The sequence below is a fragment of the Microbulbifer maximicatervae (SeqCode) genome (assembly GCF_052467225.1).
Window position 1 is genome coordinate 1,461,469 of sequence record NZ_CP174303.1, and the last position, 115,343, is coordinate 1,576,811.

General features: G+C 49.0%; 95 protein-coding genes and 4 tRNA genes (2 of these 99 only partly in view). 48 read left to right on the forward strand and 51 right to left on the reverse strand.

Annotated elements, in window-relative coordinates; translation table 11 throughout:
* The 7 genes from ACJJIZ_RS06335 to ACJJIZ_RS06365 form a co-directional block, all read right to left on the reverse strand.
* Window positions 1-588: the 5' portion of a hypothetical protein gene (locus ACJJIZ_RS06335; RefSeq protein WP_444915576.1), read on the reverse strand. Its footprint begins 432 nt before the window's first position; the window shows 588 of its 1,020 coding nt (coding positions 1-588); the start codon lies at window positions 586-588; its stop codon lies off the left edge, out of view.
* 446 nt (window positions 589-1,034) lie between these two features.
* Window positions 1,035-2,057, reverse strand: a complete 1,023-nt coding sequence (locus tag ACJJIZ_RS06340; protein WP_444915577.1) for a hypothetical protein — start codon at window positions 2,055-2,057, stop codon at window positions 1,035-1,037.
* Window positions 2,058-2,524: 467 nt separating this feature from the next.
* Entirely contained in the window at window positions 2,525-3,067 is a 543-nt protein-coding gene (locus ACJJIZ_RS06345) for a hypothetical protein (RefSeq protein ID WP_444915578.1), read from the reverse strand.
* Between the two features lie 59 nt (window positions 3,068-3,126).
* Window positions 3,127-3,999, reverse strand: a complete 873-nt coding sequence (locus ACJJIZ_RS06350; RefSeq protein WP_413663259.1) for a CsgG/HfaB family protein — start codon at window positions 3,997-3,999, stop codon at window positions 3,127-3,129.
* A gap of 32 nt (window positions 4,000-4,031) precedes the next feature.
* Entirely contained in the window at window positions 4,032-4,451 is a 420-nt protein-coding gene (locus ACJJIZ_RS06355; RefSeq protein WP_413663258.1) for a curli assembly protein CsgF, read from the reverse strand.
* Window positions 4,451-4,879, reverse strand: a complete 429-nt coding sequence (locus ACJJIZ_RS06360) for a CsgE family curli-type amyloid fiber assembly protein (RefSeq protein ID WP_413663257.1) — start codon at window positions 4,877-4,879, stop codon at window positions 4,451-4,453. Before ACJJIZ_RS06360 ends, ACJJIZ_RS06355 begins: the two co-directional genes overlap by 1 nt.
* Complete coding sequence (locus tag ACJJIZ_RS06365; RefSeq protein WP_282931332.1) at window positions 4,876-5,307, reverse strand: response regulator transcription factor; 432 nt, start codon at window positions 5,305-5,307, stop codon at window positions 4,876-4,878. Before ACJJIZ_RS06365 ends, ACJJIZ_RS06360 begins: the two co-directional genes overlap by 4 nt.
* Window positions 5,308-6,174: 867 nt before the next feature.
* Here ACJJIZ_RS06365 and ACJJIZ_RS06370 point away from each other — a divergent pair.
* The 3 genes from ACJJIZ_RS06370 (at window position 6,175) to ACJJIZ_RS06380 (ending at window position 9,526) form a co-directional block, all read left to right on the forward strand.
* Window positions 6,175-7,611, forward strand: coding sequence for a hypothetical protein (locus ACJJIZ_RS06370; RefSeq protein WP_444915579.1), 1,437 nt, complete (start codon window positions 6,175-6,177; stop codon window positions 7,609-7,611).
* 163 nt (window positions 7,612-7,774) lie between these two features.
* Complete coding sequence (locus ACJJIZ_RS06375; protein ID WP_444915580.1) at window positions 7,775-8,566, forward strand: glycerophosphodiester phosphodiesterase family protein; 792 nt, start codon at window positions 7,775-7,777, stop codon at window positions 8,564-8,566.
* A 57-nt stretch (window positions 8,567-8,623) separates the two neighbouring features.
* Window positions 8,624-9,526: an MBL fold metallo-hydrolase gene (locus tag ACJJIZ_RS06380; protein WP_444915581.1), complete on the forward strand. Its 903-nt coding sequence runs from the start codon at window positions 8,624-8,626 to the stop codon at window positions 9,524-9,526.
* A gap of 64 nt (window positions 9,527-9,590) precedes the next feature.
* On the opposite strand, the gene ACJJIZ_RS06385 is transcribed toward ACJJIZ_RS06380, so the two are convergent.
* Together ACJJIZ_RS06385 and ACJJIZ_RS06390 are read right to left on the reverse strand one after the other, a co-directional pair.
* Window positions 9,591-12,710 (reverse strand): efflux RND transporter permease subunit, encoded by a 3,120-nt coding sequence (locus ACJJIZ_RS06385; protein ID WP_444915582.1) that lies wholly within the window; start codon window positions 12,708-12,710, stop codon window positions 9,591-9,593.
* A 120-nt stretch (window positions 12,711-12,830) separates the two neighbouring features.
* Window positions 12,831-13,949 carry an efflux RND transporter periplasmic adaptor subunit gene (locus ACJJIZ_RS06390; RefSeq protein ID WP_444915583.1) on the reverse strand — a complete coding sequence of 373 codons (1,119 nt, stop codon included), beginning with the start codon at window positions 13,947-13,949 and terminating at the stop codon, window positions 12,831-12,833.
* A 134-nt stretch (window positions 13,950-14,083) separates the two neighbouring features.
* Here ACJJIZ_RS06390 and ACJJIZ_RS06395 point away from each other — a divergent pair, with 134 nt between their 5' ends.
* Window positions 14,084-14,716, forward strand: coding sequence for a TetR/AcrR family transcriptional regulator (locus ACJJIZ_RS06395; RefSeq protein ID WP_413663250.1), 633 nt, complete (start codon window positions 14,084-14,086; stop codon window positions 14,714-14,716).
* Here the strand turns inward: ACJJIZ_RS06395 and ACJJIZ_RS06400 are convergent.
* From ACJJIZ_RS06400 to ACJJIZ_RS06420, 5 genes are all read right to left on the reverse strand, one after another.
* On the reverse strand, window positions 14,697-15,161 hold the full coding sequence (locus ACJJIZ_RS06400; RefSeq protein ID WP_444915584.1) for a GFA family protein: 465 nt from the start codon (window positions 15,159-15,161) through the stop codon (window positions 14,697-14,699). The genes ACJJIZ_RS06395 and ACJJIZ_RS06400 overlap by 20 nt on opposite strands.
* Before the next feature lie 58 nt (window positions 15,162-15,219).
* Window positions 15,220-15,981 carry an ABC transporter permease gene (locus ACJJIZ_RS06405; RefSeq protein ID WP_413663248.1) on the reverse strand — a complete coding sequence of 254 codons (762 nt, stop codon included), beginning with the start codon at window positions 15,979-15,981 and terminating at the stop codon, window positions 15,220-15,222.
* Entirely contained in the window at window positions 15,978-16,943 is a 966-nt protein-coding gene (locus ACJJIZ_RS06410; RefSeq protein ID WP_444911491.1) for an ABC transporter ATP-binding protein, read from the reverse strand. The genes ACJJIZ_RS06405 and ACJJIZ_RS06410 overlap by 4 nt, the downstream gene beginning before the upstream one ends.
* 92 nt (window positions 16,944-17,035) lie before the next feature.
* Window positions 17,036-18,259 (reverse strand): MFS transporter, encoded by a 1,224-nt coding sequence (locus tag ACJJIZ_RS06415; RefSeq protein WP_444915585.1) that lies wholly within the window; start codon window positions 18,257-18,259, stop codon window positions 17,036-17,038.
* Window positions 18,260-18,277: 18 nt separating this feature from the next.
* The gene (locus ACJJIZ_RS06420; RefSeq protein ID WP_444915586.1) at window positions 18,278-18,433 is read right to left on the reverse strand and encodes a hypothetical protein; all 156 of its coding nucleotides are present in this window, start codon (window positions 18,431-18,433) and stop codon (window positions 18,278-18,280) included.
* Between the two features lie 84 nt (window positions 18,434-18,517).
* Here ACJJIZ_RS06420 and soxR point away from each other — a divergent pair, with 84 nt between their 5' ends.
* Window positions 18,518-19,006, forward strand: a complete 489-nt coding sequence (gene soxR / locus ACJJIZ_RS06425) for a redox-sensitive transcriptional activator SoxR (protein WP_282931344.1) — start codon at window positions 18,518-18,520, stop codon at window positions 19,004-19,006.
* 93 nt (window positions 19,007-19,099) lie between these two features.
* On the opposite strand, the gene ACJJIZ_RS06430 is transcribed toward soxR, so the two are convergent.
* The 3 genes from ACJJIZ_RS06430 to ACJJIZ_RS06440 all read right to left on the reverse strand — a co-directional run bounded on the left by ACJJIZ_RS06430 (window position 19,100) and on the right by ACJJIZ_RS06440 (window position 21,005).
* The gene (locus ACJJIZ_RS06430; RefSeq protein WP_444915587.1) at window positions 19,100-19,825 is read right to left on the reverse strand and encodes a dienelactone hydrolase family protein; all 726 of its coding nucleotides are present in this window, start codon (window positions 19,823-19,825) and stop codon (window positions 19,100-19,102) included.
* Window positions 19,826-19,905: 80 nt separating this feature from the next.
* Window positions 19,906-20,319 (reverse strand): VOC family protein, encoded by a 414-nt coding sequence (locus ACJJIZ_RS06435; protein ID WP_444915588.1) that lies wholly within the window; start codon window positions 20,317-20,319, stop codon window positions 19,906-19,908.
* 83 nt (window positions 20,320-20,402) lie between these two features.
* On the reverse strand, window positions 20,403-21,005 hold the full coding sequence (locus tag ACJJIZ_RS06440) for a LysE family translocator (protein ID WP_444915589.1): 603 nt from the start codon (window positions 21,003-21,005) through the stop codon (window positions 20,403-20,405).
* A 375-nt stretch (window positions 21,006-21,380) separates the two neighbouring features.
* On the opposite strand from ACJJIZ_RS06440, the gene ACJJIZ_RS06445 reads away from it, so the two are divergent.
* The gene (locus tag ACJJIZ_RS06445; protein WP_444915590.1) at window positions 21,381-22,313 is read left to right on the forward strand and encodes a LysR family transcriptional regulator; all 933 of its coding nucleotides are present in this window, start codon (window positions 21,381-21,383) and stop codon (window positions 22,311-22,313) included.
* A gap of 99 nt (window positions 22,314-22,412) precedes the next feature.
* On the opposite strand, the gene ACJJIZ_RS06450 is transcribed toward ACJJIZ_RS06445, so the two are convergent.
* The 7 genes from ACJJIZ_RS06450 to ACJJIZ_RS06480 all read right to left on the reverse strand — a co-directional run bounded on the left by ACJJIZ_RS06450 (window position 22,413) and on the right by ACJJIZ_RS06480 (window position 33,591).
* Window positions 22,413-25,175, reverse strand: coding sequence for a nitrate reductase (locus ACJJIZ_RS06450; protein WP_444915591.1), 2,763 nt, complete (start codon window positions 25,173-25,175; stop codon window positions 22,413-22,415).
* Entirely contained in the window at window positions 25,175-25,621 is a 447-nt protein-coding gene (gene nirD / locus ACJJIZ_RS06455) for a nitrite reductase small subunit NirD (protein WP_444915592.1), read from the reverse strand. Before nirD ends, ACJJIZ_RS06450 begins: the two co-directional genes overlap by 1 nt.
* Before the next feature lie 87 nt (window positions 25,622-25,708).
* Window positions 25,709-28,246 carry a nitrite reductase large subunit NirB gene (gene nirB, locus ACJJIZ_RS06460; protein ID WP_444915593.1) on the reverse strand — a complete coding sequence of 846 codons (2,538 nt, stop codon included), beginning with the start codon at window positions 28,244-28,246 and terminating at the stop codon, window positions 25,709-25,711.
* 270 nt (window positions 28,247-28,516) lie between these two features.
* Complete coding sequence (locus tag ACJJIZ_RS06465; protein WP_444915594.1) at window positions 28,517-30,298, reverse strand: bifunctional protein-serine/threonine kinase/phosphatase; 1,782 nt, start codon at window positions 30,296-30,298, stop codon at window positions 28,517-28,519.
* Window positions 30,288-31,751 carry a NarK family nitrate/nitrite MFS transporter gene (locus tag ACJJIZ_RS06470; protein WP_444915595.1) on the reverse strand — a complete coding sequence of 488 codons (1,464 nt, stop codon included), beginning with the start codon at window positions 31,749-31,751 and terminating at the stop codon, window positions 30,288-30,290. Before ACJJIZ_RS06470 ends, ACJJIZ_RS06465 begins: the two co-directional genes overlap by 11 nt.
* A gap of 180 nt (window positions 31,752-31,931) precedes the next feature.
* Window positions 31,932-32,996, reverse strand: coding sequence for a CmpA/NrtA family ABC transporter substrate-binding protein (locus tag ACJJIZ_RS06475; RefSeq protein WP_444896159.1), 1,065 nt, complete (start codon window positions 32,994-32,996; stop codon window positions 31,932-31,934).
* Between the two features lie 7 nt (window positions 32,997-33,003).
* Window positions 33,004-33,591 (reverse strand): ANTAR domain-containing response regulator, encoded by a 588-nt coding sequence (locus tag ACJJIZ_RS06480; protein WP_444915596.1) that lies wholly within the window; start codon window positions 33,589-33,591, stop codon window positions 33,004-33,006.
* Window positions 33,592-34,364: 773 nt separating this feature from the next.
* Here ACJJIZ_RS06480 and ACJJIZ_RS06485 point away from each other — a divergent pair.
* The 4 genes from ACJJIZ_RS06485 (at window position 34,365) to ACJJIZ_RS06500 (ending at window position 39,516) form a co-directional block, all read left to right on the forward strand.
* Window positions 34,365-35,912, forward strand: coding sequence for a Re/Si-specific NAD(P)(+) transhydrogenase subunit alpha (locus ACJJIZ_RS06485; protein ID WP_444915597.1), 1,548 nt, complete (start codon window positions 34,365-34,367; stop codon window positions 35,910-35,912).
* Between the two features lie 15 nt (window positions 35,913-35,927).
* Window positions 35,928-37,319, forward strand: coding sequence for a Re/Si-specific NAD(P)(+) transhydrogenase subunit beta (gene pntB / locus ACJJIZ_RS06490; RefSeq protein WP_444915598.1), 1,392 nt, complete (start codon window positions 35,928-35,930; stop codon window positions 37,317-37,319).
* Between the two features lie 213 nt (window positions 37,320-37,532).
* Entirely contained in the window at window positions 37,533-39,140 is a 1,608-nt protein-coding gene (locus tag ACJJIZ_RS06495) for a S41 family peptidase (protein WP_444915599.1), read from the forward strand.
* Between the two features lies 1 nt (window position 39,141).
* Window positions 39,142-39,516: a hypothetical protein gene (locus tag ACJJIZ_RS06500; protein WP_444915600.1), complete on the forward strand. Its 375-nt coding sequence runs from the start codon at window positions 39,142-39,144 to the stop codon at window positions 39,514-39,516.
* Between the two features lie 34 nt (window positions 39,517-39,550).
* On the opposite strand, the gene yhbY is transcribed toward ACJJIZ_RS06500, so the two are convergent.
* Window positions 39,551-39,853 (reverse strand): ribosome assembly RNA-binding protein YhbY, encoded by a 303-nt coding sequence (gene yhbY, locus ACJJIZ_RS06505; RefSeq protein ID WP_413663230.1) that lies wholly within the window; start codon window positions 39,851-39,853, stop codon window positions 39,551-39,553.
* 143 nt (window positions 39,854-39,996) lie between these two features.
* On the opposite strand from yhbY, the gene rlmE reads away from it, so the two are divergent.
* The 15 genes from rlmE (at window position 39,997) to cas6e (ending at window position 57,789) form a co-directional block, all read left to right on the forward strand.
* A complete protein-coding gene (gene rlmE / locus ACJJIZ_RS06510; RefSeq protein WP_444915601.1) occupies window positions 39,997-40,617 on the forward strand; it encodes a 23S rRNA (uridine(2552)-2'-O)-methyltransferase RlmE in 621 nt (206 codons plus the stop codon).
* Window positions 40,618-40,804: 187 nt separating this feature from the next.
* Entirely contained in the window at window positions 40,805-42,724 is a 1,920-nt protein-coding gene (gene ftsH, locus ACJJIZ_RS06515) for an ATP-dependent zinc metalloprotease FtsH (RefSeq protein ID WP_444896163.1), read from the forward strand.
* 90 nt (window positions 42,725-42,814) lie between these two features.
* Complete coding sequence (folP, locus tag ACJJIZ_RS06520) at window positions 42,815-43,660, forward strand: dihydropteroate synthase (RefSeq protein WP_444915602.1); 846 nt, start codon at window positions 42,815-42,817, stop codon at window positions 43,658-43,660.
* A 94-nt stretch (window positions 43,661-43,754) separates the two neighbouring features.
* Window positions 43,755-45,107, forward strand: a complete 1,353-nt coding sequence (gene glmM, locus ACJJIZ_RS06525; RefSeq protein ID WP_282931361.1) for a phosphoglucosamine mutase — start codon at window positions 43,755-43,757, stop codon at window positions 45,105-45,107.
* A gap of 119 nt (window positions 45,108-45,226) precedes the next feature.
* Window positions 45,227-45,961: a triose-phosphate isomerase gene (gene tpiA, locus ACJJIZ_RS06530; RefSeq protein ID WP_444896166.1), complete on the forward strand. Its 735-nt coding sequence runs from the start codon at window positions 45,227-45,229 to the stop codon at window positions 45,959-45,961.
* Window positions 45,962-46,031: 70 nt separating this feature from the next.
* Window positions 46,032-46,466: a preprotein translocase subunit SecG gene (gene secG / locus ACJJIZ_RS06535; protein ID WP_413663227.1), complete on the forward strand. Its 435-nt coding sequence runs from the start codon at window positions 46,032-46,034 to the stop codon at window positions 46,464-46,466.
* Between the two features lie 9 nt (window positions 46,467-46,475).
* Window positions 46,476-46,561, forward strand: a tRNA-Leu gene (locus tag ACJJIZ_RS06540).
* 1,392 nt (window positions 46,562-47,953) lie between these two features.
* Window positions 47,954-50,119: a hypothetical protein gene (locus tag ACJJIZ_RS06545; RefSeq protein ID WP_444915603.1), complete on the forward strand. Its 2,166-nt coding sequence runs from the start codon at window positions 47,954-47,956 to the stop codon at window positions 50,117-50,119.
* Complete coding sequence (locus ACJJIZ_RS06550) at window positions 50,109-50,405, forward strand: hypothetical protein (RefSeq protein ID WP_444915604.1); 297 nt, start codon at window positions 50,109-50,111, stop codon at window positions 50,403-50,405. Before ACJJIZ_RS06545 ends, ACJJIZ_RS06550 begins: the two co-directional genes overlap by 11 nt.
* A 1,109-nt stretch (window positions 50,406-51,514) precedes the next feature.
* Entirely contained in the window at window positions 51,515-52,060 is a 546-nt protein-coding gene (locus ACJJIZ_RS06555) for a hypothetical protein (protein ID WP_444915605.1), read from the forward strand.
* 741 nt (window positions 52,061-52,801) lie between these two features.
* Window positions 52,802-54,403 carry a type I-E CRISPR-associated protein Cse1/CasA gene (gene casA, locus ACJJIZ_RS06560; RefSeq protein ID WP_444915606.1) on the forward strand — a complete coding sequence of 534 codons (1,602 nt, stop codon included), beginning with the start codon at window positions 52,802-52,804 and terminating at the stop codon, window positions 54,401-54,403.
* Window positions 54,403-54,981 carry a type I-E CRISPR-associated protein Cse2/CasB gene (gene casB, locus ACJJIZ_RS06565; protein WP_444915607.1) on the forward strand — a complete coding sequence of 193 codons (579 nt, stop codon included), beginning with the start codon at window positions 54,403-54,405 and terminating at the stop codon, window positions 54,979-54,981. The genes casA and casB overlap by 1 nt, the downstream gene beginning before the upstream one ends.
* Window positions 54,982-55,164: 183 nt before the next feature.
* The gene (cas7e, locus tag ACJJIZ_RS06570) at window positions 55,165-56,241 is read left to right on the forward strand and encodes a type I-E CRISPR-associated protein Cas7/Cse4/CasC (protein WP_444915608.1); all 1,077 of its coding nucleotides are present in this window, start codon (window positions 55,165-55,167) and stop codon (window positions 56,239-56,241) included.
* Between the two features lie 8 nt (window positions 56,242-56,249).
* The gene (gene cas5e, locus ACJJIZ_RS06575; RefSeq protein ID WP_444915609.1) at window positions 56,250-57,008 is read left to right on the forward strand and encodes a type I-E CRISPR-associated protein Cas5/CasD; all 759 of its coding nucleotides are present in this window, start codon (window positions 56,250-56,252) and stop codon (window positions 57,006-57,008) included.
* A 10-nt stretch (window positions 57,009-57,018) separates the two neighbouring features.
* Window positions 57,019-57,789, forward strand: coding sequence for a type I-E CRISPR-associated protein Cas6/Cse3/CasE (gene cas6e, locus ACJJIZ_RS06580; protein ID WP_413663212.1), 771 nt, complete (start codon window positions 57,019-57,021; stop codon window positions 57,787-57,789).
* A 784-nt stretch (window positions 57,790-58,573) separates the two neighbouring features.
* On the opposite strand, the gene ACJJIZ_RS06585 is transcribed toward cas6e, so the two are convergent.
* The 3 genes from ACJJIZ_RS06585 to ACJJIZ_RS06595 all read right to left on the reverse strand — a co-directional run bounded on the left by ACJJIZ_RS06585 (window position 58,574) and on the right by ACJJIZ_RS06595 (window position 61,540).
* Window positions 58,574-59,932, reverse strand: a complete 1,359-nt coding sequence (locus tag ACJJIZ_RS06585; protein WP_444915610.1) for a hypothetical protein — start codon at window positions 59,930-59,932, stop codon at window positions 58,574-58,576.
* Window positions 59,933-60,275: 343 nt separating this feature from the next.
* The gene (locus ACJJIZ_RS06590) at window positions 60,276-60,779 is read right to left on the reverse strand and encodes an endonuclease V (RefSeq protein ID WP_444915611.1); all 504 of its coding nucleotides are present in this window, start codon (window positions 60,777-60,779) and stop codon (window positions 60,276-60,278) included.
* A gap of 26 nt (window positions 60,780-60,805) precedes the next feature.
* Complete coding sequence (locus tag ACJJIZ_RS06595; RefSeq protein ID WP_444915612.1) at window positions 60,806-61,540, reverse strand: tetratricopeptide repeat protein; 735 nt, start codon at window positions 61,538-61,540, stop codon at window positions 60,806-60,808.
* A gap of 236 nt (window positions 61,541-61,776) precedes the next feature.
* On the opposite strand from ACJJIZ_RS06595, the gene cueO reads away from it, so the two are divergent.
* Window positions 61,777-63,348: a multicopper oxidase CueO gene (gene cueO, locus ACJJIZ_RS06600; RefSeq protein WP_444915613.1), complete on the forward strand. Its 1,572-nt coding sequence runs from the start codon at window positions 61,777-61,779 to the stop codon at window positions 63,346-63,348.
* Between the two features lie 20 nt (window positions 63,349-63,368).
* On the opposite strand, the gene ACJJIZ_RS06605 is transcribed toward cueO, so the two are convergent.
* A complete protein-coding gene (locus ACJJIZ_RS06605; protein ID WP_282931385.1) occupies window positions 63,369-63,803 on the reverse strand; it encodes a helix-turn-helix domain-containing protein in 435 nt (144 codons plus the stop codon).
* Between the two features lie 28 nt (window positions 63,804-63,831).
* On the opposite strand from ACJJIZ_RS06605, the gene ACJJIZ_RS06610 reads away from it, so the two are divergent.
* Together ACJJIZ_RS06610 and ACJJIZ_RS06615 are read left to right on the forward strand one after the other, a co-directional pair.
* The gene (locus ACJJIZ_RS06610) at window positions 63,832-65,337 is read left to right on the forward strand and encodes an MFS transporter (RefSeq protein ID WP_507021454.1); all 1,506 of its coding nucleotides are present in this window, start codon (window positions 63,832-63,834) and stop codon (window positions 65,335-65,337) included.
* Between the two features lie 282 nt (window positions 65,338-65,619).
* The gene (locus ACJJIZ_RS06615) at window positions 65,620-66,126 is read left to right on the forward strand and encodes a hypothetical protein (protein ID WP_444915615.1); all 507 of its coding nucleotides are present in this window, start codon (window positions 65,620-65,622) and stop codon (window positions 66,124-66,126) included.
* A gap of 109 nt (window positions 66,127-66,235) precedes the next feature.
* Here the strand turns inward: ACJJIZ_RS06615 and ACJJIZ_RS06620 are convergent, their stop codons facing one another.
* Window positions 66,236-67,189 (reverse strand): hypothetical protein, encoded by a 954-nt coding sequence (locus ACJJIZ_RS06620; RefSeq protein ID WP_444915616.1) that lies wholly within the window; start codon window positions 67,187-67,189, stop codon window positions 66,236-66,238.
* A gap of 846 nt (window positions 67,190-68,035) precedes the next feature.
* On the opposite strand from ACJJIZ_RS06620, the gene ACJJIZ_RS06625 reads away from it, so the two are divergent.
* A complete protein-coding gene (locus ACJJIZ_RS06625) occupies window positions 68,036-70,471 on the forward strand; it encodes a glycoside hydrolase family 19 protein (RefSeq protein WP_444915617.1) in 2,436 nt (811 codons plus the stop codon).
* A gap of 147 nt (window positions 70,472-70,618) precedes the next feature.
* Here ACJJIZ_RS06625 and ACJJIZ_RS06630 read toward each other — a convergent pair whose 3' ends face one another.
* The 5 genes from ACJJIZ_RS06630 to ACJJIZ_RS06650 form a co-directional block, all read right to left on the reverse strand.
* Window positions 70,619-71,590: a NosD domain-containing protein gene (locus ACJJIZ_RS06630; protein ID WP_444915618.1), complete on the reverse strand. Its 972-nt coding sequence runs from the start codon at window positions 71,588-71,590 to the stop codon at window positions 70,619-70,621.
* A gap of 238 nt (window positions 71,591-71,828) precedes the next feature.
* A complete protein-coding gene (locus ACJJIZ_RS06635; RefSeq protein ID WP_444915619.1) occupies window positions 71,829-73,052 on the reverse strand; it encodes a hypothetical protein in 1,224 nt (407 codons plus the stop codon).
* Between the two features lie 304 nt (window positions 73,053-73,356).
* Complete coding sequence (locus tag ACJJIZ_RS06640) at window positions 73,357-73,494, reverse strand: hypothetical protein (protein WP_444915620.1); 138 nt, start codon at window positions 73,492-73,494, stop codon at window positions 73,357-73,359.
* Between the two features lie 128 nt (window positions 73,495-73,622).
* A complete protein-coding gene (locus ACJJIZ_RS06645) occupies window positions 73,623-74,981 on the reverse strand; it encodes a hypothetical protein (RefSeq protein WP_282931393.1) in 1,359 nt (452 codons plus the stop codon).
* A gap of 511 nt (window positions 74,982-75,492) precedes the next feature.
* Complete coding sequence (locus ACJJIZ_RS06650; RefSeq protein WP_353057086.1) at window positions 75,493-75,603, reverse strand: hypothetical protein; 111 nt, start codon at window positions 75,601-75,603, stop codon at window positions 75,493-75,495.
* A gap of 1,176 nt (window positions 75,604-76,779) precedes the next feature.
* Here ACJJIZ_RS06650 and ACJJIZ_RS06655 point away from each other — a divergent pair.
* Window positions 76,780-77,619: a right-handed parallel beta-helix repeat-containing protein gene (locus ACJJIZ_RS06655; protein ID WP_282931394.1), complete on the forward strand. Its 840-nt coding sequence runs from the start codon at window positions 76,780-76,782 to the stop codon at window positions 77,617-77,619.
* An 844-nt stretch (window positions 77,620-78,463) separates the two neighbouring features.
* Here ACJJIZ_RS06655 and ACJJIZ_RS06660 read toward each other — a convergent pair.
* The 5 genes from ACJJIZ_RS06660 to ACJJIZ_RS06680 all read right to left on the reverse strand — a co-directional run bounded on the left by ACJJIZ_RS06660 (window position 78,464) and on the right by ACJJIZ_RS06680 (window position 85,697).
* Window positions 78,464-79,780, reverse strand: coding sequence for an autotransporter outer membrane beta-barrel domain-containing protein (locus ACJJIZ_RS06660; protein ID WP_444915621.1), 1,317 nt, complete (start codon window positions 79,778-79,780; stop codon window positions 78,464-78,466).
* Window positions 79,781-80,649: 869 nt separating this feature from the next.
* Window positions 80,650-81,954, reverse strand: coding sequence for a hypothetical protein (locus ACJJIZ_RS06665; RefSeq protein WP_444911453.1), 1,305 nt, complete (start codon window positions 81,952-81,954; stop codon window positions 80,650-80,652).
* 481 nt (window positions 81,955-82,435) lie between these two features.
* Entirely contained in the window at window positions 82,436-83,860 is a 1,425-nt protein-coding gene (locus ACJJIZ_RS06670; protein ID WP_444915622.1) for a hypothetical protein, read from the reverse strand.
* A gap of 554 nt (window positions 83,861-84,414) precedes the next feature.
* Entirely contained in the window at window positions 84,415-84,600 is a 186-nt protein-coding gene (locus ACJJIZ_RS06675; RefSeq protein WP_444896192.1) for a hypothetical protein, read from the reverse strand.
* Window positions 84,588-85,697 (reverse strand): hypothetical protein, encoded by a 1,110-nt coding sequence (locus ACJJIZ_RS06680; protein WP_444911451.1) that lies wholly within the window; start codon window positions 85,695-85,697, stop codon window positions 84,588-84,590. Before ACJJIZ_RS06680 ends, ACJJIZ_RS06675 begins: the two co-directional genes overlap by 13 nt.
* Before the next feature lie 563 nt (window positions 85,698-86,260).
* Between ACJJIZ_RS06680 and ACJJIZ_RS06685 the strand changes: the two genes are divergently transcribed.
* The 3 genes from ACJJIZ_RS06685 (at window position 86,261) to ACJJIZ_RS06695 (ending at window position 89,979) form a co-directional block, all read left to right on the forward strand.
* Entirely contained in the window at window positions 86,261-86,419 is a 159-nt protein-coding gene (locus tag ACJJIZ_RS06685) for a hypothetical protein (RefSeq protein ID WP_444915623.1), read from the forward strand.
* A gap of 585 nt (window positions 86,420-87,004) precedes the next feature.
* Window positions 87,005-88,387: an MFS transporter gene (locus ACJJIZ_RS06690; protein WP_444916195.1), complete on the forward strand. Its 1,383-nt coding sequence runs from the start codon at window positions 87,005-87,007 to the stop codon at window positions 88,385-88,387.
* A gap of 431 nt (window positions 88,388-88,818) precedes the next feature.
* Complete coding sequence (locus tag ACJJIZ_RS06695) at window positions 88,819-89,979, forward strand: NnrS family protein (RefSeq protein ID WP_444907373.1); 1,161 nt, start codon at window positions 88,819-88,821, stop codon at window positions 89,977-89,979.
* An 82-nt stretch (window positions 89,980-90,061) separates the two neighbouring features.
* Here the strand turns inward: ACJJIZ_RS06695 and ACJJIZ_RS06700 are convergent, their stop codons facing one another.
* Both ACJJIZ_RS06700 and ACJJIZ_RS06705 read right to left on the reverse strand, forming a co-directional pair.
* The gene (locus ACJJIZ_RS06700) at window positions 90,062-90,484 is read right to left on the reverse strand and encodes a GFA family protein (protein WP_444896197.1); all 423 of its coding nucleotides are present in this window, start codon (window positions 90,482-90,484) and stop codon (window positions 90,062-90,064) included.
* An 82-nt stretch (window positions 90,485-90,566) separates the two neighbouring features.
* A complete protein-coding gene (locus tag ACJJIZ_RS06705) occupies window positions 90,567-91,358 on the reverse strand; it encodes a PhzF family protein (RefSeq protein ID WP_444911448.1) in 792 nt (263 codons plus the stop codon).
* A 194-nt stretch (window positions 91,359-91,552) separates the two neighbouring features.
* Between ACJJIZ_RS06705 and ubiM the strand changes: the two genes are divergently transcribed.
* The 14 genes from ubiM to ACJJIZ_RS06775 all read left to right on the forward strand — a co-directional run bounded on the left by ubiM (window position 91,553) and on the right by ACJJIZ_RS06775 (window position 104,839).
* The gene (gene ubiM, locus ACJJIZ_RS06710) at window positions 91,553-92,719 is read left to right on the forward strand and encodes a 5-demethoxyubiquinol-8 5-hydroxylase UbiM (protein WP_444915624.1); all 1,167 of its coding nucleotides are present in this window, start codon (window positions 91,553-91,555) and stop codon (window positions 92,717-92,719) included.
* Between the two features lie 288 nt (window positions 92,720-93,007).
* Window positions 93,008-93,084, forward strand: a tRNA-Met gene (locus ACJJIZ_RS06715).
* A gap of 41 nt (window positions 93,085-93,125) precedes the next feature.
* Window positions 93,126-93,202: transfer RNA gene (locus ACJJIZ_RS06720), tRNA-Met, on the forward strand.
* Between the two features lie 37 nt (window positions 93,203-93,239).
* Window positions 93,240-93,316: transfer RNA gene (locus ACJJIZ_RS06725), tRNA-Met, on the forward strand.
* Window positions 93,317-93,452: 136 nt separating this feature from the next.
* Entirely contained in the window at window positions 93,453-93,917 is a 465-nt protein-coding gene (gene rimP / locus ACJJIZ_RS06730) for a ribosome maturation factor RimP (protein WP_108734364.1), read from the forward strand.
* Window positions 93,918-93,959: 42 nt separating this feature from the next.
* A complete protein-coding gene (gene nusA, locus ACJJIZ_RS06735; RefSeq protein ID WP_413663186.1) occupies window positions 93,960-95,462 on the forward strand; it encodes a transcription termination factor NusA in 1,503 nt (500 codons plus the stop codon).
* Between the two features lie 64 nt (window positions 95,463-95,526).
* On the forward strand, window positions 95,527-98,421 hold the full coding sequence (gene infB / locus ACJJIZ_RS06740) for a translation initiation factor IF-2 (RefSeq protein ID WP_413663185.1): 2,895 nt from the start codon (window positions 95,527-95,529) through the stop codon (window positions 98,419-98,421).
* 89 nt (window positions 98,422-98,510) lie between these two features.
* Window positions 98,511-98,909 (forward strand): 30S ribosome-binding factor RbfA, encoded by a 399-nt coding sequence (rbfA, locus tag ACJJIZ_RS06745; RefSeq protein ID WP_108734361.1) that lies wholly within the window; start codon window positions 98,511-98,513, stop codon window positions 98,907-98,909.
* Window positions 98,910-98,912: 3 nt separating this feature from the next.
* Window positions 98,913-99,854, forward strand: coding sequence for a tRNA pseudouridine(55) synthase TruB (gene truB / locus ACJJIZ_RS06750; RefSeq protein WP_108734360.1), 942 nt, complete (start codon window positions 98,913-98,915; stop codon window positions 99,852-99,854).
* Window positions 99,855-100,000: 146 nt separating this feature from the next.
* Window positions 100,001-100,270 (forward strand): 30S ribosomal protein S15, encoded by a 270-nt coding sequence (gene rpsO / locus ACJJIZ_RS06755; RefSeq protein WP_252083174.1) that lies wholly within the window; start codon window positions 100,001-100,003, stop codon window positions 100,268-100,270.
* Between the two features lie 263 nt (window positions 100,271-100,533).
* Window positions 100,534-102,657, forward strand: coding sequence for a polyribonucleotide nucleotidyltransferase (gene pnp, locus ACJJIZ_RS06760; protein WP_444911446.1), 2,124 nt, complete (start codon window positions 100,534-100,536; stop codon window positions 102,655-102,657).
* Between the two features lie 114 nt (window positions 102,658-102,771).
* The gene (locus tag ACJJIZ_RS06765) at window positions 102,772-103,422 is read left to right on the forward strand and encodes a hypothetical protein (protein ID WP_444915625.1); all 651 of its coding nucleotides are present in this window, start codon (window positions 102,772-102,774) and stop codon (window positions 103,420-103,422) included.
* Window positions 103,415-103,819, forward strand: a complete 405-nt coding sequence (locus ACJJIZ_RS06770; RefSeq protein WP_413663182.1) for a GFA family protein — start codon at window positions 103,415-103,417, stop codon at window positions 103,817-103,819. The genes ACJJIZ_RS06765 and ACJJIZ_RS06770 overlap by 8 nt, the downstream gene beginning before the upstream one ends.
* Before the next feature lie 51 nt (window positions 103,820-103,870).
* Complete coding sequence (locus ACJJIZ_RS06775) at window positions 103,871-104,839, forward strand: zinc transporter ZntB (RefSeq protein ID WP_444911445.1); 969 nt, start codon at window positions 103,871-103,873, stop codon at window positions 104,837-104,839.
* Between the two features lie 55 nt (window positions 104,840-104,894).
* On the opposite strand, the gene ACJJIZ_RS06780 is transcribed toward ACJJIZ_RS06775, so the two are convergent.
* The 7 genes from ACJJIZ_RS06780 to pcnB form a co-directional block, all read right to left on the reverse strand.
* Window positions 104,895-106,457, reverse strand: a complete 1,563-nt coding sequence (locus ACJJIZ_RS06780; protein WP_444915626.1) for a hypothetical protein — start codon at window positions 106,455-106,457, stop codon at window positions 104,895-104,897.
* 164 nt (window positions 106,458-106,621) lie between these two features.
* Window positions 106,622-107,659 carry an endonuclease/exonuclease/phosphatase family protein gene (locus tag ACJJIZ_RS06785; protein WP_444915627.1) on the reverse strand — a complete coding sequence of 346 codons (1,038 nt, stop codon included), beginning with the start codon at window positions 107,657-107,659 and terminating at the stop codon, window positions 106,622-106,624.
* Window positions 107,660-108,057: 398 nt separating this feature from the next.
* A complete protein-coding gene (locus tag ACJJIZ_RS06790; RefSeq protein WP_444915628.1) occupies window positions 108,058-108,849 on the reverse strand; it encodes an acyl-CoA thioesterase in 792 nt (263 codons plus the stop codon).
* Window positions 108,850-108,927: 78 nt separating this feature from the next.
* Window positions 108,928-109,740 (reverse strand): 3-methyl-2-oxobutanoate hydroxymethyltransferase, encoded by an 813-nt coding sequence (gene panB, locus ACJJIZ_RS06795; protein WP_413663177.1) that lies wholly within the window; start codon window positions 109,738-109,740, stop codon window positions 108,928-108,930.
* Window positions 109,741-109,745: 5 nt separating this feature from the next.
* Window positions 109,746-110,432 carry a deoxynucleoside kinase gene (locus ACJJIZ_RS06800; RefSeq protein ID WP_444915629.1) on the reverse strand — a complete coding sequence of 229 codons (687 nt, stop codon included), beginning with the start codon at window positions 110,430-110,432 and terminating at the stop codon, window positions 109,746-109,748.
* A gap of 101 nt (window positions 110,433-110,533) precedes the next feature.
* Entirely contained in the window at window positions 110,534-111,010 is a 477-nt protein-coding gene (gene folK / locus ACJJIZ_RS06805) for a 2-amino-4-hydroxy-6-hydroxymethyldihydropteridine diphosphokinase (protein WP_444915630.1), read from the reverse strand.
* Complete coding sequence (gene pcnB, locus ACJJIZ_RS06810; RefSeq protein ID WP_444915631.1) at window positions 111,010-112,386, reverse strand: polynucleotide adenylyltransferase PcnB; 1,377 nt, start codon at window positions 112,384-112,386, stop codon at window positions 111,010-111,012. Before pcnB ends, folK begins: the two co-directional genes overlap by 1 nt.
* A 6-nt stretch (window positions 112,387-112,392) precedes the next feature.
* Between pcnB and ACJJIZ_RS06815 the strand changes: the two genes are divergently transcribed.
* Window positions 112,393-113,016, forward strand: coding sequence for a hypothetical protein (locus ACJJIZ_RS06815; protein WP_444915632.1), 624 nt, complete (start codon window positions 112,393-112,395; stop codon window positions 113,014-113,016).
* Between the two features lie 182 nt (window positions 113,017-113,198).
* On the opposite strand, the gene ACJJIZ_RS06820 is transcribed toward ACJJIZ_RS06815, so the two are convergent.
* Window positions 113,199-114,590 carry a sigma-54-dependent transcriptional regulator gene (locus ACJJIZ_RS06820; RefSeq protein WP_444907386.1) on the reverse strand — a complete coding sequence of 464 codons (1,392 nt, stop codon included), beginning with the start codon at window positions 114,588-114,590 and terminating at the stop codon, window positions 113,199-113,201.
* A 129-nt stretch (window positions 114,591-114,719) separates the two neighbouring features.
* Window positions 114,720-115,343, reverse strand: partial view of an ATP-binding protein gene (locus ACJJIZ_RS06825; RefSeq protein ID WP_444907387.1) — the 3' end only. 2,340 nt of this gene lie beyond the right edge of the window; the window shows 624 of its 2,964 coding nt (coding positions 2,341-2,964); its start codon lies beyond the right edge, outside the window; the stop codon is at window positions 114,720-114,722.

Consider the following 115,343-nt stretch of genomic DNA (forward strand, 5'->3'; position numbering starts at 1 on the left):
TGCCTGGATCATATTCATGGTGTTCTGCGTGCTATTACTTTGCGTTGCAGAAGCGGTACCATTGGTGCCGGTTTGAGTAATAATTGCGGTATTCAATGAGGTAACGCTTTGAATGGCTGCAGCCACATTACCATCACCGGATTGAGTGACTACAGCTGTGTCATTTGTGCTAAGGGTTTGAGCTGTAGTTGCGATTTGTGTGCCACCACTTTGGGTAATCACTGTAACGCTGGTGTCTACAAAGCTCTGAGTAGTCGATGCAAACTGGCCGTCATTTATCTGGGTGATAGTAGCCACTGGCACATTGGAATCGTTCTGGAATGATTCCGCGTAATTCATATCTCCTACTTGAGTTTGAGTAATTACTCCTGAATCGTTATTGCTGGATTGCTCAGCATAAACTTCATTCGTATCACCAGTTTGAGTCTGGGTGATAACGTTGTTGGTTACCGTTGGATCACTCTGATCAGCGGTTGCCATGTTACCAGTACCGTTCTGATTGAGAATGGCGGTATTGTTCGTGGCGAGGGCTCCGGTGCTGGCGATCGCCAGAAGAACACTGGCGGCAATAGGTGTGTACTTGGTCATCTGTAACTCCATATAGATGTCAAATATCGCTGTACAGCTTTTACAAACAAAAGGAAAACAGCATCATTTGATATTGGGAGAGTCTCATTTTCAGGCATACTACAACTTTGTCTGAAGTACGTGAGGAAACTGGGATGAACCCGACTGCTTATTAACCTTCACATTCCTTGTGAAAACCTAGCAATATCATTTAAACAGCAGCTTGATGCTGATTAGAGTTTTGTCGTCTTCTGGAGTTACAGCCATAGGACGGAAGTGCCGAAACCTTAGGAATAAAGTTCTTTTTTTAACTAGCTATGGCAAATAATGGCAGCTGATTTGGGGGGTGGCATTAAATGTAGAAAATGGTTGTCTCATGCGAATTTTGGACTAGTAATAATTAAAGCTTGCACTTAGCCCATCAAATTGAAAATAGGCCGGCCAATTAAGCCGGCCTACACCCTTTACTATTGAATGATAATTGCCATGTTGAAATCACCTACCTGTGTAGGTGTAGCCATGTTGGTATCGGTTGCCTGGGTTACGGCAATAGTGTTGTTATTACCGGTCTGCGAGGCGATAGTGGTATTGAAGTCGCCAGGCTGGGTGACGGTCAAGCTATTGAACGTTCCATCCTGGTAGCCTTCAGAATAGTTATCCAAGCCTGTTTGGGATATCACGCCAATATTGGTGGTGCCCACTTGCTCGGTATAAGCCCAGTGATCATCTCCAACTTGAATGTGAGTCAAGCCCTGAGTAGTACCATTTTGGAAGCCCTCGCTGTAGTTCCCATCACCAGCTGTCTGTGATGAAGTGAATGTGTTGGAAGTGCCATCCTGGAAGGAAACTGAGGTGCTGTTGGTGGCCAGGTTTTGAATAAGTACTACAGAGTTTGTGGTACCTGCCTGGGTAGCATTAACAGTGCTCAAGGTACTGGAAATTTGAGTAGAAGTTGCAGTATTGGTGGTTCCTGTTTGGGTTAATATTGCGGTGTTAAATGAACCATTAGTTTGGATAACATTACCTACATTACCGTCGCCGGACTGAGTCACTACAGCAGTATCATTCGCACTGATAGTTTGAGTTACTGCTGCTGTTTGTGGACTACCACTTTGGGTGACAGTAGCAACGCTGGTATCTACAAAACTTTGTGTAGTTGTTGCAAAGTGACCGTCGTTGATTTGGGTGATAGTAACAATTGCAGTACTGGAATCATTCTGGAAGGACTCTGCGTCATTCATGTCCCCGACTTGAGTTTGGGTAATTACACCGGAATCATTAAAGCTGGTTTGCTCTGCATAAACTACGTTGTTGTCACCGGTTTGGGTTTGTGTGATCAGGTTGTTGGATACAGTGGCATCACTCTGATCAGCCGTGGCCATGTTGCCAGTGCCATTTTGGTTGAGAATGGCGGTATTGTTGGTAGCTAAGGCTCCGGTACTGGCGATCGCCAGAAGAACACTGGCGGCAATAGGTGTGTACTTAGTCATCAGTAACTCCATAGGGATGTCAAATATAGCTGTACAGCTTTTTACAAATAAAAGAATTCAGCACCATTAGATATTGGGAGTGTTTTGTCTCAGGACACGATACGGCTGTGTCAGGCGTATGTGAGTTATCTGGAGTGAAACCGACTGCTTCTAACCTTCACATTCCTTGTGAAACATCTAGCAATATCATTTTTAACAGCAGCTTGATGCTGAATAGAGTTTTGTCGTCTTTGGGGGTTGTGGCTATAGGGCAGAAGTCTCGAAACTTTAGGAAGAAAGTTCTTTTTTTTAGGTGGGGTGATAAAGCTTGTCAGAAAATTCTTTTATACGGCGCGAGGTTCAAATAATCACATTTCTGATGAATTTTCTAAGTTGCTGTAATAATTATTGTCACTTAATAAGCTTACATGAATTAAAATAAAGAAGTCTAATCAGGTGAAAGGGAATCAGAGAAGTATTATTATTTATTAGTCATATTGGCTAATATACGTTGTTGTAGCAGTTCCGCTAACAGTGACCGAAGTGTGAAGGCCATTCCCACTTTGGTAAATATTGACGTTATGAAAACTGCCAATCTCTTCCACATGGGCACTATTTTGTATTCCAAATTGGGATATACCCGCGGTATTGCCAACTCCATACTGGTCGATATCTATAAAATTCTCAAAACCTATTTGTATCAACATTGAATAGTTGTAATTCCCGACCTGACTCGATGTGATAATATTATCCTCACCAGATTGGGTGACCGATAAACTATTTCTATTGCCGTCCTGGTGAGCAGAAGTGTAGTTGTTACTACCTGATTGGCGGGTATGTATGTTGTTGTTTCCACCTTCCTGGTTGATTACGGTTAAATTTGTGACGGAGTAAAGATTGGCTGCGCTTAATTCGCTCGCAACAGCCAATTCACTGCTGGAATCCAAGTCTGAGCAATGGCCTAAACCCGGAAGATTAACAACAGCCATTGCTAGGGTGGCAGAAAAAATAACTCTGAATTTATGGTACATCTTTCCAAGTATCCCAATTTTAAGCCGAGCTTAAAAATATAATTTGTCAGTCATTGATACTACATAATGACAGTGCTGTCATTAAGGTAGTACTGCAATATCGGATTTTCGATCTCATCCGGATTGGCAAGTGCCCAAGAGTTGTGCACGATGCCTTCACTGATCAAATGAATCACAGCAGATTCCATCGCTGAAAGCATAGCAAGCTGTGCGGGTTCATTATAAGTAGTGCCAGCTTCTAATTCCAACAGGCGCCGATATTTTACGTAGCGAAATACATCGGCACTGATTGCCTTGGAGTAGACGGTTTTAGATGTCAATACAGAGTGGAGTACCCGCCCGGAACGAATATCTATGGCCCGCAAGTTCACTGTTACCTGATCCACGCGATACTGCTCGTCTGCGCCAATACCAAAATAGCGAGCACCTGCGCCACCGGTTTGAATATTTTGGTCGTAGGCAACAATGCCGCCTTCTAATAGGACATTCGCAGCTACGAGTGTGGGAAGTGGCACACTGTTATTGACGGGAATATCCGGCTTGGTTAATCCTGCACGGATAATCTTCCGCTCTGTCAGCAGATTTTGCAGCCCTTCACGTTCCAACGGGATAAACCAGCCGGACTCATTGAGTACGTCCATCAGCATGGCCGCGCCACCTTGGGTGACTGCGGTAGAGAAACTGCTGTTTGGTGCGGGTTTGTACTGGCCAGTCTGATCGCGGAAACCGTATACCGCCACCAATATTTTACCCTTCGGTTGCGGAAGGTTGATCAGGTCCCGATAGGTGTTTTTCCTCGGGGTGAGCATTGCATCTGTGATGCCCGGACCAAAAAGTGCATCGCCCACATCTTTGACCGCGGAACAACTACTTAGCGTCATTAATGTCGCTACGATGGGCAAAGCTATCACTTTTTTTATTGCATTACGCATTGCCAAAGAATCCTTTGAAATTTAAACGTTCGTTAGTTTGTCGGGTTTAGCCCGCTTACAACGATTTCGCTTTTATCTCCGGTACTGCGGTCGGTGATAAGTACTGTCAGGACACCATCGTTATCAACGATTTGTACGATAAAGTCGTCTGTAATCAGTTCTCCACTATTACCATCACCAACATCGGTTAGAAGTTGGTTTAGCAGGCGGGTTTCCAGCGAGTCGCTGAACCTATCCAGAGCACTGGGTTGTTCATAGAGGCTGTCTGGTTTATCCGGATCTTCGTGAGTATCTTGTGACTGCGCATTTTGCAGAAGGTAAGTACCATTGAGTGGGTTACCACCAAAATTGGGGTTTACCGGTTCATAGATTAATTCGGTGGCCGAGACGTGATGATATGAAAACGCCGCCAGAGAAAAAAAAGCGGTACCCAGTAATGATTTGATCTTCATTAGAATTCATCCTTACCCAAATCAAAGGTGTCTGTGAGTGAGCTGCGAACACGCGCTTGCAGTACTTCCTGGTGAATATATTGCGCGGCCTCATCGGCCAAGCGATGAATATTATTGGTGCTTGGACTGATAAAACGCCTGAAAACAATTTTGTCGTTATAGGTAACCCAGATGAGATTTCCCCAACGTGCTGAGGGTCTTTCGTAAATAGTTAAGTTGTAAGTGGCATCTGGATAATTAAGGTTTCTGTATTCGCTCATGTAGCGGGCAAAATCGTGCCCGGTACGGGTTATTGTTCGATCAATATTGAATCCACTGATTTCGTCTTCGAGTTTTCCAGAATCGGTATCTGCTGGAGGGACCTCTGTGTCATCCTGGCCAAAGGCCAGGGATGCACACAGTGTCAACATCAACAGGGTTAATCTCATATCCTCTCTTCCTGGAGATTGAGCTTGGCCCAATTACTGGCCTGCAGCCGGTTTTTAACTCCAATTTTCCGGAAAATGTTATACATGTGATTTTTCACAGTGTGTTCGCTAAGGTGCAATTTTGTTGCGATCACACTGTTGGGTTCACCGGTAGTGAGTTGTCCGAGTATTTCCTGTTCCCTGCGGGTAAGAGGGAGGGAGTTTTGTGGGCTGATATGTTGTCGCCCCTCGGCACTGTGAATCGCGGTATCCAATTTGTGAATAAGGTTTTCCTGACTGGTATTGCTGTCACAAAGTAGGTGAAAACCTTTCTGGCGTAACTTTTCCGATATATGAATGGGTAGGTTGGCTGGGAGATTAATCAGTAAAGCTTTTGCATGACTAATCTTCTTTAGATCTGAAAGAAACTGCTTTGAGTCAGAGCTCACACCAATTTGCCAGCAATCTATCACGATAGCCTGATAATGCTGCAGGCAGTTTTTTTGTTTTCCAATGCTAGATTTTTCCCAGGGTATGGGAATAGCTTGTGAAAACAGTGAAAATAATAGATCGCCTTGAAGGCCGGAGTTGCTAAAAAAAAGAACCGGCATATACCTCGTACCTCTCCTTGATACAGATAGATCTCTCTTAAAATAAGAGTTTGACCTTCCATCGACTCCTGTCGTTTAGGTTCCCAAAATTACCCCACGTTATCTGCCATGACGACGTGGGAGTCAGCGTAAAATTGTTTCTGCCGTGTTAGGGAAAAACACTCACTCAATGAGAATTTAGTTTGGAGTGTAGACGTAGGAGGGGTAAGGCTTAGGAAAAAATGTGCCTTATTTATTGGGCCTGAATATTTTTGGTTTGGTTTGGCTGTGGTTTTTAAGTTTGGAAATGTATTGTTTTTCTCAGTCAAAGTTTTGCAAGGTATGCGTGCAATTTATTTTTTTGGCATTTTGTGTCTCGTATATGGTGCTGTTTTTTTCTTTGGCAAGTATTGTGCTTTATTGTTGATTTTCTCTACTCGATGCAGACGTTTATTTTTTTAATTTCTAACGGGATAAACTTAAATTGATGTAAAAGAACAACTGTTTTCAGGTTACTTAATGATGTCACCTGTATGGTTCCGTATTGTAGGGTTGTTTTAACGGCCCTGCGTCTATATCAACTTTCCCTGTGTTTCCAATATTAGGGCCTAATCCCAATGGCAAAGCTGTCGTCATACTCCTGTACAAATTGTGAACTTTTGGGCGAATGTGCTGTCCGCAGCTGTTAGGATAGAGGCCAATTGGGCTGATAATAAGGGGGAAGAGATGAGTCAACTAATGCAAAGTTTACCACCTTGGCTTTGGGGCATCCTGGGATTGATTGTTTTGTTCCTGGCCCGTGAGCCTGTGCATCGCGCCGTATATGCAATAGCGCGTCTGGGCCATCGGGCGTTGCGCTTTATGGCGAGTAATATTGATTCCGCAGAACAAAGACTGGTAGAGCGCAATCGAGAGGTACTTTTTGCCGAAGGCCGGGACACGGCAGAGCGCCAGATTGAAAGAGAATTTGAACGTATTGAGCAAACCGTACAGCGGGATTTGGCACTGTATCCAACCTTACATAGAAAGCTCTGTGAACAACTCAGCAGCTTGGATGAAGACTATGTACGCAGTGCTGAAATAGCACCGGAACCGTCGAACTGGGCCAGGGCTATTCGAGCTGTTTCGGAAATTCCCGGTAAAGAAGACCCAGTGGTAGCTGATGTTCTCGATACTATTAATCAGTCTATGCGCAAGGCCGAGTCCAAAGCTCTGGAGTCCTATCGTGAGTCCACCCGGGAGAGGCATCAACTACTAAAACGTATGCTGCCCAGTTGGCGTGCAATGCTTTCGACATTGGGACGTATTAACAAAAATGTAGAATCGGTTATTCGGCGGGCCAAAGCGCTGGATGGTCATATGGAGCGCTACGAAGAGATTTTGCAGGAAACGGGTAAAAGTCTTCACTTGCTGTCTTCATCCTCTTTCAGCCGCTTTCTGACAGCTTCTCTGGTATTAGTGGTTGCTTTAGCTGGCGCTATGGTGAATTTCCAGTTACTGGCACAGCCTATGGCGGCAGTACTGGGTGCTGAAGCTTCACTTGGCAGTTACAGTCTCGCCAGTATTTCAGCCGCAGTGGTTATCTTTTTGCAGATCACTGTCGGATTGTTGATTATGGAATGCTTGCAGGTTACTCGAATGTTTCCTGCGGTAGGTTCCCTCGGTGAGAGTACGCGCAGGTTATTGCTGGGAGTGGCTTTGGCACTCTTATTGGTTTTGGCTGTAGTCGGTGGAAACCTGGCTTTCTCCCGTGAGTTGATTCTGCAACAGCAGTTATTAGGTTCTGAGCAGCTTTGGCCAATTCCTCTGGCACAGATGGGACTTGGGTTTGTGCTTCCCTTGATTCTGGCCTTTCTGGCAATTCCTTTGGAGCAGTTTATCCGTTCAGCGCGAACGGTAATTGGTATTGGGGTGGGCTTATCCCTGCGGGGAATGACCATAATACTTCGGTTTTTGGCGATGGCTTCACTGCACTTAGGTGTTTTGGCTAATCGTTTTTACGACATCGTTATTTTTGTTCCCCTCTGGTTACAGGCTTTATATGTCCGTCAGAAACAGGGAGCTGGCAGTGAGGCTAAAGAACCGGCGGGGAAAGAAGAGCCCAAAAAGAATACCGTGCTTGCTGACACTGATTCTGTTGCCAAATTAGCGGAAGAGGCGTAATCGAAGCTAACACTATCCAGCTTGAAAACTGACAAAATAATAAGTGTGGTGAAGCATGTTTTGGTTGTCGTTCTTTTTAATTGCCCTAGTCGTCTTATTTCTTTATGCCCGGTCTGCACCGGGCAAACCTTGCGCCCTGTGGTTTCCTCAGGGGGAGGGGCCGATGGTGATCGCACATGGTAATGACTGCGGCAATGGTCTCTACCCAGGAAACACGGCGATTTACCTTGAAAAAATGGTGCAACTGGGCGTGGATGCTATTGAAGTGGATCTGTGGCTCACTGCCGATGGCCATTTAGTGTTGATTCACGACAGGGAGCTGGAAATGTTCTCTGATGGTGCGGGGTTTATAGAGGATAAAACCTTAGAGCAGCTGCGCCAGTTAAATGTTGCCTATCTCTGGACTCGGGATGGAGAGTATTACCCCTATAGAGAAAAGCCCCTGCGAGTGTTGACTCTGGAAGAGGCGCTGGCAATGGTGGGGGATATGCCAATGATACTGGAGATTAAAAGTCGTCAGTATCGCGCTGCAAAAGTGTTGAAGGATGTGTTGGCACAATGTGGAAAAGGCGAGCAGGTCGTCGTTTCCTCATTTCACCAAGGGGTGATTAACGAGTTTCGTCGACTCTGTCCGCAAGTAGCGACGGGCACGCCTACCGTAGAGGCGGTGGTATTTTATATTGCACAGTTACTCCGAGCAGAGAAACTGCTGCGTCCAAGCTATAGCGCGATGCAGCTACCGATGGAGCAAAAAGGTATTCCCGTAGTTACTGAAAGTATGGTGCGCGCCGCTAATAAGAAGAAAGTCCACTTGGCGGTATGGACCGTGAATGGCATGGATAATTACCGGCGCTATATTGATCTGGGCGTACACGGCATTGTGACTGACCGACCGGATCTGCTGTTGGAGATGTTGGCACAGCAGCGAGAAACTTTATTGAAGCAGGCAGCCTGAGCTAAATAATCAGTTGCCGAAGATATTGGAAAGAAATAATAACAACTGGGAGTTTTTATGAAGAACGTAGTAGGTTCCGTCGCCCTGGCGGTTTCTGTATTGACTGCATCTTTTACCTCTGCGCAGGATCGGTTTGCCAATGTGGAAATTAGTAGTGAAGCCGTGTCTGGCAATGTTTATATGCTCAAAGGAGCTGGGGGCAATATTGCAGTACTGGTGGGAGAGGACGGCACCTTTATGGTGGATGACCAATACGCGCCTTTGACCGCAAAAATTCAACAGGCAGTAGCTGAGTTAGCCAAGCAACCTTTGCGTTTTGTCATTAATACCCACTGGCATGGAGATCATACCGGCGGTAACGAAAATCTGGGTAAAAGCGGCGCCCTGATTGTGGCTCACGAGAATGTACGCAAACGGGTAAGTACCGAGCAGTTTATTGAGGCATTTAAGCGCAAGGTTGAGCCGTCTCCCCCAGAAGCATTACCGGTGATAACCTTTACCGATGCCACTACCTTTTACTGGAATGGCGATAGGGTAAAGGTCCAACATGTGGGGCCGGCGCACACGGATGGTGACTCCATCGTGCATTTTGCCGAAGCCGATGTGATTCATATGGGGGATATTTATTTTAACGGCAACTATCCCTTTATCGATCTCTCTTCCGGCGGCTCGGTGGATGGCATGATCGCAGCTATGGACACCGCTTTGGCGATGGCGGGGGAAGAGACCAAAATTATTCCCGGCCATGGCCCCCTCAGTAATCGGGCAGAGCTGCAACAGCAGCGCAATATACTGGCAGGGCTTAGGGACAAAGTGAAAGCGATGGTGGATGAGGGTAAAACCCGGCAGGAAGTGATTTCTGCAAAGCCCACAGCGGAATTTGATGCGCAGTATGGCCAGGGTTTTATGACACCGGATATTTGGACCGGGATTGTTTACGACTCCCTGACGCAGTCTTAGAGAATAAAAAAAGGCGGCGCAGTGAAAACCTGCGCCGCCTTTTTTATTGGATTACCCGGTGATTTTAATCTGTAGTGGCATTCGGGGTCATGGGCCCGCCAAATTCAGGATTACTTTCCACTGCTTCTTCATTGTGCTCTTCCCGCACTCGGAACCAAGCGGCATAGAGTGCTGGCAGGAACAGTAGGGTGAGTCCGGTTGCGACAATCAATCCGCCCATAATGGCGACCGCCATAGGGCCAAAGAAGTCACTGCGGGACAGTGGAATCATCGCCAATACCGCAGTCAGCGCTGTCAAAACAATCGGCCTGAAGCGTCTTACCGTCGACTCGACAATTGCATCCCAGGGGCTGAGGCCCTGGCTGATATCCTGCTGTATCTGGTCCACCAAAATCACCGAGTTACGCATAATCATTCCCGCCAGGGCGATGGTGCCCAGCATGGCGACAAAACCAAAGGGCTTGCCAAACAACAGCAGGAACAGGGTAACGCCGATCAGGCCCAGGGGAGCCGTGAGGAATACCATGGTGGATAGGGACATACTGCGCAATTGCAGCATTAGTAGGGTAAAGACCACCAGCACAAATAGCGGCATACCGGCATTGACCGATTTTTGCCCCCGTGCAGATTCTTCCACGGTACCACCCACTTCCAGCAAGTAGCCCGGCGGTAATTTATCGCGAATGGATTGAAGCTGAGGCCACACGGCATTGACGACGGTCGCCGGTAACTCTTCCCCATAAATATCAGCGCGCACGGTAACGGTGGGCAGGCGGTCCCGGTGCCAGATAATACCTTCCTCAAAACCGTATTCCAGGGTGGCAATCTGGTTCAACGGTACACTGCGGCCGCTGTCGGTTTGTACCGCGAGGTTACCCAACTGGCGCAGGGCATAGCGATCGTCTTCATTACCGCGCACACGCACGTCGATCAGCTCGTTATCCTCCCGGTATTGGCTCACAGTGATACCCGTTAAGGAGCTTTGCAGAGCCTGGGACAAGGTTGCACTGTTGACGCCCATGGCGCGAGCGCGGTCCTGGTCGATATTGAGGTTGATAGATTTACTGGGTTCTTCCCAATCCAGGTGCACGTTGGTCACTTGTGGATTGTCCCGCAGGCGCTCGGCCACTTCCCGGGCCAATCCGCGCACTTCGCGAATATGTTCGCCGGACAAGCGGAATTGCACCGGGTAACCCACGGGCGGGCCGTTCTCGAGGCGGGACACACGGCTGCGCAGGGTGGGGAACTCCTCATTCATCGTATTGATCAACCAGCTGCGCACTTGCTCGCGTTCTTCGACACTGCGGGTCATCACAACAAACTGGGCGAAACTGGCAGCGGGCAGCTGCTGGTCCAAAGGCAGGTAGAAGCGCGGGGAGCCGGTGCCCACATAGGCCACGTAATTTTCTACCTGATCGTTTTGCGCCAGCAGGGTTTCCAACCTTTTGGCCTGGTGCTCGGTGGATTTCAGCGAGGCACCTTCGGCCAGCTTCAGGTCCACCATCAATTCGAGGCGTCCGGAAGAGGGGAAGAACTGTTGCGGAACCAGTTTGAACAGAGCGAGCGAGCCGACAAAAATTGCCAGGGTGGCCGCGATCACTGTTTTGCGATTGCGCAGGCACCAGGTAATAAAGCGGCGGAAGCGCTGGTAAAAGGGTTTCTGGTAGGGGTCTGCCACTTCACCGCCGTGGCCGTGTCGCGCCAGGTTTGGCAGCAGGTAGTGGCCCAGATAGGGTACAAAGACCACGGCGGCAATCCAGGAAACGATTAGCGACAGGGTGACCACCTGGAAAATAGATCGGGTGTATTCACCGGTGCCGGATTGGGCGGTGGCAATCGGTAAAAAACCGGCGGCGGTAATCAGTGTACCGGTGAGCATGGGAAAAGCGGTGCTGGTCCAGGCGAAGCCGGCGGCTTTTAGCCGGCTGAGCCCCTGCTCCATTTTTATCGCCATCATCTCCACCGCGATAATGGCATCGTCCACCATCAAGCCCAGGGCGAGTACCAGTGCCCCCAGCGAGATCTTGTGCAGTCCGATATTGAAGTAGTGCATCAGCGCGAAGGTCATCGCCAATACCAGTGGGATCGACAGCGCCACAATTAATCCCGGGCGGCTGCCGAGGGAGAAAAAACTCACCAGCAGTACGATACCCAGGGCTTCGGCCAGCACTTGCAGGAATTCGCCGACGCCGCGTTTTACTGCTGCCGGTTGGTCGGAGACCTTGCGCAGTTCCATACCTATGGGCAGATCTTCCTGTAGTCGGGCAAAGGTTTCGTCGAGGGCTTTACCCAACTTTAAAATATCTCCCCCTTCCTTCATGGACACGGCGAGGCCGATGGCATCCTCTCCCATAAAGCGCATGCGGGGCTGGGCCGGATCGCTAAAGCCGCGGTGGACCTGGGCGATATCTCCCAGGCGCTGGGTGCGGCCATCTGCGGTAATAGGAAACTGGCGTATTTCATTGACGGAGGTGAATTGTCCGCTCACACGGATGCGCACCCGGTCGCTGACGGTATCCACAAAGCCGCCATCGGTGACCTGGTTTTGCGCTTGCAGGGCGTTTTGAACCGCAGACAGTGGAATGCCCATGGAAGCTAATTTGGTATTGGATATCTCCACCCAAATTTTTTCGTCCTGCAATCCCAGTAACTCGACCTTGCCTACATCCTTAACTCGCTGAAGGGCCAGTTGCAGTCGCTCAGCGTAGTCTTTCATCAGTGCGTAATCGAAGCCACTGCCGGTGAGGGCATAAATATTGCCGAAGGTGGTGCCAAACTCGTCGTTAAAAAATGGGCCCTGGATATCCGGCGGCAGGGTGTGGCGAATATCCCCCACCTTTTTGCGCACTTCATACCAGAGATCGGGAATGTCACGGGAGTGCATATCGTCCCGGGCAACAAACAATACCTGGGATTGCCCCGGACGCGAAAAAGAGGAGATACGCTGGTAATCGCCGGTCTCCAGTAATTTCTTTTCTACCCGTTCGGTAATCTGGCGGGACACATCTTCGGCACTGGCGCCGGGCCAGACGGTGTTGATCACCATCACCTTAAAGGTAAAGGGTGGATCTTCACTTTGCCCCAATTGGGTATAGGAAAAGGTTCCCAGCAGTCCCAGGACGATCATTGCGTAAAGCACCAGCGGGCGGTTTTTTAAGGCCCACTCGGAGAGGTTAAAACCCATGGCAGTTTCTCTGTTTCAAGGGCGGCTCTGCTTTTCGCGGCCGCACTTTGGAAATTGTTATCGAGGCTTTATTGGGAATTAATTTTCGCGGGCAGGCGTTATTGTTCCCGCGTCTTTAATTTATTCCTGATGGGCGAGAGACGGCCCCTGTTCGATGGGGCGGTTCATACGGTCCACAGGGCGCACCACCATACCTTCCTGCAACAAATGGGTACCTGCGGCCACGACCCAGTCATTGCGTTCCAACCCGGAAAATACCGAGACAAATTCCTCACCGTAGGGGCCCAGGCTGACCGGGGTTTTATGTAGTGTTTTTGTCTCTGGATTTAATACCCATACAAATGCGGCGCCATCGTCGGCACTGACTGCTGACATCGGAACTTGCAGTACATCAGTTTTTTTCGCCCTGGGGACAAATGCCCGTGCACTCTGGCCGATTTCTACACCGCTCACTTTATTTTCAAAAGCGACCCTGGCTTCAAAGGTGCGGGATATGGGATCGGCTGCCGGTGATAGTTCGCGGATGCGTGCGGGGAAAGATTGGCCCGGTTGGGACCAGAGTTCGACAGTTAGCAGTTGGCCCACTTTAAAGCGGCTGATGGATTGTTCCGGCAGGTCGATACGCACTTCCCGTTCACCATCGGCTGCCAGCTCAAAAATGCCTTGTCCTGCGGCAACGACCTGGCCGGCCTCGGCCATGCGGCGGGCAATCACGCCACTTTCCGGCGCCTTAAGTACGGCGTAGGCAGCCTGGTTGCGAGCAACATCCAGCTGTGCCTTGGCCTGCTGTAGTCGCGCTTCACTGGCTTCGAATTGGGTTTCTACGGTATCGAATTGGGAGAGGCTCACCAGCTGCTTTTCCAATAGCTTGCGGTGGCGCGAGAGTTCACTGCTAGCCAGGCGTTGGTCTGCCTCGGCGGAAGTATGGCTGGCGCGGGCTGAATCCAGTTGTAGCAGCAGGTCTTCAGTGTCCAGTTCCGCCAGGGGCTGGCCCTGTTCCACACGGTCGCCGACATTTACCAGGCGCCGCTGGATTTTCCCGCCGATACGGAAGGCCAGTGCCGGCTCGAAGCGGGCTCTTACTTCACCGGGATACACATCGGTTTGGGCGCTGGCCAGGGTGGGGCGGACCATAACAGCGGGGCGCGGTTTGGCTTCTTGTTCCTGGGATTCAGAGGGGGCACAAGCGCTCAGCAAAAGGCTGAGTGAGAGCGCAGCGAGGATTAGCATTCGGTACATATTGGCTTCCTTCCCCGGCGCTGGCGCGTCGAGGCAGATCCGTGACTGGGTCAAGCATGGCCGGGCGGCCATCAATGTTATACTGGCGAGTATAGTATATTTAATGAACTAACGAGTCTAGTATATGGAGAGCTATGTCTGAGCAGACCCAGACGGCCGCCCAGCGCGGTCGCCCCAAGGACCCGGTGAAACGCCAAGCCATTCTGGATGCCGCCCGGGACCTGTTTTTATCCCACGGTTTTGCCGCTACCAGCGTGGATGCGGTGGCCTCGGCCGCGGGAGTATCCAAACTTACGGTCTACAGCCACTTCTCCGATAAGGAGACGCTCTTTAGCGCCGCTATTGCCTCTCGCTGCGAAATGATGATGCCCCTGCCCATCTTTGCTTTAGAAGAGGGGGAATCGGTAGAGCAGGTCCTGGAGCGTATTGGCGACGCTTTTATGGGGATGGTGGAGAGCGAGGATAGCGTGCGTCTGTTACGTCTTTTGTGTGCCCTGGCATCCCAGGAGTCGGAAATGGCCCAGCTATTTTTTGATGCAGGTCCCCAGCGGATTTTGGGGGAGATAGAGCAGCTACTGCGCAGAGCCAATCAGTTACAGATGTTGAAGGTGGATAATCCCGCCGTAGCGGCGGAAGATTTTATCGGTTTGTTGCTGGGTTGCCACCATATGCAGGTCTTGATCGGCTGCCGACAAATGTCGACACAGGAAGAGCGTCGTGAGCGCGTACAAAAGGCGGTGAGAACCTTTATGTGTGCCCACCACTAGTGCCGGGATTATTGCCTGTATTCTTGGGCTGCTCCGCCATCGCGGGGCACAGGACAATATCACTGGCGACCTGGAGCCATTCAGGTTTGTTGCGGCTGTAAACATAGCGCTCGGGATAAATAAATTCCGGTGCATCAAAGGCGCCGCCACCAAAGCCCCGATATTCGGGTAGGAATTCCAGTGTCCAGGTGAGCGTGCTGCCGCAATCGGGGCAGAACTGGCTCTTTATCCAGCGACCGGCATCGGAGTAAAGAGTGTGGGTTTGCAAATGGCCCTGAAGAAAGGCTATTTGTTTCTTTTTGAAGTAGACCGATAAGCCGATGGGACTACCGCTGCGCTTTCTACACCACTGACAAGAGCACAGGCTGACCCGGCTAGGGGAGCCGAGGGCGCGAAAGCGCAGTTGCCCGCAAACGCAGCCCCCTTCATGATATTCCTCCACCATGCTAAGTCCACCGCTGTACCGCCTTTACTAAGGTTGGCACAGCGGCGTGGGGGAGGAATCAGGTTTTGATGCGGTATCCGGTGCGGAAAATCCACCAGACGGTGGTGAGACACAGCACCAGAAAGAGCAAGGTCATGCCGATACTCAGCCCCAGGTTAACATCGGCTACGCCGTAAAAAGCCCAGCGGAAGCCGCTGATCAAATAAACTACCGGGTTGAACAAGGTAATTTTTTGCCACATTTCCGGCAGCATACTGATCGAATAAAATGCACCGCCGAGAAAAGTGAGAGGCGTTATAATCATCAGCGGAATAACTTGCAGCTTCTGAAAGTCATCGGCCCAAACTCCGATAATAAATCCAAACAGGCTAAAAGTGACGGCAGTCAGCGCGAGGAATGTCAGCATCCACCAGGGGTGTACAATTTCGTAATCCACAAAAAAGCGAGCGGTCAGTAATATCAACAGCCCCAACAAAATGGACTTTGTCGCTGCGGCACCCACATATCCGGTGACGATTTCGAATGATGATATGGGAGCGGACAGTACTTCATAAATGGTGCCGGAAAACTTAGGGAAAAATATTCCGAAAGAGGCGTTGGAAATACTCTCGCTGAGCAGTGCCAGCATTACCAATCCTGGAATAATAAAGGCCCCATAACTGACTCCGTCGATATCCCCCATACGCGATCCAATCGCGGCACCAAACACAATAAAATAGAGAGATGTGGAGAGCACCGGTGAGGCGATGCTCTGCATCAGGGTGCGCCAGGTGCGGGCCATCTCAAATTTATAGATGGCGCCAATTCCATACCAATTCATGCCTGTGCCTCCTTACTGAGCTGCTCTTCCCGTTCAAGGCGGGCACCGTGAACCAAGTTGACGAAAATTTCCTCCAGGGAGCTTTCCCGGGTGTGTAAATCGCGGAATTCAATATCGGCGGCATTTAAACGGCGCAGAAATTCCGCAAGACCAGTGTCTTCGCTTTTGATATCAAAGCGATAAACCAGCTGGCTGCCATCGCTGCTGAGACTGAGTGGCAGGTCAGCAAGACTCTCTGGAATTTGTTGCAGTGGTGTGGGCAGTTGCAGGCTGAGTTCTTTCTCCCCCATTTTCTTCATCAGTGCATTTTTCTCCTCAACCAGAACCAGTTGGCCGTGATTGATAACACCGACACGATCGGCCATTTCCTCGGCCTCTTCGATATAGTGGGTGGTGAGGATAACGGTTACTCCCGACTCTTTCAGTTCGCGCACCATTTGCCACATATCCTGGCGTAGCTCCACATCGACCCCGGCGGTGGGTTCGTCGAGGAAGAGCACATTGGGCTCGTGGGATAGCGCTTTGGCGATCATCAGGCGGCGCTTCATTCCTCCTGAAAGCGTAATAATTTTGTTATCTTTTTTCTCCCATAGGGATAGCTGCCGTAGAATTTTCTCCAGATAGGCGGGATTGGGAGCCTTGCCGAATAGACCGCGGCTGAATTTCACTGCCGCCCAAACGGTTTCAAAGGCATCGGTGGATATCTCCTGGGGCACCAGACCAATCTCATTTCGGGCATTGCGATAGTCCCGCTGAATATTGTAACCATTGACAGTGACCTCACCGCAGCTCGGATTTACGATGCCGCAGATAATGCTGATCATGGTTGTCTTGCCCGCGCCATTGGGGCCGAGCAAGGCAAAGAGTTCTCCCCGCTTAATTTCCAGGTCGATATTCTTCAGGGCGGTAAACCCCTCGGCATAGGTTTTTCCCAAGCCTTTGATGGAAATAATCGATTCCACTTTTTCTCCTTGCCAAAATTACCGTACGGCTTTGGCTGTGTGTTGTCAGGTGGATTTATCGGGCAGAAAGGAGGAATACCTTTCCTGTCGGATCAGTTTCCCGATCCCAGCCCGGAAGTATATGCCAATGAGAATTCTTTTTTAATTTTAATGATGTATATCAAAGCTGCGCTGGAGGCGGCGAACATCAAAATTAAAGCCATGGATGAGAATGCACTGGAATATCCCATTTTATCAATCCAGGGCTGGCTGATGAAAGGCGAAATAAATTGTCCAAGAAAAATTCCAGTCGTCAGAAATCCCGCAGTTTTCCCTCTTTTTGACTCCGGAGCAGACTCGAGAGCCGTAGAAAAGATATGTGGTATCAGGGTACCCATTCCAAGTCCGTAGAGGGCAATAAAAGCAACTATTTCTGTCAGGTTTTGAGCGCCGGCGAGCAGCCCAAAGCTGGCGGCCATAATAGTAAAGCTTGCGACAAAAACGCCGAGCACTCCCAGTCGATTCCGGGCTCGCCGGTAAACCAATAATGAGGCGATGGCTCCCATAACATTACTGGAGGCGATAGCCATAGCAATAAGGCTGGGTGAAGAAATTTCTATCTCGCGCAAGTAAAAAGGGATCTGAGTTGGAATCAGGGTAAAAGCCAGGCTATTTAAAGTTGCCGCCGCCAGTAGTGCATAAAATGCAAGCGGGTTATCCTGCTTTTCTTTTTTGGGGTCTCTGTGCTTGAAAGGCCTTACTCGCATGGGCTCCCAAAGGAAAATTTTAACTGCTGGAACTAGTAGTAAGGCCAACAAGTAAATTGCGAAGGGGGCGCGCCAATGTAAGCTGGCCAGTAGTCCGCCCAGGGTTAGAAATACGACCCCACCGATACTGATAAAAGTACTCTGCTGGCTCAAATAAGTTAGGCGTTGCTCCCGGCTGAAATAATCCCCCACCAGGGCTGTTACCGAGGTCATTGTTCCGGCCACGGCAACTCCCAATAGTAGGCGGCTAGTCAGGATACCTGCGAGATTATCCTGAAATAGGGCTAGTAGACCGGATAGTCCATAGAGTACCAGGGCTGCTTTCAATAATTGCAGGCGGCCATGGCGATCAGCTATCCAGCCTGCTAATGGAGCGCAGAGGGCGATGCTCAAAGCGGGTAGGGTCACTACCAGTCGGCTCCACAAATCACTATTGGGTGTCCCTGAGAAATACTGCTGCAGTGCAGGTAGTGACGGGGCTACAGTGGCCCCCGACATGATAGTGAGTACTGCCAGGCACAGTAATGTGATACGGCTCTGAGACGGTATCCCGCTGGTCGTGTGCTTCATGATTATTAGTCGCTGCTTCTAGGTCCCAGGGTTTCTCTTCGCGGTATGTCCAGACTCGCGTATCTCAGTAGCAAATTTGGGGTTCAGGCTTGCAGCTGCCACTAGTAGTAAGAACAGGTTGGGGTTGGCTTGACCGGCTGGTTGCGCAACGCCGTTTGCTTGGTGCTTTTCCATCACTTTTCTCCCTCGCTTGCATTAGGTTGCGCAGCAGTGTAAAACCTCAACCAATGTTTAGGTCAATGGTTGGTGGGCGTTTTTATGGCAGCTGAAGAATCGGCCGAAAAAGGAGCGGTTAAGTCAAAGCAAATCAAGCGGGAGCTGACTGTTGGCGAAGTGGCCGAGCGCAGCGGCGTGGCAGTCAGCGCCCTGCATTTCTATGAAAGCAAAGGCCTGATTGCCAGCTGGCGGACCTCGGGAAATCAAAGGCGTTACTCGCGGGATGTGTTGCGCCGAGTGGCCATTATCAAGGTGGCACAGAGCACCGGTATTCCCCTGTCAGAAATACGCGAGGCCTTCGGGGAACTTCCTAATAAGCGCACTCCCAATGCGGGGGATTGGTCATCACTCTCTTCTCACTGGCGTGAAGAGTTGGATCAGCGTATCCAGCAGTTAACCAAGTTGCGCGATGACCTTGAGGGATGTATTGGCTGTGGTTGTTTGTCTATGCAGAAATGCCCTTTACGGAATCCCGGGGATGAAGCTGCGGAGCAGGGAGGGGGAGCTCGCTATTTGGATTTGACCGAATAGGAAAGTGGTAGCAATACACGAGTACTGCTACCAACCCCCAAGGCGTACTTTTATCATTGCTAAAAGGCTGATAGCGGTTTTCCGGCGCTCACTTCAGGAGAAAATCTTCTCGTAAAACGCCAGTGTTCCCCGCCAGGCGTCCTCAGCGGCTTCACGGTTATAGGCCAGCGGCAGGCCGAACTTTTCTCCCCGGTCTGTTGCACAGGGGTTGGTAAATCCGTGTAGGACCCCCGGGTAACTGACCAGAGTTAATTTGGCTTCGGATTCCTGCATCTCAGTAACAAACTGGCCGACCTGGTCCGGTGGAACCATCACATCGGCGCCGCCGGTGTAGACTTGTATTTCAGCATTAATAGGTTTGTTTTGTGCGGGCGTACTTCTTGCCAGTGCCCCGTGGTAACTGACTACGCCGCGCAAGTCCACGCCGACTCGAGCCATAGCGAGTACGACTCCGCCGCCAAAACAATAGCCCTGTGCTGCGACCTGATCCGGGTCTGCTTGGGGCCGCTGCTGGAGCAGTGATAATGCTGTGCGGAAGCGCGCTTCAAGGGCCACCGGGTCCTTCAGGGCTTCATCCCTGAACTGCTGTGCCTCTTGTGGATCATCGGTCTGTTTGCCTGCGCCAAACATATCCACTGCAAAAGCGAGGTAGCCGCAGTTGGCCAGCTTCTCCGCCTGTTCGCGAACAAAGGCATTGTGCCCCCACCATTCGTGTACCAGTAAAACCCCCGGCCGTTTGTCACTGATATTTTCATCCCATGCGAGATATCCGCAAAAAGTATCCCCGTTTACGGTGTAGTCAATTACTTCCGCTTCCATAGTGAGTCGCCTGGCTGATCGAGAAAGAGTCGTTGGGAAACCGGTAAGGGCCCGGCTACTCCGCAAGCGTGGCACAAACTTCAGTTGTTGCCAGTGGGTGGTCCTTTCAGCTCAATCACATTGTCCTCGGGATCTGAGATGTAAATTGACAGGCCAATTCCATCGGCGCCAAAGCGCTCTTCTGCTGGCGAAAACTTTACCTGTTCCTGCGCTAAAAAGGCTTGAATACTCTCCGGATTAAAGGGTTCAACCCGGAAGCAAAAATGATCCAGGTTCCGCCCTTCCTTTCCCGGTGCTGCTCCCCCTCCCTGGCCTATAGGTTTATCAACTGGCACTAAATCTATCATACAAGTGCCTGCGCGGAGTTGGTAGAGGCCAATATCATCCCGTTGGCGCACAATGCTGCATCCAAGAATATTTTGGTAAAAGTCGAGCATGGGTTTTAGAGATTGGACACGCAAGACAATATGGTCAATATGGTGGAGCTTAATCATAGGCGGCCCAAGCTTAGTTTTTACTAAGACTAGGTGGACCCTAAGGTAGTTGTCGAGTGAATTAAATGTTAGAGATTTTTTAGTTAATCTGTAAAAGCCTGGCTATAGAGCAGGTAGGTAGCGCAAATAATCAGAAGGCTCCCCATGGACCTGTTAAATATTTTGCGCCGGTATTGACTCTCTAATAGTAAGCGAGCCCGATCCCCGGCAATAGCCCAAGTACTTAATGATATATAGCAAACCAGAAAGTAAATCAGGGTGAATGAGAGTAAATTGCTGTGGTCATCGCTGCTGGAGAAAATAGCCACTCCAGAAAGGCAGGCGATCCAGGCCTTCGGATTGAGCCATTGCAATAAAAACCCCTGGTAAAAGCGTGGTTTCTGTAACTGCTCAATATCCGCATGATTAGTAGGTGCAGCCGCTGTTTGGTAGCCGATATAGGCTACATAAATTGATCCTGGTATCGCGACATATCGTAGTAACTGGGGATAAATTTCTATTACCTGATAGAGCCCAAGGCCTATAGCTGCAAGTAACAGTGTAAAGCCTATTGTGGCTCCTGATACAAAGGGCAAGGTGCGGATAAATCCATAATTCAGCCCGGAGGAAATGATAACCATATTCACCGGCCCCGGTGTAATGGACATAGCCAGGGAAAACCCAAACATAGCAAGAAGTAGTGACATTCGCTGCTCCTGGCAGTTATCAATTGTTTGGAGACTTTAATGGCCTGGTAGGAAAATGATTAGATACTTAAAACTGAAATATATTGTTTATAAAAATTTACTTACTAAAAAGGGAGAAGGAAAGAATACACTGCGCTCGGGACCCTATGAGGCATGGATGCCGATTAGGAGCTTACAGGGATGTATTTACTGCGTGTCTCGAGTGCGGTGTATTCTTTCCTTCCACCCCAGTAGTAAGTATGGACGAGTGTGCTGCATGAGACTGGATGCCGATTAGGCGCTAACAGCAATATATTCACAGATCTTCGCAAGAGCGGTGTATTCTTTCCTGTTGACCCAGAAGTATCTTTAGAGAATTCATAGGGAGTTGCTATTGTGCTAAAGGATATTCGCTATTTACTGGTGTTTGCCAAGGTTGTGGAAAGCGGCTCTTTTAGAGGCGCTTCTTCGGAACTGGATATTTCTGTCGCCAGCGTTAGTTCCTATGTGGCGAGGTTGGAGGAAAGTCTTGACGTTGCGCTCTTGTATCGCAATACCCGCAAGTTGTCCCTGACCGAAGATGGGGAAAAGATTTATAAGACGGCACAGAATATATTGGATTTGTACGCCGATGGTCTCGGAGAATACAAAGCGCGAGAGGAACGCAGTATCAGTCGGCTTAAAATTGCAATCCCCGCCGTTTTGATCCACAGCCGCTTGCTGAGCAAAATAGTGGACTTTGTCCGACGGGATCTGGGTATTCATTTACAACTTCAATGCAGCGACCAGCACGAGGATGTAATTGGCGGTGGTTTTGACTTGGCAATTCGCCTGGGTAATATGCCTGATAGCAATTTGAAAGCGCGTAAGATATTTGAATTAGAGCGGGTGTTAATTGCCAGTGGCGATATGCTGGATCGCTATGGTTTTCCGGGTCATCCTCGCGACCTTGCAGTCTGGCCCTGGATTGGGCTGACAATGCGGCCCAATCACCGGCAATTTCTACATCGGCAGCAGGGCGAATATGAAGTTAGCTACACTCCGGTAGCGACTGTCGACAGCGTTGAAGCGGCTTATCGACTGACGAGCTGTGGCCTGGGACTATCGGCGCCACCTCGATTTTTAATAAGCGCACAGGATGATGTACAAGAGTTATTGCCAGACTGGCAGCTTCCGAATTTACCCGCCTATGCAGTTAGGCCTTCAAACGGAGTCTCCGAAGGTCCTATACAGAAACTGATTGATTATTTGGCCGATAGTGATACCCAGCTTGCTGCCTGCCATCCTCGCGATTTAACGCAAAAGCTAGCTGCAGAAGCGGTTGATTGATTGTCCCGGAAGGTTCTCAATAGCTCGGTAGAGGCCTCTGCCGTCAAGGTTGGTCACTTGCGGGCAGAGGTTCTTTTATTCATGGGGGAATTTAAAACCTTACTGCGGAATAAATTCCTGAACCATATTTATTTGGGCATTACTGCTTATTTCTACCGGATCTTGCTTTATCGGAGTTGACTCCATGGATGTGTCTTCAGAGGCATTAACTGTGCGAATAATACTGGCGATTTCTGGTTTGCAGGAACCGCAGCTGGTACCGCAGCCAAGAGTTTCTCCCAGTGCTTCGACGGTGTTAATGCCCTGGGCGATGGCTTCCTCTATCTGTGGCCGGGATATCTGGAGGCAGGTACAAATCATCTTCACACCGGGCTTTATGGGATGAAGCAATTGCCCCGGTGATTCAGGCAGGGGAGTGGCCAGGTAGTTTTCCAGGTGCTGTCGGCTGGGTAATTGGTGCCAGTCTCTACCAGAGAAAATCAGAAGTTTTAAGCTATTATCGTAGGCTATCCAGCGCTGACTTTTAGGGGTAACCAATTCCTGCCAGAACAATTGGGGCTGCTCGTCCATTATCTTGGATGCCAGTTCCCGCCCGTGGATAAGTTGGTTTGCGGCAATTTCATAGCGAAAGCCATTTTCCAAGGGGACTCGATACCAGTGCAGGATACTGCTGTCGTTGGACTGCTGTAACCAATCCCATACTCTATCGGCAGTCTCTTCGGCACAGATCATTGTGGCAAAGTATTCAGCTGCCAGGGGACTGACATTGACGGGAACCTGTTTGAATTCAGGTTGACCGGAATAGGGATCAATACTGGAGTCCGCCAGGGCACTGGGCTTGGAATCCTGTGAGAAGGTTTCACTCCAGTGAATGGGGGCAAAGATCTCCCCTCTTTTTTGCCCGCCGTTGAGAGCGGCGCGGCCGACCATTTTAGATGAGGCGCTGTTTAACCGAACTAATTCCCCATCTTTAACCTGGAAGCGAGCGGCATCCTTGGGGTTTATTTGTATTTCCGGCAGTTCGCTGTGATCGAGTAATTTTCTTACCCGCCCGGTTCGGGTCATGGTATGCCACTGGTCGCGCATACGGCCGGTATTGAGCCATATAGGATACTCGCCACTGATCTGCTGTTCCGGAGGCTGCGGCGTTATAGGGATAAAGCGAGCACGCTTGTCCGGGGTAAAAAACTGTCCACTGGTGAATAAGCGTTTGCACCCGGCTGGATGCTCCTGGTTGACCGGCCACTGTACCGGGGCCAGTGCATCGTATTCACTGCGATTGATATTGGCGAGTGCGGAGATATCAAAAGCCCTGGAGCCGTGGTTTTCGAAGCCGGAAAGCTGGGCGTGCTCACGAAAAATATCGGCGGGGTGTGAATAATTAAACTGATCTCCATAACCAAGATGCTGGGCCAGTCCGCACAGGGCTTGCCAGTCGTGGCGAGCTTCTCCCGCTGGGGATAAAAATCCACGTTGCCGAGAGATACGTCGTTCTGCATTGGTGACAGTGCCGTTTTTTTCTCCCCAGCCCGTTGCGGGAAGTAGCAAATCGGCACAGCGAGCGGTATCGGTATTGGCAATGCAGTCGGAGACAATAACCAACGGGCATTTCTGTAGTGCGGCTTTGACTCTATCGGCTTCGGGCATACTGACGGCGGGGTTGGTAGCCATAATCCAAATGGCTTTAATTTTTCCGCTTTCTACCGCGCGGAACATATCCACAGCCTTCATTCCCGGCTTGGTAGCAATTTGATCGGAATTCCAGAATCGTGATACCCGGTCAATATCCTGCTCGTTAAACTCCATATGCGCGGCGAGGGTATTGGCAAGTCCGCCCACCTCGCGTCCACCCATCGCGTTGGGTTGGCCGGTAATAGAAAATGGTCCTGCACCAATTTTGCCCACGCGTCCGGTGGCTAAATGGCAGTTTATGATTGCGTTGTTTTTATCAGTGCCGCTGCTGGACTGATTGATTCCCATGGAATAAAAACTAATGGTCTTTTCTGTTGCTGCAAATGCCTGAAAAAATTCCAATAGTTTTTCGATAGATATGCCACAGGTGGCCGCAGTTAATTCTGGTGACCAGTCTTGAGCCGCAGCTAAGGTATCGGCAAATCCCTGTGTATGATTTTTTATGTAGTCGGTATCTAGATAATAGTGCCGGCTGAGAAAACGCAGAAGTCCATTGAATAGTGCCGCATCAGTGCCGGGTTTAATTGCCAGGTGCAGATCTGCCATTTCACTGGTAGCGCTGCCACGGGGGTCGATAACGACAAGCTTTGCAGCACCTGCCTGCATTCGCTGGAATAAGATCGGATGTGTCCAGGCTGCATTGGAACCGATAAGCACGATAAGTTCAGCCTGTTCCAGATCCTCATAGGAACAGGGTACCGCATCGGCACCAAATGCGCGTTTATATCCCACCACCGCAGAGGCCATACAAAGTCGGGAATTGGTATCAATATTGGCAGAGCCAATAAATCCCTTCATTAACTTGTTGGCCACATAGTAGTCTTCGGTGAGAAGCTGACCGGACAGATAAAAAGCTACAGAGTCAGGGCCATGGTCGCGAATTGTCTGTTTAAAGGCATCGGCCATATAAGAGAGCGCAGTATCCCAGTCACAATCTTTTCCGTGCAGGCGAGGGTGTAGGAGACGGCCGTGTTCGCCCAGCGTTTCGCCGAGCGCAGAACCTTTAACGCACAATTTGCCGAAATTTGAAGGGTGCTGGGAATCGCCACTAACAGTAATCGCTGTAGTATTTGCGCGCTCTTCCCTGTTAACCGAAACCCCACAACCGACACCACAATAGGGGCAGGTAGTGCAGGAGCGGTGCGCGCTCAGAAATTCCTGTACTGCCATTACTGTAGCTTATTGTTGCCGATGTAAACCGTGTTCCCACTAAATGCCAGCGGGTAGGTGGCAAGCTTGATATCGCTGTCTTCCATGCAGACTCCATCGCTAAGGCGGAAATGGTTTTTATACATTGGGGAAGCAATAGTTAATTCCCCTTCCAATTCCGCAATAATTCCTCTTGCAATCACACCAGCTTGTGCGATTGGGTCCCAGTTGTCAACGGCATAAAGCTGTTGTTCCTGGTCGGGTAAAAAAAACAGGGCGATGCTTCTTTGATAGACAGTTTTAGTCACTGTATTCAAAGCCTTCGTTGGGTATACGGAGGTATCGCCCCAAAGCGCACATACCCCAGAGTTGGTGACCAAATCTGATCGCTGACAGATTGGAGACCATTGGGGGTGGGTTATGGCAACTGAATTTGAGGGAGTTTCTTGCAGGGCAGCCAGGTTCATAATAATTTCCTCACAATGGATGGAAAGGATTCAAAAGCAATTTATTAATAAAGGTATAACTGGCGGCTTGCGCCGCCGGGAGAAGCTTTAGGCGGATTCGGCTGTTTCCACTAGCTCGTCAGTGGTCGCCGGACGCGGTTGCCCGCGCTCTTTAACGAAAACAATCTTTTCGTCGGTTTCGTTGCTATTAACGAATTGACGGAAGCGCTTGAGTTTTTCCGGATCGTTAATGGCTGTTTTCCATTCGCATTGGTAGGTGTCTACTACTCGGGCCATCTGGGCTTCCAGCTCGGCACAAATCCCCAGCTTGTCATCGATAATGACTTCGCGCAGGTAATCCAGGCCGCCGTCAAGATTTTCCAGCCACACAGATGTGCGCTGTAATTTATCGGCGGTGCGCACATAGAACATCAGGAAACGGTCGATATAGCGGATAAGAGTTTCGTCATCCAGGTCAGTGGCGAACAAATCTGCATGGCGGGGGCGCATGCCGCCGTTGCCACAAACAAATAGATTCCAACCTTTTTCAGTGGCGATAACCCCGACATCTTTGCTTTGAGCCTCAGCGCATTCACGGGTACAGCCGGAGACAGCCATTTTTATTTTGTGTGGAGAGCGCAATCCCTTGTAGCGGTTCTCTACTTGAAGGGCCATTGAAACGCTGTCCTGAACCCCAAAGCGACACCAGGTGCTACCAACACAGGACTTAACCGTGCGCAGGGATTTGCCGTAGGCATGGCCGGTTTCAAATCCGGCATCAATCAGCTCTCGCCAAATTTCCGGTAGCTGCTCCAGGCGCGCGCCAAACAAGTCGATACGCTGGCCGCCAGTAATTTTTGTATAAAGGTCGTAGCGTTTGGCCACTTCGCCGATCACTATTAATTTTTCCGGTGTGATCTCGCCGCCGGGAATACGCGGAACTACAGAATAGCTGCCGTTTTTCTGCATATTCGCCATAAAAGTATCGTTGGTGTCCTGTAAGCCGACATGAGTCTGCTCCAGAATATGTTCATTCCACAGGGAGGCAAATATGGATGCGGCCGCAGGTTTACAAATTTCACAGCCGCGCCCTGAACCGTGTTTACTTAATAATTCACTAAAGGTTTTTATTTCTTCCACCTGGATAATGTGGAATAACTCCTGGCGGGAGAAGGGGAAGTGCACGCATAAGTGATTGTTCACTTCCATGCCGAGCGCCGCTAGCTCTTCATCGACAATATTTTTCAGTAACCCAGCACAACCACCGCAACCTGTAGATGCTTTTGTTGCATCCTTGACATCAGCCAGTGAGTGGCAGCCACCGGCAACGGCGTCGATAATCTGGCCTTTACTTACATTGTGGCAGGAACACACGGTAGCCGACGCAGGAAGTGTAGCGGCACCCAGCCCGGGAGCTGCGCCATCGGTTGCCGGTAAAATTAATTGTTCCGGGTGTTCGGGCAGATCAATATCGTTGAGGTGATATTGCAGCAGGGTATCGTAGTCAACCGTATCCCCCACCATCACCGCACCCAGCAGCTTTTTGCCCTCGCTATCGGTGATCATACGTTTGTAAACACCGCTCTGCTCGTCTACAAAAGTAATAGCGGCAGCGCCGCTGGTGCGACCATGGGCATCGCCAATAGAACCGACCTGTACACCCAGGAGTTTCAGCTTGGTGCTCATGTCAGCACCGTTAAAGCTCTCCTCTCCACCGGTCAGTTGAGCGACAGCAGTACGCGCCATGCTGTAACCGGGAGCGACCAGGCCAAAAATTTTCTGATCGTAAAGCGCGCATTCGCCGATAGCGAAAATATTCGGGTCTGAAGTACGGCAGTTGCTGTCAATTACGATCCCGCCGCGTTCGCCAACTTCCAGCCCGCTAGATTTTGCCAGTTCATCCTGGGGGCGAATGCCTGCGGAGAAAACAATCATATCGGTAAGCAGTTCTTTATCTCCCTTGAACTGCATACGCAGGCGGCCGCCTACTTCTTCAATCAATTCCGTGGCAGTACTGGTGTGTACCTGAACCCCGAGTGCTTCAATTTTTGTTCTTAATAGGGCTGAACCACCTTCATCCAACTGAGTGGCCATAAGGCCTGGGGCGAACTCGACAACGTGGGCTTCAAGTCCCAGGGCTTTCAGGGCATTGGCAGCTTCCAGGCCCAGTAGGCCACCGCCGACAACTACACCACTTTTTGCACTGGTGGCAATCGAGCGAATGGAATCGAGATCTTCCAGGGTTCGATATACAAAGCAGCGCTGGTGTTGATGACCGGGTATTGGCGGAACAAAAGGGTAGGAGCCGGTGGCAAGTATTAATTGGTCGTAAGAGTGGCTGGCTCCACTTGCCGCAGTAATTGTTTTATTGTCCCGATCAATTTGCACCACCTTGTCATTGAGCAGGATATTAAAACCCCACTGCTGATACTGCTCCAAGTTTCCCATGGACAGGTCTTCAGCTGTGCGTCCGGCAAAGTATTCGGAAAGATGGACCCGGTCATAAGCGGGACGGGGCTCTGCACAGAATATGGTGATATCAAACTGGTTGGCGTATTGATGGTTGGCGAGCTGTTCCAGGAAATGGTGCCCGACCATACCGTTGCCAATCACAATCAGCTTTTGAGGTTTAACATTTGCCTTCATTTACAATCCTGCCGTCTCAATTCGTTTTATTCGGCAGGAAGAGGGCCCGTCTGAAATGGCAAGGGCGTCTCCTCTTCTGCCGAAGAGTACAGGCGCCGTTGCCTCGTAATGGGGGAATAATTTGTTGGTAATTAAATACATTCAATCTCTATGCCAATTTTATTTTTAGTAATAAAGGGGTTTTGGCCTGATTGTCCACAATTTTTGCGACAAAGTGGTGCATTTAATTAATTTTCTGCGCTGTAAATGTGCTTATTCAAATCTTATGTATTAGCGCCAAAAGAAGTAAAGCAGATGAGAGAGCAGTAGAATTAAAGTTAGTAGCTGCCAGACAAGAACCGGATTTCTTTCTAGCAGGGGGCGGCTTTGGGGGGCTTTAAAATCTGGGCTGGGAGATTGCAGATCCTGGATAAATTCTGACAATGCGTTGTAGCGCTTTTTAGGATCAGGAGCACAAGCCTTTTGTAGAGCGCTATCAATCCAGTAGGGAATATCTTTGCGGTGTGCGGATGCGCGAGTAAAGCGCATTTGGTTATAGCTCTTTAAACGGTAGTGGTAGCTACCAAAGCGCTCGGGATAGGGATATTTGCCCGTGAGCAATTCATAAGCAATGATTCCCAAGGAAAAGATGTCTGATCGATGGCTGGCGCTATCCCCAAAAAAGAATTCCGGAGCTGCATAATTCTTACTGCCGGGTGCTGTTTCACCAGATAGATGTAATTGCTCTCTGAGCCCTGGGCCATCGGCACCACCGAGATCAATGATTGCCAGGCGCCCGTCGTTGCGCATCATAATATTCTCTGGCTTGAGATCGCCGTGAACGATCTCCAACCGCTGTAAACTTCGCAACGCACTAACCAGTTGTGCCATTAGCTCCCGCACTTGGGGAATTTGAGGTTGTGGATTTAATTGCATCCACTGACGCAAAGTCTGTCCTTCGATATATTCGAGAATATGATAGAGACAGTGCCTTTCAGAAGTGGGAGCAAAAACTTTAATAATTCCTGGGTGGGAGATTCGTCGCCCGGTCCATTCCTCAGCAATAAATCGTTCGATGTAGTGGGGGTCATCACAGAAATTAACTGAGGGAGTTTTTATCACCCGCAATACTTCGGTATTGAGGTCTCGGGCCAGATAGAGATGGCTGCGGCTGCTGGCATGTAATTCCTGTAAAACAAGGAAATTGTCGAGCTTTTGGCCTGGGCGCAGGTCAGGTGCGAACGGGAGTTCGCGATTGCGCATAGCCAATTCATCGCACTGGGGCAGCCCTACATAATTTATCCGGCAAGTGACAGCAGTCAGGTTATCGGTGGAGCCCGCTGTCAGAGCAGCATCAATAAGCCCTTGTGGGGTTGAACTGGAAAAATTAAGCAATAGCTCAATTAACTCTGTCTCAGGCAGAAAATCGTGAATCCCATCGCTACTCAGCAGGAAAATATCCCCGGGTTGCAATTCCTCACAGCGGTAGTCCACTTCAATATGGGCATCCATTCCCAGGGCGCGGCTCAAAAAGGTGCGTCCAGGTCCGAGGCTGTGGCTGTGATCGCTACTCAAGCACTCTAATTTCCTGTCGCGGAGTCGGTAGATCCGGGAGTCGCCGATGTGAACCAGATGTGCGCTGGTGCCTTTGAAAATAACGGCAGAAAAAGTGGTCAGCCAACCCCGTTTAATTTCGGCACTGCCGCCACTCTGTCGAAATAGCCAGCTATTGAGCGAGTGCAAAACCCGCGCAACAGCGTGCTTTGTCGACCAGGTTTGCGGGGTGCTGTAATAATCGGAAAAGAATCCATTGATGGCAGCGCGGGCTGCTTCACCGCCGGCTTCTGCATTGGCAACACCGTCGGCTACTGCGGCAAGGCTGCCGTGGCGCTGTAATTCAGCGCCTTCGGGAAGCCGCACTGCGCAGGCGTCGTCATTGTGCTGGCGAAGTCCGGCGCAGGAGGCAGTGAACAGTTGCAGGGCATCTTCTTTATTGTCCTGCGAACTGTCACTAGCAGCGAGCCCAGATTCTATTGTGCTCGCTGCAGTGGGTAGATCGTTATTAGGCAACATCGATCATGGATACGCTGCCATCGGGGTGTACTTCTGCCATTTGTCCCTCCGGTTCTTCCAGTAGAAGCAGGGCGGCAAAGCCGAGCAATGCGGTAGCGCAGATTACCAGGAAAAAGGCCTGGTAAGACACCATGCTGAGAACGGTGAGATAGAAAACGGCTCCGACATTGCCGTAGGCGCCAGTCATGCCGGCAATCTGCCCGGTTAGGCGGCGTTTGATTAGGGGCACCACTGCGAATACAGCGCCTTCACCAGCTTGCACAAAGAAGGAACAGGCCATGGCAGCGGCGACCGCCAGGTACAGGGGCCATTCGGCATCGATCATGCTCATAGTGAAGTAACCCAGAGCCAGGCCAGCGGTGAGGATCAGCAAGGTAGGTTTGCGGCCCCAGCGGTCGCTAATCAATCCGCCGGCAGGGCGTGACATGAGGTTCATAAAGGCATAGGCGGAGGCCAGCAAGCCAGCTTTTACCGGGTCCAGTGTAAAGGTCTCGGAGAAGAATAGGGGCAGCATGGAAACCACAGCCAACTCGGAACCGAAAGTTGCGAAGTAGAGCAGATTCAAAACTGCTACTTGCTTAAACTTATAGCGGTGTACCGGTGCTGGTGGGTTGCTGAGTACTTCACGGTTAATACTGTAGGTTTTATACGCGTCCAGAAGATACAATAATACCAGGCCTGCATAGATCAGGTTGGCAGTAAGGTTGGATATTAATGCAACGCCGCTGGATAATTTCCAGGTTAGCAGAGCCAGTGCCGCATACATGGGCACTTTCATCACCAGAAGCAGGATAAAATCCCCGGGACTGGTGACTTCCATAGCACCAATTTTTTTTGGCTTGAAATAGGTTGACCCCTTGGGCGTATCAGTCACAGAGAAGTAATAAACTACGCTGTAAACCAGTGCGATTGCGCCAGTGAGGCCAATGGCATAGCGCCAGCCGTCGTCACCGCCAAAAAACAGGGCGATAGTGGGCAGGGACATGGCTGCTGCAGCTGAGCCAAAATTTCCCCATCCCCCGTAAATACCCTCTGCGGTACCCAGCTGTCGAGCCGGGAACCACTCGGACACCATGCGGATGCCTACGACAAAACCTGCACCAATAAAGCCCAAAAGGAATCGGCCAATGGCTGCCTGTACAAAGTTGTCTGCCAGGGCAAAAATAAAGCAAGGCACACTGCCGATTGCCAGTAATAGCGAATAGGTGAGTCTGGGGCCATATTTATCAGTGAGCATCCCGATTACAATGCGCGCGGGAATTGTCAGGGCCACGTTTAAAATAAGTAGGGTTTTGACCTGGTCTGGAGTTAATGAAAGGCTTTTCGCAATTGCCATTAACAGTGGTGCGTGGTTAAACCAGGCAAAGAAAGTGATAAAGAAGGCCACCCAGGTTAGGTGGAGCACTTTTATCTTCCCGCGGAACGAGAATAGATTGAGTGAGTCACTGGACATGCGCATTTCCTTTGTTTGCTAATTCCGCAGGCACAAAAAAAGCCCAAAGCTGCAGCCGCTTGACTGCAGACGATGGACTTCGTTGCCCGTTATATTCGGCGAACAACCGCTTCACCGCGCTGATGCGCCTGAGGGAAGGCAATTGCATCATCGAATTATTTCCATTCAATTAATGTGCCACTATTTTTTTGCGAGCAGGAAATCCACCGTTTGCCGGTAGAGGTCTGGACGATAGGCTTCTGCTGCACGAAGTGTCGAGCTCCCCAGATCTGAATACATCTCCAGTAGCTGCCGTGCTTTTTCCTGAGTTGGACGCCCACAGTCGTTATCAATATGGGCAAAGAGGTGCCAGCCGGGATTGGCGAGGATTTCCCGGTCCCGATGGTAGAGAATCTGGTCATTGAGAGAGCGTTGAATCAGCTCCTCAGGCAGGTTGAGGTATTGCCCCAGGGACAAGAGCTTGGCAGCTTCGGCTCTGTTTGCGCGTGCGGCAAGCCAGGTACAGGCTTTGAGAAGAGCGGCCCTTAGGGCCAGGTGGGTTGCAGGGTTGGCTTGATGCCAGCTTTCAGTGACTGTCAGCACTTTTTCCGGCATAGCTGGCAGCAGTGTATTACAGGCTGCAATGACCACTCCGGACCCTTTGTGGGCGGCCAGGGAGTTCCAGGGTTCGCCTACACAATAGCCATCGATAACGCCACTGTGGAGGTTTTCCAGCATTTGTTCAGGCGGTAATACCACCAGTTTTATATCCCGGTCCGGGTCGATATCGACGGAGCGCAACCAGTACCTTAATTGCAAGCTATGGCTTGAAAATGGATAAACTGTGGCGAGTCTGACAGTAGGAGGGTGTTTATTGCCATGCAGATAGCGCTTAAGTGCCAAGGCGATATCACTTTGAGAGTCACCTTCACAGTAATTTTGCAGGCGTTCGAATAATTCTGCGGAAAGGGTAATAGCGTTACCGTTGCAGCTGAGAATTAACCCACTTAACAAGCGTTCGTGGCAATTGGGTAAAGCTTGTTCCAGTGTCAGGGGCATAGGAGCGAGCATTGCTGCAGCATCTGCCTTGCGCGCAATTAACTTGTCTCGCAGGGTGGCCCAGCTTGTTTCTTTTTGCAGCTGTACTTTTAATCCATGTTCTTGGAAGTAGCCTAGTTCCTTGGCGACAATCAGCGGTGCGCTGTCGGTCAGGCGCAGGTAAAGCAGTTTGATGGTCTTTTTTTCCGGGCACAGAAGGGCTGACATCGGTACTCTAATGCTCTTTCTGAAAATATTGGATAACTTGCTCGGCAACTGTATGGATGGTTGAGTTGCTGTTCATCGCGAGATTGCGCAAGGTCTTATGGGCATCCTCTTCACTGAGGTTCTTCTTGGCCATTAATAGCCCTTTGGCCCGCTCGATTGCTTTTCGCTCTGTGAGTTGCTGCTGGGTGCGCTCGAGAGACTGACGCAATTGCTGGAAATGTTTAAATTGTGCCATAGCGATTTCTATCGCTGGTGCCACGCGCTCTGGGGTCATCCCCTCGGCCATATAGGCGCTTACCCCGGAGTCGACCGCGCGGCTAATGAAGTCTGCGTTGCCGCTACTTGAAAACATGGCCACCGGAGTCGGCGCCTCACGATTAACTATGGCCAGGCTTTCCAGGATATCCCTGTCCGGGGATTCGATATCTATCAACACAATATCCGGACGGTATTTTTCCACCTTGAAGAGGAGGCCTTCGGCACTGTTGATCTGGGCGAGAATGCTGTAGCCAGCAGCACGTAATCGCTCACAAACCAAGTGGGCGCGCTCGGGATTGTCATCGACCAGCATGATTCCAGGGCTTGGATTAGTCACAATTTACTGCGGCACTCATCTAATAATTTTTATTGGGCTTTACCAACTTTTAATCAATAGTTGTGCCAAATACGCAGAGGTGGGGGAGTGGATGTATGTCTCTAATTCCATGAGATAAATCTGATGTTACTGCTTTTTCCTGGTGCGACATTCTGCGGATATTGTTTTTTTTGCACAAGTAGGGGGCTAGTACATATTTTTCAGGCAGAAAAGTGTGACTTGGTACTATGGAAGCAAAATCATCTGCACATTTGTGGTTTGCGTGAATAGACTGTCACATGGCGCGTTATTTTTTGTTATAAACGTAATGTGGCATCCGTATTCGTCGATAATATTTAACTAACATGATGTATTTGGTGATCTATTTTTGGTTATTAAAAATAGTCAGTTACCCCTAAATTTTTGTAGTTTCTGTTTATTTGCAGGTGCTTGCTCTACCGTGGGGATTCTTTTGGATTAAAAATTCATAGTGAATTGATCGGTGAGGCCATTCAAAAAGAAAAATCCTTTATATTTTGGATAAACAAATAGCAATTTAACTTCAGGGAAAAGGTTTCGAGCGAGACTAATTTTTGCTTATTTCTCTCAGGTCTATATAGCCAATTCAGGATATATAGTCTTATTAATTTCACCAATTACGGCTATCAGGTTATCCCCCTTTTCATCCCCTTTGACGACGTTTACACTCGATCTGTTTATAAATTGGGCAATCCAATACTTTTTGAGGTAGATGTAGCTGTAAGTTCATAAAATCAACTAAGAGGGGCACGGCGGTGATTATAGCCATACCTAGAGAGACCGCAGAGGGAGAAGCACGTGTTGCAGCGACTCCCGATAGCGTAAGACGATTACGCGATTTGGGTTTTTCCGTAGCGGTGGAGAAGGGGGCTGGTAACAGGGCCAGTTTTACTGATGAAGCTTATTCTGAAGCCGGTGCAGAAATCCGTGAGGATATGCAACAGTGCCTGGCTGATGCGGGCATAGTATTAAAAGTACAAGCACCAACTGATCAAGAGTTGGCCCTGATTCCCAAAGGGGCTACGCTGATCGCCTTTCTGAAGCCGGCACAAAATGCCGAGTTCCTACAGAAGCTTGCCGAGCGCGATATCAATGCGCTAGCGGTCGAGTCGATTCCAAGAATTTCCCGCGCGCAAAAAATGGATGCGCTCAGCTCCATGGCAAATATTGCCGGCTATCGTGCGGTTGTGGAGGCTGCCCACAATTTCGGTCGCTTCTTTACAGGGCAGATCACGGCAGCAGGAAAAATTCCCCCGGCAAAAGTACTTGTTATTGGTGCTGGTGTAGCGGGGCTCTCTGCAATAGGTACGGCAAAAAGCATGGGAGCTATAGTGCGGGCCTTCGATACCCGCGCTGAAGTACGTGAGCAAGTGGAGTCCATGGGGGCTGAATTCCTCACCGTAGAAATTGAGGAGGAAGGCTCGGGCTCCGGTGGTTACGCCAAGGTGATGTCGAAGGAATTTATTGATGCTGAAATGGCACTGTTCCGCGAGCAGGCCAAAGAAGTGGATATTGTGATTACCACTGCCTTAATTCCGGGGAAACCCGCTCCGAAATTATGGCTTGCAGATATGGTCGACAGTATGCCTAAAGGTTCTGTCGTCGTGGATTTAGCAGCAGAAATGGGCGGTAACTGTGACTATACGGTGGCTCATGAAAAAGTGGAGCAGAACGGCGTCACTATTCTTGGTTATACCAATCTGCCCAGTCGAGCAGCGGCACAATCCTCGCGCCTGTATTCAACCAATCTCGCTCACCTGCTTGGGGAGCTAACTCCAGAGAAAGATGGTGAGATTAATCTCAATTTTGAAGATGAAGTGATTCGTGGTGCCACAGTGGTTAAATCCGGTGAGATTACCTGGCCTCCACCCGCACCAAAAATTTCGGCTCAGCCCAAGCCATCGGTGAAAGCTACTGAGGAAGTGAAAATTGTTGAGGAGAAAGCTGAGAAACGAAAATCTCCCGTATCTATTTTTGCATTTTGGGCGATCGCGGCAATCTTATTGTTGTGGTTGGGTCGTGTGGCACCTCCTGATTTCGTCTCGCACTTTACCGTATTTGTCCTGGCAATATTTGTTGGCTGGCAAGTGATTTGGAATGTTACCCATGCGCTACACACTCCGTTAATGAGTGTTACTAATGCAATTTCCGGCATTGTGGTTGTTGGTGCATTAGTACAGCTTGGAATTGCCAATTCGGGTTTGGTGAGCCTGCTTGCTTTCATCGGCGTGTTGGTGGCCAGTATTAATATATTCGGTGGTTTCTTTGTGACCTACCGTATGTTGAAAATGTTTCGCCGGTAAGGGGAGGAGAGAGTGATGAACGGTATGATTGCAATGGCTTATCTCTTCTCGGCAGTGATGTTTATCTTGAGCCTGGGAGGTTTATCCAGTCACGAAACTGCGCGCAGGGGAAATATTTACGGCATGGTGGGAATGGCAGTTGCCATTATCGCCACTATTGCTGGAGTGGCCGCCGGGGCTTACTGGATGGTCGCCATCGCCATGATCGTCGGTGCGGTGATTGGTTTGGCACTAGCCAAGCGTGTGGCTATGACTCAAATGCCACAAATGGTGGCTTTGCTACACAGCTTCGTCGGCCTGGCTGCGGTATTAATTGGTTGGGGCGGTTTCCTCGACCCGGTTGTGGAGTTACACGGGGCTGCTCATGTTGTCCACAGCACTGAGATATACCTGGGTGTATTTATTGGGGCAATTACCCTGACCGGTTCTTTGGTTGCTTTTTGTAAGTTGCAGGGATTGGTTTCCGGGAAACCATTAATGCTACCGGCCCGGCACTGGCTTAACTTGATTGCCATTTTGGCCTGTATTGTTCTAGGTGTGTTGTTTGTACCGGCAGATGTGCATGCGGGTACGGTTATTAACTTGCTGTTAATGACCTCAATTGCATTGCTGTTAGGTACTCACCTTGTGGCGGCTATTGGCGGCGCTGATATGCCGGTGGTTATATCCATGCTAAACAGCTACTCCGGTTGGGCCGCTGCCGCTACCGGATTTATGCTGGGCAATGACCTGTTAATTGTAGTGGGCGCCTTGGTGGGTTCTTCCGGTGCCATCCTGAGTTACATCATGTGCCGGGGAATGAATCGCTCTTTTATCAGCGTTATTCTCGGTGGATTTGGCTCTGATGGTGGTGAAGTTTCCGATGAGGAAGTCGATGGTGAAATAATTGCCATTGATCAACAGGAGCTTGCGGATGAACTGGATGCGGCGGACAGTATCATTATTGTTCCCGGATTCGGAATGGCGGTAGCCCATGCACAGCAGGCGGTTAGTGACTTGACCGATCGTCTGAGAAAAGCGGGCAAAACAGTGCGCTTTGGTATTCACCCGGTAGCTGGACGTCTTCCCGGACATATGAATGTGCTTTTGGCTGAGGCTAATGTGCCCTACGATATCGTTCTGGAAATGGATGAGATTAATCCAGATTTTCCCGCTACAGATTTGGTTTTGGTGATCGGTGCTAACGACACGGTAAACCCGGATGCAGTGGAAAAACCGGGCTCGCCTATCGCCGGTATGCCGGTGTTGGAAGTTTGGAAGGCCGGTAAGGTTGTTATTCTCAAACGCTCTATGGCTTCAGGGTATGCGGGAGTTGCTAACCCACTGTTTTACAAAGAAAACTCACGCATGCTGTTCGGTGATGCAAAAGATAGTTTGCAGGGGGTTTTGGGTAAAGTCGGCAATTAGTTGCTGACTCGGGTTAATAATAGTAATTAACCTATTTTGTACTGAAAGGCCTGGTGGGGTACAAATTGTGATGTGCCTCTTCAGGCCTTTCTGTATTTTGGTTTAGCAATTTCTTTTGATGAAAAACTTGGTTATCGAACCCTTTTTCAAATAGTGGTAGGCTCCACCGCTTTACATATCTTTACTAATAAAAAGGTTAATAGGAGTTTGGGGATGGAAATCCGTCTACGTAAGCTAGCTTTAGCAGGGGTTGTTACTCTGGGAGCTTTAGGCTTGGCAGCCTGTGGGGGAGGCGGAGGTGGCTCTGACTCTGATAGTGGAGATGGTTCTGAGACGCCAACTGCCGTTGGCGGCACTTGGGAAAAGGATAACTTCCTGCCTGTCTCAACATATGCGAGCCGGTGTGTTGCTCCCCGCAGTGGCACAGACCCAGCAACGGGTTCAGCTTATGCTGATGTAGCGGGCACCCGCGAGGATGAAAATAACTGGTTGCGCTCAATGAGTAATGAGCTCTACCTATGGTACGACGAGATTGAAGACCAGGATCCAGCGAGCTTCGATGATTCTTTAGCTTATTTCGAAGAGCTAAGAACTTTCGCTCTAACGCCCTCCGGTCGAGAGAAGGACCGCTTCCATTATACGGTTCCGTCAGATGAGTGGTATTCACAAACTGAATCTGGTGTGTACGTAGGTTATGGTGTCCAGTGGGCTCTACTTTCCGATAAGCCGCCACGTAAAGCGGTAGTCGCTTATCTGGATGAGGAAAACGGTGGTAATCTGCCGGATATTATCACCCGCGGTGCAGAAGTTATCAGTGTGGACGGCGTTGACCTGGCTTATGGTGATGATGTCGATACCTTAAATTACGGTATGTGGCCGGAAAACGATGGTGAGTCCCATGTATTTGAAATAAGACCTTTGGGTTCTTCAACGATTGAGACTGTCACTTTGGTTGCATCACCAGTGCAATCAGATCCTGTTCAATATGTTAAAACGGTGGACACAAATTCGGGCCGCAAAGTCGGATATATGTTGTTCAATGATCATATTGCGACAGCCGAAGCGGAATTGATTGATGCTGTCAGCGAGCTTGAGTCTGAGTCTGTTGACGATTTAGTACTAGACCTTCGTTATAACGGTGGTGGTTACCTCGATATCGCTGCAGAGTTAGCTTATATGATCGCAGGTGATAATACTGCGGGACAGGTATTTGAAACGTCCCAATTTAATGATCAACACCCGGAAACAAACCCTGTTACCGGAGCGCCATTGGATGGGACTCCATTCTACTCGACCGGTCTGGGCTTTGTTGATGAGTCTTTATACGGGGAAGAATTGCCGACTTTAAACCTGTCGCGACTGTTTGTCTTAACCAGTGAAAATACCTGCTCAGCCAGTGAGGCCATTATCAATGGCTTGCGCGGAATTGATGTAGAAGTTATTCAGATCGGTGAGACTACTTGCGGTAAGCCTTACGGTTTTTATCCCCTGGATAACTGTGGCACCACTTATTTCACTATTCAGTTCTCCGGTGTGAATGCAAAAGGCTTTGGCGATTACTCCGATGGCTTTGTACCCAATGGTAATTATGGAACTGATGCTGATTTGCCCGGGTGTGTGATTGGGGATGACTTTGACAATCTCCTGGGTGATGCTGATGAAGCGCGATTTGCCACTGCGTTGAATTACATTGAGACTGGCGAATGTGGAGATATTGCGGTTAGCGCATTCTCCATTTCCGGTGAAAGCGAGGGTGCCCCCGCTTTCAATGCACGAGTGACCAAGGAAGTCTCTCGCAGTAACCGCATAATGGTGAAATAAAATGAAAAAGGCAGCTTTGGCTAAACTTTGTGGTTTTGCATTGATGTGTCTTGGCTGCTCCTCCCAGCAAAATATTGAAACTGCACAACCGGCACTGTTACTGGAAACTAGCCCGGAGATTCAGGGCAAGTTGCAGGTGGCAGTTTCGCAAGCGCTGGGCGGGGTTAATGTGACCCTGGGCCCTAGGGTGTTTGTGGACGATACTATTTTGGTGATTGAGAATGATCCCAAAAAGATGGCTCTGATTGGCCGGGATATGGGGCGGCCGATCAAGTTTCAATTAGTCGGCAATGGTGAGAAATGCTGGTTGAGGCGATTGTCCAATGGAGAATCCTGGGAGTTGCCTGTGATGTGTAAGCCAGTTTCCACTGGTTGAGAAAAGAAAGGGGAGCATTAGCTCCCCTTTTTGTTTAACGCAGCAGGTTGGACTTGCGAATATCCGGTTTTTGCGCTGCACGGAAAATCAGGGCAATCTTGCCGATTTCCTGTATCAGCTCGGATGAGGATTTTTCGCAAAGCTCACCAACGATTTGGTGGCGTACTTCCCGGTCGGCGATCATCAGTTTGACCTTGATCAGCTCGTGGTCTTCGAGTGCACGGTTCAGTTCTTCCATCACCCCCTCGCTCAGCCCATTGCCGGCTACGGTCACGACAGGTTTCAGGTTGTGACCTAGAGAGCGAAGAGCTTTTTTGCGGTCGGCGGTTAAAGGCATACAATACTCCATTACCACTTTGTGGAATTCGATGTGGGAGCGGCCACAGATCGCGATCGTCGCCAGCGTTTGTTCGGCGGACCCGATCGCGGCCAGTGGCCGCTCTTATAATTAAGCTGTAGTGATTGTAGGCATTGTACCCGATGGGCCGATCTAAGAGCAGCCACCGTTGGCTGCGTGAACATTTTAATGACCATTACGTCAAACAGTCCCAAAAAGAGGGCTATCGCTCCCGTGCCAGCTACAAGCTGCAGGAGCTACAAAATAAGGACCGCTTATTCAAGCCGGGAATGACTGTTGTCGACCTGGGTGCGGCTCCAGGGGGCTGGTCCCAGGTATCGATGGAGTTGGTAGGGCACAAAGGTAAGGTTTTGGCGTCAGATATATTGCCGATGGACCCGCTGGCCGGTGTGGACTTTGTCCAGGGGGACTTTACCGAGGAGTCGGTGCTCAGTGAACTGTTACAGCGCATGGGCGATGAACTGGCAGACCTTGTGATTTCCGATATGGCCCCCAATATGAGTGGGATACGCGATGTTGATCAGCCCGCCTCCATGTATTTGGTGGAACTGGCAGTCGATATGGCCCGGCAGGTACTTAAGCCCGGTGGTGCATTTGTTGCAAAGGTATTCCAGGGAGAGGGTTTCGACGAGTTGATCCGCGACTTGCGTGGGAGCTACAACAGTGTCGTAACTCGCAAACCTGGCGCTTCCCGCCCCCGTTCACGTGAAGTATACGTGGTGGCGCGAGGATTTAAGGGCTGAGAGCGACTGAGAACATCGGCGTATTTCTAGTCTGACTCCCCATATGGTATAAGCGATACCTGTATCGGGGGCGAAGGCTGTTGACCCCCCGCACCTATACTGGTTTTATCCGGTATTGATGTGGCCGGCATTGCCGGAATGAACGGATTTTGATTGCGAAAGCGAGAGGGCTATCCCTTTGAATGATATGGCAAAGAACCTAGTACTGTGGTTGATCATCGCAGCGGTACTGCTGATGGTTTTTCAAAACTTTAAACCGCAGTCACGGGATGAGGCTCTCAGTTACTCCGACTTTGTTCAGGATGTGCAGTCGGGCCAAGTTAAGAACGTGATCGTAGACGGTCTGGTAATCACCGGCGAAAAAGCCGATGGCAGCCGCTTTAAGACTATCCAGCCACAGATTATCGACGATGAACTCACCAATGAGCTGGTTCGCAGCAATGTGCAATTCGTTGGTCGCGAGCCTGAGTCACCGAGTATCTGGCAGCAGCTTCTGGTAGCCAGCTTCCCGATCCTGATTATTATCGCTGTGTTTATGTTCTTTATGCGCCAAATGCAGGGCGGAGCCGGCGGTCGCTCAGGTCCTATGGCATTTGGTAAGAGTAAGGCGCGCCTGCTGGGCGAAGACCAGATCAAGACAACTTTTTCCGACGTTGCCGGAGTAGATGAAGCTAAGGAAGAGGTACAGGAGCTGGTCGAGTTCCTGCGCGATCCCACCAAGTTCCAGCGACTGGGTGGCAATATCCCTCGCGGCGTACTGATGTGTGGCCCTCCCGGTACCGGTAAGACCCTGCTTGCCAAAGCAATTGCCGGCGAAGCAAAAGTACCTTTCTTCTCCATCTCCGGTTCTGACTTTGTTGAGATGTTCGTTGGTGTGGGCGCTTCCCGGGTGCGGGATATGTTTGACCAAGCCAAGAAGCAGGCTCCCTGCATCATCTTTATCGACGAGATCGACGCTGTTGGCCGTCACCGTGGAGCCGGCGTTGGCGGCGGTCACGATGAGCGCGAGCAGACCCTGAACCAGTTGCTGGTTGAGATGGATGGTTTCGAAGGTAATGAGGGTGTGATCGTAATTGCAGCGACCAACCGCCCGGATGTACTGGACCACGCCCTGCTGCGCCCAGGTCGCTTTGACCGCCAGGTATTTGTTGGGCTGCCGGATATTCGTGGCCGCGAACAAATCCTCAAGGTTCATATGCGTAAAGTGCCTATGGACGACAAGGTGAACCCACAGACAATTGCCCGTGGAACCCCTGGTTTCTCCGGTGCCGATCTGGCTAACCTGGTCAACGAAGCCGCCCTATTTGCTGCGCGGGCCAATAGACGCACCGTGACCATGGAAGAGTTTGAGCGCGCCCGTGACAAGATCATGATGGGTGCCGAGCGCAAGTCCATGGTGATGAATGAAAAGGAGAAGGTGAATACCGCCTATCACGAGGCCGGTCACGCCATTATTGGTCGACTGGTACCCGAGCATGACCCGGTACACAAAGTAACTATTATTCCCCGTGGCCGCGCTCTGGGTGTCACCCAGTTCCTGCCAGAGGAAGACAAGTACAGCCTGTCCAAGCGCGCGATTGAATCGCAACTGTGCTCCCTGTTTGGCGGCCGTATTGCCGAGGAAATGACCCTGGGTATCGACGGTGTTACTACCGGCGCTTCCAACGACATCGAACGGGCCACTGACTTGGCGCGCAGTATGGTGACCAAGTGGGGCTTGTCCGAAAAGCTCGGCCCATTGCATTACGGCGAAGATGAAAGTGGCCAGCCCGGTCAGGGCAATCCGGTTTCCGGCAAGACTTCCAATGAAATTGATGTGGAGGTGCGCCGTATTATCGATGTCTGCTACGAGCGAGCACAAAAGCTGTTGGAGGATAACCGAGATATTCTTGAAGCGATGAAAGATGCGCTGATGGAATACGAAACCCTGGATGCGGAGCAGGTGGACGACCTGATGGCTCGCCGCAAAGTTCGCGCACCGAGGGATTGGGAAGACAATAACTTCGGCTCTGGTGGAAACAGCCCGACCCAGGATACTGAAACCACAGAAGCCTCAACTGAGGCGGATAAGAGCAATACCGTCGGAGGCCCATTAAACGGCCACTGATTCTCCGAAGCGACTAACTGGACAAAACCAAATGCCGGGTTGGGGATAGGGCGATAGCCTGTTCCAATCCGGCATTTTTTATTTCAGCCAATGAAAATTATTTGTGGTAACCACACCCTAGACCTCTCCCAACCGGTGGTTATGGGGGTTCTGAATACAACGCCGGACTCCTTTTCCGACGGTGGCAATTACTATGCCTCCGGTAGCCTGGACTTGACCCTGGCTCTGCAGAGAGCAGAACAGATGCTCTCTGAGGGAGCGAAAATCCTGGATATTGGCGGAGAATCGACACGCCCTGGCGCATCGTCGGTCACCGAACAGCAGGAGCTGGATCGGGTAGTGCCGGTGGTGGAGGCGATCAAAGCGAACTTTGACGCGATCATCTCTGTCGATACCAGTACCCCGGCAGTGATGCGTGAGTCAGCTGCGGTAGGGGCGGGACTGATCAATGATGTTCGTGCCCTGGAGCGCCCAGGAGCACTGGAAGCAGCCGCAGAGAGTGGTTTGGCAATCTGCCTGATGCATATGCAGGGTCAGCCCGGCACTATGCAGGATGATCCGTCTTACACTGATGTTGTAGAGGATGTCGCCAGGTATCTGCAGAAACGGGTCGATCTCTGTATCGAGCTGGGGGTGACACGGGACCGGCTCATTCTCGACCCGGGTTTTGGCTTTGGCAAAACCGATGAGCACAATTTGGCGTTGTTGCGTAATTTGTCGCAGCTGGCGCCGGCGGATATGCCCATACTGGCGGGCTTGTCGCGGAAATCGATGATTGGTCGCTTACTCGATCGAGATGTAGATGGCCGACTCCCCGGTAGCCTGGCCCTGGCCATGTTGGCTGCGCAAAAGGGCGCAAGAATTTTACGTGTCCACGATGTTGCGGAAACCGTGGATGTGTTGCGCATGCAGCAATTGGTTTGCAGCGAAATTTGATGAGTGATGTCTTACAGAGACCTTAAGCCGCAGGGTCCTGTTGTGGTTTTCCGACAGAACAGAAAAGCGGCGAAGTACACAATTGAGAAGCGTTATGGAAAGAAAGTATTTTGGCACTGATGGTATTCGTGGTCGCGTTGGCGAGGGAGCAATTACTCCCGATTTTATGCTGCGCCTGGGATATGCAGCGGGCAAGGTACTGGGAAGAATTTCCAAAGCTAAACACCACCGGCGCCCCCGCATCCTTATCGGTAAGGACACTCGGGTCTCCGGCTACATGTTTGAGGCAGCGCTGCAGGCGGGCCTGATTAATGCTGGCGTGGATGTCGCCCTGTTGGGGCCAATGCCGACTCCGGCGATCGCCTACCTGACCCGGACTTTCCATGCCGGTGCAGGCATTGTTATCAGCGCCTCCCATAATCCTTACCACGACAATGGCATTAAGTTTTTCAGCGCTGAAGGCTCCAAGTTACCGGATGAGGTTGAATTGGAGATTGAAGCCGCTCTCGAGCTGCCGATGGAAACTTCTGACGATCTCGGTCGCGCCTATCGAGTTGATGATGCAGCCGCGCGTTACATCGAGTTCTGCAAGGCTTCCACGCCCTGGGGTTTCTCCCTTGAGGGTTTGAAGATTGTTCTCGACTGCGCCAATGGAGCCACTTATCACGTAGCGCCGATGGTGTTTCGTGAGCAGGGAGCAGAAGTCAGCGTAATTGGAGCGGGCCCTGATGGACTCAATATCAATCTAGATTGCGGCTCCACTAAACCTCAGCAGTTGCAACGGGCCGTGGTTAAGCGCGGTGCGGACCTGGGTATAGCCTTTGATGGTGACGGGGACAGGGTGTTGTTCGTCGATGCCAATGGGGAATTGGTCGATGGCGATCAGCTGTTGTATATCATCGCTATGCACCAGCATAAATTCCTGGGCGGTTGTAGTGGTGTTGTCGGCACCTTGATGAGCAATTACGGTTTTGAGCTTGCATTGCGCGAAAACAAAATCCCGTTTGAGAGAGCCAAAGTGGGCGACCGCCATGTGCTTGAAAAAATGTCAGCTAATCAGTGGAAGCTGGGAGGCGAGTCGTCAGGCCATATTATCTGTGCCGATGCATCTACCACCGGCGACGGTATCATTGCCGCACTGCAGGTACTGCGTGGCCTGTGTGAATTTGATGAGCCCTTGCATCAGCTTAAATCCCGTATGACAATGTTCCCCCAGCACATGATTAATGTGCAACTGGCTCATCGCGATGGTGTTCTCGATCACACAGACGTTAAGGCCATTGTTGTCGATGCAGAACGTCAGCTCGCAGACAGCGGACGTGTGCTGCTGCGGCCATCTGGCACAGAGCCTCTGATCCGGGTAATGGTTGAAGGCCGCGACAGCGCCTTGGTGGAACAGCTGGCCAAAGATATTTCCTCCGTGGTGGAGCGAATTGGAAATAACTGATCTGCTGCGATTTAACCCGTAGTAAATCGGTCCTCTTGGGGCGCAGAAGAAACTCGTATAATTTTGGTTGTATGTTGGCGTCAATGTCGCTAAGATTTGCGCCCCTTGAAGGAGCACACATGCGAACACCGCTAGTAGCAGCAAACTGGAAAATGAACGGCAGCCGCGAGTTTGCCGAACGTTTTTTCACCGAACTCAACCTCGAAGGTGTGAAGTCCGGTGTTGTTGTTTGCCCATCTTTTCCATACCTCGGCCTAGTGGCTGATGCGGCGGAAAAGAGCGGAGGTTTCAGCTTGGGTGCCCAGGACCTTAGCCAGGAGCCCAAAGGGGCGTTTACTGGTGAGGTTTCCGCTAGCATGTTACTGGACTGGAATACCCGTTACGTTATTGTCGGGCATTCTGAGCGCCGTAGTCTCTACGGAGAAACCAGTGAGTTAGTGGCGAAAAAATTTGTTGCGGCCCAAGAGGCGGGATTGACTCCAATACTTTGCGTCGGGGAAACCCTTGAAGAACGCGAGCAGGAGCGCACTCTCGAAGTGGTTGCAGAACAACTTCAAGCGGTTGCCGATATCATTGATTCGGCTGGCTGGAAGCAGTCCGTGATTGCCTATGAGCCGGTATGGGCCATTGGTACCGGAAAAACTGCTACCCCTGATGAAGCCCAAGCTGTACATGCGTTTATTCGCTCGCAGTTGGGAGATTTAGGTGCTGAAGTACAGATTTTATATGGCGGTAGTGTAAAATCCGCAAATGCCAGGGAGCTTTTTGCCCAGGCAGATATTGATGGCGCCCTGGTGGGTGGAGCCTCGCTGGATGCCGGCGAGTTTGCTGAGATTTGTCGCGCTGCTGTTTAAATTGACAGCACGCGGGTTGGCGAATACTGAATAACGGGTTGTTTAGACCCCGGTAGAGAGTTTCCAGAAGATGGAAAAATTGGTATTAGTTGTACACGTTTTGACCGCACTAGGCATTATTGGCCTGATTTTGTTGCAGCAAGGTAAAGGTGCCGAAGCCGGTGCTTCCTTTGGTGCGGGCGCGTCTCAGACAGTTTTTGGCAGTCAAGGTAGCGGAAATTTCTTTTCCCGCTTGACAGCAATTTTTGCGACGGTATTCTTCGTCACCAGTTTCGGCCTGGCCATCCTGGCTAAGCAAGGTGCAGGCACCAATGTTGATGCGGACCTTCCGCAAATTCCAGCAGCGGTACAGCAAATTGGCCCAGCCGAAGAACTGCCGGCTATCGACAGCGATATCCCGCAGCTCGAAACAGATTTGGAAACTGGCGATATCCCGCAGATTCCTGCAGACAGTACCGGTTCAGAAGAGCCAGCTGCTAACCAGGAAAGTGAGGAACAGCAGTAAAAGATTTTTGCCCAGGTGGTGGAATTGGTAGACACGCTATCTTGAGGGGGTAGTGAGCTATGCTCGTGCGGGTTCAAGTCCCGCCCTGGGCACCACATCAAGATCCGAAGAAGTTCGGAATCATCCAAAAAGCCCGGTAAATCCGGGCTTTTTGCTATCTGGAGGGTACGCAGCCCTCCGCTCTCGTTCGTTGTCATTCGGTGCTATCTGGTGCTACATTTGGTGCTACCTAGTTCAATTTAGAAACTGGTAGAGGCACCAATGGCCCTTACAGATAGATGCTCAACTCAAAACAAGCCAGCCAAACCAAGCGGCAAGAATCATTGGCTTGCGGATATCTGGTAGCTCCGAATGCGGCTCTTCCGCTCAGTGCTCAATACGCAAAGTAATGTAATCAATATAGCTTGAGCCCTGAGATCAGCTTTAGATCTCAATTTTGGCCAAGTAGAGAGCTAGTCATTTCAGCAAGAAATGATATGGACTACTAGCTATTTGACTAAGTCAGGGAATAATTATGCCTACCCTACGTAGTTGCTTGTTTATAAGTTTTAGTATATTCGTCCTAATTTATGTCCTGCACTGGCTTCTTGCCTTTCCATGGCTGTGGGTGATTGGCTATCTTGTAGTTGGTGCAATATTCGTCGGTTTCTCAACGTGGCTTTACTCTGGTATGTATAGCGAAGACGAATGAAAATTTTTACAAGCGCGCATATGTATAGCTGAATAGTGCGGTCTTGGTGGTCCATACTGTTTGAAGTCCTGGACCTTGCCAACCACCAAGGGTTGTAAGGGGGGGGCGATTCTGGACTCCCTTTGGGGTCTTTTGAGAACCACTTTTGCTAAAGCCGGCTTGCCTGTTCAGTATTAGGTAACCTCGCACTTTGTCGATTTGGAGTAGGTGAAGTCACGCTTGAATTTCAGCATCACGCTCAGTCGTTGAGGCGCCACAGTAGAGGGAGGATTCAAAGTGGTGTTACTTTTTTGTTGTGCTTTCCTATACGTCCCGTAACCACTGGCTAGAAGTTATTTTTCAAGTCCCGCACTGATCAAGAAACGAAGAAGCTCAGAATCACCCAAAAAGCCCGGCTGGTCCGGGCTTTTTACTATTTAAAAAATAAAAATATTAACCTTTCACTTTGTCAGGAGTTGCCCTGCATAGCCTTGAATATCCCTTCCTGGCTCACTCATTGAAGACCAGGCGCCTCTCCAATAATTTATAAGCCATCTGCAGAGCTCACCGGTGGTTGATGTGATTTTGTAGGCAGGAAACATTCACTAGTAGGCCTGTAATTCTATGTAATAGCTTTTCCGGGAGGTTTGGTTGCGGGTTTATTTGGGGGGATGGATACTGGATTACTCCAGTTGCTCGGTATCAAGTTAGTAACTATTTTGCTTCCCTTTCGCGATCCCTATTCTCGGCACGAGTTCTGAAAGTGAATTAAAAATTGGCTGAGATTTTTGGTAAATATAGAAAAAGGAGTTTTCGATTGAAGTCTTATACCACTAAATACAAAAAGCTTTCGACACTTCGGGGGCTAGTAATATTTGTCGGGCTACTGTCCATGGAAGGTGTATCAGCTGACGCCTCTCTTTCTGATCTTGATATTGATAATGATGGTCTGATTGAGATTCGCAGTTTCAAAGATCTTAATGAGATTCGTAACAACCTAGACGGATCAACTTTATACAGTAGTAACTATGGTTGCCCAGAAAGTGGCTGTTATGGCTTTGAGCTGACCAAAGACCTGAATTTTGATACCAATGGCGATAGTTATGTTGATGCGAATGATGAGTACTGGAACGAGGGCTTGGGCTGGGAGCCAATCGGTACAAGTGAAAACCCGTTTACTGCGACCTTTGAAGGTAATGGCTATTCCATCAGTAATTTATATATAAACTTCAATGGAGGGGAATTTACAATTCTAAATGAACACTCAGGCCTTCTGGGACATGCTCAATCGGCGGAAATACATAACCTTACTACAGTTGATACCGTTGTTTCTTTCATGGGTGTTATGCCCGCAGGAGAAGACTCGGCAAACCCTAGTGAGGGATGCTCGGGCGAAGCGGTTGAGTCTAGTACAATTTCCAATGGAGACTTCGATACGACATGTGTATTCAGTTCGGTAGTGCTGACCTTGGATTTAACAGGTGCTGAGATAGAATTACCCTATATTAATTTCGAATCTCCAGTAGAAGGTAATGAAGTATCTGTTATTGATTTATCTAAATTCCCTTTAGTTGATAACGGGTGCGGTGCTAGTGATTTCTCCGAGGACAGTGATAGCTTTTGTGTTATTGGGTCAACGATTAGTTTCCAAGATTGGGCTGATGGTGACAGTTTAGTTGCTATTTCAAGTATTCCACTTATACCTAGCGCTACATTTAACTTTTACCCCAAAGTTACGGCAAAGCTATTTCAAGCTGGCCAGTTCAGGGCTGTAATTTATGAGGATCAGGGACCGGCAGAGATTCAAGCCTGGGTCACAGATGAGTATGAGCTGGACCCATTTACCTATAGTTGGAACAGCCCAAAGCTAGTTCAGCTCAACGACTCTGGTGAAAGCGTATTTACCTTTGATCCAGCAGGTTTGTCGGGAGCTTTCGAAGTTACTGTTACTGTTACAGATTCTGGTGGTTTGTCAGATACTGCGAAGCTGATATTGCGAGTGGATGGCAGTGCCCCTGTATTGTCCGATAATGAGGATGCTGATCAGGATGGGCTGAGTGACAGCGTTGAGGGATTCTTAGATTTAGATGGTGATCGAATACCGGACTATCTAGATAGGGTAGCGGTTCGTTCCCAGCTGCCGGTAAATAGAACTGGTGCAGTGATGCAAAGCTCTGAAGGGACAAGCTTGAGACTTGGTGATAGTGCCTATATTGCCGGTCAACAATTGGGCCAGGTTACGTTAGAGGATATAGATAATCTCTTTGAGGATAATTTGGCAGGACAGAATAGCTATAAATTCCTGCATGGTATTTTTGACTTTGTTATTTACGATACAGATTTTGGGGAAAGCGCTAACATTGTTGTCCCTTTAAATGCCGCTTTACTCGAAGGTGCTCGTTATCTGAAATACCGCCAAAGTGTTGGATGGGTGGATTTTATTGAGGATGAATTTAACCGTGTATCTTCTGCACTGGGGCAGTTGGGTGATTGTCCTGAGCCGGGTAGTGAGAAGTACCAGCCTGGGCTCCATGAGGGCCATTTTTGCATCCAGCTTAGCTTGGTAGATGGTGGCCTCAATGATGATGACGGAGAGATGAATGGCATTATTGTCGATCCTGGTGCTGTCGCGACCCTCAATGTTAAAGAACCTATTGTAAATATAAAATCCTATGCACTTGAGAATTCACAGTTTCAGTTAGAGGAGGAGGCACCGGTGTTGGCTTTCTCCCTACAGAGTGACTCTGCTGATGCGATGCTGAAGTCACTCACACTCAAGGCCGATGGTGAGTTGGATGAAGTATCGGACATACAGAGGGTGCGTTTGTATTTGGATATGGATAACAATGGAATTGCCAGTAATTCGGAGTTAATCGGCGATGGTCTCTTTTCAATTGATAATGGCTATCTGAAGTTAGATTTATTCAAAAAGTTTCAGTTGCCCATTGGTGAGGCCCAGTTTCTGGTGACGTATGAATTTTAAAACCTCAGAGAGTTTTTCGGAATTACTGCTATTAATTGGTGGATATATGAAACCTTTAAAATCCAATGTGCGCTTTTATTTTGTTTTAGTTATCGCTGCTTTTGTTGGTGGTTGTGCTGATTCTTCGAATAACATAGTTGAGCCAGAAGAAAAGCCCGTAAGTAAGGCCTTTTCGATTACCCTAGAGTCAGTTGAGGTTGTGAGGCTAAGTAATGGTGAGGCTGTCTCTGTGGATGCAGGTGAGATAAAAAATGAAGCTCTTATTTTGGTGCCAAATTTCGATTAAATAATTCTTAGTCAGTAAACGTAAAGCCCCTATTTTGGGGCTTTTTTAATGTTCAAATGCAGGGGTGCTAAAAGTAATTAGCTAATATTTGTTTCTAATAACTTTGCACTAAAGGGTTTAAGTATCAAAATAATGACCGAACTTGATGCAATTACCTTGCATATTTTACAGTTTATATAATAGCAGTCGATTTTTGGCTGATAAGCAACCGTACATACACTTCCTTAGTGAGCTGGAAAAGATACCCAGACTTGGGTGAGGTATTTTTTCTAATCAGGGTGACATGCGGTAATAAAGTTAGTGCCCCTAAAGTGACGCTGAGAGACTTAGTTCTCAAAAACGGAGCTGGTTCCTGATATTGCTTTCTCTTTAGGATGGTAGGTCACCAGATTTCGACTCTGAAGGGTATCAGCTGATCATAAGGAAAAGAGTGGATAGTTGGAGTCAATATCTGCTACTTCTTCTCCATCAGTAGATCAAGTGGTGGCAGAAAATTGATTGAAGAGTATTGATGCTAGATTCAGCAATAAAGAAAAGTGGTTGGAGTGAGTGAAATCAACTTAACCAGTTTGAGATAACCCAGGAGCTACCTTGTAATCGAGGTGGTGTACTTTAAGTAAAATAAAAGAGTACTTAATCTGTAATTCGATCGAGAATAAGCTTTAGGCTAGCTGAATTGATATTTTATTACTTTGTTTGTTTTAGCTTTTAAATATCATAAGGCACTTAAACATGTTGTCGATGTCTGCGATGTGATAGATGTTTCCTTTGCTTTTTTAATTGTTGCTTTTTAATCGCGGGGCAATATTCAAATGAAAGCTAAGTTTGTCTTTATGTGGTTTTCTGTCGTTTGATGAGGATGTTGTGATCTGAAATTTTGTGACGAGAAAAGATAAATGGAGATTTAAATAATCGGTTAATTTAAGTTTTGATTTATATTTTTCCGAGATTTTTGTAAGGCATACTGAGTGTGAATGCAGACTGAATATATAGGTTTTTTGCTGTAATTGCTGAAGTATTTATAGTTTTAATTTTTTGTTTGGATCTTCTTGCTAGTTAATATTTGGGTATTTATACTGCCTGCTCGATTATTTTTTTAAGGATGAAAAATGAAGTTTTTAAAGTCTATGTTGCCGGTGTTTGCCTTGTTGTTAGCGAGTCAGTCTTTAGCGGAAATGACTTTTATTAGCGGCGTTAAGCACAATGTTACTGAGTACACTTATACTTCGGATACTCGGCGAATTGCTGAGATTGATGTCTTGGGTGATGGTGCGCAAGAAATCAGTTTCGATATTACTGCGATTGTATCTGGTTTGGGGCGGTTGAGGCCAGATGTCGTTTGTCGTTATTCCCATAGGGGAGAGCGTTGCTACACTAGAAATCATCCTAGAATTTTTGATTTTGTATATGATGTTGCGATCACGGCAAGTTGTGTTGCCAAAGATGGTACTCAAACTGCAATAGGGGTTAATAGGGACGATAAAAATATTTATACGAATGTGCCCATTTCAGATTTTCGCAATGAAGTAGTCTTAACGATAGATAATGGTTCAATTGCCGCGGATATGTGCGATACCTTGACAGTTGATATTCAGGGTGATTTAGAGGCTATTGAAGATGTAAATTTAAAAGTTTTCACCTACGAAATTTTCTAGTTAATAGTATGAAAGTGTCGGTAATAATTGCCGGCACTTTCACCATCGAACTCCAATCTAGTATATCCATACAATCAAAAGTAGTGGATCACCGCACATCTAATAGAAATGATGTCAGCTCTGTAGCAGAGTCAGAAGCAGTTAATAAAGTCTTTTCTTTTATCTGAGATCGGTAAAGGTTGAACGAATTAGTAGTGGTGATTCAGTGCCGATAGCTACCGGCCGGTTAAAAGTGATGAGCTTTGTATTGAGCTGAATACCGATTCGTTAAATTTCCTTCACAATAGAATCTGTCGCTAGTTTTGAGCCCCATCAAGGGGCTTTTTTGTATCTGTTGATTGACAATTGATATCAATAGCTGATGCTGGCTAAAAGGGCGGGAGAACTGTCTGCACAGGAATACTCTCATATAGAGAAGGGAATGGGATAAATATCCTTACGTTGTGTGTGGTCTATGGGATAACTGAGCACTTTTCTTTGTGTGGGGTAGTAGGCGCTACCCTGATTTTCGGTGCGGAAAGTGAGAAAGATGCCCAGACTTGAGCCAGATCATTTTTCCCTAGTCAGAGTGGCATAAGGTAATGCAATTAGTGTCCCGGCAGTGACGCTGAGAGATTGAGCACTCAATAAATGAGGCAGAGGCGCTCGCACTGCTCTGAGTGTAACTGTTCCCTCTAGCTCTTGAAAAAAGCATGGCTATAGCAGAGTAAGAGGGCGGAGACTGGATCAGGGAGGATCGTGGTGAATTTGGTTGAAGATTCCTGGCTGCCAATTATCCGGCGATGCGGTATGCAGGAAAGAATTTCTCCTTGGCAAATTGTCGAGGTGGATAATCCTGTCGTAGATATTTGCACGGTACGACCGGATTTTCGCGGGGCGCTGTTCCAGTTTTTAATTGGCCTGTTGCAAACAGCTTTTGCACCTGAAAGTGTCGATGATTGGGGAGTCTACTGGAAAAAGGCGCCTACTGAGGAAACACTAAAATCACGACTGCAAAGCTACGCTCCCAATTTTGAGTTGTTTCAAGAGTCCGGGCCTGCATTTATGCAGGACTTGGAATTGAGCGAGGGAGAATCAAAGTCGATTGCCGCCCTACTGATTGAGGCGCCGGGCAGTAAAACCTGCAGAGATAATCAGGATCTATTTATTAAGGGCGGTAGGGTGCAGGGTGTATGTCCCAGCTGTGCCGCTAGTGCCTTGTTTACTTTGCAAATTAACGCCCCCTCCGGAGGAGTGGGGCATAGAACCAGTTTGCGTGGTGGTGGTCCTCTGACCACATTGATAATACCAGAGGCAGATGATGCCAACCTTTGGCAGAAATTGTGGCTCAATATCCTGCCACAAGAGGAATTTGGGGCGAGGTCTGAAAGCTCTGATAGTTGCATCTTCCCCTGGCTCGCTCCCTCCCGCCTCTCTGACAAACAAGGTTCCTCTACGTCTCCCAATGATACCCATCCCCTGCAAATGTACTGGGGTATGCCGCGCAGGATACGTTTCCATATCCCGAGAGAAGGCAAGGGTTACTGCGATCTTTGTGGAGAGCAGACGAGTCAATTAATTCGGGAATATACCACTAAGAATTATGGTATTAATTACGAGGGTCCCTGGATTCATCCCCTTACGCCCTATCGACGTGCCCCCAAGAAAAAAGCCCCACCCTTGAGTTTGAAAGGTCAACAGAGTGGCCTCGGTTATCGGCATTGGTTGGGGCTTATGTGGAATGACCATTCAAATGGCGATGAAGCGAGCCGGGCGGTGAGCTTGTTCCATGAGGAATATGCAGAAATTATCGAAGAACTTGATTTGAATGTCGATGTACGCCTGTGGGGATTTGGCTATGACATGGACAATATGAAAGCGCGTTGCTGGTATGAACAGGAAATGCCAGTACTGCCTATTTCCCCTGAGCATCAGTTGCTATTTATTCAGCTGGCAGGGCAGCTTTTAACGGCTGCAAAAGATACTTTGAAAGAGCTGCGATTTAGGGTAAAGGCTGCCTGGTTTAATAACCCTAATGAAGCCAAAGGGGATTTTTCATTTGTCGATCAGGCGTTTTGGCAGGCGACGGAAAGCCAGTTTTATCGCTTGCTCAAGCAATTATCCCTCGAATCCAAGAAATCCCAATTAACACCTGCACCGGTGGCTATTGCCTGGGTACACACACTGAAAAAAACGGCCTTGGCGCAGTTTGACCATTGGTCAATGGAGGGCTCTGCGGAAGACTTGAAATTGCAGCGAGTGACTCGGGCGCGACGTTTTTTAAGGAATAAGCTCGCCAGCTTGGCAAGTTTAAAGGCTCTGGATAATACAGCCAAAGTTGAGCAACAACAGGAGGAATTGTGATGGCCGGATATCAATATCTTAGCGATACAGATGTGAGCCGACTGCGCGAGTGGCACCGCTGGCTCAATGACAAAGCTGGCAGGGCCGATCGAGCGCGTTTGCGCCGTGCGGTGGAGCCTATGGATGTAATGCCTACTCCCGCCTTTATCCGTTTTTTAAAGGGTATGCCCGAGCGCTGGCAGAAAGATGAGCAAATTCGTATCGAAGATGCGGCTCTGGTAGCCACCGTAATTGCACACGTAAAAACCGATAACACCAGCAAAACAATCGATGTCGATAGTTGCGAGGCTATGGATATCAGTTTTGCCCGGTCCCTGGCTATGCCCCGGGAGAGAGGCGGGCGCCCTCCTTTAAGTGAGCTGCGCTTTTTTCAGTTACAGAAAAGTCGCGATACGGCCGAGTTTTATCGCCGCATAGTACGGGCCCTGGCCCTGCTGGATGGCAGAGCCAATATAGCTTCCCTTGCCAATGATTTGCTGCACTGGCAAAGAGAAATGCGCACGATTCCCGCAAGACATCCACAGGAACGCCTGGCAGTGCGTTGGGCAACTGATTACTACGCCGTATTACCAGACTGAGAAGTATTTAGAGAATTCCAAATTAAAGGGGTCTTAGGGGCCTAAAAATATTTTAAATGCTATTCCCATAAAAACACTAAGCACAGAGCAAAGCCAGACCGATTGACAGTGACTGTTGATCAGATACTTGAGAAATGAATCGAAGTAATGTGATGGCCTGACGGTCGCAACAAGGAGAGATTTATGAGCCGCTTTATTCAATTGCATGTATTGACCGCCTATCCCCCTGCGAACCTCAACCGGGATGACTTGGGGCGGCCAAAAACAGCGAAGATGGGAGGTTGTGATCGCCTGCGAATCTCTTCCCAGAGCCTTAAGCGTCACTGGCGAACGTCGGAGTTGTTCCAACAGGTATTGGCAACGGAGCAGGGGGATAGCCTCATTGGCACCAGAACCAAGCGTCAGGGGGTACTGGCCTATGAGACTTTATTGGAACTGGGCGTCTCTGAGAAAAAGGCCAAATTGTGGGCGCAGAAAATTGCCGAGCAATTCGGTAAGTTAAAAAAGCCGGAAAAAGATAACCCTCTGGCCGATTTGGAAATCGAGCAGTTAGTTCACCTCAGTAGTGCTGAGCAAAACGGGATCAATGCACTACTGAAAACCTTGGCAGAAGAGGGGCGGGAGCCGGAGAAGACAGAGTTGGATTTATTGCGCAAGGAAAACATGGCGGTGGATATCGCCTTGTTTGGCCGTATGCTCGCTTCCAAGCCCACCTATAACGTTGAAGCGGCCTGCCAGGTGGCCCATGCACTCTCGGCTCACTCTGTAGTGATTGAAGATGATTATTTTACTGCGGTAGACGACCTGAATGATCGCAGCGAGGATGCCGGTGCTGCTCACTTGGGGGAGGCGGGTTTTGCTGCGGGATTATTTTATTCCTATATCTGCATTAACAAAGAGCTGCTAATTGAAAACCTGGGCGGGAATAAACCCCTGGCCGATCGAGCTGTAGCTGCGCTGACTGAGACAATCCTTAAAGTTTCTCCCAGCGGTAAACAAAACAGCTATGCCAGCCGTGCCTATGCCTCATATGTCGTGGCCGAAGCCGGTGACCAGCAACCGCGCTCTCTCTCTGCGGCCTACCTGAAACCGGTTGATCGCTATAGCGAGGATTACGCCCATGACGCTATTGATGCACTGCAAAAGCAATTGCAGAGTTTCGATAAGGTGTACGGGGATTGTGCTGATAGCCGCTACGTTCTCAATGCCGTAACTGGCGAAGGTAATATCGAGGAACTTTTGGCCTTTGTCAGCGAATAGGTGGCGCTATGGAATACCTAGTATTTCGTCTTTACGGTGCCATGGCTTCCTGGGGGGAAGTGGCTGTGGGGGAATCCCGCCACAGCGCACACTACCCGGGTAAATCCGCTATCGCGGGACTATTTGGTGCGGCACTGGGGATACCCCGGGAGCGAGAGGACTTACACCAGAACCTGGCCCGGCAATATCGCCAGGCGGTAAAGGTGCTGAATGTAGGTACTTTGCTAAAGGATTTCCACACGGTGCAGGTCCCAGATTCCGCTGGCAAGCGCCGCTACCATACGCGCCGGGATGAGCTGGTTGTAGGGAAAGCGCGTCTGGGAACCCTGTTATCCCGCAGGGAGTATCTGGTGGATGCGCAGGCGATAGTGGCCCTGAGATCCTGTGAAGAGGCTAACTGGTCTCTGGCGGAGCTGTGTGAAGCCCTGGCCCGGCCAAAGTATCACCTCTATCTGGGGCGAAAAGCATTTCCACTTTCAGCCCCCACTGCCGCACGGGTGATCGGTGCGGACAACTTCCTCAGCGCCCTGGATCATTATGAATCCCCGGAGTTGCTGGATTACCAGCCGGAATGGGCCCGGCAGGAGCGCTGGTTGCCCACTGAAGAGAGTTGTCGTTACTACTGGGAGGGTAGCTTGGGTGATTTCTCTGCGGAAGATGGAGTGTTTTCAGCAGGATCTGTACAGCGGCTTAGCCGTCTCGATCAGCCCCTATCTCGCAAGCGCTGGCAGTTCCAGCCGCGTATTGAAAATCTCTGGCAGTCATAAGGGAGCGGCTATGTATTTATCCAGAGTTCAACTATCTCCCTCGCTGGCGGTGCAGAAGCAGCTGGCACGGTTGCTCAGCGAAAACAGCTACGGTATTCATCAAATCTTGTGGGATCTTTTTGATGGTGATGAGCGTTTTTTATTTCGTGAGGAATCTTCGCGGGAACAGCTGCTTAGCAAACGCAATCTACCGGTGTATTACCTGCTGTCTAAAGTCCGGCCTGCGCAGGACAATCCGATATTTTTGGTAGAGACTAAAATCTTTGAGCCCCGCTTAAACCCCGGCGATCGGCTGGCCTTCCGCCTGCGGGCGAACCCTACAGTTGCTCGTAAAACTGAAGGGCAAAAGCGCGGCAAGCGGCACGATGTGCTGATGGATGCCCAATACCATTGGTTGCGGGAGCAGTGCGAATTGCATGGTTTACCTGTTGAAGGTGGCAAAGGGCAGCTCAAGCAGAGCTTGGTGCAGGAAAAGCCGGAGCAGTTTGATCAGGGGCAGATTGAAACCCGGTTACAGGATGTCAGCCAAACTGCTGCCCGCAGCTGGTTAATTCACCGGGGGACGCGCCTCGGATTTGATATTTACCCACCAAAGCTTCACTGCAATGGCTATCGCTGGAATTTGTTACATAAAAAGCAGCGCGGTGCTGGTTTCAGTTCTGTGGATTACCGGGGAGAGCTTTTGGTTACTGAACCCGAATTATTTATAAAAAATATTTTTGCGGGGATGGGGCCGGCCAAAGCATTTGGTTGTGGATTGATGTTAATCCGCCGAATCTGATTGGGATAAATAGAGTTGTTATACAACTGGAAGTGTTTGAGAGCGAGGGCTGGGATTCAAAAGTATCGGCAACGATACTGAGACTTTAGAGGATAGCAAATAGGCATATTTAGAGAGTTACCCGCATCAGCGGAGATAAATCGACCGGTGAGATGATAGTTAAACCAGCTTCATACTGTTCCCCGTATATACGGGGCTAAACCGGAGGGTATCCTGTTATACACTCCTTTCCGAATAGGTTCTCCGCATAAAGCGGAGTTGCACCGGTAATTGCGCAATAAGGCGATCTTAACTGAGGCTGTTCCCCGCCCAGGCGGGGTTAAACCGTGGAAAATCGTCAAAGCTGCACGGTAATTATTCGGGCTATTCCCCGCTGCTGCGGGGGTAAACCGAGTGTGGGGTTGGATTGTGCCGACACCTGAGTTTGTTCCCCCGCTGGGCGGGGCTGGACCGTAGCCGATAGCGCACGGACATTAGTTCTGAAAATGTTTCCCCGAAAGCTCGGGGATGTAATGAGGGTGTGCTATGATCGCGCTCCTTTTGCGCGACTGTTCCCTGTTTGTACAGGGGTAAACCGGATAAGGCATGGCCTTTGTGCTCTGCGCAAGGTGTTCCCTGAATACTCGGGGATAAACCGACGATGGAGAAGTTGTCGGAGTGCATCCTAGTTGTTCCCCGCTCTCGCGGGGCTGCACAGCGACTTTTCCCTTCTTCTTTTTCCTGTAGATTTCGCAATCGAAAGCCCCGCAGTGTATTACCGGGGGCTTCTGAATTTTGGCTGAAATTATTGGATGATTACGCCGGTATTACTCTCGCCGCCGATCTGGAAGTTAAAAGCGCGGCCATTAGAACCCGTCTGAGTAATTTCCTTGGTGTGATTGTTACCAATTTGCAGGCTAAAGGCTGAGTTGGAGTCACCGCTCTGGGTGATGGTGATGTTATTACTATCGCCAAATTGTCGGGAGCTTATTGAAAGAGACTCACCAGCCTGTTCGAACGTTGCCCGGTTATCGAAACCCAATTGACGGGTGAATATATCTACCTCTGTTCCAGCCTGCTCGATATTGGCAACATTCTGCAAACCGGTTTGTTCATTGGTCGCGCTGATCAGTAAGCCGCCTTGATTAATAACAACCACATTATCAATCAGGAACTGTTCGCTGTTCATGGAGTTGAATTCGGCACCCAGCTGGGAACCCGTAATCTGGTTGGTGGTACCGGTCTGGCGTATATCGATACTGCTACTCAATGCGGATTGTTCTAAAGCCGCGTTGTTGCCCCCACCATTTTGGCGCAACTCAAGGGTATTAAAGGCACCGGTTTGGGTAATCGAGGTGATATTGGCATCGCCGAGCCTTTGGATAATCAGAAGGTCATTGGACAGACTGTCTACTTGGGTTGCAAAGGCGAAGTGGCGATTGTTTGTTTGCCGTAAGGTCATACTGCTGCTGACACTGGCAAATTGTGCGAGCCCGCCATAGATATCGCTGCCATCCTGCAGTATGTCCAAGGTGCCATCGATTGTGGCAACCAGGCTGGCGGTGGCGAAGTCGTCCCGATCAAACTGAAAGATTAAAACGGAACTGCCTATATTGCCTGCGGTTTCCTCTACCACAGCACTTTGCCTTTCGCCGTCCTGGAATACAAAAATGCTGCCGTTAGCACTGGCTTCCTGGCGACCAATAAAAAAGTGACTGTCTCCATCCTGGATATTGGTAATGGTATTACCGCTGCCAAAGCGCTGTTCGATAGTGGAAGCATTGGAGGTACCGAGTTGCAGAATAGATACCTGGCTGTCGAGAGAGAGTTCTTGGGTGATCTCGGAAGTATTTTGCGATCCGATTTGTGTATTGGTTGCGCTTAGAGAAGCACCACCGGATTGAGATATCGTGGTCTCATTTTGACTGCCAATCTGGGAACTCTGAATACTACTGTTAATAACACCGCCACTTTGAGTGGCAGTAGCGGTATTAGTATCACCTATTTGGCGTTTGATAATAGTATTGCCGAAACCCGCTTCAGTTTGATCGGAATTTGCTGAGTTACCTGAACCGATTTGTTCCAAGTCAGTAGAGTTGGTGCCCAGCGCATTGCCGCTAAAGGCAACCAGTGCGAGTGTCGCAATACTGGCGCATAACTTCATGAGTAACTCCTTTACTACAAAACTTCCAAGGAGCCCATTCGGGGCTGCTAATGAATATCGTCCACTCGCACTTCACAAGTGGACATCAAAAACTACGAGCCGAATACATCAGTATGGGATCTTAGCTACTTCTAGCCGTCTATCTAAGCGCCAAATTATCCCTATGGGATAAACGGATGCCAGGTAGCTTTTACTTTCAGTATCTATTTCCCGCCGAATAGAAAAATTATTGCTGGCATCGAAGGGGTAGGATATGAGAAATAAGTATTGAAAATGTAGGAAGAAAGTCCCAGGGATGTGACTGGGAAATGGCGGCGATAACTGCCTCTCATTCTCTCGGGAATTATCGTGGGGACTTTCGACACTCGCGGTCCACGCGTTTTAATAAAGTGGGGATACGGTGGTTTCCATGCATCTTTTTCACCAAATTTTTGGCTTCCGGCAAAGGGAGACCGAGGCTGCTGATATACAGCGGTTTTACACTTTTTCCCCGCAGCAGCTCCGCCTCAACAGGGGTGTCCTTAAACGGTTTCTTGGCGACACCGATGATGGGAACTTCCTGCTGGAGAGCGGAGTAGAGATGGGCACCCAGACCCGGTTTTTGTTCCCCTCCGAGAAATACATAACCATCGATAACAATCAGTTCTGCTTCTATCTTGTGCTCCTCGATTAGGGTGAGGATACAGGGGAGTTCTCTCTTGTAGAAAGCACCGGGCTCATAGGCCAGGGTACTCTCTATTTTACTGAGATAGAGTTGCTCGGGCTCAGGAGCTGACCAATTCTCAAAGCCGACCCCGGCTACCATTGCTCCGGGGTCCCGGTAATCTACATCTACCGCCAAAATCATATTGGGAGCCTTTTTACCATTGAGTCTCAGGATACTTCCAGTTTTGCCTGCTTTAACAGCTGCTTATGAGTCGCTTTGTAGTGCTTGCCCAGTGTTTTGGATTTATCAAGGATTTCATTGAACAAGACATTGGCCTTTTCCACCTGGGATTGATCTTTCAAGAATAAGGCAAAGTAAAAAGTCGCCTCTGGTCCGCTGTAGTATTGGTACAGCGTTTCATACTCGTGGTAAGCCTCTTTTACTTGCTTCAATGCCGCTAGCGTACGAGCGTAAAGTAAGTGAGCATCCTGATTTTTAAAATCGGGGTTCTTTTCGATTAATTGGTCCAGTGTTTCCTTGGTCGGTTCAAACAGATTGAGAGCAAACTGACAGCGTGCCAACCCAAACATCAGCTCAGGGTCATCCTGATGAACCCCCTGGAGGCACTTTTCATAGAGAGTTTTTGCCTCGTGATAAAGGCCGCGTTTCACGCATTCATCGGCCATGCGCATAGAGTTTTCCACATTATTGGAACGGGACAACTCTTGTGCAGCCTGATGGATATCCCGATTGGGGTTTAGTGTTTCCCGCACCGTCCTGCGCGCATTTTTGGCACTGCGTGACTGGTTTAATTCCGGCAGGATTTCCAGGACCAGGTAAGCAATAACTCCGGCCATGGGCAGCATCACCAGAACCCAAATCCAAGTGGTATTGCGCCCGGTTTTGAGCACGTGAATTACAAAAGCTGCCTGAATAAGGATGGATAGAATAAGAAACGGCATAGGGATTACTCTTCTTATTTTCGCTACTAACTTTTCGTGGGCAAGGTTAACCGAGTTCGCTTAGAACACAAGAGGTGTGGATCACGGAGTTGTGCACCGGGGTACCACTCTGTATTGAGTGCACAGTTGACGCAATATACTACTGGGCCATTGGAATAAGCGGTCTAAGATTTCTGGGGATAAAAATGACCAGTGCCTTAGACACTTGGAGCTATGGCACATAGGGAGGTGGACCCATGGCTCAATTGTCGCGACGGGAATTTTGTTTTGCCACTGGCGCATTGGGGGCGGCCTTACTAACAGGGATGTCGACTTCCAAAGCTGCCCAGGCACAGAAGGGTCGCCGTCAGGCTCTACCTATTCCCCCGGAGCTGCGTGCAGATGGGCAAGGCCGGATTAAATTGGCAGCGCGCCCGGGCAAGCAGTCTTTCCTACCGGGAGTGACTACGCGTACTTATGGGTTCAATGGTCCGTTTTTAGGTCCGGTGATACGGGTGCGCAAGGGCGAGAAAGTAACCGTCAGCGTGGTCAATCATCTGCCGCAAAATGTAACTGCGCATTGGCATGGACTGATCGTACCCGGCAATGCCGATGGTGGCCCCTATATGCCATTGAAGCCTGGAGAAACCTGGACCGTAGATTGGAACATAATCCAGCCCGCCGCCACTCTGTGGTTTCATCCCCACCTCTACCCGACAACCGCCGAGTTGGTACTCAAAGGCTTGGCGGGATTGATTATTATCGATGATGAAGAAGGCGATGCACTGCCGATACCTTCGCGGTGGGGTGTGGATGACATTCCGTTAGTGATTCAGGATCGCCGCTTTACCGATGATGGTCAGTTCTTCCATCGCTTTAACGAAGTGACGGTTGCGGCGGGCTATTGTGGGGATCGACTTCTGGTTAATGGCGTTATTAATCCGGTGGTCAGGCCACCTAAAGGCTGGGTGCGCTTTCGTATTTTGGATGGCTCCAACGGGCGCAACTATCGGCTTGCCACCAGTGACAAGCGTCCACTCTACGTGATAGCCAGCGACGGCGGTTTTCTCTCGGAACCAGTGAAAGTGGATGTACTGCCTATTGCTGCGGGAGAGCGCTACGAAGTAATGATCGATACCCGCGATGGCAAGCCTTTCGACTTCCAAACACTGCCAGTGCCCCAGCCAATAATGCGCCTGCCGCCATTTGATCAGGCTCACAGTTTTCTCAGTGTGGTGCCTGGAACATCTGAGGGGAAAGGACAGTTGCCGGAGAGCCTGGTATCCCTGCCGACAATTCCCCAAAACCTGCCACCAATCAGTCAGAAGCTGGTGATGCAAATGAACCGACAGAAGCAGGCGCAAGCAGTGATTGGTGCAACGGGGCTGCCGCAGATGGTTGCCGGAGGTACGACCAACCCCGATGTGGTGGCCAAGGTATTGAAGCTAATTACTGAGGGGCCGGCATTGCCGTTAAAAGAGCAATTAACTGCGAATGCGATTAATGGGGTTTCCTTTGCATTTACCGAGCCCGGGTTTAAGGTTGCGAGGAATAAGGACCTGCGCTGGGAGATCTCTGAAGGACAGGACAGAATGCTACACCCGGTACATATCCATGGCTGCCAGTTTCGGGTCACGAAATACAATAATGCAGAACCGCCACTCTATATGCGTGGCTGGAAAGATACGATGCCCATATCCGATGGCGGCAAAGCGGAAATATTTGTTCGTTTCCCGCTGCCGGCGATGCCGGATATGCCCTATATGGTGCACTGCCATGTTTTGGAGCACGAGGACTCGGGAATGATGACAGAGTTTAGTGTCTCCTGACTTTATTCGCTGCTATTCTGTCAGCGTCGCTTCTGTTTCCTGTCTTCCTTATGCTGTAACTTGGTAGCTTTCCTGATCAGGTTTTGGAAGTTGGGGCACTCCAGCTGATTGACCTCGGGACAGTTGGCCACATGGCGTAGCCCATCGCGCATAGCTTCGAGTCGGCGGATATTCTTTTCCAGATCGTCGGCCCTGGCGAGGAGCTGCTCCCTGTCGATAGCGGGGTTGCCATTAGAGGAAAACATCTCGCCAATTTCATCCAGGGAAAAACCGGCGTAGCGGCCAAGGGAGATAAGGGACAACTGTTCTATCACTGTGGCTTTAAAAATTCGGGTAATTCCCCGACGACCACATGACTTTATCAGGCCTTTTTCCTCATAATACCGAAGTGTGGAAGAGGGGAGTCCCGACAGTTTGGAGACTTCGCGTATATCCAGTTCTTCCCTGTTATTCATCGCTCATTGACCTCAAGCTCACTTGAAGTTGTATGCTAGTTTCACGCGTCATTACTGGCAAGTCAAAGTTCAGCTTATGCACACCGCGAAAAGTTATTCCGAAGACCCAATTTCCCAAGAGGCTGCTCAGGTTTCCAAAAGAGGAGTCTTGGTCACCTTGTGTTTGGCGACCTTGCTCGCAGCCTTGGGAGTCAGCGCAATTAATATGGCGCTGCCTGTACTAATCGAAAGCTTAGGAGCTTCCTTCAGTAATACTCAGTGGATTACCGTGGCCTACATGATGTGTATGACTGCGACCCTGCCTATTGCCGGCAGTCTCAGCGACAAGCAGGGTCGCAGGAAATTGTTCCTAAGTGGCGGATTGATATTCACCTTATCGACATTACTTTGCGCGCTGTCTTTTAATGTTTGGACCCTGGTTTTTTTCCGCGCAATACAAGGGGTCGGTGCCGCGATGTTCGTGGCTGTGTCTATGGCTATTGCCAGCGACGTTTTCGATAAAAGTGAAACGGGAAAGATAATTGGATTACTGGGCAGTCTGTCTGCGGTTGGGACTGGTATGGGCCCTATCGTGGGCGGCTTGATTGTCGAAAATCTGAATTGGCAGGCCATCTTTTGGCTGGTGGTGCCGGTGGGATTGGGGGTGTTTTTCCTGGCATATCGAACCCTGCCGGAAAACATAGTCGGCGAAGTTGTTGATGGCAGAAGTCGATTCAAACGCTACCTGGCCGCAGCATTCCTGTTCTTTAGCATTGTTTTTTATACCCTGGCGATTAAACCATTGGGAGAGGGATATTCAGCGGTTAATGGAATTGCTATCGCTCTATCGGTGATATTTGGTGTGGGGTTGTTTTATGTCAGGCAGAAAGTACAACCCCTGCGTGAAGGATTTACGGAATCTTCTGGAAAGCAGACATTCTTGGCGAATGTGGCTGGAAACTTTTTGGTGGCTTCATCGGTAATGAGCAGCCTGATTGTAGGGCCTTTTTATTTGACTCTGGCACTGGATCTGGACCTTTTTATCGCAGGGCTGGTGATGACAACCGGTTCATTTATGGTGGCTACTTGTTCAAATCTAGCCGGTCGAGCCGTGGATCGATTCAATAGTAGAGGTATCGTATTACTGGGTCTGGTAATTTTACTTTGTGGAGCCATGGGAATGGGGCTGCTCAGGGTAGAGCAGGGCTTGGTAGGCTATCTGATTTTTTCCGTCACTATGGCAATGGGTTACGGAACCTACCTGTCGACAGTTAATACCATGACCATGAATAGCGCCCGGGCCGAAGTTCGTGGGCGTATTTCCGGGTTTCTCAGCCTTTCACGAGGATTGGGTTTATTGACTGGAGCTTCAGTGATGAGTGTGATTTTTGTAGGGCTTGTACCCAGCCAGCCCCTGCAAGACATGAACCCGTCGCAGATAGCGGATGGTCTCAATGCCGTTTATCGCCTGGCATCAGTGTTCTTGTTAACCGCATTAACAATACAGGTGGTGTCTATTCTTGCCAGCAAGCTTGCTTCCAGAGCGCAAAATTAACGATTACCTCCAGAGCTATAAAGTAAACCCATTAGCGAGTGCTTCGTTTTAGTGAGCACTCGCGGGTATTAATAGCTGCTGGAGCTATTAATACCCATCTCTATTCCCTGATTTATTCCTATTTTCCAGTCCAGAGCTTTTACACTTCACCCACTACCTCAATAGCTAAAAATTCAGGCATAGATCTGGTTGACTTAAAGCTGGCTTCAAGTTGTATCTTGAATTTGTGGATTCGCAGTAATTTTCAACAAGATATCGAGAGAGCTTTAGGAGGACCAATCAGTGACGAATTCTTTGAGACAGTGTGTTGAAGCACTTAAAGCGAATTGGCAGGGACTTGATACTTCATCGATTGTGAGATGTCGAGAAGCCCTGGGAAAATTGGCAGTATCAAATTCTGATGAAGCATGGTTGGCTGATCTACACGGTCGCCAAGAACCCAGTGTAGAGTTATACCGGGATGAAGATAAGGGTTTTATCTTACTGGCTCATGTGGAGCCTCGTGGGCTCTATCGCCCACCACATAATCATGGCAATGGCTGGGTATTTTACGCGGTACAACATGGTGAAGTGGAGATGTCTACCTATGGATTGCTCAATCAAGACGATGGTGAACAACTGGTGAGCCGAGGCTGTTATCAAATGATGCCCGGTGACTGTAGTGCGTTCTTACCAGGGGATATTCACGATACTCATTGCCTTTCCGAATATGTATTGATGTTTAGGTTGACCAGTTGTGACTTTAGCGAGGAGAAGCGTGAGGGACGTCTTAGGGTGTTTGCATCTTAAGCAAGAGTTTAACAATTGCCCGCTGGCCAGTTGCTAACGGGCAATTATCGATTGGACGTTTCCTAAGCCCAGTACAATCAAAACTCTCGATTAAAAATCTTAATCTCTATTATTGGGATATCATCCCGATATTACCATTGCCCACTTGACTGGCTGAGATATTTCCATTGACTTCACTCTGTGAAATATCAATAAAATTATCCAGCCCATTTTGTTGAGATAAGGCGAAACTCGAAGTACCCTCCTGAAATGCAACAGCCTCATTAAACATACCTTCCTGTGTGGTGGTGATGCTCATGAGTTCACCTTCTTGTCGAGAGGAAGAGATATTGTCTGATCCGATCTGACTTGTTTGGGCGTAGCTGTTTTCATTGAATATTTGCCAGAGAATGGCATTGTTACCATCACCTAATTGGGTGAGCTCACTAATAAGGGACTCGCCAAAGTTCTGCAAGCTGGTCGCCTCATTTCCTATTCCGTTTTGTGTCACGGTAGAGGTATAGAAGGTACCGCGTAGTTGAATTAGGGCACCATCATTCAAGGTTCCTGTTTGGAGAAGTGAGCCTGAGTGGAAGTCACCACTTGTGGCGCGAACAAACCCCATATTACTTTGTCCAGATTGGAACAAGTAGCCTGTATTGCCAATGGAGTCACTTTGGAAGAGTCTACCGTTATTCAATAGCCCCTCCTGATAGATTTCCCCATTAGTCGTAGTGGTAAGTATCTGGGTACTGAGTGCGGTCTGATTATCACCCAATTGCACAATTTGCACCGTGGTTGAAGTGCTTTCTTCTTGGCTGGCGATGGCGCTGTTACTGTCTCCAGTTTGCATTTGAAGTATGTAGCCCAAGGATGAATTCACAGATTGCATCGCTTCGGCAGAGTTGGAGCTACCCGTTTGCCTTTGTTCTATTAAGTTATTTTCAATGGTTGAGTCGGCTTGCTCGGCTGTTGCCAGATTGCTATCGCCGTATTGCTCTACAGTGGCAGTACTTGTGTCCGCGTGGCTAAGAGTACCTAACAACAGAATTGTGGATGAAAAAAGGATAGCGTAAGGCTTCACAAAGATCTCCCTTTGTTGAACTAATTTGAGTTCTTTCCTGCTTGGGGCACGGGGTGCTAGCCAAAGGATAAGTGACTGTCAGTTACGGCTTATTACTGCTGATATTGCCGATCTAAAGTGTCGCCATGGAGTGAGGGAAATACTATGGGCCAGAAGTACTTTTATTTTGAGAGAAAAGTCACTGACGAAAGATATAGGAATTGTGAAAAACTGCATTTATCAGTGGTAGTTCCTGGTTAGATTGGGAACTTTTTCTCACTTAGACGATGTAAAGCGCCATGAACTTGTCTATCGGTGTCTGTTGGCTAGGTAATTAGCCTTACATTTTGATCCTGTATTGTTATTGGTAAAACTTTTCTCTTTTATGGTTTTATGTAGATTTAAAAACCTATAATTTCCGCTTTTTACGTGACTTTGATCTTGAAATTAGACATTTGCTCACTGGCGCACGTGACCTGTGTCGATGTGGTCACGAAATATTCTGTTTAAATCTGGAACCATTCCGTTTGCTATTTATCGAAACTGCTGAGTACGTATGGGGCTATTTGAACAGCGTACAGAAATAAAGTAAGTGTTTGTGATAATTATTAAAGGTGCAGGGGCAGTTGCACCCAGTTGAGTAAATAAAGACGGGGAAGGGAAGTGGGCTCCTTTCAATTTAGAGCATCCTGGCAGTGTATAAATATTTATGCCAAGAATGTCTGCTCTATTTATTAATGCCTTCCGTTATACGTTATTCACACAAGCTCTCGATCTCTATTTTTGCAAATAATACCTGGCAGTTTGGTATTTGCCTCATCGCGTAAAACTTTAAATAGAACCCTAAAAACGACAATTGGAGATTCTATGAGCCATATTTTTATTCGCACAGCCATAGCATCGGCGCTGATGCTGGGCGCTCAAGGTTTGAGTGCGGCACAACCTGCCGACGACTACGTTGCGGGCCAGAGTTATTCCGGTGGCAGCCAGGTTTGCTACGGGGAAAACTTATATAAAGCTCAATGGTGGGCAACAGCTTCTCAAATTCCCTCGGATGCCCTGACAGCAGAAAACCGCTGGGACTCCCCCTGGATTTTGGAAGAGTCAGGTGCGTGCGATACCAGTGGTGGCGATGACTCCAATTCCGGTGATGGTGATAACACCGATTCTGATGATGATACTGATACCGGAAATAACGGAGACACGGATTCAGGTAACAATGATGATACAGATTCCGGCAGCGGAGGTGGCACTGGTGGCTCTGATGACTCCGATACTTATATTTCCGGTCAAAACTATCGCAAAGGCGAAGAAGTTTGTTACGACGGAGACCTATTTGTTGCCCAGTGGTGGGCTAATGGTGACGACCACCCCACCGATGCATTAACGGCTGAAAATACCTGGGGTTCCCCTTGGCTTCTTAAGGAAGCGGATGGTTGCTCCAGTGATGGCGGCTCCGATGATGACACCGGCACCGGTGGCAATGATGGCGGCAGTGGCAACGACGATAACGACAACAGTGACGATGACAATAATAATTCTGACAGCACTCCCATTACGATCAGTGCTTCAGTGTCGCAGTCACAAATTACCGGTGGTGGCACTGTAACACTTGATGCCAGTGCCTCCGGTGGGGACGGCAATTTATCTTACAGCTGGGCCCAATTATCCCCGGCCTCTCCTGAAGCAGATATTGCTTCTGCGACCAGCGCATCCACCACTGTTACCCTACCATCAAGCACTTTTGATGTGAGCTATGTCTTTAGCCTAATCGTCAGTGATGGTGACACTACTGAAGAAGCACAGATAACCGTGCAAAACCTCGCGGTGGACGATACCGATGAAGACGACGATGATGATAATACCGATGGTTCTGAAAGCTCAGTAACCGCAAATATCTCGGCCTCAAGTATCAATGTAGGCTGTAGTGGAACGGTTAATCTGGATGGCTCAGGCAGTACCGGCGGCAGCGATATCTCTTACATTTGGAGCCAAACCAGTGGCCCTGTTGTAAAGATGACCAACTATACCGGCAGCGCTACCTCAGTGACCCTGTCTGAGGTATATAGCGATGTAACCTACACCTTCCAGCTGACGGCCTCTGACTCCACTCAAGCCAGTGATGTGGACGAGGTCTCCATTAGCCAGGATGGCTGTGCCGCAGCCGATGGCTATGTGATGGGCATCAGCGAACTGGAAGCTGCGGAAGAGTCTATTACCAGTAGCGATTCCCTGCTTCAGGAAGTAAAGGATACAGTCGAAACCCGGGACAACGCCGTGGTTGAGGCAGTACAACCTGGCCGCAGTGCAAACCCTGAAAATGTCCTCCGCGTTGAGAGTATCCTGTCTGAAGAAGACTGGGATTACCTTTTCGCCCTCAGAGCGGAAGAGTACACCTACACCAATTTCCTCCGAGCCGTAGCCAAGTTCCCAGCTTTCTGTGGTGACTATACCGATGGCCGCGATGCCGAGGCGATCTGTCGCAAGTCGATGGCTGTCATGTTTGCACACTACGCCCAGGAAACCGGTGCCCACGCAACAGGCTGGGAAGTGCCGGAATGGCGCCAGGGCCTGTACTGGTTGCGGGAAATTGGCTGGACAGAAGATACTTCCGGTGGCTACGGCGCCTGTGATGCCAGCAGCAGCTGGGCAGCTGAAGCATGGCCCTGTGCGATCAATAGTGATGGTGGTTACAAGAGTTACTTCGGCCGCGGCGCTAAACAGCTGAGCTGGAACTATAACTACGGACCCTTCTCCCAGGCGATGTACGGTGATATTTACACCCTGCTGGAAGCACCGGAGTTGGTAGCGGATACCTGGTTGAACCTGGCAAGCTCCATCTTCTTCTTCGTCTATCCACAGCCACCCAAGCCAAGCATATTGCATGTAATCGATGGCACCTGGGAACCGAACAGTGTGGATCTGGCCAATAACCTGACTTCTGGATTCGGCGTTACCACCAATATTATTAATGGGGCGATAGAATGCAGTTCTGGTACTGAAGACTACCGCTCACAGTATCGTATCGAGTACTACCAGAGTACGGCGGAATACTTCGGTGTAGAAATTCCGGCAGATGAAGAACTCGGTTGTGCCAATATGGGGCAGTTCCAGACTGGTGGTGCAGCATCCCTGGATATTTACTGGGATAAAGATTGGGGGTGGTCTGCGGATACCCCAAATAATGAGAGCTACGCATGTCAGTTGGTGAATTACCAGACTGCCTACTCAGCACTGAATGAGGGCGACTATGCCAAGTGTGTTGAGGGCAACTTTGATATGACCATCGATTACCAAGATTAAAAACCAGGGGGCTGAATAGCCCCCACCCAAACCCTTTCAGTGACCTGGCTCTCCCCCGCAGCCAGGTCACTTTTTTATTGCCCTTCCTTCGGTGTTATCTTTCTCTGAATCTATCTACAGACATGTACCTTCCTGCTAGACAAAAATTTAATCCAGGCAGCTGGGGTTAGCCGTTGTAAAAGTGTTGGAGATCCATATATTGGAAGACGTACAGGCATCGGCATTTGCGTCATTAAGGTCGAAGCCGAGACTGACGGTGCCCCCATCAACTCTGTTGCCAGTAATAAGGTAATTGGTTTGCGCAAATTCCTGCATCAATATGCCGCTAAATTCAATATCTAAAACGGTATTTTGGGTAATAATCCCTCCGGACGAGCTGCCGATAACAATACCATTCAACCCTGTTATAAGACCTGCAGCTTCAGGCTCTATGGTATTTTGTGAAACGAGTACATTATCCCCTTGGATAACGATGGAGTCCTTCTCGTTACCCAGGATTTCATTTGAAAGTATGCTGTTAAAATCCCCATCGGAAGAGATACCCATTTCGGTATTTGACAAAATTGTTGAGCCGCTAACAAAATTGTGATTGCTGGTTAGGGAAATACCTATTTCGTTAGTTTGTACTAGGACATTGTAAATTCCATGAAATCCCGAGTCCTCTGCGCTGACGCCGGTATAACAATTTTCAATAGTCCCGTTTGAGAGAAAAGCCCCCTGACCAGACAAAATAATGCCAGTATTTAGCACGGGAAGTTCGGCACAGTGCACGGTAAACCCGTTCATATCCAGGTTGCCGCTAGGACCGGATATGGTGATTGGCGGTGTAGCAGTACAGAATAATATGTCTTCTGTCATTATTTCAACGGTGGTAATGGTATCGCCGCACTGAACGTCAGCAAAAGATAGGGCTGGTAAAAGCACGGATGCAAAAATTAACGGGAAATATTTTCCTGCCTGCATGGGGTTTTTCTCTGTCAGTTGCTTTAAGGTGGCGCTTAAAAGAGATCCTTTGAGCGGATCTTCTGAGAAAAATATAGATATGATTGATTGGGGGGTGAGGTAATAGGTGACGGAGATCAGGCGTGGGAAATGGGTGCATGTTATTGATGTTTGCATAGATTCCAGCCAAACAGGGAGGAATAATTAGCGGCTAAGAACTTCCTGGATCGGCTGTTTTTATACGTACAGATTACTCTTTTTATTCTGTGGTATTGTGCTTGCGCCTTGTGTATAAGGCGGAAATATACGATAGGGCTAATAAACTATAATGCCGCCGGATATCACAAAGGATATTGGCGGCATGGTGTTACAACATATTTAAGAGCTACTTAAAAATAGGGGTGCCGGTTTACTCCTACTGTGTGACCTGGGCAAAGTTGGCGCTGCCGATTTGGATCGTGAAAGAGGAATGACCTTCACCAGATTGTGATATCTCCTTGTAATGCCCTTCGCCAATTTGTAGGAGTGTGAGGGAATTATTCAGGCCACTTTGTGAGATCACTGCTTCATTGGAATTGCCAATTTGGGCAACATCTGCACTGAGAATAGTGCCATCCTGCTGTAGGCTGACGGTATTAGCTGTTCCGATCTGTGCAACCAGCAAGTGTACATCAAGCCCTAACTGATCAGTATCCACTGCATTTTGGCTTCCGAGCTGAGCAATCTCACCACTACTAATCAGTGTATTTTGGTCGGCCTCAACACTATTTCCTGAACCGCCTTGGGTAATGATTAGGGAGCCATCTTCAGATAGATTCTGGTTAGTAGTCGCTGTATTTAAGGTTCCTAGCTGGGCAATAAATACACTATTAGAGTTACTAATAGTCTGGGTAGTTTCAGCGGAGTTCTGAGTGCCATTTTGTAATACTTCTGCACTATCAGAAGTGGCATCCAGCTGAGAAATCTTCGCATAGTTATTACCTCCAATTTGGGTAATAGACCCTTGAGCGGTGTCGCTGTCAATTTGATCAATACGGCCTGTATTTAATGATCCGACCTGAAGCAGAGTTCCAGTGCTACCAGACCTTAGCAGTTGCAGAATATTCCCCGTATTTGATACTCCAAATTGTTGAAGTGTGCCACTAGCAGAACTTATATTCTCCTGGTAAATTTCCGCAGAGTTTTGTTCTCCCACTTGAGTGGTGAGTGATGAGATTGAAGAGGTCACAACCTGTTGGGAGGTAGCGGTATTCGATACGCCGATTTGATTGACGATAATCGATCCGTCTGATGAGCTTCCCTGGCCAGCATTAGCGCTGTTACTATCCCCTGTCTGAGAAGTGTTGATATGCCCATTACTGGTATTTTCCTGGGCAGTCTCACTGTCATTGGCGACACCGATCTGGCTTTGCACGATGGTGCTTTCACTGGTTCCATCAATTTGGAGAGCATCCTCGCTGTTGTTGACTCCAATTTGAGTTTGTACTATTAAGCTGTTGTTAACATCAGAGTCTGCATTATTGGCTGTCGCGGTATTGCCTATGCCAGTTTGGTTTTGGATTACAAAATTGTTTTCGGCAAAAACCACACTGCTGATTGCCAACGCAAGTGAGCTAAAGATAAGTGGTGAGATTTTCATAAGTTACTCCTTTAAACTAAAAATCCCTAAATCATTGTCCGTTCAGTTACTGCTTCCTCCTTGTAAATCGAATTGACCACTGATATCCACTTGAGGCTCTGCCGATGAACGATACTGCATACAGAGCCTAATCCTGTGAGTTTTGGATATAACTATTGCTGCACACTGGCAAAGTTGGCATTACCAATTTGTAACGTAAATGAAGTTTGGTTTACATACACTTTGTGAAATTTCTTCAGAATGACAGCAGCCAATCTGGATTAATATCATCAAATTTCTCAGATCCGTATGGGTATTGTCTGCCTCATGGTACTGCCATTTGTGTTACAGCGGTGCTCAGAAAGGCCCTACCTTGCTGTGAAGTAACAAAATTATTCTCGGCGATAGCAGCACTGCTGATGGTCAGCGCCAGGGAATCGGTAAGGAAGGAAGAGATTTTCATAAGATACTCCTTGACTACAAAATCTCTATGACAGCATATGGTGATGTTTAGGCGATGTGCTCATTAACTTTTGCATATTGAGTAGGTTAAGATGCCCAAAGGGCACCTTAACGAAAGTCTCTATCAGTCTACTGTATAAATGTAGCGCTATTGCCGTCTCCAAGTTGGGTAACACTGATAGCATCATTAAAGCCAGTTTGCGTAACCGATATGTAGTTACTGCTACCGTCTTGAGATAATGTTGCAGTGTTTTGCATGCCGCTCTGGGCCAACTCAATCAAATTCAAGTTACCTGCCTGCAGCATGGTTGCTGTCTCCATATCTCCATCCTGTGTTGAGGTAATTTCGTTCTCATCACCTTCCTGGGTGATATCCAGTGAGCCACTGAATGCTGATTGGCTAGCTGAAACCATATTCATATTTCCAATTTGTTCAACAGAGGATGTATCCGATGAACCGCTTTGTGTGACAGTAGCATCGTTTTGTGTACCGTCCTGGGAAATAATATTGGAGCTATTGTCAGTCGACGCCTGTAAGGCTGTAGCCATATTGGATGAGCCTGACTGATAAATTTCAATGTTGTCACTGGCTCCTGATTGTGTTGCCAAAGCCATATTATTGTCATCACTTTGGCTAATATAAATGTTACTTTCAAAAGCACTACTTTGTGTGGCAACCGCTGATTGATTATCCCCATATTGGTAGATGGATAATGTATTGTCTGCAGTATCAAAACTAGTAGCACTGGCAAAATTGGAGTCTCCGGACTGTACTACGATAGCACTATCGGAACTTGAGGTGTTTCTGTTAATTGAGGCATTGTTGAAATCACCAACCTGACTTATCAAGTCTGAATTGGTAAAGGAGTTAAGGTGAGATATCCCAGCAGCATTTTGTTGCCCGAATTGAATTGTGGTAGCGCTGTTACCAGAGCTTGCTGTGTTTTGCAATGTAGTTGAAATATTTAAGTCACCGGATTGGGTAATGACTACAATATTGCTGGAACTCGTGTCCTGAGTACTAGTAGCCAGGTTTTGATCGCCATACTGGCTGATTGAAATAGAATCAGAATCTGAGGAGGTTTGTTCAGAGCTGGCAAAGTTAGTGTCACCATTCTGGAGGATTTCACTGCTACCGTTTGAAGCGGTTTCCTGACTGGTTAAAACGATATTGTTATCCCCGACCTGGAGTGCTGATGCCGTAGTGCTGGTTGTGGCATCTTGTGTCGAGGTGACACTATTATTATCCCCCTGCTGTGTTTGATAAATGGCGCCGCTGACATTGCCATTAGTTTGACTGGCATCAGCGTCGTTGTTATCACCAATTTGTGTTTGCACAATAAGGTTATCAAATACGGTCGGATCACTTTGATCAGCCGTCGCGTTATTATCTGTACCCATCTGGTTCTGGATGACAGTATTTTCCGCATAGGAAATCCCACTGATCATAAAGGATAAGGCCGTGGCTATAAGGGAATAGGTCTTCATTGGATAACTCCTTTACCAATTTGGACTTTGGGTGGTAAGCATATACTCTGCCTTTAACATCCATATAAAGGCAGAGTGTTTTTCGTGTTTCTACGAAAAATTATGTGCGGTCAATAATGATTGGGAATCTTAAGTGGAGGCTAGTACATAAAAAATATCACTCTACTACACGATGATATGGTTTAAAGCCATAGGTTGGGTTGTTAGCCATTTGATTTATAGCGTCAGATCAATCAAAGGCTACTTTAATTTTTGTCGATGAATTGGTATGTAGCTATGAGAATTTAGTTTGGCATAGTTAGGAATAAAGTCGAGTTTGTGTTTTGACTGACTACGTACTGGTCTGATCTATATTTTATAGATTGACAAGAATATAGGGAGGTTGCGCCCTGATGATCACATCAGCTCACCGATCAGCACAGCTTTCGAGACAACCTTGAAAGGGCTAGGTTATTGCTGCTGGTAGTTTGCGCTGTTGTCACCACCTATTCGTAGTATGTCAGCACTGCTATTAACCCCCAGTTTGCATCATTTGTATAAAGTTATTGCTACCAATTGGGGAGAGTTCGACAGTATTTTGTCTCCCACTCTGGGTTAGACTGAGCCTATGATCGCTACCTATTTGGTGAGTGTAGAGGTGAGTCTCTTCTCCTCTCTAAGTGACGTTTAAACTATTAATATATCCCTCCTGCAGTAGTTGCAGTTCGCTACTTGTGCCGCCCAAATTCACTGTTTTAATATTACTACCGCCGAGTTGATTAATAATGACCTCATTATTAGCTGTAGAGATAAGACTAATATCGATAGTGTGCCTGGCCCCAGCTTGTATAATCTCTACTTTGTCATTACCACTAACACTGTGAATTAGAAAAACCTGGTTGTCCGCACCAACTTTCTTGATATAGTCTATTGCCGAGTTTGTCGTGCTAATAAATACCTAGTTTTGATTGGTATCACCGATTTGAGCGGAAAGTGTACTATTATTAGAGCCATTGTTTGAATCTAGTATTGTTGGTTTGTTACTAAGTCCTATCTGATGAAATTGCATTTCTCCATTAATAATATTATCTTGTGAACTAGTGGCAGAATTTTCTGTGTTTTTTTGATAGATAGAAATAGAAGCATTTTTAGAGTAGGTTTGAACACCTTGGGCGTTATTTTGATGGTCTAACTGGATATAGTTAAAATGGCTGTTAGTAATGGAGTCTTGTAGTGAACTTCCCTGGTTGCTATCGCCAATCTGGTAGCCAATACTAGTAATATCGCTTTGGTCAGTAGTGGCACTGTTAGCGCTACCCTACTGATACAGTGATGTACTATTTGCTTCAGTCAAAGAATTTGTGGCAATAAATGAAGATAGAGCGACGTAAATACCAGCCTTGGTGTACATGATAATTCCTTTCTATGACCGAACATTAAGTAACAGTTTCCCGAAGTTAGTACTTCTATCATGAGTAAATTTTATATAAATAACCTAAGTTTTTCATAATAAGCTGCATGCACTAGCTGGCGAATAAAATCGTACTTTCCAAAATTGGATCAGAGTATGGTGTTCTGGATTAAATGCTAGTAATCATTAAAAGTAATTGCGCCAGCTTAAGATTCTATTTTTAATCGTTGCTATCGATATGGCTGCGCTAGCTTCTTCAAAAGAATGACGTAGTTTTTTATTCGTTCGAACGTCAATTATTTTAGGCAATTTTTCTTATGGTGGAAGCTATTATTGCATCCAAACTTAGGGGACTCAGTATCTCTGTGCTGAGATGTATTCTTTATTCTGAACTGATAGGAGTTGGATGTGAAAATTAAGCAGTCTGTAGATAAGGTGGCACTATTAGCGATAATGGCTTTTTCGGCGTCTTCATATTCATCAATTGCCTTGGCTGAAGTGGCTTGTGGCGATGTAATTACAACTGCAGAAGTGCTCACTGAGGACTTATCTTGTGATCTAACTACCGATGAACCTGATGCACTTACTATTGTCGGCCCAAGTGGCAGCTTAAATATGGGCGACTATTCCCTGACCTGTACTACAGGAGGAGACCTAGGTGGTGCAGGAATTCGAATCGAAGGCAATGGCGCCACCCTCACTGGGGGCGTTATAGATGGCTGTTTTGATGGAATTTTCTTAGAGGGAGAGGGGTATCACAAAGTACTTGGTACCGAAGTTGTTAATAGTGTTAATGATGGGATAGATATAGATAGTATTTACAATACTATAAATGACTGCGTTATTACTGATAGTGGTAGAGTCGGAGTCGATATGGATGATGACTACAATACTTTTTCTGGCTGTACCGTAACAGGTAGTGTTGCCGACGGAATCCAGGTGGATGATAGTTTTTCACGAGTTTTTAACAACACTTCAAGTGGAAATGGAGGGGCTGGTATTCTGATAGAAGGATCGTCAAATAATGTGATATCACAGAACACAACTACCGATAATGGCAACGGTGATAGCCAAGATGGTGGTATAGTTCTTATTTTTACTAATTCCAACTTCAATATTATTTCTGCGAACTCTTCTCTTGGTAATGATCCTTTTGATCTGAGGGATACAGTTGACCCTGATTGCAGTGGTACTAATATTTGGGTAAACAATGAATATCTCACTAAAGATCCAGATTGCCTGGATTGACAATTCTTAATAGACAATTTCTTTTCCATGGGCTGTTAAATTTGGTGGTAACGTTTTGTGGAATTTTATAGATCGATTTACTTAATTTTTTTATAAAACTTATCAATCAGCAATCTATTAGGGGCTCGTATATGAAATATATGAGCTTCCTTTATATAGCATAATATAAATATATTTATATCTATTATAGTGAAATGTGGTAGAGGTTTAATTAAAATAAAAATATCTCTAAGGTGAGTATCTTGTAAAGGGCTCTCAGGCGTGTATTTTTCACTTTAAATGTTATTGTATGAATTAAATAATATTTGCATCTAAATGTTGATATGTTTCCATGTATGAGATTTTGATGTGGAAGATTAGATGAGTATTTTAAAAGTTAGGCATTAATAGGATGTTGAGTTGAATAGCAGGTATGCGGTTAGTAAGCATGATCTAAATGTTAAATATATATTCCTAAGTTCACCACTTAAAATACGATGGATGTCTGATGGCGTATATGTAGCCAGGTATTTGAAATTTTCAAGAGGGGACTTTTTTGGAGAGTACTATGTGAGTGCAGCGATGCTGTAGTGTTTCGGTAATTTGGGGGCGCAAACAAACCGAAGAGTGTGAGTAAGTGTGGGTGTAATTTTAAATTGCCTCTTTTTGTGGTATTACCACGATATTCAATGTGCTGATGGTTGGTTCTATAAGAAATAGTAGTTTTGGGGATGCACTGAGACGATAGATATGATAACAAAACAGAATAATAGATATTCAATAATTGTATCAGTTCAGTGAATCCCCAATTTATGATCACTAAATATTTTTCTATGAAATTAAAGTGAGCTTGAAGCCAGGCATATTATTGCATTATGTTTCCGCTATTGTTGTCTCCAAACTGTGTCACGGTAGTTGAGGCAGATGGGTTCGCCTGCATGGCCTGTAGAAAATTATTATTTCCACTTTGTGAGAGTGTGGCCCAGCTACTCATACCTGTCTGGTTAAGATCGATTTCGTTGAGCGTACCATTTTGGTCTGTATCAGCAGAAATCAAATCACCATCCTGAAAAATAGAGAGGACATTTTGTGTACCTGTTTGCGTACTTAGAAGGCTATTTGATGATCCAGTTTGGCTAGTCAAGGCCATATTTTGTTCGCCATTTTGTGAAAGGATTAATATTGATGAATCACTCATAATTTGGAAAGCAATTGCATCATTGGCAATGCCTATCTGAGTGACTTCTACAATACCGTTGCTACTGGAAAAATGGCCCATACCTCCAATGATATTTTGATCGCCGATTTGGGTTGCAGAGCCGATTACATTGGAACTTGAAAGTGCCTGCACACCACCTACTAAATTATCATTCCCTATTTGCTGGGAAAACGAGTGGCTTTGTGTACTGTCAAGTTGGCTTGAGCCCCCAAGGTTTGAGTTCCCGACCTGATTAGTAAAAGTACTACCAAAACTACTGTTTGAATTACTGCTCCCCCCCAAGTTATCAGTGCCATTTTGAATAACAGTGCTTGTCATAAAGTCAGAATTGTCGAACTGTGAAATTCCACCGTTGTTAAGTGATCCAGTTTGTAAAACTACGGAGGTGGTGTTGTCTGTATTAAGGCTTGCAGATGCAGAACCAATATTTTCAGATCCATCCTGGCTAATAAATATGGAGTTGTTATTTGAATTATTGAAATGAGAAGCTGCTGATTGGTTGTCAGTACCAACCTGAACAATATTTGTACTGTTTAAGCTGGAGTTAAAGTTTACGGTTTCAGCAAAATTGATTTCACCGGTTTGGGAGACAAAGTTGGTGTTATTGGAGTCACCAAGCATACTGGATGTAACTTCGTTAGTATTACCTACCTGTAAGGTTGTCAGCGTTGTGCCTGTACTATCCTCCTGGCTCGCGTTGGCTAAGTTTCCATCTCCAATCTGGGTCTGAATAATCACGCCGTCACTGCTATTAATGATCTGTTCCGCCTCTGCTGTATTATTATCCCCATTCTGGGTTTGTACAATCAAATTATTGGTAACGGTGGGATCGCTTTGGTCTCCCATAGCCATGTTGTTATTGCCTGTTTGATTTACAATATATATATTACTAGCCTGTGCCGCAGCGCTGATACTAATTGCTAAAATGCATGGGATTGCTGGAATATACGAAGACATTCTCATTGATAAAACCTCGACTTCTCTAGTGTAGTCATTTTCCTAAAACAAAATTTTAAAAAGGCTTGTTACATATTTAAATTGAGTAGGTACAAGCTTAAATGAATATCATTAATGTCCATTTCTATCTGGAGCTGATAGCAGGTTGGCGCTATAGAGATCAATATTTGCTTGGGGAAGTTTCAGAGCTGCCAAAAGAAATTTTCCGAAACTGACTAATCGGCATTAATACTTAGCTATGCCTGTTATTGATCAAAGCTGAAAATGCTTAAGATTTCATCAAGTATGGACTAAAAATTTTGCGATTAATAAATGCATGCTTACTGTCTAATTCTCCTTTAAACCTCCTGAAATCTATTAATGCCGGGTAGAGCTATTTAATCTTCTACCCTACCTATATATGATTACTGCCTTTGGTTTCCCTGAGTAAGTTGAAAGTTTGGTAAAAGTATTGATGAAGCATGAGTCTTTTCAATGAGAGATAAGTGTGTAACTGCTAGTAATAAAGTTTACTTCCAGTGAGTTAGGCCAACTGATATTTTTTGCACTATAATTTTTCTCTTCTAGAATGGATCAAAATTTATCTGGTTGTGAATAATTTTAAATCTAGATAGAGGTTGCAGTCCTAGCTTATGAAAGCTTTAGGCTAACCCTGTTGCCTTGATTTATCCAGGAAGATTATCCGGGGATAAACTTACACCCTTTTTTAACAGAAAAAATGACACCAAACAGAAGCATTTGGTATCATCGACTACATATAAAGAAATTCACGTCTTAAGTGGAGTAAATGATATGAGCATTTCTCCTAATGCATGTCCTTTATGAATGGTCATGTATTCCGCTACTTTGTGTACTTTGAGCTAATAGTGGGTGAGTTACTGCATGATATTACCACTATTGTTTTCGCCAAACTGCGTCACAGTGGATGAGGCAGATGGATTTGCCTGCATAGCCTGTAGAAAATTATTGTTACCACTTTGTGTAAGTGTGGCAACACTACTCATGCCGGTCTGATCAAGGTCAATTTCATTAAGTGTGCCACTCTGATTGGTATCGGCAGAAATTGAATCACCATCCTGAATAATAGAAAGTACGTTCTGTATTCCTGTTTGCACGCCAAGAAGGATGTTAGATATCCCTGTTTGCCCCGCCAGGGCCATATTTTGTTCTCCATTTTGAGAAATAGCTAACAATCCCGAGTCGCTCATAATTTGGAAAGCAATTGCATCATTAGCAATACCTATTTGAGTGACCTCTACAGTACCATTGCTACTGGAGGAGTGGCCTGAACCACCAATTATATTTTGGTCGCCTATTTGTGTGATGGAGGCGCTAACATTATTACTAGAGTTTATCGATATGCTGCCTAAATTGTCAGTACCGGTTTGCTGGATAAATGTATGGCTCTGTGTGCTATCAATTTGGCTTGAACTTCCTAAATTTAAACTTCCCACTTGATTAGAAAAGGTACTGCCGAAGCTACTATTTAAATTACTAGCTCCCCCTAGATTATCATCGCCACTTTGAATGACCGTACTTGTCATAAATTGAGAGCCACTAACTTGCCCAACTCCCCCATTGTTCAACGATCCATCCTGTAAGATGACAATACTGTTGTTCTCCGCATCGAAACTTGCGCCTGGAGAACTCGTATTTTGAGATCCGCTTTGGTTTACAAATATGGAATTGTTACTTGAGTTAAAGCTATGAGCTGTGAAAACTTCATTGTCGGTTCCGGTTTGTAAAACATTAGTACTATTAGATGTAGAGTTGAAATTAACGGTAGAGGTGAAATTCAATTCACCACTTTGAAAAACGAAATTGGTGCTCGCGGTATCATTTTGCATAAAGGAATCGACTTCGTTATTGTTCCCCATCTGTACGACGGTATCGATTGTGTCGGTGCTATTTTCTTGGCTTGCTGTGGCTAAGTTTCCATCTCCAATTTGAGTCTGAGTGATCACTGCATTATTGCTATTTATGATTTGTTCTGCCTCAGCTGTATTATTATCACCATTTTGGGTTTGCACAATTAGGTTGTTGGCAACGGTGGGATCACTTTGATCCCCCATGGCAGTGTTATTGTTACCATTTTGATTGACTATGTAGGTGTTGCTCGCTTGTGCTAGCTGTATCACAGCAAGGGTGGATAATCCGGCAATTGTGGCTTTGAATTTCATTGTTGAATTCCTTTTCGAGCTACGTTGTGACTAAGGTTTGGTTTAGTGGGTGACTTAGATTTATAGCTCATCGTTAAAGCTAAATTTAAAATCATCGCTGGTGCTGCCTTTTTGTATTGGCTTCAAACCATATTTTTGGCATTAAAACTTGACTATGCCAGGTGGGGGAACTCTTCGTTTATTTGGGATAAAGCATAGAACTTCCAAACGTACACTGTACTGCTTTGTACTAAATTAAAGCCTATGATGTACTGCACTGATAAAGCAATAGTGACAATTGAAATGTTTGTTGCTGATATCTACCATTAAATTGTCCCAAAAAATTATTGTCAATGAGCGGTGAGATGTATATAGGATAAAAGTACTGAGAAAGTAGTAAGAAAAACTCAAGCCGATAATTTCAAAACTGTCTTGTCAGTATTTGAAAGTCTAATAAGGTCTGATAGGGCCTGCAAAGAGGTTTGCAAGGCCCTTGGTTTTTTTACTGCATATAGGTGGCGCTGTTGTTGTCACCTAGTTGGGTGACACTGATTGTATCGCTAAAACCGGTCTGCGTTACCATTAGGAAATTGCTATTGCCATCCTGAGACAATGTAGCAATATCTGAAGATCCACTCTGAGTCAGATCTATTTCGTTGAGATTGCCGCTCTGGTTAAGGGTGGCTGAAATACTGTCTCCGTCTTGGAGGGAATTAATCAAGTTGTCCTCGCCATCTTGTGAGGCGTAAAGGTCGGCATTGAAGTTGGTTTGCTCCGCATTTATTGTGTTTAATTCACTCATTTGAATTATCTCAGCCGAGTGGTTGGAGCCGGTCTGTGTCAGATCCGCATCATTGCCATTACCAATTTGGCTGATGGAGTAGTTATTATCAGATACAGTTTGCAGGCTAACAGAAATACTATTGTTGTCACCTTGCTGAAGGTTTGAACCTACACTGTTATTGGCATTGTCATCTGTGGAACCAAAGATATTGTCATTTCCATATTGTTCAACTGTAGTAAATTGATCAGAACTTTGGCCTCGTACGGTAAACCCTGAATTGAAATTGCCGATCTGTGTTAATTGGACTGAAGTGTTTGAGCTGCCATCATCATCTACCCCTCCGCCGGTATTATCATCACCCATTTGAAAGACGCTGATACTGCTATTAAAACTATCCCACTGGCCTGATGTACCAATATTTCTATCACCGATGGATACTACGTTCAGAAATGCTTCATCCATATTGGTCTGTCCTGAAGAACCAATATTATCGGTGCCAATCATAGTAAATTGCATTGAGCTATTGGTAGAGTCCCTTTGCGGAGAGCTACCAATATTGCTTGTTCCGCTAATGGTATAGATCATTGTAGTATTGGTGGTATTTTCCTGTATTGATCCGCCATTATTGTCGGTTCCCGTTATTGTGAAGGTCATTACCGTATTCGTCGTATTCTCCTGTATGGAGCCACTACCATTATTGGTCCCCATCATGGTGTATGTCATAGTTGTATTGGTGGTTATTTCCTGTCTTGAACTAGCGAAATTGTCAGTGCCGATTAATGTTTTTTGCATTAGACTATTACTAGTTGATATTTGGTCCGTTCCTGCACTATTATTGTCTCCTATCAAAGTAATTACTGCTGAAGAATTACTACTGCCGTCTTGCTCACTATTCGCGAAGTTGTTGTCTCCCTGCTGGGTTTGAATAATGGTTCCATTGCTGGTGGCATTGAATTGTATTGCCTCGGCATCGTTATTGTCTCCAATCTGAGTCTGCGAGATTAAACTATCAGTGGCACTAGTTTGGTCCCCCATGGCCATATTTCCGATTCCCTCTTGATTGACAATATAAGTATTGTCACCATACGCAATACCGGAAATGGCTAACGCTAAGGTAGTGATTGCAAAGGCTGATGTTTTCATAAATGATTCCTTTCATTTAATGATTTATGGATGGTGTTAAGAGCGATAGATCTCTTGCTTCTATAAAGGTAATTAACGAATGAAACTTCTGTAGCTCAGTTAATTTTTAATGAGCGCTAAGTAAGAAGCTTAAGGGCCCTAAATGGTGAGAGAAGTAGTGATAATGCTTGCTTGTACTGATCCCAAGCCATTTTTTGGCATTAATGCTTGGAGATGCCGAGGCTATATTCATTTTTGCTTCGATTGATGTGAAATATTTATTCCAAATTTTTCACCTGTATTGGTTGATTTTACTATTCATTTAATTTGCTCCTATTTGGTTTGTTGGTCCGCCAAAATGTAGTGAAGTGATAAATGACCCCTACTTACGGTATCGCTTTTAGTATTATTAATAAATAAGATAATTGGTATGAGATAAAAGCACTGAGATGCTAGTAAAAAAGTCTGATTTAATCAGTATTTTCATTGCAGAGTTATATTGATATTTGATAGTGGATAGAATATGTATGGTTAGGTGGAGTCCATATATGGGTATACGGACTCCTATCAACGATTTACTGTGTAAAAGTGGCGCTATTATTGTCACCTAGCTGGGTAACATTGATGCTATCGCTAAATCCTGTTTGAGTGACACTCAGGAAGCTGTTGTTACCATCCTGAGGTAGAGTGGCAGTGTCCTGTTGTCCACTTTGGGTGAGATCTATTTCATTCAGGGTGCCTGCCTGACTTAGTGTTGCCATTTACTGTCCCCATCCTGCAGTGAATTGATCAGGTTGTCCTCACCGTTTTGTAGGGAGTAAAGGTCGTTATCAAAGCTTTCTTGATCAGCATTTATCTCATTTAAATCACTCATTTGAATGATCTCAGCAGTGTGACTTGATCCAGACTGGGTAAGAAATACCATATTTCCATCACCGATCTGTGATATGTAATAGGCGTTATCAGATACCGTCTGTAATAGGGTAAGACTAGTATTGCTATTTCCTTGCTGTAGGACCGTTCCAATACTATTGCTTGAGTCAATGGTTGCATTATCAAATAGGTTACCGTCTCCAAACTGCTCATACGTAGTGCTTTGACTAAAGCTATTAAAACGACCAAGTCCACCTATATTTGAGCTCCCAATTTGAGTAATTGTGGCTGTATTATTCGCACTACCAATCTGCTCTCCAGCGGCCGCAAGATTACTATCCCCGGTTTGAAAGATCATTATCGTAGTACTTGAGCTGACATTCTGGGTGGTGCTAACAAGATTATCGTCACCATAACTTTCAGCTACTAAAGTTGCGGAATCGGAGTCTTGTTGTACAGAGGAGCCAAGATTATCGTCACCTACAAAGGTAAAGCTCATTGAACTGTTGGAAACATTATTCTGAACTGGAAAGCCAAGATTGTCATTGCCTTCCATGATGTATATTAATGAGGTATCAGAAGTGGCATCCTGTGAGCCGCCTCCAGAATTATTATTCCCTGTTACATCCAATTGCATGAAGGAATTGCTGGTTGATGTTTGCGTGGGATCCATATCATTGCCGTCACCAAAGATAATGACCTCAATGATGGAGTCAGTGGTGGCATCTGAAGTGTTATTATCCCCTTCTTGAAATTGAATAATAGTGCCGTTGGTATTGCCATTAGACTGGATGGCCTCAACATCATTATTATCCCCAATTTGAGTCTGTTCGATGAGGTTGTTAAATATAGTGGGATCACTTTGATCCCCTGAGGCTGTATTTCCCGTACCTTCTTGATAGATAATATATTCATTGTCATCTGCATGAACCAGGCCACTGATGGCAAGGGATAGAGCGGTAACGGCTATAGGTAAGATCTTCACAAGTAACTTCTTTACTTCAACTCGCTATGGCGCTTTGACTGCGTCCACAGTACTTCCTGTACAACACAGGTGAAATCCATATCCAATCCCGTGTAATCGAACGTCGACCTACCATCCGTCGGGCATTGGAGGTTATTTGATCGGCCCTAAATGGTGAGAGAAGTAGTGAGACTGCTGACTTGCACTGGCTCCAAGCCATCGGCATTAATACCTGGCTATGCCGGGGCGGTGATCATTGGCGGCTTTATCTAAAAGGCTCAATGATTCCAAATTCTGGTGGGCATAAGTGCTCACCGTTTGTCATAGATATTTCTCCTCTGTAATCCGTTTGATTGGGCTCTCCAAAAGTCGAAATCCAGCTCGTTTCAGATATTGGAGCCTTGGAAAAAGTATTGACAATGAGACTCCTCAGGGGAATGAGATAAAAGCACAGAGATACTGGGACTAAAGTCGAAAAATATCTGATATTTTCAGTGTGTTAGGATGTGGCTGCTGGGAGGAGGGTTGGATGATAGATTCTGGGAGATAGCTGTCTGAACATACAAATTCCTAGAGATAGGCACATGGCTTTACTGCAGAGAAATCGCGGTATTATTACCAAATTAAGTAGTGGTGATGCTATCGTTAATTCCTGCCTGCGTGGGCATTATTTAATTGTTGTTGCCGTTAAATTGTGTTGCTTCAACGTTATTATTGTCACCAATCTGAGCTTGATTTATTAAGTTGTTAGTGGTTGTTTGTTCAATTTGATCTTCAGTAGCAGTGTTGCCAGTTCTTACTTGGTTGATGAGTAAGTACTGTTCGCCTGGGCCTGATGGCCATGATTGATCGAGAGAATGGTAATGGCTAAAGATAGCACCTTCATGGGAAAATCCTGTCAGCCTTTGAGTTTTGGTTTATAAGAATTGGAGTAGGGGCCCCGCTCAAGACTGTCGATCAATCCTGATTGATCATCGGCTGATAGCTTTAAATACTTCTGCTACCGGATACTGCTTTTGGACTGATTCGATCTGCTAAAGATGGAATGAGGATTAGTGAGACTGCGGACTTACACTGACATCAAGCCATTGTTGTTGGCATTAATGCTTGTCTATGCCTGAGCTGGGACCTAATCAGAGTATTGCGGAAGAAAGTAATTCTGGATATAGGAGAAAAGCACCGAGAATCTAGTAATAAAGTTTATGAGAACCCCCTTGGTACTAGGCTGTTACTTGGTGTTGCCTGATAATTTACGCTGCAGTTGGTCCTTCATTGGTCCAAGCTTATATATCCATTGCATAACTTGCAAAGTGTGAAGTTTGGCATTTATGGCAGCCTCAAAGACCCCGCTATCGCGATCACAGATTATAGGTTTAACAGCATTGTCGTTGGCAGTCTTTTTGGTGGCCAATGATTTTACGGCCTTCTCCGTCGCTATCCCTGCAATGGAAAAACATTTTAACGCAGATATCTCCACCCTTCAGTGGGTGATTAACGGTTATGCATTGGTGTTCGGGATTTTTATAGTTACTGGCGGGCGCTTGGCGGATATGTTTGGTCGGCGCCGGCTATTTTTTGTTGGAACCTCAATCTTCGTCTTTTTTTCAGTTTTGGGTGGTCTGGCCGTCAATGAATGGATGCTGCTGGGAAGCCGGGCATTAATGGGTGTTGGTGGTGCTCTGATGTGGCCCGCTGTGCTCGGCATGACCTATCAGATCATGCCTGATGACCGCGCCGGTCAGGCAGGCGGTTTGATAATGACGGTGTGTGGCTTTGCGAACTCTGTAGGGCCACTGTTGGGTGGTTTCTTTACAGATTTTCTTAGCTGGCGCTGGATTTTTTTTATTAACTTACCCATCGCTTTGGCGGCAATGTTGGTGGGTTGGAAAGTAATTGAGGATGATAAGCCCGATGAGAGCAATGAAAAGGTTGACTATTGGGGGATGGCCTCATTATCAATTGGCCTTTTGGCTTTAATGTTATCTCTGGATTTTGTTATCGATGTAGGATTTAGAAGTCCTTTAGTGATTGGACTTTTAGTAACATCGGTGATTTTCTTTTTGGTATTTGCCTGGGTTGAGCCTCATACTCGCTCTGACCCACTTATTCCCCCGGATGTAGCTACTAATTGGCGCTTTTTTTCTATCTGTGTGGTGACTTTGCTTCTATCGGTCACTTTTGTATCTATGTTGCTTTATATTCCTCAATTTTTAATTAAGGAGTTGAGCTATTCTGCAGTTTGGTCTGGTGCGGGTTTATTGCCGGTGATGATTACCTATGCGGTAGTCTCATATATAGCAGGGTGGTTATATGAATTTTTGGGGGCTCGCCTAATTTTAGCGGGAGCGGCACTCTTTTTAGGTTTGGGAATGTTTTTACTTTCTGGCCTAGTGGTGCATGATCACTATCTGCACCTGGTGCCAGGAATGCTCACCCTTGGCATAGGGTTAGGTTTATATTTTCCTACGATAACGACCACCGCTATTACCGTACTGGGGCCAGCAAGGGCCAGCTTAGCCGCAGCCTTAATTTATATGTTTCAAATTATTGGCGGCGCCATTGGTTTAGCGATGAATACAACGGTGGTGGCAATGGCTCCCGAGTTATCCGAAGGCATTGACCGCGCATTTACCGTCAATGCGTGTTTGGCAGCTGGGGCGTTGATTGTGAGTTTACTTTTTGTAAAAGGAAATGCTTCCCAGAGAGAATAAATTTATGCAATACTTCAAGTCCACTTCATCTTCGCCCCAGTTTCCTCCTACCCCTAAAAATTAAATAACCCTATAAAACGTGTGGTTTTTTTCAGGTTATCTACACAGAAAAAGATTCTTCACCCCAGTTAGAATAATTCACAGACTACTCATTTTTTTGTTAACTATTTTTGTTAATTGAGTGAGAATAGGGCTCTTTCCCAATCCCTGGAAATGGAATCTCGGGCGATATCCCGCACTGATGCGGATGACTGAAAAGTCGGCGCTTTTGCCTAGGTTGCGGCGCCGCCGGACAGATAAACCCCTGTGTCCTGCTTTTTTTAGGACGCCTTTGATTCTCCAAGCAAAGCAGGCCTGTCGGGGTGGTCTTGTACTGCGAATTATTTGTGTAGGGAGCCTGGTGTTCCCGTAGTTGGTAAGGAGAATGGATTTTGATACCTATCGTTGACCGCGCGCGCGCGGAGTCTATTGCACCTATTTGGCGTATGCCGTTTCGCCCTTTTTTCTGGGGAGCTGCTCTGTGGAGTATGGTTGCCCTGGTTATCTGGCAGGGGCAGTTATTCGGTTGGCAGATGCCGGCTTTTCGAATGGGGGTAGTCTGGCACTCTCATGAGATGCTGTTCGGGTTCGCGGCTACTGTTGTTGTAGGTTTTCTCGGCACGGCCATGCAAACCTGGACTGGTATCCCCTCGCCAAAGGGAACCCAACTTATTGCTTTGGTCGGCCTGTGGCTCTTGGCCCGTTTGGGTTACCTGTTGGCGGCGGTCCCTATTTGGATGCCGGTAATTGCTGAAGTCTCCTTCTTCCTGTTCTCAGCGTTTTTGCTCGGAGCCAGGGTGTTGCGAACCAAGCAGTGGCGAAATATGTTTGTATTGCCTGCGATGCTGATGTTTGCCGCATTGTCCGCTAGCCACTGGTTGCTGCCAGGGGCACAGAGCCGAATCGCCTTGCTGGCTTTGCTGTTGGTGACGGCGATTATTCTGATAATCGGCGGGCGGGTTATACCCTTCTTTACGGCGCGCCGCTTTCACTTGAGCCCAAGAGATAAGATACCGGCTGTAGAGTGGGGTACCCATATTGCTGCGGTGGGCTTGTTGCTATCGGTGGCTGTTGGTTTGCCGCAAATGGTTTGGGCCTTTTTTGCGGTCTCTCTGGGTATTTTGCAGGTGATCCGGGTGGTGCGCTGGCACCCTACAAAAATATGGGCAGAACCGATGGTTTGGTCTCTGCATGTGAGCTACTGGTTGGTTATTTTGGGGTGTTTTCTCGCGGCTCTGGCCTGGAGCCAAATTGCCCCTTCCTGGCAGAGTCCCGCTTTGCACGCATTTGCCGTTGGCGGTATCGGCGGATTGATCTTGTCTATGACCAGTCGCGTCAGTCTCGGCCACACAGGTCGGATATTGAAGGCGCCGCGCTTGATGCCCCTGGCTTTTATGGCCCTGGCGTTATCTGCTCTCGCACGTGTGTTTTGGGCACCCGCCCCGAGTGGTTTGCTCGCAGCAATTATTGCCTGGGTAGTCGGTTACACGCTTTTCTTACTGTATTACACCCCGGTGCTTTTCCAGCCGCGCGTTGACGGTCATCCCGGCTAATTCTCTCTATGTGATCTTCAGTTGCTGCGAGAAACCTTATCATCGCAGCAACTGTGGTCGAGTAAAGCCATCATTAACTGGTCTATTCAGAGTCCGCACTAGCTACCTGGGGTAGTTTGTCTACTTTAGGTACTGTTTCCAGTTCCCGGTCCCACTCGGCTTTACTGGCCATAAAGATATGGGCATTAGGCCTTACATCTATTGGGCGATCCAGACTGCCAGCGGGAACAGCGAGGAGGCCAATTTCAGGATCTTCTCGTGGCACTGCGGAACCGCATTGATTGCAAAAGCTTTTGCTGTGCCTCGTCCCTGCCAGCTTAAAGGTTTTGACTTGTTCTGCACCGGATAGCCATTCAAGTTTCGCTGATGCGAAGAATAGGTTTGCTGCATGGGCTGAACCGGTATCTTTGCGGCAGTAACTACAGTGGCAGAGAAAGAAGCCGCCAAAGTCACCTTCAATTTCGAAGTTAATAGTGCCACATAGGCACGATCCTTTTTGTTCCATTGCTCAATGCTCCTCTGTTTAGTTGTACTTATCGTAATTAGGGTAAACTGTGATTTATTTTGGAAATCCCGGCGTTGGGGTATCAAACCCGTATGGTCCCGCTCAAATAGGGTACTGCTTTGCCTGAGATAATGACCCTGTCCCCGGCGATGGTGCAATTCAGCAGGCCGCCGCGCTTGGAGGCTTGATAGGCGATCAGCTCTTTCTTATCCAGAATTTGTGACCAGTAAGGGGCGAGCCCTGTGTGAATAGAACCGGTCACCGGATCTTCGGCACCACCATTGGATGGCCAGAAATATCGGGAGATAAAATCGTACTTATCGGATTTTGCCGTGACGACCACATCGTAGGGGGCGAGCTTTCGCAGGCTGCTCGCATCCTGCTGTACATCCAATACTTCTCGCTCACTATTGTAGATGGCAAAGTAAGCTTGGTTGTTAAGTAACACCTGACTTGGTGTTATTGAAAGCCCCTCCAGCAATTCCTGCGGTATGCGATCTACGGGTTGTGGCTCCCTTCGTGGGAAGTCCATGGAAATAATTCCATTTTCCCCTCGGCTTATTGTCATTTTGCCCACAGCGGCAGCATGGAGCTGGAGTTGCTCACATTGAGGGTTTTGAGAAAAAAGAACATGGGCTGACGCCAGGGTGGCATGACCACAAAAATCAATTTCCGTTAACGGTGAAAACCAGCGAATTCCATAACTGGTATCCGGGCGTTTTACCAGAAACGCGGTTTCGGAAAGATTATTTTCTGCAGCGATGGACTGCATTAAATTTTCATCCAGCCAATCCTCAGTAACAACAACTCCGGCTGAATTTCCGTGAAAGACTTTGTCGGTAAAGGCGTTAATGAAATGAATTTCAAGTTCCATATTTGAACTCCATAGTGCTCCAGTTTTTCAGAAGCGCTGGTGGCGGGCGTGATATTTTATACCCCTAAAGTTCACCAATTTATACCTCTGTAGAGCGGCTTGGGATTAGCTTTAACCTGATCTGGATCAGTTTATCCCGGATGTGAGTCACTAGAGTGACTTGTATTTGTTGCGTGCAAATCAGGGGTGTGAAAATGACGGAGTCCGATGTAGCTATCGTAGGTGCTGGACCGGCGGGGCTTTCCTTGGCGGTGATGCTCGCCCGCAAAGGGTGTCAGGTGGCAATTATTGAGCGCCAGGATAAGTCGGCGCTGTCCGCTCCCGATGATGATGGCCGCGAGATTGCCCTGACACACAAATCCTACAAGCTGCTGCAAGAATTGGGGGCTTGGCAGAGATTATCCCCGGAAGAGATTAGCCCGCTAAATGCTGCCGAAGTAGTCGACGGCAATTCCCCTTCGACACTCCACTTTAGCCCGGGAGAAAGGGGGCCTCTGGGTTTTATTGTCTCCAACTCTGCAATCCGGCGAATCTTATATGAGACAGTTTTGGAGACTGAGAATATAGCGCTGCTCGATAACTCGACTGTTACCGGGATGACATTGAGCGGTGCTATGCGTCATCTTGAACTGGCAGAGGGGGAGGGCGTGCGCGCTTCCCTGGTGGTTGCAGCCGACAGCCGTTTTTCTGAAGTGCGACGCATGGCGGGAATTGGCGCCGATATGCGCGACTTTGGCCGAGTGGCGATTGTCGGCCCTGTACGCACCGAATTACCCCACGATGGTATTGCCCGGGAGTGTTTCCGCTACGGTTCGACACTGGCGCTGTTGCCTTTGCCCAAGGCAAATATTTCATCGGCCGTGGTTACTGTTCCCGCCAGTCTCTCTGCCCAGATTATGGCGATGGGTAATGAAGAGTTTGCCGGGCACGTATCCCGCGAAAGCGCGTCCCAGCTCGGCGGTGTCGAAGCTTTTGGTGAGCGCCACTGTTATCCATTGGTTGCGGTATACGCACATCACTTTTTCGCTGAGCGCTTTGCCTTGGTGGGAGATGCCGCTGTGGGGATGCATCCAGTGACCGCACATGGATTTAATTTGGGCTTGGCCGGTGCGGATACTTTGGCCCGTCAACTGGATAGTGTTAGCCGTCTATATAACCCGGCCAAGCTGACTCGGGCCCTGGCCCGTTACCAGATGCTGCACCGGGTTGAATCCAAGCCGATTTACTCTGGAACTAATAGGGTGGTGGATTTGTTTACCGACGATCGCCTGCCGGCCAAGTTGCTGCGCAAAATGGTGTTGCGGGTCAGTGATCGCTTTCCCCCAATTCGAAAAGCAATAGTGCACCAGTTAACTCGCTAGCTTATTCAGAGGCTTGTTAAGAGAGTTTTACTCTTCGTTCTTACTATAAAAAGTACATGTGCAAGAAAGAAGACGGTATATGGAAGTGGCCTGCTTGCGGGATTTTCTTCCTTTTCTATACTGATTTGCGAGATGGTAGAGACGGCTTTAACCCCTCGGTGAAAACAAATGCCAATTACGGCTTGACTCACCGGGTCAGCACCAATAGAATGCGCAGCCTCTTGAGTGGTTGGGCAGGTCCCACCGCAGGGAAACAAAGATCAACCAGGCTTTGTTTCTTGGAGTTGTTGCGGGGTGGAGCAGCCTGGTAGCTCGTCGGGCTCATAACCCGAAGGTCGTAGGTTCAAATCCTGCCCCCGCTACCAATTTTACCTTCGGGTAAAATGTTTGATTGCGCTTTTGTTGTTGCGGGGTGGAGCAGCCTGGTAGCTCGTCGGGCTCATAACCCGAAGGTCGTAGGTTCAAATCCTGCCCCCGCTACCAACTTTCCTTAGGGAAACTTTGATTGCGCTTTCGTTGTTGCGGGGTGGAGCAGCCTGGTAGCTCGTCGGGCTCATAACCCGAAGGTCGTAGGTTCAAATCCTGCCCCCGCTACCAAATTTTGCATTCGTGCACACTGACTGCACGAATGTGCGGTCAAAGCCCCGTCAGGGGCTTTTTCGTATCTGCAAGAAAAGTTGCAGATATTTTTCGAAGTGGGCCGTAGGCCCATTTTTTGTATGTGGTGACGAGAATGGCGAGCAAACGCGAATTGCTGGAAGAGCTTCTGGCGCCGGTGGTGGCATCGCTGGGGTGTGAGTTGTGGGGTATTGAGTACCAAACCCACGGTCGCAACGCGCTGCTGCGCATTTATATCGACTCCGAAAACGGTATTTCCGTTGAGGATTGCGAGAAAGTGAGCCGCCAATCCAGTGCTGTACTGGATGTGGAAGATCCCATCAGTAGTAAGTACACACTTGAAGTCTCTTCCCCAGGGCTCGACCGCCCTCTTTATAAGCTGGCCCAGTACGAGCGCTTTATCGGCGCCCAGATTGAAGTTCGCCTGCGTATGCCTCTGGATGGGCAGCGTAAGTGGCGCGGACTGCTGGCCGGTGTAGAGGGTGATGAAGTGGTTCTGCGTGTAGATAGTGAAAACGAATACCTTTTGCCGATCGACAGTATCGAAAAAGCAAATATCATTCCCCAATTTACCAAATAACCTGTAGGAGCCTGAGCTCAGGCGATTTTGAGGCACAGTTGCATGAACAAAGAGATCTTGCTGGTAGCCGAGGCGGTATCCAACGAGAAGGGCGTTGACCAGGAGATTATTTTCCAGGCCATCGAAGCGGCATTGGCAACGGCCACGAAGAAGCGCTACGACGAAGATTCAACCATTGAGGTTATCATTGATCGTCGTTCAGGCGATTACGAGACTTTCCGCAGCTGGGAAGTGGTCGGTGATGAAGTCTTGGCTGAGTTGGGTACCCAGTTCACCCTGGAAGAAGCTCACGAAAAAGATGCTGACCTGAAAGCAGGTGATGTTTTCCGCGAGCAGGTGGAAAATGTAGAATTTGGCCGCATCGCTGCACAGACTGCAAAGCAGGTCATCGTACAAAAGGTACGTGAAGCCGAGCGCGCCAAGGTTGTAGACGAGTACCGCGATCGCGTCGGTGAGATGGTTAGCGGCACTGTGAAGAAGGTGACCCGCGACTTTATCGCTGTAGACCTGGGCAATAACGCCGAAGCGCGCCTGCCCCGCGATCAGCTGGTTGGTCGCGAAATTTTCCGGCTCGGTGATCGCGTACGCGCAATCCTGTTGGAAATCCAACCGGAAGCCCGCGGCCCCCAGCTGATGCTGAGCCGCTCCTGCCCGGAAATGATTGTCGAATTGTTCCGCATTGAAGTGCCGGAAATTTCCGAGCAGGTAATCGAAATTAAAGGCGCGGCCCGCGATCCCGGGCTGCGTGCAAAAATCGCTGTAAATACCAACGACGGTCGCATCGACCCGGTGGGTGCTTGTGTGGGCATGCGCGGCGCGCGTGTTCAGGCGGTATCCAACGAGCTGTCTGGTGAGCGCGTAGATATCGTTCTGTGGGACGAAAACCCCGCTCAGTTCGTTATCAATGCGATGGCGCCAGCAGAAATTGAATCCATCGTGGTCGACGAAGACACCGGTTCTATGGATGTAGCCGTGGCAGAGGAAAACCTCGCAATGGCTATCGGCCGCAGCGGCCAGAATGTGCGCTTGGCCTCCGAGCTGACCCAGTGGCAGATCAATGTCATGAGCAGTGACGAGTGGCAGAGCAAGCAGGAAGCCGAGTCCAGCTCCATCATGCAGGTGTTTATGGATCGCCTGGATATCGATGAAGACGTTGCTGGTGTGCTGGTTGAAGAGGGCTTTGCCTCTCTTGAAGAAGTAGCTTATGTACCCATCGAAGAGATGCTCGCAATTGAGGGCTTCGATGAGGATATCGCTGAGGAGCTGCGCGCCCGCGCCAAGGACACCCTGTTGACCCAAGCGCTGGCATCTGAAGAGAAGCTGGATGCATCTGAGCCCCAGGAAGACCTTTTGAATATGGACGGTATGGAGCGCCAGCTGGCATTCCAACTGGCCAGCCGTGGTATTTCCACGATGGAAGACCTGGCAGAGCAGGCTGTCGATGACCTGCTGGATATCGAAGGTCTCGACCAGGAGCGCGCTGCAGCGCTGATTATGAAGGCGCGTGAGCCCTGGTTTGCCGATGACAGCGGCGAAGAAGCTTAAATGCAGCGAAAAATAACTTACGTATAAGTAACCCCCTCCGACCAAGTGACTTTTAGGAGAGAGAATGGCCGAAGTAACAGTTAGTGAACTCGCCAAATCGGTTGGTGCCACCGAAGACCGTCTGCTCAAGCAGATGAAAGAAGCGGGTTTGCCTCACACCTCTGTGGATGCAGTGGTGTCAGACGAGGAAAAGCAGGTCTTGCTCAGTTTCCTGAAAAGCAGTCACGGGGAGCAGGGCGCCGCGCCGCGCAAGATCACCTTGAAGCGCAAAACCACAAGCACGCTGAAGACTGGCTCTGGCACCGGCCGCAAGACTGTGAATGTGGAAGTGCGCAAGAAGCGCACTTATGTGAAGCGCCCTCAAGCTGAGCTTGAAACCGTAGCGGCAGGCGAAGAATCGAGCAGCCCCGAGCAGGAAGCGGCAGTCGATGCCCTGCAAAATGAGCAGGAAAGACTGGAGGCCGAAGCCGAACGCGCTCGCGTAGAAGCCGAGGCAGAAGCTGCACGCCTAGCGGCGGAAGAAGAGGCGCTAGCCAAAGCCGAAGCCGAGGCGAAAGCCAAGGCTGAAGCCGAAGCGAAAGCCAAGGCCGAAGCAGAAGCAAAAGCCAAGGCTGAAGCCGAAGCGAAAGCAAGCAATGAAGTAAAAGCCGATCAAGATGCGGCTAAATCAGAGGATAAGACCGCGGAAAACGTAGTGAAAAAGGCAGAGCCCGCCGCACCAATCCGCTCAAGCTACTCAGACGATATCGAGGCAATGCGAATTGCCGCGATGGAGCGTCGCAAGCAGCAGGCTGAGCAGGAAAAGCGTGAACTTGAAGAGAAGAAAGCTAAAGTAGAAGCTGACCGACGCGCAGCCCAGGAAAAGAAAGAGAAAGCTGCGCAAGCTGCACAGACAGCCAAGGCTAAGCCAGCACCGGCAAAAAGTGCTGAGAAGACCTCTGAGGTCAAGCCAGCTCTGCGTCGCAAGCTGGAGGCAGCATCCACTGCTCCCGCTGAAGCTGATCGCTCTGAGGATGAGCCGCGTAAACGTCGCGGTCGCCGCTCCAAGTCCGGCCCGAAAAAATCCAGCAAAACCGCTCTGTACGAACAGGCGCTGGAAGTATTTGAGGAAGACGAAGCATCCAAGCGCAGCACGCGCTCCCTGTCTCGTCCGACCTTGAAGGTTAAACCTACGCACGGCTTTAAAAGGCCCACGGAGAAACAGGTGTACGAAGTACAGTTGGGCGAAACCATCACTGTTGGCGAGCTGGCCAAACAGATGAATGTGAAAGCCGGTGACCTGATCAAGCGCCTGATGAAAATGGGCGAGATGGTTACTATCAACCAGAGCCTGGACCGTGAAACTGCACAGCTGATCATCGAAGAGATGGGCCACAAGGTGGTATTCCGCTCTGAGAGCGAGCTGGAGGAAGCGCTGGTTGCCGAGACCCAGGCCAGTGAAGGCACTGAGGTGTCCCGCGCACCAGTAGTTACCGTTATGGGTCACGTTGACCACGGTAAAACCTCCCTGCTGGACTACATCCGTAAGACCAAGGTGGCTTCCGGTGAGGCCGGTGGTATTACCCAGCACATCGGTGCTTACCGTGTGAAAACCAGCCAGGGCGAGATCGCTTTCCTGGATACCCCGGGACACGCCGCCTTTACCGCAATGCGCGCCCGTGGGGCCCAGGCAACTGACGTAGTTATCCTGGTAGTGGCTGCTGACGACGGTGTGATGCCGCAGACTGAAGAAGCTGTGAACCACGCCCGCGCTGCCGGTGTACCGCTGGTTGTTGCAATCAACAAGTGCGACAAAGAAGCTGCCGATCCCGATCGTGTTAAAAACGAGCTGGCTGCGAAAGATGTAATTCCTGAGGACTGGGGCGGTGATACCCAGTTTATCAATGTGTCTGCACACACTGGTGAAGGCATCGACGACCTGCTGGAAGCGATTTCCCTGCAAGCAGAGATGCTGGAGCTGAAGGCCAAGGTCAAGGTACCGGCAACAGGTGTTGTGATCGAATCCCGCCTGGAAAAAGGTCGCGGTGTTGTGGCCACCCTGCTGGTACAGAACGGCGAGCTGAAGCGCGGCGATATCGTACTGGCAGGCCAGAGCTACGGCCGTGTTCGCGCCATGACCAACGAGCTGGGCAAGCAGGTTAAAGAAGCTGGCCCTTCAACTCCGGTTGAGCTGCTGGGTCTGGACACCACACCCAACGCTGGTGACGAGTTCATGGTGGTTGCGGATGAGCGCAGAGCTCGTGAAGTAGCTGAACAGCGCGGTGATAAAGAGCGTCGTGAGCGCATGCAGCGCCAGCAGGCGGCCAAGCTGGAAAACATGTTTGCGAACATGGAAGCCGGCGAGCGCAAAGTACTGCCGGTTGTTATCAAAGCGGACGTTCGCGGCTCCCTGGAAGCTATCCTGGGCGCACTGGCGGATATCGGCAACGAAGAAGTCTCTGTCAACGTCGTGTCCAGCGGTGTAGGTGGTATCGCCGAGAACGATATCAACCTGGCCCTGACCTCCGGCGCTATCGTACTGGGCTTCAACACCCGTGCTGATGTGGCTGCCCGAAAGGTTGCTGAGACAGAAGGCGTAGAGATTCGTTACTACAGCGTGATCTACAACCTGCTGGACGAAGTGAAGCAGGCGCTGTCCGGTATGCTTGATCCGGAAATACGCGAAGAAATCGTGGGTATTGCCCAGGTTCGCGATGTATTCCGCTCACCGAAGTTTGGCGCCATTGCCGGTTGTATGGTTACTGAAGGTACCGTCTACCGCAACAAGCCGATCCGCGTACTGCGCGACAACGTTGTGATCTACCAGGGCGAACTGGAATCCCTGCGTCGCTTCAAAGACGATGTGCAAGATGTGCGCAACGGCATGGAGTGTGGTATCGGGGTTAAGGACTACAACGACGTTAAGTCCGGTGACCAGATCGAAGTTTACGATATCGTTAAGGTTGCTCGCGAACTCTAAGGAGTTCCGCAGCGGATCGAGGATAAACCCGCGCGGCCTAGCCGTGCGGGTTTTCCTGTCTTTAAACCGCCATTCTCAATAGGTAAACAATGGCAAGAGAATTTCATCGCGCAGACCGCGTCGCCGACGCCATGCGCCGCGAGCTGGCCCAGCTGATCCAACACGAGATTCGCGATCCTCGCCTGGGTATGATCAACGTCAATGATGTTGAAGTCAGCCGCGACCTAACCGTTGCTAAAGTTTTTGTCACCCTGGTGGGTGAGGATGATCGCAGCAAAATTAATACCTCTATCGAAGTGCTGAATAAAGCCGCCGGCTTTCTGCGCACGCAGCTTGCGCGCGCAATCCAGATTCGCACTATTCCCCGTTTGCACTTCCGCTACGATGAGACCTCGGTGCGCGGCCAGGCGCTGTCTGCCCTGATCGACAAGGCGGTTAAAGAAGATCGCAAACACCAAGACGACGATAGCGACTCCAACGAAGATTAATCCATGGGCCGCAGACCAAAATGGGGCCGGCCGGTTCACGGCGTGCTGTTATTGAACAAGCCCGCCGGGATTACCGCCAACGACGCCCTGCAAAAAGCCAAACGACTCTTTTTCGCCAATCGCGCCGGTCATACCGGAGCGCTGGACCCCCTGGCAACCGGCGTATTGCCGATCTGTTTCGGCGAAGCGACCAAGTTTTCCCAGTACCTGCTCGATGCGGACAAGCGCTATCGCAGTACTTTTGTTTTCGGTATGACCACTGCTAGTGGCGATGCCGATGGCGATGTACTGGAAACCAAAGATGCTTCCGGTTTGACTGAAGAAGCCGTGCTGAAAGCGATGGAAGCCTTTCGCGGTCCCATCAAGCAAGTGCCGTCCATGTACTCGGCCCTCAAGCACAAGGGGCAGCCGCTGTATAAGTTGGCGCGCCAGGGCTTGGAAGTGGAGCGCGAGGCGCGGGAAGTAGAGATTTTCGAATTTGAACTGCTGAGCTTTACACCGGGCGCCCAGCCCCGTGCAGAAGTTGAGGTTCACTGCTCCAAGGGCACTTATATTCGCAGTATTGCCGAAGACCTGGGCCAGGCTCTGGGTGTCGGTGCCTATGTGGAAGAGTTGCACCGCAGCGCAGCCGGTCCCTACGTCGAGGCCGATTCAGTGACTCTGGATGAGCTCACCGCGGAGCGCGGTGAGGGCATGGCGGAGGAGTTGGATCACCACCTGTTATCGGTGGATTCTCCTGCCTCCTCGCTGCCCAAACTCACCCTTCCGGACGAGTCTGGTTACTATGTGCGTCAGGGGCAGCCGGTAATGGATTTGCAGGTCTACCGTATCGGTGAAGAAGGTGATATGGTGCGCCTCTTCCTGGAAAATGGCGATTTTCTGGGCGTAGGAGAAATTACTGACGACGGGTGCGTAGCGCCTCGGCGTCTGGTAAGTAGTACTTAAGCAGAAAACGCTATATTGGTGAGAGCCGATAGCGGTTGATGTGAGAGTATTGCAGTGGACTAAGTCCACAACAGTGAGTAGCTGGTCTGTAAATATGCACGGGCCAGCCGAATCTTTTAAAGCATATTACGACGAGGTTAATCGTTATGGCACTGTCTGCAGTAGAAAAAGCAGCAATCCTGAAAGAGCACGGCCAATCTGAAGGCGACACCGGTTCTCCGGAAGTCCAGGTAGCCCTGCTGACTGCCAACATCAACAAACTGCAGGGTCACTTCTCTGCGCACAAGCAGGATCACCACTCTCGCCGTGGTCTGATCCGCATGGTAAACCAGCGTCGCAAGCTGCTGGACTACCTGAAGCGCAAGGATCTGAACCGTTACGCACAGCTGATCGCTAAGCTCGGCCTGCGTCGCTAAGACCCTGGAATGCCCGCCTCTGGCGGGCTTTCTTCTTTAATGCTTGCTGAAAAGTGGCGCTGTTGTCACTTTTCGGCAGTTTCGCAACACAACCCCAGGGACAAATATCCCGGCGGATGTGCTGCGTTTGCACCGGCCACCCGGGTCGGTAGCGGTACATCCCCGTATCGCTCTGGATTGAAGGTTTGGAACTTCTATCCAGGCAACCACTGTAGGGGTTACTGGAATGGGCCAGTAACCGTAAGGAAATAGGAAAAAAACTAGTGAATCCAGTAAGCAAAACTTTCCAATACGGACAACACCAAGTCACCATCGAGACCGGCCGTATCGCGCGCCAGGCTACCGGTGCTGCCCTGGTTAGCATGGGAGAGACTGTTGTCCTGTGTACTGTTGTCGGCGCTAAAGAAGCCAAGCCTGATCAGGGCTTCTTCCCGTTGTCCGTGCACTATCAAGAAAAAGCCTACGCGGCTGGCAAAATTCCCGGTGGTTTCTTCAAGCGTGAAGGCCGCCCGTCTGAAAAAGAAACCCTGACTTCCCGTCTGATCGATCGCCCGATCCGCCCGCTGTTCCCGAACGGCTTTATGAACGAAGTTCAGGTGATGTGTACTGTTCTCTCCGCTGAGAAGGACATGGACCCGGATATCGCTGCCATGATCGGCACTTCCGCAGCGCTGTCTGTTTCCGGTATTCCTTTCGCAGGCCCAATCGGTGCTGCGCGTGTGGGTTACACCCAGCAAGACGGCTACCTGCTGAACCCGGGCTACGAAGCTCTGAAGACCTCCGAGCTGGACATGGTCGTTGCCGGTACCAAAGACGCCGTACTGATGGTGGAGTCCGAAGCCCAGGAGCTGCCGGAAGACATCATGCTGGGTGCGGTACTCTATGCACACCAGGAAATGCAGGCCATTATCAAGGTTTGTGAAGAGTTGAAAGCGGAAGCGGGCAAGCCCCAGTGGGACTGGCAGGCTCCGGCGGAAAACACCGAGTTGAAAGCTGCCCTGGACGCTCAGTTTGGCGAAAAGGTTGCCGAAGCCTACCGCATCACCAACAAGCAAGAGCGCAGCACCCGCCTGGCGGAACTGCGCAGCGAAGCCGCTGAAGCCCTGGCTACTGAAGAAATCAGCGCCGATCTGGTAAAAAGCTACTTCGGCAAGCTGGAGAAGAAGCTGGTGCGCGGCGCTGTCGTTCGCGGCGAGCCCCGTATCGACGGTCGCGACAGCAAAACTGTACGTTCGATTGCTGTGGAAGTTGGCGCTCTGCCCAAGTCCCACGGCTCTGCGCTGTTCACCCGTGGTGAGACCCAGGCTCTGGTAGTGGCTACCCTCGGTTCCACTGGCGATGCACAGATCATCGACGCCCTGGAAGGTGAGCGCAAAGACTACTTTATGCTGCACTACAACTTCCCTCCCTACTCTGTAGGTGAAGCGGGTCGTGTAGGTGCTACCGGTCGTCGCGAAATCGGTCACGGCCGCCTCGCTCGTCGCGGTATCGCTGCAGTTCTGCCGAGCCCGGATAGCTTCCCCTACACCGTGCGTGTAGTTTCCGAGATCACTGAATCCAACGGTTCCAGCTCCATGGCTTCCGTATGTGGTTCCAGCCTGGCGCTGATGGATGCGGGTGTTCCGCTGAAGGCACCGGTAGCCGGTATCGCTATGGGTCTGGTGAAGGAAGAAGAAGGCTACGCGGTTCTGACCGATATCCTCGGTGACGAGGACCACCTCGGCGATATGGACTTCAAAGTAGCGGGTACCGCCTCTGGTGTGACCGCGCTGCAGATGGACATCAAGATCGAAGGTATTACCGAAGAGATCATGGAGACCGCTCTGGAGCAGGCTCTGCACGCGCGTCTGCACATCCTCGCGGAAATGAACAAGGTGATCGACTCTTCCCGTACCACCGTGAATGAGAACGCACCGCGCTACGCGACCCTGAAGATCCATCCGGATAAGATCCGCGACGTGATCGGTAAGGGCGGTGCGACTATCCGCTCCATCACTGAAGAGACCGGCGCCTCCATCGATATCGAAGATGACGGCACTATCAAAGTCTTCGGTGAAGACGGTGAGAGCCTGGAAGCGGCGGTAACCCGCATCGAGGAGATCACTGCGGAAGCTGAGATTGGCGCTATCTACGAAGGTACCGTGGTACGTATCGTAGACTTCGGTGCGTTCGTTAACTTCCTGCCGGGCAAAGACGGTCTGGTGCATATCTCCCAGATCGCTGAAGAGCGCGTAAATGCCGTAACTGATTACCTGAGTGAAGGTGAGAAGATTAAGGTTAAGGTACTCGACGTTGACCAGCGTGGACGTATCAAGCTTTCTATCAAGGAAGCCAAGGCCGATGCAGCTGCCGCTGAAGAAGCCAAGCAAGCTTCCGACGAAGCTTAAGTCTACGGACTGAAAAAACCCGGCTTTTAAGCCGGGTTTTTTTGTATCTGCCGAAGCGGAATTGTCGCTTATTACCGGTTTTCTATTAGAATTCTGGAAAAAAAGGGCAAAACATTGGACAACTTCTGGCTGATCGACATTCTCCTCACCCTCGCCGCACTGCTGATAGCCAATCAGTACTGGCGTCTTACCAATGCTCGCTTCCAATCAGCTGCACTCTTGGTGATGGCGGGTCTTCTATTTATCGCTGTCTCCGCGATTGTCGGTGCTTATCGCTACGGTATTGATCCCGGGGCAACCCAATTACACCGGGCTTTACTGCAACTATCCGGGTTTAGTTCGCTGTTACTAATTGGAATAGGGTTGGTTTGGGCACGTTTCGAGATAGGTATTGGACAGAGTACCCGGGGACCCGCTTATGTAGTGCTGGTGCTGGTATTGGCCTCGTCTATTGGCGTCTCGGAAAGTGGCAGGTTATCGCCGCAGGAAGTGACAGAGGTATTTTCCGCCCTGGGGCTTCTATTGTGGTTGTGGGTTGCAATGATGGAATTGATGTCACCGCGACGACTACCGCCACCGGGTCCTTTGTTACTGGGGGCAGGGGCAGTAGTCATTGCAATGGATGGATTGTTTGTGGGTACCGGCGCTCCGCGGGTGCTGGGTTTGGCGCGTACAAACTGGTTCCACCTGCTGCTGGGCCTTTCGCTGTTTTCACTGTTGGCTGCCCGCCCGTTATTTGAAAAGGACAATAATTCAAATGAGTAAAGTTACTACTGAACTTCGCGGAGGTTGCCACTGTGGCGCTATTCGCTATCGGGCGCGGCACGAGCGCGACTCAGAGGAGAAACTGGTAGCCCATGCGTGCAATTGCTCGATGTGTGAAAAAGTGGGTTTTCTGCACGTCATTATTCCCGCTGAAAACTTTAAGCTGGAGTCTGGGGAAAAAGACCTGGATTGTTATACGTTTAATACGGGAGTGGCCAAGCACCTGTTTTGTCGCCATTGCGGCGTTAAGTCTTTTTATGTGCCGCGCTCCAACCCGGATGGCTATAGTCTTAATGCGCGCTGTTTTGATGAGAGGCCCGGAGACTTGGAGGTCGAACCTTTCGATGGTCAAAACTGGGAGCAGAACGCCGCAGAGCTGGCCCATCTCAGTAAATAAGTCGCGCAAAGAAAGTGATGCTCCAATCAATATCAGGTGATATGAGAGCTTATGGAAACTGGTCTGGTCTACGCTGTCTTACTCGATCGCAAAGGCTCGGGCCGAGAGCTTTCCTGGGCAGAGGTGAAATCCTGGCAACCTGATCAGGGAATTCTCTGGTTGCATTTTGACTACGACAGCACCAACACCGTCGAGTGGCTGCAACAGGATAGTGGACTCACAGCTACGGCGATAGAGACCCTGTCTGCGAAGACAACGCGCCCCTGTGTAATGACTGTGGATCAGGGGCTGATGTTGGCTATGTACGGCATTGAGCGAAAATCCAAACCGCGTGCAAAGGATATGATCGCCATTCGCATTTGGGCCGAGGAAAACCGTATTATCAGTACCGGCCGACGGAAGTTGCTTTCAGAGGATGACTTGCTTTCTCGTTTGCGCAGTGGCTTTGGTCCCCGTGGAACTGCGGCTCTTTTGATGTCCCTGGCAGATCTGTTGGTCTTGCGTATGTGTGATCGGGCCGAAGACTTCGAAGAAAAAATCGATGACCTGGAAAACCTGTTATTAGATAAGGGAGGTTCGGAGCTCTCTTCCCTACTGGTTCGGCTGCGCAAGAGAACTATCGTATTGCGACGCTACTTATGCCTGCAGCGGGAGGTGCTCGGGCGTTTGCAGCAGGAATCCCTATCCTGGTTTGATGAGCACAGCCACGCCCTCTTGGGAGAGGTAAATGATCGGTTACAGCGCCATGTTGACGATATCGATGCGGTAAGGGAGCGCGCGGCAATCGCTCAGGAGGAATTGTTGAGTCGCACTTCGGATCAGTTGAATAGTCGTATGTATGTACTATCAGTGGTGGCAGCAGTTTTTCTGCCGCTGAGCTTTCTCACTGGATTGTTTGGGATTAATGTCGGCGGTATTCCCTGGGGACAGTCGTCCTTGGGCTTTATTGCTTTTTGTATCTTGCTGGTGGTGGCATTGGCTGGGCAGATCGCTTTGTTTTACTGGAAAAAGTGGTTGTAGTTATCTTTTGAAGTATCCTAGCTAAATAGGTTATTTCAGTTATCTGGGCTGCCAATCAGCCACGAAACCCTATAGACCTTACGATTCGATCAGCATTCGCCATAATGGTAAAGGTGATGGTTGAGCCTGCAATATTGGGAAAGTTGGCAGAATCCACAATATGGACATTTTTAAAGTGTGCCGGCCTTCCTAAGAGGTCTGAGCGGAATATCTCATGTTTTCCTCCCATCGGGAAACTGCCACCAAGGTGGAAGCTTTTGCCTGGTGGTAGTACGGTGAGAAAGAAGGGGGGGACCATACCAAGCCTTATCAGTGAACGCCTTATTAAAGACTGTGTTCTTTGGGCGATTTCTCGGGCTCTCGTATTTTCAATTCCTCTTATTTCTATTGAAGAGCTATCTGCTTGTTTGTCGGTTAAAGTTAGTTCCAATGAATCAGAATCCTCAGAGGACATAAAACCCTGAATTACGTATAAGCGATCCAAGGCGACTTGCTTTGGGAAAAGGGGGGGAAGTAGAGATGTTAATTGTTCTTCAATAATTTGGCTTCGACCATAAAGTTGGAGGTGTATTTGTTCAGGACTTATGTTTGGATTGTCAACTTCTAGAAAGATTTCTGCGAGGGTAAACTCAATCTCATAACGATACCCTTTGTAGAGAAAGAGGGGGAAGAAAAAATACTGGCTGTTTTTGATTTTGATTGGAGTATTTAATAGATTGAGGGATCTTGCCAGTATTGTAGTGGTGGCAAACTGGCCAGTTGCGAGAAAAACTTTCTGTGCGGTAATTTTTTTTATTTTGCTATTGGTTATATCAACTGCAATCACGTCTACGCCTTGACTTGTTTCATGAATCTCCAGGACAAGAAGACCTTTATGTATGGTGAGTTTGTCTTTTTGTAGTTTTTCAAACAAGTATTTAGGGTTGAAAATAGATTGGTATGGGCATCCGTCAAAGCAGTGGCCGCAATATCTACACCCATGCTCCCCCTTGCTTGCATCTACCGCTAAGCGGGCTCGACCAAATTCAATGCCATTCCTCTGGAGATTACTTTCAATAGCCTTCATTTTTTTCAATAAGAAATCTGTCGGCGCATTTCTTTTGATGGCAGTAAAGTTGTTAGGGAATAGTGGATACTCGTTGTTGAGATTGTCTATCTCCGCACTTATAGGCATATAGCGGAGTACATTTTTGTAGGATGGCGTTAGTTCATTTAAGGAAATAGGCCAATTTGCTAGCTGACTTTCACTGTAGGGCATGATAGCTGCACCCCATACGTTCCCAAGCCCACCAAAGCCATGGGAAAATTCTGTATTACAGTTTTTTGTCGTAATGCTGAGAGGTTTTGGTACTCTGTATGGAAAGTCAGACCCAAATAGATATCTTCTTTCCAGGCCTTTTCGGGAGGCTACTGGAGCTGGAAACAGTTTATCTTTGTCCTCCTGAGTCCATGCATCAATGTTTTTTTTGGATAAGATATTAACTTGGTATTTGATATCGTCTTCAAGGTCATATGAAACATCAACGACTTCAACTTCTTGCCCAATATCTTGCAATGCCTTGACTGTAGCGATACTCGCAGGACCACTTCCGACAACTAGGTTCTTAATCCTGTCCACTGAAAGCCCTTCCCGCCAAGCATGCGGTTTATGCGTGGGTTAAAGTTCTCCTCAATAAGCAAAATTGTAGCTGGATTGGGTTTTCAGTCCGGTGTCGTTCACTTTGTCGGTAAATTGGTTAAGCCCCTTCCGATCCCCTGCGGAAGAGGCTGTGTGCCGCTCGTTTAGTGTTTGACCCATGAGAAGTCTACAAATACTGGGTCGTGGTCGCTCAGCCCTGTGTACTCCGCGGAGCCAATGTAGTAATTGGTTACGTCCAGCGTGTAATTGGGGTTGTTATTAATAACGACGACATGATCGGTATCGTCCTGAAGTTCATCAGCACAGGCTTCCAAGCTGGTGTCGCTGCCAGATAGCATATATTGGCAGGCATGCTTGCCGCCGGTTTTGGCAAAAAATGCTTTCCAGGTTTGGTAGTTTGTACCGCGCCAGCCGTCGTCATTTTCATCAAACGCCATATTGAAGTCACCGGCCAATATGACTGTGGCATTACTTGAGTGGGCGACGATCATATCGGCAATCTGGTCGAGTTGCTTGGCTTTGGCATTTAGGTCATCGTCTTGGTGTCCTGCATCCATATGGGTGTTGTACACATGAACATGGAAGTTTTTGGTCACTTCAACTTTTGCTACGGTAAAGCCTTTTTCGGTATCACAGTCATTACCTGCGCACTTATCAAAAGTTTCCTCCTCATAAGTGGCGAAGGTGTAGTCGTCATCATCGCGATTATCTCGGTCAAACGGAAACTTGGAAAAGGTCAGCAGGCCATTGCCAAAGCTGGTACCAGTGCCTTTCCAGTGTTTGGAGCGATAGGGGACTGTATCGTTATCGAGCTTGTCGTCGTCGTCCAGATAATTGGCTTTGGTTTTGCTCCAAGCTTCCTGCATCAACCAGAGGTCTTTGGGGTTATTATCAAAAGTGTTAATAATCTGTTTGAAGTCAGATTTACTGTTGCCGCCTATACACTCCAAAAATCCATCCATGTTGTAGACGATCATGTCAAAGCTGCCTGAATTGGCATCGACAAATTCAGTGTCACCGTATTCATAACCGTCCAGGTCTTTTGAGCCTGTATCGTCGACATCATCAATAAATTCAAACCAGTTACAAGAAGTAATTGCATCCCAAACGTCTTCAAAATCTACTGCTGCGGCGGAATGGCTGAATAGAAGTGTGAGTGAAAAAAATATTCTTTTTATCATTATTGCTCTCCAACTTTGTTATTACCGACGGTTTTGTAGTGGGGTCGAAAATTGAGGCGTTTCTCTGGCGGCCCCTTTGTTTTCGATGGAGGGGATGATGGATAGCGTAGATTACAAGTTGGAGTAAAGGAGGTTTTTTTTATTTTATTTTTCTGTAAGGGCGGCGCGAATTATTTTTTTCATAAAAAAATAATAAAAATCACGAAAGTTGTATATTTTTATGCAGGTAATAATTGATTCGTTAGGCGGGTTAAGCAGGATCGGGAAGTATTATTTAGAGTGGTCTGAAGGCTGCAGAAAAGTTACAAAATTCTTTAGGACCGCTTAAATGGTTCCATCCGTGGAGCCAAGGCACTCAATGAGTGGCGGTAAAGGGATAGTTGATCGACGAGTGCTGGTTAACCAAAGATAGTGACCATTTGGCGGGAGAGGGCGGTTAAACGTCCATCGGCATCCCACAAACGGGCCTGTATTACTGCGTAGCCATCCTCGGCCTGTTCCACTTCGGCCTCGTATTGCCACCAATCAGAAGCGGTGTGCTCTGGAAGTGGCTCCATAAACTCCACTGTCCATGTTAATGAGCTGGCGGGAGCCGGCTCTTTCATCATCGGGAGTGTCGCCGGTGGCCAGGCATCGATCAGTGCGAGTAAGTGGCTGATACCAGTACGGCTCTCACTGCCATCCTTAAATCGTACCCAGCCACCTAAAACTCTCTCTTTCGCGCCGCTGAAAGGCAGGCCCCCACATGCGATACGGTAATCGAACTTCTGTGTAAATTCCGGCACTACACCTTCGATATAGGGCAGGGGCAGGCATTTATCCGGGGTGGGGTACTCCGGTGCTGAGGGACCTTTGGCGAGAACGGATGACTCCCTGCCGCGGCCAAAACTGGCGAGGCCCGCCAGCATAACGGCATCATCCTGATCGAGGTGCCCCTGTACCTGAGTGACAGAGCGGCCTGCGCGGAGGACATCCGCGCGGGTGTTAATCGCCCCTGGGGCAACCGGGCCTACGAATGAGGTGGTAAAAGAGCGCAAGCTGCTGTCAGAAGGCAGCTCTGAAGCCATCTGCTCATACAACATTGCGGCTACAAGGCCGCCAAATGTAGCCCGCCCCTGGGTCCAGCCTTCGGGCACAGAAGTGGCGCCATTGGTCGAGAGCCAATCCTGGATTAGTTGGTCGAAAGTCATAGTGTTACCGCTTGAGAGCGGCAGGTGGGACCTGCCGCAGAAAAATACCGGGTGAGAAGCACCCGGATGAGGGGAGTATTATTTAAATATGTGTTCCTCGCCGGGGAAAACGCCTTGCTTGACGTCCTCGGCGTATTTGCGCAGGGCCCCGGGAATATCCTCGGCCTCTACCAGGAAGTTTTTGGAAAACTTGGGGGGCTGTTGGGTGAGGCCCAGGATGTCATTGATTACCAGTACCTGGGCATCGCAGTCGCGGCCCGCGCCTATGCCGATGGTGGGCATGGATACGGCTTCGGTAATACGCTTTGCCAGGTCGGCGGGTACACATTCCAACACCAGCAGATCAGCTCCGGCTTCGTCGAGTTGTAGGGCGTCTTCGAGGATTTGCTTGGCGTGTTCTTCGTCGCGCCCCTGAACGCGATAGCCTCCCAGTTTGTGTACTGATTGAGGGGTGAGGCCCAGGTGGGCGCAAACGGGAATACCGCGATCAGTAAGAATCTTCACGGTGTCGGCGAGCCAGGCGCCTCCCTCGATCTTCACCATATGTGCACCGGCCTGCATGATCCGGGTTGCATTCTGGAGTGCCTGCTCTGGGGTGGCGTAGGTCATAAACGGCATATCCCCCATAATCAGGGACTTCTTATTGCCGCGCGCGACCGCCTCGACGTGGTAAATCATTTGCTCCATCGTCACTGGCACGGTGCTGTCGTAACCCAGCACGGTCATGCCCAGGGAATCTCCGACGAGCAGTGTCTCAACCCCGGACTTTTGTGCCATCGCAGCCATAGGGGCATCGTAGAGAGCAACGGTAATAAACTTCTCACCATTCGCTTTCATTTTTCGCAGGGTTTGAACGGTTACGAGCTTTTCTAATTCAGAGGGTGCATACATAACGATTAACTTCCTGGGTTGTAATAGTGCCGGCCACTGGTGATCGTGAACAGATATTCGACCAGCTGTTGGTAGTCCTCTGGGCTATCGACAATGTCGATCTCCTCGGTATTGACGATGAGTAGAGGCGCCTCATCGTAAAAATGGAAAAAGCGGGTGTAGGCGTTGTTGAGGGTGGCGAGGTACTCATTGCTTATCGCCTGCTCAGCCGGGATTCCCCGATTGCGGATTCGGGCTTGCAGCACATCGAGGGGGGCTTGCAAATAGATCACCAGGTCCGGCTTGGGTGCTTCCAGGGTGAGGTGTTTGTACACCTGTTGGTATAGGTGCAGCTCATCCTTATCCAGGGTGACTTCAGCAAACAGCTGGTCCTTTTCGATCAAAAAGTCCGACACCCGCACCGGCTCAAAGATATCGTCCTGCCGCAGTGCCTGGATTTGCTGTGATCGCTGGAGGAGAAAGTGCAGCTGGGTGGGCAGTGCGGCGTTTTGGGGGTCCCGGTAGAAACGCTCCAAAAAGGGGTTCTCCTCGGGTAATTCCAACAGCGTGTCGTAATTGAATGTGGAGGCCAGCTTCTTTGCCAGTGTGGTTTTTCCCACACCAATATTGCCTTCCACCGCGATAAATTTAGGCGGTGTTTTATTGGACAGGTTGAGTTCAGCTGTGCTGGTCTCGGGTTTTTCGATAACCACTTGAGCGACTCCTCTTTGTCTGGGGTCTTCCCTGATGAGTTGCAAACGCAAAAGTACTATTGAGAGGGCCGCCCGTCGAGTAGTTGGGGAGCCTCAGTCGATCAAACCTTTTCCAGGCGGTTTTCCGGGCAGCCGTGTAAGAGTGCTGGAAGGGCTCCCAATCCGGGCAGTTCCATCGCGGGAGCCAGTTCAGAAAGGGGTAGCAGTACGAAGTTGCGCTCGGCCATGCGCGGGTGTGGGACCTGTAGGCGGGGCTCATCGATTTGAGATTCCCCAAACAACAGGATATCCAGGTCCAGGGTGCGGGCGCCCCAGCGGATGGAGCGCTCGCGCCCGTGGGACAGCTCGATAGATTGGAGCTGGTCCAGTAGTGCTAGCGGGGACAGTGCTGTTTTCAATGCTGCGACGGCATTGATGTAATCGGGTTGATCGCCGGGGCCGACCGGGGCGCTTCGGTAAAAGCTCGAACACTCCAATAATTCTGTACTGGGGATTCGTTCCATGGCCGATAGGGCGCTGCGCAGTTGTTTGCCGGGCTCTGCCAGGTTACTGCCCAGGCCGATGTATACCGTTTCCATTACTGTTCTGCTCTCGGCTTGCGACGGCGGCCGCGAGAGTTACGGTTGCGGCGCCCACCGCTGCCTGTGCGCTGTAGCTTGCGCACCATTTGCTGGCGCTGCTCATCGTCGGCCTGTTGGAAGTCGGTCCACCATTTGCCCAGGCCCGCTTCAATCTCGCCAATTTCTTCCCGCAGCAACAGGAAGTCGTAGGCGGCGCGGAAACGGGGGTGTTCCTGTAAGCGCTGGGCCCGACTGCCACCGCGCTGGGGCAGGCGCTGTTGCAGGTCCCAGATTTCCCGCATGGGGATTGAGAAGCGCTTGGGAATAGCGGTGTGGGCCAGCTGTGAACTGGTAACTTTTTGTGCCGCTTGGGCCAGCGCTGGCGCTGGTGGGGTGCCCTTGGCAATCAGCTTTTGTTGCTCGGTGCTCACCGCAGGCCAGAGTAGGGCGGCGTAGAGGAACGCTGGGGTAACACGCATATCGGCGCGGATGCGTTGGTCCGTGTTGCGCAGGGCTTGTTGGGATAGTTTCAGGGCCGCGTTGTTGGCCTCAATTTGTGCGGCGTTATCCGGGAACAGGTGTTGCCAGAGCTGGTACTGGCGCAGCAGCTCAAAGGTGCGCTCTCCGTGGCCACTCATCAGCAGCTTGAGAATCTCATCGAACAGGCGAGCCGGGGCAATATTGCGTAACAGTGGCGCCAGCTCGTGCAGGGGAGCCTCGGTCTTGCCTTCAATAGTGAAATCCAACTTGGCGGCGAAGCGCACCGCGCGCAGCATGCGCACCGGGTCTTCCTTGTAGCGGACCTCTGGGGAGCCGATCATTCGAATCAGGCGCTTTTCAATATCTTCGACACCGCCGGTGTAGTCGTGGATTTCGAACCCTTTGGTGGTGTAGTAAAGCGCGTTGACCGTGAAATCCCGACGCATGGCATCACTTTCCAGGTCGCCATAGACATTGTCACGCAGCAGCATACCGTGTTCGGACTGCTTGGCCTCGTGGGTCTCGCCATCGCTGTGGTGACCGCGGAAGGTAGTCACTTCGATAACTTCACGGCCTATACGGGCGTGCAGGATGCGAAAGCGGCGACCGACAATGCGGGCTCCGCGAAAAAGCACCTTGGCCTGCTCTGGAGTGGCGTCGGTGGCCACATCGAAATCCTTGGGGTGACCGCCGAGCATCAGGTCGCGTACACCTCCACCTACGATATACGCCTGGTATCCGGCATCCTGAAGGCGCTTCATAACTGTTAAGGCCGCGCGGCTGATTTCTCGGCGCGAGATGCTGTGGTCGTTGCGGGCGATAACCCTGGGGCCTTTACTGGCCGGCTTGCGCCAGCGTTTGATACTACTAATCAGGTTGTTGAGCATACGGCTGTCTATGTTGACTGCTGCCATTTAGGGATGGCCGGGAAAGCCCCGCTGTGCTTGGCCACGCATTGGTTGGCGGCCTGTATAAGTGGTGGTCCCTCTGGGGAGATTCACGATGGCACTGCTGGAGCCTCTATACCTGGGCTACCCCAGGAGCGAGTCCGGAAAGGAGCCTCAGTGGCTGTTTATCCTCAGAGATCGGGACTCGCGGGCGCGATTCTAACACACGCAAAGGAATGCGCCCGCAATATGCGGGTGCCTGTAAGTTCGGGGGAAAAGAAATATGGGAATTATTATTACCAGTATGAAGGCAGCGGCTTCCTTGCGCTCTCAATTTGCTTTCAAGCAAACACCCTCTCCCAGGTACAGTTCAGTCAGTTTGCAACGCGCTTGTTGTTATTCTTATTCTTCTTGAGTTTTATTGTTATTGTTTATTGTTGTTCTTGCGGTTTTGGCCACTCATTGCTTTTATTGTCGGCCGCCCCATTATTTTTATTATGTTTCGCCCCACTTATTGTTAGTTGTTATAGGGCTTTTAACAGTCATTTATTTTTATTGTTGGCTGTTTTCAATTTTTGTACTAAGAGTAAAGCACTTAGTATGCCAACTTTTAAAAATCCTTATAAATCAATAACTTACGATCTTTACGAAATTTGACGGAACTTTTCTGAGAGCCATTGCGTTACGGAAGGTGCGAGAGTTGTTACTTCTGGGTGGGTGTGGGTAACACTCTGGTTGGTAACCCTTGTGGGGGTGGGGTAACAAAGTGATCGAAGGAGTTTGACAGGTGAGGGCGGATTGGGAGCAGGGGGCGAAGCCCCCTGAGGATAGCGTTAATTTTAAGCTTCTGCGGCGGCGCTGCGGCGGCTCTTCTTGCGGGGAATGCCCAGCTTTTGGCGTCGTTCCCACAGGCATTTGCGGCTGACGCCGAGCTTCTTGGCCAGGTCTGTCTCACTCATTGTGTCCTGGTGCTCAATAACGAAGCGGGCGAAGTAGTCTTCCAGGGACAGGTCCTCACGGGGGTCGGTGTGCAGACTGCGGGGGCGCGGGATGCCATCGGCCTCTTCGATCGGCACCAGGTCCAGATCGATATCCAGGGTTTTGTGGTCGATCTCGCGGCTGTTCTTATCCGTCAGGATCACAGCGCGCTGGATGGCGTTCTCAAGTTCGCGCACGTTACCGGGCCAAGTGTAGGTGGTAACAGCCTGGATGGCTTCCGGTGACAAGCGCAATAAAGGGCGCTCGATCTTGGTGCAGAACTTTTCCAGCAGGTGCTCTGCCAGTGCTAGGACGTCTCTGCCTCGCTCGCGCAAGGGGGCAAGCGTCATTTGCACCACATTGATGCGGTAATAGAGGTCTTCCCGGAATTTACGCTCCGCTGACAGCTGGCGCAGGTTGCGGTGGGTGGCTGTTACCAGGCGCACATCCACTTTGCGGGATTCGATCGAGCCAATTGGCCGTACTTCGCCTTCTTGCAATACACGCAGCAGGCGGGCCTGTGCCTCCAAGGGCAGCTCACCGATCTCGTCGAGGAACAGGGTTCCTCCATCGGCTGCCGCTACCAGTCCCTCCCGGGAGCTCTGGGCACCGGTAAATGCACCTTTCTCGTAGCCGAACAGCTCAGATTCAATCAGAGTGTCGGGAATCGCGGCACAGTTGACGGAGATCAGGGGTTTGTTGGCCCGGCGGCTCTCCTCGTGAATAGCCCGGGCAACCAGTTCCTTACCGGTACCGGTTTCACCGTGCACCAGGACGGTGGCATCTGTGGGGGCAACTTTATGGATGCGACCATAGAGCTCCCTCATCACTGGGCTGCTGCCAATCATGCCGGCGATAGTGCCGGTATTCTCTTTCTCGTTGACGGGCTGGGCGCGATTCTGCTCTGCTTTGCCTATGACCCGGCGGACGGTTGCGAGCATTTCGTCGTGGTCAAAGGGCTTGGCGATATAGTCTGCGGCGCCCATACGCATGGAGTCCACCGCAGAGCGGAGGCTGGCGTAACTGGTCATGATCAGTACCGGAATATCACCGGCGTGCTTGAGAAGGTCGGTGCCCGGTGCGCCGGGCAGGCGCAAATCGGAAATAACCAGGTCAACTTCATTGAGGCGGTACTTGGTGAGCGCCTCCTTTACCGAACCCGCTTCACTGATTTTGTAGCGGTGCCGCTCTAAAAGCTTGCGCAGCGCCGTTCGGATAATGGCTTCATCTTCGACGATGAGGATGTGGCTCATATGTTACGCCTGGTTACAAAATGCTCAGTAAGCGCCTAGTTTTACCCGGGCGCCGTTTCGATGCAACTCAAAAACGGTTAATCGGGTTATTTTTGCACAAATAATGATCGATATGGTTGTCCAGCCACCTCAGTCTCCCAGGGGGAGTTGCACAATAAAGCGGGCGCCAGTCCCGGTTTCTGGGTTGGCCGGACTGACCAATTCCAGCTGGCCGCCGTGCTCCTCGACAATGCTGTAAACCATTGCCAGCCCCAGTCCCGTGCCTTCCCCGGGCTCTTTCGTTGTGAAGAAGGGCTCCAGAATCCGTTCCCGATGCTGAGCTGAAATTCCCGGCCCGCTGTCGGTGACAGAGACACAGGCGCTGCCGCTCTTGCGATAGCCCTCAATTACAATCTGGCCGCCATCGGGGCTAGCATCGCGGGCATTGCTTAGCAGGTTGATAAATACCTGGATCAGGCGCTGGTTATCTCCCGGAGCGATCAGATCCTCGGGTACCTGATTCTCAAACTGGACCTGGGTTTTATCCCGTTGCAGGGACAGCAGGTTGACCGCTTCCTGCACACAGGCGTAGAGATCTACTGGAGCCCGCTCGCTGCCTTCCTGATTGCCACTGTGGGAGAAGTTGACCAGTGAGTGGACGATACGGCTGATGCGCTGGGTTTGGCTCAGGATTTGATCGGCTGTTTCAAGGACTTCCGGATTGTCACAGTCGTATTGGAGGTTTTGCGCCAGGCAGGCGATTCCTGTGACCGG

Coding starts and splice junctions, on each gene's coding strand:
- ACJJIZ_RS06440 (WP_444915589.1), bottom strand. CDS start 21,005: ATGTCACTACTTCTTGCTATGTTTGGGTTTTCCCTGGCTATGTCCATT.
- ACJJIZ_RS06635 (WP_444915619.1), bottom strand. CDS start 73,052: ATGAAAATCTCACCACTTATCTTTAGCTCACTTGCGTTGGCAATCAGC.
- ACJJIZ_RS06595 (WP_444915612.1), bottom strand. CDS start 61,540: ATGCCGTTTCTTATTCTATCCATCCTTATTCAGGCAGCTTTTGTAATT.
- tpiA (WP_444896166.1), top strand. CDS start 45,227: ATGCGAACACCGCTAGTAGCAGCAAACTGGAAAATGAACGGCAGCCGC.
- ACJJIZ_RS06590 (WP_444915611.1), bottom strand. CDS start 60,779: ATGATTTTGGCGGTAGATGTAGATTACCGGGACCCCGGAGCAATGGTA.
- ACJJIZ_RS06555 (WP_444915605.1), top strand. CDS start 51,515: ATGAAGTTTTTAAAGTCTATGTTGCCGGTGTTTGCCTTGTTGTTAGCG.
- folK (WP_444915630.1), bottom strand. CDS start 111,010: ATGGAAACGGTATACATCGGCCTGGGCAGTAACCTGGCAGAGCCCGGC.
- pntB (WP_444915598.1), top strand. CDS start 35,928: ATGAACGGTATGATTGCAATGGCTTATCTCTTCTCGGCAGTGATGTTT.
- ACJJIZ_RS06450 (WP_444915591.1), bottom strand. CDS start 25,175: ATGGCAGTACAGGAATTTCTGAGCGCGCACCGCTCCTGCACTACCTGC.
- rbfA (WP_108734361.1), top strand. CDS start 98,511: ATGGCAAGAGAATTTCATCGCGCAGACCGCGTCGCCGACGCCATGCGC.
- yhbY (WP_413663230.1), bottom strand. CDS start 39,853: ATGCCTTTAACCGCCGACCGCAAAAAAGCTCTTCGCTCTCTAGGTCAC.
- ACJJIZ_RS06420 (WP_444915586.1), bottom strand. CDS start 18,433: ATGGAAAAGCACCAAGCAAACGGCGTTGCGCAACCAGCCGGTCAAGCC.
- ACJJIZ_RS06550 (WP_444915604.1), top strand. CDS start 50,109: ATGAATTTTAAAACCTCAGAGAGTTTTTCGGAATTACTGCTATTAATT.
- ACJJIZ_RS06705 (WP_444911448.1), bottom strand. CDS start 91,358: ATGGAACTTGAAATTCATTTCATTAACGCCTTTACCGACAAAGTCTTT.
- ACJJIZ_RS06370 (WP_444915579.1), top strand. CDS start 6,175: ATGAGTCAACTAATGCAAAGTTTACCACCTTGGCTTTGGGGCATCCTG.
- rpsO (WP_252083174.1), top strand. CDS start 100,001: ATGGCACTGTCTGCAGTAGAAAAAGCAGCAATCCTGAAAGAGCACGGC.
- ACJJIZ_RS06815 (WP_444915632.1), top strand. CDS start 112,393: ATGGCCGGGAAAGCCCCGCTGTGCTTGGCCACGCATTGGTTGGCGGCC.
- ACJJIZ_RS06785 (WP_444915627.1), bottom strand. CDS start 107,659: ATGATAAAAAGAATATTTTTTTCACTCACACTTCTATTCAGCCATTCC.
- ubiM (WP_444915624.1), top strand. CDS start 91,553: ATGACGGAGTCCGATGTAGCTATCGTAGGTGCTGGACCGGCGGGGCTT.
- ACJJIZ_RS06395 (WP_413663250.1), top strand. CDS start 14,084: ATGTCTGAGCAGACCCAGACGGCCGCCCAGCGCGGTCGCCCCAAGGAC.
- nirB (WP_444915593.1), bottom strand. CDS start 28,246: ATGAAGGCAAATGTTAAACCTCAAAAGCTGATTGTGATTGGCAACGGT.
- cas7e (WP_444915608.1), top strand. CDS start 55,165: ATGAGCCGCTTTATTCAATTGCATGTATTGACCGCCTATCCCCCTGCG.
- ACJJIZ_RS06345 (WP_444915578.1), bottom strand. CDS start 3,067: ATGTACCATAAATTCAGAGTTATTTTTTCTGCCACCCTAGCAATGGCT.
- ACJJIZ_RS06500 (WP_444915600.1), top strand. CDS start 39,142: ATGAAAAAGGCAGCTTTGGCTAAACTTTGTGGTTTTGCATTGATGTGT.
- nirD (WP_444915592.1), bottom strand. CDS start 25,621: ATGAACCTGGCTGCCCTGCAAGAAACTCCCTCAAATTCAGTTGCCATA.
- ACJJIZ_RS06700 (WP_444896197.1), bottom strand. CDS start 90,484: ATGGAACAAAAAGGATCGTGCCTATGTGGCACTATTAACTTCGAAATT.
- soxR (WP_282931344.1), top strand. CDS start 18,518: ATGGCAGCTGAAGAATCGGCCGAAAAAGGAGCGGTTAAGTCAAAGCAA.
- panB (WP_413663177.1), bottom strand. CDS start 109,740: ATGTATGCACCCTCTGAATTAGAAAAGCTCGTAACCGTTCAAACCCTG.
- cas5e (WP_444915609.1), top strand. CDS start 56,250: ATGGAATACCTAGTATTTCGTCTTTACGGTGCCATGGCTTCCTGGGGG.
- ACJJIZ_RS06585 (WP_444915610.1), bottom strand. CDS start 59,932: ATGAAGTTATGCGCCAGTATTGCGACACTCGCACTGGTTGCCTTTAGC.
- folP (WP_444915602.1), top strand. CDS start 42,815: ATGAAAATTATTTGTGGTAACCACACCCTAGACCTCTCCCAACCGGTG.
- glmM (WP_282931361.1), top strand. CDS start 43,755: ATGGAAAGAAAGTATTTTGGCACTGATGGTATTCGTGGTCGCGTTGGC.
- ACJJIZ_RS06415 (WP_444915585.1), bottom strand. CDS start 18,259: ATGAAGCACACGACCAGCGGGATACCGTCTCAGAGCCGTATCACATTA.
- casB (WP_444915607.1), top strand. CDS start 54,403: ATGGCCGGATATCAATATCTTAGCGATACAGATGTGAGCCGACTGCGC.
- ACJJIZ_RS06430 (WP_444915587.1), bottom strand. CDS start 19,825: ATGGAAGCGGAAGTAATTGACTACACCGTAAACGGGGATACTTTTTGC.
- ACJJIZ_RS06790 (WP_444915628.1), bottom strand. CDS start 108,849: ATGACTTTCGACCAACTAATCCAGGATTGGCTCTCGACCAATGGCGCC.
- pcnB (WP_444915631.1), bottom strand. CDS start 112,386: ATGGCAGCAGTCAACATAGACAGCCGTATGCTCAACAACCTGATTAGT.
- cueO (WP_444915613.1), top strand. CDS start 61,777: ATGGCTCAATTGTCGCGACGGGAATTTTGTTTTGCCACTGGCGCATTG.
- ACJJIZ_RS06495 (WP_444915599.1), top strand. CDS start 37,533: ATGGAAATCCGTCTACGTAAGCTAGCTTTAGCAGGGGTTGTTACTCTG.
- truB (WP_108734360.1), top strand. CDS start 98,913: ATGGGCCGCAGACCAAAATGGGGCCGGCCGGTTCACGGCGTGCTGTTA.
- ACJJIZ_RS06660 (WP_444915621.1), bottom strand. CDS start 79,780: ATGAGAATGTCTTCGTATATTCCAGCAATCCCATGCATTTTAGCAATT.
- ACJJIZ_RS06605 (WP_282931385.1), bottom strand. CDS start 63,803: ATGAATAACAGGGAAGAACTGGATATACGCGAAGTCTCCAAACTGTCG.
- ACJJIZ_RS06400 (WP_444915584.1), bottom strand. CDS start 15,161: ATGGTGGAGGAATATCATGAAGGGGGCTGCGTTTGCGGGCAACTGCGC.
- ACJJIZ_RS06630 (WP_444915618.1), bottom strand. CDS start 71,590: ATGCAAACATCAATAACATGCACCCATTTCCCACGCCTGATCTCCGTC.
- ftsH (WP_444896163.1), top strand. CDS start 40,805: ATGGCAAAGAACCTAGTACTGTGGTTGATCATCGCAGCGGTACTGCTG.
- nusA (WP_413663186.1), top strand. CDS start 93,960: ATGAACAAAGAGATCTTGCTGGTAGCCGAGGCGGTATCCAACGAGAAG.
- secG (WP_413663227.1), top strand. CDS start 46,032: ATGGAAAAATTGGTATTAGTTGTACACGTTTTGACCGCACTAGGCATT.
- ACJJIZ_RS06475 (WP_444896159.1), bottom strand. CDS start 32,996: ATGTCAGCCCTTCTGTGCCCGGAAAAAAAGACCATCAAACTGCTTTAC.
- ACJJIZ_RS06645 (WP_282931393.1), bottom strand. CDS start 74,981: ATGAAGACCTATTCCCTTATAGCCACGGCCTTATCCTTTATGATCAGT.
- ACJJIZ_RS06625 (WP_444915617.1), top strand. CDS start 68,036: ATGAGCCATATTTTTATTCGCACAGCCATAGCATCGGCGCTGATGCTG.
- ACJJIZ_RS06685 (WP_444915623.1), top strand. CDS start 86,261: ATGGCTTTACTGCAGAGAAATCGCGGTATTATTACCAAATTAAGTAGT.
- ACJJIZ_RS06390 (WP_444915583.1), bottom strand. CDS start 13,949: ATGTACCGAATGCTAATCCTCGCTGCGCTCTCACTCAGCCTTTTGCTG.
- infB (WP_413663185.1), top strand. CDS start 95,527: ATGGCCGAAGTAACAGTTAGTGAACTCGCCAAATCGGTTGGTGCCACC.
- ACJJIZ_RS06775 (WP_444911445.1), top strand. CDS start 103,871: ATGGAAACTGGTCTGGTCTACGCTGTCTTACTCGATCGCAAAGGCTCG.
- ACJJIZ_RS06670 (WP_444915622.1), bottom strand. CDS start 83,860: ATGAAAACATCAGCCTTTGCAATCACTACCTTAGCGTTAGCCATTTCC.
- ACJJIZ_RS06820 (WP_444907386.1), bottom strand. CDS start 114,590: ATGAGCCACATCCTCATCGTCGAAGATGAAGCCATTATCCGAACGGCG.
- ACJJIZ_RS06470 (WP_444915595.1), bottom strand. CDS start 31,751: ATGTCCAGTGACTCACTCAATCTATTCTCGTTCCGCGGGAAGATAAAA.
- ACJJIZ_RS06770 (WP_413663182.1), top strand. CDS start 103,415: ATGAGTAAAGTTACTACTGAACTTCGCGGAGGTTGCCACTGTGGCGCT.
- ACJJIZ_RS06380 (WP_444915581.1), top strand. CDS start 8,624: ATGAAGAACGTAGTAGGTTCCGTCGCCCTGGCGGTTTCTGTATTGACT.
- ACJJIZ_RS06340 (WP_444915577.1), bottom strand. CDS start 2,057: ATGACTAAGTACACACCTATTGCCGCCAGTGTTCTTCTGGCGATCGCC.
- cas6e (WP_413663212.1), top strand. CDS start 57,019: ATGTATTTATCCAGAGTTCAACTATCTCCCTCGCTGGCGGTGCAGAAG.
- ACJJIZ_RS06375 (WP_444915580.1), top strand. CDS start 7,775: ATGGTGATCGCACATGGTAATGACTGCGGCAATGGTCTCTACCCAGGA.
- ACJJIZ_RS06435 (WP_444915588.1), bottom strand. CDS start 20,319: ATGATTAAGCTCCACCATATTGACCATATTGTCTTGCGTGTCCAATCT.
- ACJJIZ_RS06360 (WP_413663257.1), bottom strand. CDS start 4,879: ATGAGATTAACCCTGTTGATGTTGACACTGTGTGCATCCCTGGCCTTT.
- rlmE (WP_444915601.1), top strand. CDS start 39,997: ATGGGCCGATCTAAGAGCAGCCACCGTTGGCTGCGTGAACATTTTAAT.
- ACJJIZ_RS06690 (WP_444916195.1), top strand. CDS start 87,005: ATGGCAGCCTCAAAGACCCCGCTATCGCGATCACAGATTATAGGTTTA.
- ACJJIZ_RS06640 (WP_444915620.1), bottom strand. CDS start 73,494: ATGAAAATCTCTTCCTTCCTTACCGATTCCCTGGCGCTGACCATCAGC.
- ACJJIZ_RS06355 (WP_413663258.1), bottom strand. CDS start 4,451: ATGAAGATCAAATCATTACTGGGTACCGCTTTTTTTTCTCTGGCGGCG.
- ACJJIZ_RS06665 (WP_444911453.1), bottom strand. CDS start 81,954: ATGAAATTCAAAGCCACAATTGCCGGATTATCCACCCTTGCTGTGATA.
- rimP (WP_108734364.1), top strand. CDS start 93,453: ATGGCGAGCAAACGCGAATTGCTGGAAGAGCTTCTGGCGCCGGTGGTG.
- ACJJIZ_RS06675 (WP_444896192.1), bottom strand. CDS start 84,600: ATGGCAACACTAAGTCAGGCAGGCACCCTGAATGAAATAGATCTCACC.
- ACJJIZ_RS06350 (WP_413663259.1), bottom strand. CDS start 3,999: ATGCGTAATGCAATAAAAAAAGTGATAGCTTTGCCCATCGTAGCGACA.
- ACJJIZ_RS06405 (WP_413663248.1), bottom strand. CDS start 15,981: ATGAATTGGTATGGAATTGGCGCCATCTATAAATTTGAGATGGCCCGC.
- ACJJIZ_RS06465 (WP_444915594.1), bottom strand. CDS start 30,298: ATGTTGCCTAATAACGATCTACCCACTGCAGCGAGCACAATAGAATCT.
- ACJJIZ_RS06385 (WP_444915582.1), bottom strand. CDS start 12,710: ATGGGTTTTAACCTCTCCGAGTGGGCCTTAAAAAACCGCCCGCTGGTG.